96 protein-coding genes, 1 tRNA gene and 2 pseudogenes (2 of these 99 cut by a window edge) are annotated in these 115,343 nt (G+C 58.6%); 43 read left to right on the top strand and 56 right to left on the bottom strand.

Going from position 1 to position 115,343, the window contains the following annotated elements:
- The 5 genes from AC1DE4_RS06435 to AC1DE4_RS06455 form a co-directional block, all read left to right on the top strand.
- Positions 1 to 772, top strand: partial view of a glycosyltransferase family protein gene (locus AC1DE4_RS06435; protein WP_169683719.1) — the 3' portion only. Its footprint begins 437 nt before the window's first position; 772 of the gene's 1,209 nt are visible here — the last part of the coding sequence; the start codon falls outside the window, past its left edge; the stop codon is at positions 770 to 772.
- Positions 773 to 783: 11 nt separating this feature from the next.
- The gene (locus AC1DE4_RS06440) at positions 784 to 2,031 is read left to right on the top strand and encodes a glycosyltransferase (protein ID WP_477880560.1); all 1,248 of its coding nucleotides are present in this window, start codon (positions 784 to 786) and stop codon (positions 2,029 to 2,031) included.
- On the top strand, positions 2,028 to 3,161 hold the full coding sequence (locus AC1DE4_RS06445) for a glycosyltransferase family protein (RefSeq protein WP_477880562.1): 1,134 nt from the start codon (positions 2,028 to 2,030) through the stop codon (positions 3,159 to 3,161). Before AC1DE4_RS06440 ends, AC1DE4_RS06445 begins: the two co-directional genes overlap by 4 nt.
- 195 nt (positions 3,162 to 3,356) lie before the next feature.
- Complete coding sequence (locus AC1DE4_RS06450; RefSeq protein ID WP_477880564.1) at positions 3,357 to 6,071, top strand: ABC transporter transmembrane domain-containing protein; 2,715 nt, start codon at positions 3,357 to 3,359, stop codon at positions 6,069 to 6,071.
- 93 nt (positions 6,072 to 6,164) lie between these two features.
- Entirely contained in the window at positions 6,165 to 6,635 is a 471-nt protein-coding gene (locus AC1DE4_RS06455; RefSeq protein WP_018856664.1) for a cyclic nucleotide-binding domain-containing protein, read from the top strand.
- Between the two features lie 902 nt (positions 6,636 to 7,537).
- Here AC1DE4_RS06455 and AC1DE4_RS06460 read toward each other — a convergent pair.
- On the bottom strand, positions 7,538 to 8,869 hold the full coding sequence (locus AC1DE4_RS06460) for an MFS transporter (RefSeq protein ID WP_477880566.1): 1,332 nt from the start codon (positions 8,867 to 8,869) through the stop codon (positions 7,538 to 7,540).
- Positions 8,870 to 9,248: 379 nt separating this feature from the next.
- Between AC1DE4_RS06460 and cyoA the strand changes: the two genes are divergently transcribed.
- The 5 genes from cyoA to AC1DE4_RS06485 are packed head-to-tail and all read left to right on the top strand — an operon-like array spanning position 9,249 to position 14,299.
- The gene (gene cyoA, locus AC1DE4_RS06465; protein WP_477880568.1) at positions 9,249 to 10,424 is read left to right on the top strand and encodes a ubiquinol oxidase subunit II; all 1,176 of its coding nucleotides are present in this window, start codon (positions 9,249 to 9,251) and stop codon (positions 10,422 to 10,424) included.
- A 45-nt stretch (positions 10,425 to 10,469) separates the two neighbouring features.
- Positions 10,470 to 12,473, top strand: coding sequence for a cytochrome o ubiquinol oxidase subunit I (cyoB, locus tag AC1DE4_RS06470; RefSeq protein ID WP_477880570.1), 2,004 nt, complete (start codon positions 10,470 to 10,472; stop codon positions 12,471 to 12,473).
- A gap of 4 nt (positions 12,474 to 12,477) precedes the next feature.
- Positions 12,478 to 13,098 (top strand): cytochrome o ubiquinol oxidase subunit III, encoded by a 621-nt coding sequence (gene cyoC / locus AC1DE4_RS06475; protein WP_477880572.1) that lies wholly within the window; start codon positions 12,478 to 12,480, stop codon positions 13,096 to 13,098.
- Positions 13,095 to 13,496: a cytochrome o ubiquinol oxidase subunit IV gene (cyoD, locus tag AC1DE4_RS06480; RefSeq protein WP_477880574.1), complete on the top strand. Its 402-nt coding sequence runs from the start codon at positions 13,095 to 13,097 to the stop codon at positions 13,494 to 13,496. The genes cyoC and cyoD overlap by 4 nt, the downstream gene beginning before the upstream one ends.
- A gap of 47 nt (positions 13,497 to 13,543) precedes the next feature.
- A complete protein-coding gene (locus tag AC1DE4_RS06485) occupies positions 13,544 to 14,299 on the top strand; it encodes an SURF1 family protein (protein ID WP_477880576.1) in 756 nt (251 codons plus the stop codon).
- Here AC1DE4_RS06485 and AC1DE4_RS06490 read toward each other — a convergent pair whose 3' ends face one another.
- Entirely contained in the window at positions 14,300 to 15,706 is a 1,407-nt protein-coding gene (locus tag AC1DE4_RS06490; RefSeq protein WP_477880578.1) for an FAD/NAD(P)-binding protein, read from the bottom strand.
- Positions 15,707 to 16,158: 452 nt separating this feature from the next.
- On the opposite strand from AC1DE4_RS06490, the gene AC1DE4_RS06495 reads away from it, so the two are divergent.
- Both AC1DE4_RS06495 and AC1DE4_RS06500 read left to right on the top strand, forming a co-directional pair.
- Positions 16,159 to 17,967 (top strand): ABC transporter ATP-binding protein, encoded by a 1,809-nt coding sequence (locus AC1DE4_RS06495; protein ID WP_477880773.1) that lies wholly within the window; start codon positions 16,159 to 16,161, stop codon positions 17,965 to 17,967.
- A gap of 11 nt (positions 17,968 to 17,978) precedes the next feature.
- Positions 17,979 to 19,880, top strand: a complete 1,902-nt coding sequence (locus AC1DE4_RS06500; RefSeq protein ID WP_018856673.1) for an ABC transporter ATP-binding protein — start codon at positions 17,979 to 17,981, stop codon at positions 19,878 to 19,880.
- Positions 19,881 to 20,197: 317 nt separating this feature from the next.
- On the opposite strand, the gene AC1DE4_RS06505 is transcribed toward AC1DE4_RS06500, so the two are convergent.
- Both AC1DE4_RS06505 and AC1DE4_RS06510 read right to left on the bottom strand, forming a co-directional pair.
- On the bottom strand, positions 20,198 to 20,512 hold the full coding sequence (locus AC1DE4_RS06505) for a BrnA antitoxin family protein (protein WP_477880581.1): 315 nt from the start codon (positions 20,510 to 20,512) through the stop codon (positions 20,198 to 20,200).
- Positions 20,509 to 20,757: a BrnT family toxin gene (locus AC1DE4_RS06510; RefSeq protein ID WP_477880583.1), complete on the bottom strand. Its 249-nt coding sequence runs from the start codon at positions 20,755 to 20,757 to the stop codon at positions 20,509 to 20,511. The genes AC1DE4_RS06505 and AC1DE4_RS06510 overlap by 4 nt, the downstream gene beginning before the upstream one ends.
- Positions 20,758 to 21,063: 306 nt before the next feature.
- Between AC1DE4_RS06510 and AC1DE4_RS06515 the strand changes: the two genes are divergently transcribed.
- The gene (locus AC1DE4_RS06515; protein ID WP_018856676.1) at positions 21,064 to 22,095 is read left to right on the top strand and encodes an aldo/keto reductase; all 1,032 of its coding nucleotides are present in this window, start codon (positions 21,064 to 21,066) and stop codon (positions 22,093 to 22,095) included.
- A gap of 39 nt (positions 22,096 to 22,134) precedes the next feature.
- On the opposite strand, the gene AC1DE4_RS06520 is transcribed toward AC1DE4_RS06515, so the two are convergent.
- From AC1DE4_RS06520 to AC1DE4_RS06555, 8 genes are all read right to left on the bottom strand, one after another.
- Entirely contained in the window at positions 22,135 to 23,205 is a 1,071-nt protein-coding gene (locus AC1DE4_RS06520) for an ABC transporter ATP-binding protein (protein WP_192240006.1), read from the bottom strand.
- A complete protein-coding gene (locus AC1DE4_RS06525; RefSeq protein ID WP_018856678.1) occupies positions 23,202 to 24,029 on the bottom strand; it encodes a carbohydrate ABC transporter permease in 828 nt (275 codons plus the stop codon). The genes AC1DE4_RS06520 and AC1DE4_RS06525 overlap by 4 nt, the downstream gene beginning before the upstream one ends.
- Positions 24,026 to 24,928, bottom strand: coding sequence for a carbohydrate ABC transporter permease (locus AC1DE4_RS06530; protein WP_018856679.1), 903 nt, complete (start codon positions 24,926 to 24,928; stop codon positions 24,026 to 24,028). Before AC1DE4_RS06530 ends, AC1DE4_RS06525 begins: the two co-directional genes overlap by 4 nt.
- Positions 24,929 to 25,039: 111 nt before the next feature.
- Complete coding sequence (locus AC1DE4_RS06535; protein ID WP_477880586.1) at positions 25,040 to 26,272, bottom strand: ABC transporter substrate-binding protein; 1,233 nt, start codon at positions 26,270 to 26,272, stop codon at positions 25,040 to 25,042.
- Between the two features lie 65 nt (positions 26,273 to 26,337).
- Positions 26,338 to 27,240 carry a sugar phosphate isomerase/epimerase family protein gene (locus AC1DE4_RS06540; RefSeq protein WP_025658231.1) on the bottom strand — a complete coding sequence of 301 codons (903 nt, stop codon included), beginning with the start codon at positions 27,238 to 27,240 and terminating at the stop codon, positions 26,338 to 26,340.
- 11 nt (positions 27,241 to 27,251) lie between these two features.
- A complete protein-coding gene (locus tag AC1DE4_RS06545) occupies positions 27,252 to 28,331 on the bottom strand; it encodes a Gfo/Idh/MocA family protein (protein WP_477880588.1) in 1,080 nt (359 codons plus the stop codon).
- 1,122 nt (positions 28,332 to 29,453) lie between these two features.
- The gene (locus AC1DE4_RS06550; protein WP_477880590.1) at positions 29,454 to 29,981 is read right to left on the bottom strand and encodes a GNAT family N-acetyltransferase; all 528 of its coding nucleotides are present in this window, start codon (positions 29,979 to 29,981) and stop codon (positions 29,454 to 29,456) included.
- Complete coding sequence (locus AC1DE4_RS06555) at positions 29,978 to 30,256, bottom strand: type II toxin-antitoxin system TacA family antitoxin (protein ID WP_477880592.1); 279 nt, start codon at positions 30,254 to 30,256, stop codon at positions 29,978 to 29,980. Before AC1DE4_RS06555 ends, AC1DE4_RS06550 begins: the two co-directional genes overlap by 4 nt.
- A 287-nt stretch (positions 30,257 to 30,543) precedes the next feature.
- Here AC1DE4_RS06555 and AC1DE4_RS06560 point away from each other — a divergent pair, with 287 nt between their 5' ends.
- Positions 30,544 to 30,771: a hypothetical protein gene (locus tag AC1DE4_RS06560; protein ID WP_477880594.1), complete on the top strand. Its 228-nt coding sequence runs from the start codon at positions 30,544 to 30,546 to the stop codon at positions 30,769 to 30,771.
- 209 nt (positions 30,772 to 30,980) lie between these two features.
- Here AC1DE4_RS06560 and AC1DE4_RS06565 read toward each other — a convergent pair.
- The 11 genes from AC1DE4_RS06565 to AC1DE4_RS06615 all read right to left on the bottom strand — a co-directional run bounded on the left by AC1DE4_RS06565 (position 30,981) and on the right by AC1DE4_RS06615 (position 42,061).
- A tRNA-Val gene (locus AC1DE4_RS06565) sits at positions 30,981 to 31,056 on the bottom strand.
- 211 nt (positions 31,057 to 31,267) lie between these two features.
- Positions 31,268 to 32,305, bottom strand: a complete 1,038-nt coding sequence (locus AC1DE4_RS06570; RefSeq protein WP_477880596.1) for a LacI family DNA-binding transcriptional regulator — start codon at positions 32,303 to 32,305, stop codon at positions 31,268 to 31,270.
- Positions 32,306 to 32,411: 106 nt separating this feature from the next.
- A complete protein-coding gene (locus tag AC1DE4_RS06575) occupies positions 32,412 to 32,783 on the bottom strand; it encodes a VanZ family protein (protein WP_477880598.1) in 372 nt (123 codons plus the stop codon).
- A gap of 314 nt (positions 32,784 to 33,097) precedes the next feature.
- Positions 33,098 to 34,537, bottom strand: a complete 1,440-nt coding sequence (locus tag AC1DE4_RS06580) for an exopolysaccharide biosynthesis polyprenyl glycosylphosphotransferase (protein WP_477880600.1) — start codon at positions 34,535 to 34,537, stop codon at positions 33,098 to 33,100.
- Positions 34,538 to 34,918: 381 nt separating this feature from the next.
- On the bottom strand, positions 34,919 to 35,290 hold the full coding sequence (locus AC1DE4_RS06585) for a hypothetical protein (protein WP_113113174.1): 372 nt from the start codon (positions 35,288 to 35,290) through the stop codon (positions 34,919 to 34,921).
- Positions 35,291 to 35,394: 104 nt separating this feature from the next.
- Entirely contained in the window at positions 35,395 to 36,216 is an 822-nt protein-coding gene (locus AC1DE4_RS06590; protein WP_477880602.1) for a carbohydrate ABC transporter permease, read from the bottom strand.
- A 2-nt stretch (positions 36,217 to 36,218) separates the two neighbouring features.
- Complete coding sequence (locus AC1DE4_RS06595) at positions 36,219 to 37,085, bottom strand: carbohydrate ABC transporter permease (RefSeq protein WP_477880604.1); 867 nt, start codon at positions 37,083 to 37,085, stop codon at positions 36,219 to 36,221.
- 52 nt (positions 37,086 to 37,137) lie between these two features.
- Positions 37,138 to 38,469 (bottom strand): extracellular solute-binding protein, encoded by a 1,332-nt coding sequence (locus AC1DE4_RS06600; protein ID WP_477880606.1) that lies wholly within the window; start codon positions 38,467 to 38,469, stop codon positions 37,138 to 37,140.
- 45 nt (positions 38,470 to 38,514) lie between these two features.
- Positions 38,515 to 40,032, bottom strand: a complete 1,518-nt coding sequence (locus tag AC1DE4_RS06605; RefSeq protein WP_477880608.1) for a putative N-acetylmannosamine-6-phosphate 2-epimerase — start codon at positions 40,030 to 40,032, stop codon at positions 38,515 to 38,517.
- A gap of 68 nt (positions 40,033 to 40,100) precedes the next feature.
- On the bottom strand, positions 40,101 to 40,850 hold the full coding sequence (locus AC1DE4_RS06610; protein WP_477880610.1) for a GntR family transcriptional regulator: 750 nt from the start codon (positions 40,848 to 40,850) through the stop codon (positions 40,101 to 40,103).
- Positions 40,851 to 41,158: 308 nt separating this feature from the next.
- Positions 41,159 to 42,061, bottom strand: coding sequence for a DMT family transporter (locus tag AC1DE4_RS06615; RefSeq protein ID WP_477880611.1), 903 nt, complete (start codon positions 42,059 to 42,061; stop codon positions 41,159 to 41,161).
- Between the two features lie 230 nt (positions 42,062 to 42,291).
- Here AC1DE4_RS06615 and olsE point away from each other — a divergent pair, with 230 nt between their 5' ends.
- Complete coding sequence (olsE, locus tag AC1DE4_RS06620) at positions 42,292 to 43,245, top strand: ornithine lipid hydroxylase OlsE (protein WP_477880613.1); 954 nt, start codon at positions 42,292 to 42,294, stop codon at positions 43,243 to 43,245.
- Positions 43,246 to 43,417: 172 nt separating this feature from the next.
- On the opposite strand, the gene AC1DE4_RS06625 is transcribed toward olsE, so the two are convergent.
- Positions 43,418 to 44,200 carry a LuxR C-terminal-related transcriptional regulator gene (locus AC1DE4_RS06625; RefSeq protein WP_477880615.1) on the bottom strand — a complete coding sequence of 261 codons (783 nt, stop codon included), beginning with the start codon at positions 44,198 to 44,200 and terminating at the stop codon, positions 43,418 to 43,420.
- Positions 44,201 to 44,899: 699 nt separating this feature from the next.
- On the opposite strand from AC1DE4_RS06625, the gene AC1DE4_RS06630 reads away from it, so the two are divergent.
- Positions 44,900 to 45,712: a TIM barrel protein gene (locus tag AC1DE4_RS06630; RefSeq protein ID WP_477880617.1), complete on the top strand. Its 813-nt coding sequence runs from the start codon at positions 44,900 to 44,902 to the stop codon at positions 45,710 to 45,712.
- 18 nt (positions 45,713 to 45,730) lie between these two features.
- On the opposite strand, the gene cobM is transcribed toward AC1DE4_RS06630, so the two are convergent.
- Both cobM and cbiE read right to left on the bottom strand, forming a co-directional pair.
- Positions 45,731 to 46,492 carry a precorrin-4 C(11)-methyltransferase gene (cobM, locus tag AC1DE4_RS06635; RefSeq protein WP_477880619.1) on the bottom strand — a complete coding sequence of 254 codons (762 nt, stop codon included), beginning with the start codon at positions 46,490 to 46,492 and terminating at the stop codon, positions 45,731 to 45,733.
- A gap of 10 nt (positions 46,493 to 46,502) precedes the next feature.
- Positions 46,503 to 47,735 carry a precorrin-6y C5,15-methyltransferase (decarboxylating) subunit CbiE gene (cbiE, locus tag AC1DE4_RS06640; RefSeq protein WP_477880621.1) on the bottom strand — a complete coding sequence of 411 codons (1,233 nt, stop codon included), beginning with the start codon at positions 47,733 to 47,735 and terminating at the stop codon, positions 46,503 to 46,505.
- On the opposite strand from cbiE, the gene AC1DE4_RS06645 reads away from it, so the two are divergent.
- Positions 47,734 to 48,504, top strand: coding sequence for a cobalt-precorrin-6A reductase (locus tag AC1DE4_RS06645; RefSeq protein ID WP_477880623.1), 771 nt, complete (start codon positions 47,734 to 47,736; stop codon positions 48,502 to 48,504). The two genes, cbiE and AC1DE4_RS06645, sit on opposite strands and share 2 nt — an antisense overlap.
- Here AC1DE4_RS06645 and AC1DE4_RS06650 read toward each other — a convergent pair.
- From AC1DE4_RS06650 to cobF, 5 genes are all read right to left on the bottom strand, one after another.
- A complete protein-coding gene (locus AC1DE4_RS06650) occupies positions 48,468 to 49,232 on the bottom strand; it encodes a precorrin-3B C(17)-methyltransferase (protein WP_477880625.1) in 765 nt (254 codons plus the stop codon). The two genes, AC1DE4_RS06645 and AC1DE4_RS06650, sit on opposite strands and share 37 nt — an antisense overlap.
- The gene (locus tag AC1DE4_RS06655; protein ID WP_477880627.1) at positions 49,229 to 49,960 is read right to left on the bottom strand and encodes a precorrin-2 C(20)-methyltransferase; all 732 of its coding nucleotides are present in this window, start codon (positions 49,958 to 49,960) and stop codon (positions 49,229 to 49,231) included. Before AC1DE4_RS06655 ends, AC1DE4_RS06650 begins: the two co-directional genes overlap by 4 nt.
- Entirely contained in the window at positions 49,957 to 50,589 is a 633-nt protein-coding gene (locus tag AC1DE4_RS06660) for a precorrin-8X methylmutase (protein WP_477880629.1), read from the bottom strand. The genes AC1DE4_RS06655 and AC1DE4_RS06660 overlap by 4 nt, the downstream gene beginning before the upstream one ends.
- A gap of 2 nt (positions 50,590 to 50,591) precedes the next feature.
- Entirely contained in the window at positions 50,592 to 51,956 is a 1,365-nt protein-coding gene (cobG, locus tag AC1DE4_RS06665) for a precorrin-3B synthase (protein ID WP_477880631.1), read from the bottom strand.
- Positions 51,957 to 52,021: 65 nt separating this feature from the next.
- A complete protein-coding gene (gene cobF / locus AC1DE4_RS06670) occupies positions 52,022 to 52,789 on the bottom strand; it encodes a precorrin-6A synthase (deacetylating) (RefSeq protein ID WP_477880633.1) in 768 nt (255 codons plus the stop codon).
- A gap of 196 nt (positions 52,790 to 52,985) precedes the next feature.
- On the opposite strand from cobF, the gene repA reads away from it, so the two are divergent.
- The 3 genes from repA (at position 52,986) to AC1DE4_RS06685 (ending at position 56,467) form a co-directional block, all read left to right on the top strand.
- Complete coding sequence (gene repA / locus AC1DE4_RS06675) at positions 52,986 to 54,182, top strand: plasmid partitioning protein RepA (protein WP_477880635.1); 1,197 nt, start codon at positions 52,986 to 52,988, stop codon at positions 54,180 to 54,182.
- The gene (repB, locus tag AC1DE4_RS06680) at positions 54,179 to 55,162 is read left to right on the top strand and encodes a plasmid partitioning protein RepB (protein WP_477880637.1); all 984 of its coding nucleotides are present in this window, start codon (positions 54,179 to 54,181) and stop codon (positions 55,160 to 55,162) included. The genes repA and repB overlap by 4 nt, the downstream gene beginning before the upstream one ends.
- 168 nt (positions 55,163 to 55,330) lie before the next feature.
- Positions 55,331 to 56,467, top strand: coding sequence for an RHE_PE00001 family protein (locus tag AC1DE4_RS06685; protein WP_477880639.1), 1,137 nt, complete (start codon positions 55,331 to 55,333; stop codon positions 56,465 to 56,467).
- 132 nt (positions 56,468 to 56,599) lie between these two features.
- On the opposite strand, the gene AC1DE4_RS06690 is transcribed toward AC1DE4_RS06685, so the two are convergent.
- The 6 genes from AC1DE4_RS06690 to AC1DE4_RS06715 all read right to left on the bottom strand — a co-directional run bounded on the left by AC1DE4_RS06690 (position 56,600) and on the right by AC1DE4_RS06715 (position 62,524).
- On the bottom strand, positions 56,600 to 57,316 hold the full coding sequence (locus AC1DE4_RS06690; protein ID WP_477880641.1) for a Bax inhibitor-1/YccA family protein: 717 nt from the start codon (positions 57,314 to 57,316) through the stop codon (positions 56,600 to 56,602).
- Between the two features lie 23 nt (positions 57,317 to 57,339).
- The gene (locus tag AC1DE4_RS06695; protein WP_025660500.1) at positions 57,340 to 58,107 is read right to left on the bottom strand and encodes an anti-sigma factor family protein; all 768 of its coding nucleotides are present in this window, start codon (positions 58,105 to 58,107) and stop codon (positions 57,340 to 57,342) included.
- A complete protein-coding gene (locus AC1DE4_RS06700) occupies positions 58,094 to 58,633 on the bottom strand; it encodes a sigma-70 family RNA polymerase sigma factor (protein WP_018856709.1) in 540 nt (179 codons plus the stop codon). The genes AC1DE4_RS06695 and AC1DE4_RS06700 overlap by 14 nt, the downstream gene beginning before the upstream one ends.
- Before the next feature lie 137 nt (positions 58,634 to 58,770).
- Entirely contained in the window at positions 58,771 to 59,166 is a 396-nt protein-coding gene (cueR, locus tag AC1DE4_RS06705; protein WP_477880644.1) for a Cu(I)-responsive transcriptional regulator, read from the bottom strand.
- Between the two features lie 9 nt (positions 59,167 to 59,175).
- Positions 59,176 to 61,686 (bottom strand): heavy metal translocating P-type ATPase, encoded by a 2,511-nt coding sequence (locus AC1DE4_RS06710; protein ID WP_477880646.1) that lies wholly within the window; start codon positions 61,684 to 61,686, stop codon positions 59,176 to 59,178.
- A 445-nt stretch (positions 61,687 to 62,131) separates the two neighbouring features.
- Positions 62,132 to 62,524: a hypothetical protein gene (locus AC1DE4_RS06715; protein ID WP_025660504.1), complete on the bottom strand. Its 393-nt coding sequence runs from the start codon at positions 62,522 to 62,524 to the stop codon at positions 62,132 to 62,134.
- Between the two features lie 1,018 nt (positions 62,525 to 63,542).
- On the opposite strand from AC1DE4_RS06715, the gene AC1DE4_RS06720 reads away from it, so the two are divergent.
- Positions 63,543 to 63,893 (top strand): VanZ family protein, encoded by a 351-nt coding sequence (locus AC1DE4_RS06720; protein ID WP_477880648.1) that lies wholly within the window; start codon positions 63,543 to 63,545, stop codon positions 63,891 to 63,893.
- A 90-nt stretch (positions 63,894 to 63,983) separates the two neighbouring features.
- Here the strand turns inward: AC1DE4_RS06720 and pbpC are convergent, their stop codons facing one another.
- Positions 63,984 to 66,065, bottom strand: coding sequence for a penicillin-binding protein 1C (gene pbpC, locus AC1DE4_RS06725; RefSeq protein ID WP_477880650.1), 2,082 nt, complete (start codon positions 66,063 to 66,065; stop codon positions 63,984 to 63,986).
- On the bottom strand, positions 66,062 to 71,539 hold the full coding sequence (locus AC1DE4_RS06730; protein WP_477880652.1) for an MG2 domain-containing protein: 5,478 nt from the start codon (positions 71,537 to 71,539) through the stop codon (positions 66,062 to 66,064). Before AC1DE4_RS06730 ends, pbpC begins: the two co-directional genes overlap by 4 nt.
- Before the next feature lie 347 nt (positions 71,540 to 71,886).
- Between AC1DE4_RS06730 and AC1DE4_RS06735 the strand changes: the two genes are divergently transcribed.
- Both AC1DE4_RS06735 and AC1DE4_RS06740 read left to right on the top strand, forming a co-directional pair.
- A complete protein-coding gene (locus AC1DE4_RS06735) occupies positions 71,887 to 72,291 on the top strand; it encodes a response regulator (protein WP_477880654.1) in 405 nt (134 codons plus the stop codon).
- A gap of 353 nt (positions 72,292 to 72,644) precedes the next feature.
- A complete protein-coding gene (locus AC1DE4_RS06740; protein WP_477880775.1) occupies positions 72,645 to 73,436 on the top strand; it encodes a phytanoyl-CoA dioxygenase family protein in 792 nt (263 codons plus the stop codon).
- Between the two features lie 384 nt (positions 73,437 to 73,820).
- Here the strand turns inward: AC1DE4_RS06740 and uxuA are convergent, their stop codons facing one another.
- Positions 73,821 to 75,023 carry a mannonate dehydratase gene (gene uxuA / locus AC1DE4_RS06745; RefSeq protein ID WP_477880656.1) on the bottom strand — a complete coding sequence of 401 codons (1,203 nt, stop codon included), beginning with the start codon at positions 75,021 to 75,023 and terminating at the stop codon, positions 73,821 to 73,823.
- Between the two features lie 125 nt (positions 75,024 to 75,148).
- On the opposite strand from uxuA, the gene AC1DE4_RS06750 reads away from it, so the two are divergent.
- Both AC1DE4_RS06750 and AC1DE4_RS06755 read left to right on the top strand, forming a co-directional pair.
- Complete coding sequence (locus AC1DE4_RS06750) at positions 75,149 to 75,826, top strand: FadR/GntR family transcriptional regulator (protein ID WP_477880658.1); 678 nt, start codon at positions 75,149 to 75,151, stop codon at positions 75,824 to 75,826.
- Between the two features lie 25 nt (positions 75,827 to 75,851).
- Complete coding sequence (locus AC1DE4_RS06755) at positions 75,852 to 76,637, top strand: SDR family NAD(P)-dependent oxidoreductase (RefSeq protein WP_477880660.1); 786 nt, start codon at positions 75,852 to 75,854, stop codon at positions 76,635 to 76,637.
- A gap of 36 nt (positions 76,638 to 76,673) precedes the next feature.
- Here AC1DE4_RS06755 and AC1DE4_RS06760 read toward each other — a convergent pair whose 3' ends face one another.
- From AC1DE4_RS06760 to AC1DE4_RS06780, 5 genes are all read right to left on the bottom strand, one after another.
- Entirely contained in the window at positions 76,674 to 77,276 is a 603-nt protein-coding gene (locus AC1DE4_RS06760) for a HupE/UreJ family protein (RefSeq protein ID WP_477880662.1), read from the bottom strand.
- A gap of 115 nt (positions 77,277 to 77,391) precedes the next feature.
- Positions 77,392 to 78,270: a copper homeostasis membrane protein CopD gene (gene copD / locus AC1DE4_RS06765; protein ID WP_477880664.1), complete on the bottom strand. Its 879-nt coding sequence runs from the start codon at positions 78,268 to 78,270 to the stop codon at positions 77,392 to 77,394.
- Complete coding sequence (copC, locus tag AC1DE4_RS06770) at positions 78,267 to 78,635, bottom strand: copper homeostasis periplasmic binding protein CopC (protein WP_477880666.1); 369 nt, start codon at positions 78,633 to 78,635, stop codon at positions 78,267 to 78,269. The genes copD and copC overlap by 4 nt, the downstream gene beginning before the upstream one ends.
- A gap of 67 nt (positions 78,636 to 78,702) precedes the next feature.
- On the bottom strand, positions 78,703 to 79,221 hold the full coding sequence (locus AC1DE4_RS06775) for a copper chaperone PCu(A)C (protein WP_477880668.1): 519 nt from the start codon (positions 79,219 to 79,221) through the stop codon (positions 78,703 to 78,705).
- Positions 79,222 to 79,390: 169 nt separating this feature from the next.
- Positions 79,391 to 79,798 carry a hypothetical protein gene (locus tag AC1DE4_RS06780; RefSeq protein ID WP_477880670.1) on the bottom strand — a complete coding sequence of 136 codons (408 nt, stop codon included), beginning with the start codon at positions 79,796 to 79,798 and terminating at the stop codon, positions 79,391 to 79,393.
- 212 nt (positions 79,799 to 80,010) lie between these two features.
- On the opposite strand from AC1DE4_RS06780, the gene AC1DE4_RS06785 reads away from it, so the two are divergent.
- Positions 80,011 to 83,640 carry a hydantoinase B/oxoprolinase family protein gene (locus tag AC1DE4_RS06785; RefSeq protein ID WP_477880672.1) on the top strand — a complete coding sequence of 1,210 codons (3,630 nt, stop codon included), beginning with the start codon at positions 80,011 to 80,013 and terminating at the stop codon, positions 83,638 to 83,640.
- A gap of 120 nt (positions 83,641 to 83,760) precedes the next feature.
- On the opposite strand, the gene AC1DE4_RS06790 is transcribed toward AC1DE4_RS06785, so the two are convergent.
- Both AC1DE4_RS06790 and AC1DE4_RS06795 read right to left on the bottom strand, forming a co-directional pair.
- On the bottom strand, positions 83,761 to 84,696 hold the full coding sequence (locus tag AC1DE4_RS06790) for a glycosyltransferase family 2 protein (protein ID WP_477880674.1): 936 nt from the start codon (positions 84,694 to 84,696) through the stop codon (positions 83,761 to 83,763).
- Positions 84,668 to 85,897 carry a glycosyltransferase family 4 protein gene (locus AC1DE4_RS06795; RefSeq protein WP_477880777.1) on the bottom strand — a complete coding sequence of 410 codons (1,230 nt, stop codon included), beginning with the start codon at positions 85,895 to 85,897 and terminating at the stop codon, positions 84,668 to 84,670. The genes AC1DE4_RS06790 and AC1DE4_RS06795 overlap by 29 nt, the downstream gene beginning before the upstream one ends.
- Positions 85,898 to 86,104: 207 nt before the next feature.
- Between AC1DE4_RS06795 and AC1DE4_RS06800 the strand changes: the two genes are divergently transcribed.
- From AC1DE4_RS06800 to AC1DE4_RS06835, 8 genes are all read left to right on the top strand, one after another.
- Entirely contained in the window at positions 86,105 to 86,992 is an 888-nt protein-coding gene (locus tag AC1DE4_RS06800; protein WP_477880676.1) for a hypothetical protein, read from the top strand.
- 18 nt (positions 86,993 to 87,010) lie between these two features.
- Positions 87,011 to 88,594, top strand: coding sequence for an acyl-CoA ligase (AMP-forming), exosortase A system-associated (locus AC1DE4_RS06805; RefSeq protein WP_477880678.1), 1,584 nt, complete (start codon positions 87,011 to 87,013; stop codon positions 88,592 to 88,594).
- 20 nt (positions 88,595 to 88,614) lie between these two features.
- Positions 88,615 to 89,817: a pyridoxal-dependent decarboxylase, exosortase A system-associated gene (locus AC1DE4_RS06810; RefSeq protein WP_477880779.1), complete on the top strand. Its 1,203-nt coding sequence runs from the start codon at positions 88,615 to 88,617 to the stop codon at positions 89,815 to 89,817.
- Between the two features lie 50 nt (positions 89,818 to 89,867).
- Positions 89,868 to 90,143 (top strand): acyl carrier protein, encoded by a 276-nt coding sequence (locus AC1DE4_RS06815; RefSeq protein ID WP_477880680.1) that lies wholly within the window; start codon positions 89,868 to 89,870, stop codon positions 90,141 to 90,143.
- An 80-nt stretch (positions 90,144 to 90,223) separates the two neighbouring features.
- Positions 90,224 to 91,180 (top strand): glycosyltransferase family 2 protein, encoded by a 957-nt coding sequence (locus AC1DE4_RS06820; protein WP_477880682.1) that lies wholly within the window; start codon positions 90,224 to 90,226, stop codon positions 91,178 to 91,180.
- A 2-nt stretch (positions 91,181 to 91,182) separates the two neighbouring features.
- Positions 91,183 to 91,857: a polysaccharide deacetylase family protein gene (locus AC1DE4_RS06825; protein ID WP_477880684.1), complete on the top strand. Its 675-nt coding sequence runs from the start codon at positions 91,183 to 91,185 to the stop codon at positions 91,855 to 91,857.
- Positions 91,858 to 91,928: 71 nt separating this feature from the next.
- A complete protein-coding gene (locus tag AC1DE4_RS06830; protein WP_477880686.1) occupies positions 91,929 to 93,161 on the top strand; it encodes a glycosyltransferase family 4 protein in 1,233 nt (410 codons plus the stop codon).
- A 232-nt stretch (positions 93,162 to 93,393) separates the two neighbouring features.
- On the top strand, positions 93,394 to 94,779 hold the full coding sequence (locus AC1DE4_RS06835; protein WP_477880688.1) for an O-antigen ligase family protein: 1,386 nt from the start codon (positions 93,394 to 93,396) through the stop codon (positions 94,777 to 94,779).
- Positions 94,780 to 94,960: 181 nt separating this feature from the next.
- Here AC1DE4_RS06835 and AC1DE4_RS06840 read toward each other — a convergent pair.
- The 7 genes and pseudogenes from AC1DE4_RS06840 to AC1DE4_RS06870 form a co-directional block, all read right to left on the bottom strand.
- A pseudogene (locus tag AC1DE4_RS06840) lies at positions 94,961 to 95,650 on the bottom strand (ATP-binding protein).
- Positions 95,647 to 96,030 (bottom strand): annotated as a pseudogene (locus AC1DE4_RS06845) (IS21 family transposase); the annotation flags it as partial. The pseudogenes AC1DE4_RS06845 and AC1DE4_RS06840, both read right to left, overlap by 4 nt.
- A gap of 360 nt (positions 96,031 to 96,390) precedes the next feature.
- The gene (locus AC1DE4_RS06850; RefSeq protein WP_477880690.1) at positions 96,391 to 97,233 is read right to left on the bottom strand and encodes a class I SAM-dependent methyltransferase; all 843 of its coding nucleotides are present in this window, start codon (positions 97,231 to 97,233) and stop codon (positions 96,391 to 96,393) included.
- Positions 97,234 to 97,926: 693 nt separating this feature from the next.
- On the bottom strand, positions 97,927 to 99,423 hold the full coding sequence (locus AC1DE4_RS06855) for a hypothetical protein (protein WP_477880692.1): 1,497 nt from the start codon (positions 99,421 to 99,423) through the stop codon (positions 97,927 to 97,929).
- 253 nt (positions 99,424 to 99,676) lie between these two features.
- Positions 99,677 to 101,077 (bottom strand): SH3 domain-containing protein, encoded by a 1,401-nt coding sequence (locus AC1DE4_RS06860; protein WP_477880694.1) that lies wholly within the window; start codon positions 101,075 to 101,077, stop codon positions 99,677 to 99,679.
- Positions 101,078 to 101,082: 5 nt separating this feature from the next.
- The gene (locus tag AC1DE4_RS06865; protein WP_477880696.1) at positions 101,083 to 101,985 is read right to left on the bottom strand and encodes a glycosyltransferase family 2 protein; all 903 of its coding nucleotides are present in this window, start codon (positions 101,983 to 101,985) and stop codon (positions 101,083 to 101,085) included.
- Positions 101,986 to 102,306: 321 nt separating this feature from the next.
- Positions 102,307 to 103,548: a glycosyltransferase family 4 protein gene (locus tag AC1DE4_RS06870; RefSeq protein ID WP_477880698.1), complete on the bottom strand. Its 1,242-nt coding sequence runs from the start codon at positions 103,546 to 103,548 to the stop codon at positions 102,307 to 102,309.
- 308 nt (positions 103,549 to 103,856) lie between these two features.
- Here AC1DE4_RS06870 and AC1DE4_RS06875 point away from each other — a divergent pair, with 308 nt between their 5' ends.
- The 7 genes from AC1DE4_RS06875 to AC1DE4_RS06905 all read left to right on the top strand — a co-directional run bounded on the left by AC1DE4_RS06875 (position 103,857) and on the right by AC1DE4_RS06905 (position 110,056).
- Positions 103,857 to 104,363: an acyltransferase gene (locus AC1DE4_RS06875; RefSeq protein ID WP_477880700.1), complete on the top strand. Its 507-nt coding sequence runs from the start codon at positions 103,857 to 103,859 to the stop codon at positions 104,361 to 104,363.
- Positions 104,360 to 105,397, top strand: coding sequence for a Gfo/Idh/MocA family protein (locus AC1DE4_RS06880; RefSeq protein ID WP_477880702.1), 1,038 nt, complete (start codon positions 104,360 to 104,362; stop codon positions 105,395 to 105,397). The genes AC1DE4_RS06875 and AC1DE4_RS06880 overlap by 4 nt, the downstream gene beginning before the upstream one ends.
- Complete coding sequence (locus tag AC1DE4_RS06885; RefSeq protein WP_477880704.1) at positions 105,394 to 106,500, top strand: DegT/DnrJ/EryC1/StrS family aminotransferase; 1,107 nt, start codon at positions 105,394 to 105,396, stop codon at positions 106,498 to 106,500. Before AC1DE4_RS06880 ends, AC1DE4_RS06885 begins: the two co-directional genes overlap by 4 nt.
- Positions 106,490 to 107,176, top strand: a complete 687-nt coding sequence (locus AC1DE4_RS06890) for an acyltransferase (protein WP_477880706.1) — start codon at positions 106,490 to 106,492, stop codon at positions 107,174 to 107,176. The genes AC1DE4_RS06885 and AC1DE4_RS06890 overlap by 11 nt, the downstream gene beginning before the upstream one ends.
- Before the next feature lie 27 nt (positions 107,177 to 107,203).
- Positions 107,204 to 108,178, top strand: coding sequence for an NAD-dependent epimerase/dehydratase family protein (locus AC1DE4_RS06895; protein WP_477880708.1), 975 nt, complete (start codon positions 107,204 to 107,206; stop codon positions 108,176 to 108,178).
- Positions 108,175 to 109,356: a DegT/DnrJ/EryC1/StrS family aminotransferase gene (locus AC1DE4_RS06900; RefSeq protein ID WP_477880710.1), complete on the top strand. Its 1,182-nt coding sequence runs from the start codon at positions 108,175 to 108,177 to the stop codon at positions 109,354 to 109,356. Before AC1DE4_RS06895 ends, AC1DE4_RS06900 begins: the two co-directional genes overlap by 4 nt.
- Before the next feature lie 67 nt (positions 109,357 to 109,423).
- The gene (locus AC1DE4_RS06905; RefSeq protein WP_477880712.1) at positions 109,424 to 110,056 is read left to right on the top strand and encodes a hypothetical protein; all 633 of its coding nucleotides are present in this window, start codon (positions 109,424 to 109,426) and stop codon (positions 110,054 to 110,056) included.
- A gap of 371 nt (positions 110,057 to 110,427) precedes the next feature.
- On the opposite strand, the gene AC1DE4_RS06910 is transcribed toward AC1DE4_RS06905, so the two are convergent.
- Both AC1DE4_RS06910 and AC1DE4_RS06915 read right to left on the bottom strand, forming a co-directional pair.
- The gene (locus AC1DE4_RS06910; protein ID WP_477880714.1) at positions 110,428 to 111,933 is read right to left on the bottom strand and encodes an O-antigen translocase; all 1,506 of its coding nucleotides are present in this window, start codon (positions 111,931 to 111,933) and stop codon (positions 110,428 to 110,430) included.
- A gap of 61 nt (positions 111,934 to 111,994) precedes the next feature.
- Positions 111,995 to 113,293, bottom strand: coding sequence for a polysaccharide biosynthesis/export family protein (locus tag AC1DE4_RS06915; protein WP_477880716.1), 1,299 nt, complete (start codon positions 113,291 to 113,293; stop codon positions 111,995 to 111,997).
- Between the two features lie 330 nt (positions 113,294 to 113,623).
- Between AC1DE4_RS06915 and AC1DE4_RS06920 the strand changes: the two genes are divergently transcribed.
- Both AC1DE4_RS06920 and AC1DE4_RS06925 read left to right on the top strand, forming a co-directional pair.
- Positions 113,624 to 115,078: a GumC family protein gene (locus tag AC1DE4_RS06920; RefSeq protein ID WP_477880718.1), complete on the top strand. Its 1,455-nt coding sequence runs from the start codon at positions 113,624 to 113,626 to the stop codon at positions 115,076 to 115,078.
- Between the two features lie 124 nt (positions 115,079 to 115,202).
- Positions 115,203 to 115,343 carry the 5' portion of a CpsD/CapB family tyrosine-protein kinase gene (locus AC1DE4_RS06925; protein ID WP_477880720.1) on the top strand. Its footprint extends 606 nt past the window's final position, so 141 of the gene's 747 nt are visible here — the first part of the coding sequence; the start codon lies at positions 115,203 to 115,205; the stop codon falls past the right edge of the window.

The following is a 115,343-nucleotide window of genomic DNA, read 5'->3' on the forward strand; positions in this document are numbered from 1 at the left end:
CCACCTGCTTGATGCCGAATGGAAGCGGAACGGCATCATGCAGAAGATCGACCAGTATTACGATTCCATCTGGGTCTATGGACCGCCTGATTTCTATGATCCGCTGATCGGCCTGGACGTGCCGGCAAGTGTGCGCAGAAAGATGGATTTCGTCGGATTTCTGCAGCGCAGTGTCTCGACGAGCAAGACCTCGATCAATGCGCGCTCGGACAACTACATTCTGGTCACGACCGGCGGTGGCGGCGATGGGTCCGATCTCGTCCACGATGTCATGAACGCCTATGAGCAAGACCCTTCCCTGCAGCAAAAGGCGCTTGTCGTGCTCGGCCCCTATATGCCGGCTGCCGAGCGCTCCAAGCTGGTGGCCAAAGGGTCCCGCATTCCCTACATAGAGGTGATCGAGTTCGACAATAATATGGAAGAGCTGATCGTGGGGGCCACCGGCGTTGTGGCCATGGGTGGCTATAACACCTATTGCGAGATCCTTTCATTCGACAAGCCTGCACTCATTGTTCCCAGGGTGAAACCACGCGAAGAGCAGCTGCTGCGCGCCAGGCGAGCGAGCGAACTCGGACTGATCGACATGCTGCTGCCGGACCAGTCGGCAGATCCCAAGGTTATGTCCGAGGCCCTGAAACGACTTCCCGACCGCGCACCGCCGTCCAAGAGCGGCTGTACCTTGCAGTTGCAGGGCCTCGATCACATTTCGCAGACGGTCGGACATTGGCTGGATGGCCGGGGCCCGCATCTGTCCGTCGTCGGGGCCGAGTGAAGAACAAGATCTTGTCGAAGCGTCGTAAGATTCTCGTTGTGCTGAAAGGCTACCCGCGCCTTTCGGAGACATTTATCGCCCAGGAACTGCTCGGCCTGGAGAAGGCGGGGTTTGATCTGACCTTGATCTCGATGCGCCGGCCAACCGACAAAAAGCGGCATCCCGTGCATGACGAGATCAGGGCACGTGTCGTCTATCTGCCCGAGTATCTTCACGAAGAGCCGATCCGCGTGCTGAAGGGGATGTTTGCGAGCTTCCGACGGCCCGGGATCAAGGCTCTCTGGCAGCGCTTCCTCAAGGACCTCCCACGTGACATTTCTCGCAACCGTTTCAGGCGGCTTGGACAGGCGATGGTGCTCGCACGCGAATGGCCGGATAGCGGTGAGTGGCTGCACGCACATTTCATCCATACCCCTGCCTCCGTGACCGAATATGCGAGCATCCTCACCGGTGTGCCCTGGACCTGTTCGGCCCATGCCAAGGACATCTGGACATCGCCGGACTGGGAGTTGCATGAGAAGCTTGGCAGCGCCCGCTGGACGGTGACCTGCACGCGAAGCGGCTATGAGCACATGCGCACCTTGACCCCCCGCAAGGACGCCGTGCATCTGAGCTATCACGGCCTCGATTTGGCGCGTTTCGGGCATTTCTGCGGCCAGCGATCGCAGCGCGACGGCAGCAATCCGGCGGACCCTGTCCTTATTCTCAGTGTTGGCCGTGCCGTCGAGAAGAAGGGTTACGAGACCTTGCTCAAGGCACTCGCACTGCTGCCCGGCGACCTGAACTGGCGTTTCGAACATATCGGCGGCGGCGACAAGCTGCCGAAGCTGAAGGCACTTGCTGCGGATCTCAATCTGACGGATCGGATCAGCTGGAAGGGCGCACTCGCACAGGAGGACGTGCTCGATCACTACCGCCAGGCCGATGTTTTCGCACTGGCCTGCCGGATTGCATCCAATGGCGATCGCGACGGCCTGCCGAATGTATTGGTGGAGGCATCGAGCCAGCGCCTGCCCTGCGTCTCGACGTCGGTATCCGGTGTGCCGGAGCTTCTTGTCGACGGTGAAAACGGCAGGCTCGTGCCACCCGAGGATCCTGCGGCGTTTGCGGCGGCACTCGAGACACTGATCCGCGATCCTGCCTTACGGTCGCGGCTGGGAGATGCGGCCGAAAGACGCGTGCGCGAGCATTTTGACCACGAGGTGAGCATCACCGAGCTCGGCCATCTGTTTGAACAGGAATGGCAGAAAGCCTCATGAACGCGCCCCGGGTCTTTTTCTATGTCCAGCATTTGCTTGGCATCGGGCATATTGCCCGGGCAAGCCGCATCGCGAGCGCGCTTGTCAGCGACGGGTTCGACGTCACTGTCGTGACGGGTGGGCTGCCGGTTCCGGGTTTCCCGGGAGACGGCATCAGGACGGTGGCTCTTCCACCGGTCGTGGCAAGCAATGCCGGTTTTTCCGGACTTGCGGACAGCGATGGTGTTGCCGCCGACGAGGCGTTCCTGCGCAAACGCCGGGATCTGCTGCTCGAAGCCTTCCATGATACAGCGCCCGACGTCGTCATCATCGAAGCGTTTCCTTTTGGCCGCCGGCAGATGCGGTTCGAGCTGCTCCCGCTTCTTGACGCAATCGAAGAAGCGCATCCACGGCCGAAGCTTTTCAGCTCGGTGCGCGATATCCTGCAGCAGAACCGGAAGCCCGGGCGCGACGAGGAGACCGTGGCGCTGGTCAGAGATCATTTCGACGGCGTCCTGGTGCATGGGGATCCGAGCTTCGTTCGCCTGGAAGATACCTTTCCCCTGACGGCGGAGATTGCCTCCAAGCTCCTCTATACCGGCTTGGTGGCGGCCCCGCGGGCGGCTGATCCTGAAGAGACCTTCGACATTGTTGCATCCGCTGGTGGCGGAGCCGTCGGCCTCGACCTGCTTCGCGCGGCCAATGGCGCGGCCGCGATGTTGCCGGCGAACCTGCGGTGGCTGCTGATCAGCGGGCCGAACCTTCCCGAAGCCGACTTCGCCAGACTTTCGAAGGCAACGCCCTCGAACGTTACGCTGACCCGGTTTCGCAAGGATTTCCCATCGCTGCTGCGCGGCGCGCGTGTTTCCATCTCGCAGGCGGGCTATAACACCGTTGGCGATCTGCTTCAGACCGACTGCCGGATGATCCTCATTCCCTTCGTAGCCGGTGGAGAGACGGAACAAACGGTCCGCGCGGAACGGCTGCGGGCACTCGGGCTCGCGGATATCCTGCCGGAGGCCGGTCTGACGCCCGAAATCGTTGCCAATGCGGTCAGCGCGGCGCTCGCAAAACCGCGGGCAGCCTCGGCATTGCTCGATCTCGGGGGGGCCGGCAAAACGGCATCAATCATTCGGTCCATGATCGGGTGAAAGCCTCGCACTTTGCGAAAATGATGTGATATAAACAACGTCCCGGCGAGAATCGGCATGACGATGGAAATCCGATGCGCCTTGTTTTCGTTATGAGATCCGGCGGTCCGGTTGCATGATCCTGTTTTCGGCATTCCCTTTGGCTTCGCCGCAGGTTCACTGCCCCCAGATTTCCCAGGCAACTGACGGTTAGGAATGGAAAAAAGCCTCGCGCGTTACATCTGGTCGAACACGCGGCTGCAGCAGCTCTGGATTTTGACAGTCGTTGCAGTCTCGATGATCCCCTACTTTCTGTCCTTCGACCTGCCGAAGCAGATCGTCAACGGACCGATTCAGGGCAATGGCTTTGAAGGCGAAGGCGCAACGCAGACGTTCATGCGTTTGTCCTACACCTTTCCGGTCATCGGCGAGGTAGAGTTCTTCAAGGGCCTCCAGCTTGACCGCCTGCAAATGCTGATGGGGCTCAGCCTCGTCTTCCTCGCGCTGGTCGTCTTGAACGGCCTCTTCAAATTCTACATCAACACCTACAAGGGACGGCTTGGCGAGCGCATGCTGCGCCGCATCCGTTTCGAGTTGATCGACCGGGTACTCCGCTTCCCGCCGTCGCATTTCAAGCGCGTCAAGTCGGCCGAGATCGCAACGATGATCAAGGATGAAGTCGAACCGATGGGCGGCTTCACGGGGGATGCCTTCGTTTCGCCTGCCTTGCTCGGCGGTCAGGCGTTGACGGCGCTCGCCTTCATCATCGTGCAGAATTTCTGGCTCGGGATGATTGCCGCGGCGATCGTCGGCGTGCAGGCGGTGGTGATCCCGCGCATGAGAAAGCGCCTGCTCGAGCTTGGCCGCCAGCGTCAGCTGACAGCCCGCGAGCTGTCCGGACGTGTTGGCGAAATCGTCGATGGCATCGGCACGATTCACGGCAACGACACTTCGAACTTCGAGCGTGCCGACATCGCCACCCGGCTCGGGCTGATCTTCTCGATCCGTTATGACCTCTACCAGTGGAAGTTCCTGGTCAAATTCCTGAACAACTTCCTGGCCCAGGTCACTCCATTCCTGTTTTACGCAATCGGCGGCTATCTCGCGCTGCAGGGCCGACTGGACATCGGTCAGCTCGTTGCGGTCATCAGCGCCTACAAGGATCTTCCGGGGCCGCTCAAGGAACTGATCGACTGGGATCAGATGCGCCAGGACGTGCAGGTCAAGTATCAACAGGTCTACGAGCAGTTCAACGTCGAGCCGCTGCTCGACGGCAAGATACAGGACATCTCGTCAGAAACGATCGGCGCCCTGACGGCTCCGCTCGTGATCACAAACCTGACTGTGAGCGACGATAGCGGCGCACGGCTGGTCGACCACGTCTCGGTCGAAATCAAACCCAACGAAACGGTCGCGGTCGTCGGCCCGAACTCGAGTGGTGCCGAAGCCTTCGCGGAAGCCCTCGGCCGGCTTGTGTGGCCGGATTCCGGCCGCGTGACGATCGATGGCCATGACCTTCTCGATCTGCCTGAATCCATTACCGGCCGGCGCATGTCCTACGCCTCCGCTGACGCCTACTTCTTCCACGGGACGCTTAGGGACAATCTTCTTTACGGCTTGAAGCATGCCCCGATGCGCGACCCGCAGTACGACGGCAAGGAGGCTCTTGAAGCCAAGTGGCATGCCGAGGAGGCCGTCAAGGCCGGCAACCCGACAATGGATATCAACAGCGACTGGGTGGACTACCAGGCCGCCGGCGCAACCGGCCCCGAGGACATCCTGACGGCAATCCGTCCTGTGCTCGATGCGGTCCTCATTTCACAGGACATTCTAGACCTAGCGCTTCGATCGACCGTCAACACGAGCGTGCATGTGACGCTTGCCGGACATATCGTCGATCTGCGTACGGCACTTCGCAAGCGCATGCAGGAGTCGGAGCTCGGCAATATCGTCGTGCCGTTCGATTTCGATGCGTTCAATCCGCAAGCCACCGTCGGCGAGAATTTGCTCTTCGGCTCGATGAAACGGCCGATGATGAACAATCGCCGGCTGGCGGCCCACCCCTATTTCCAGGCGCTCTTCCGCGACACCGGCCTCAGCGACGATCTCTACGCCATGGGTCTGGAGATCGCGGAGAATGCCGTCGAACTCTTCCATGATCTGCCGCCGGATCACCCGTTCTTCCAGCAGCTGACCTTCATGACGGCTGACGATATCCCGACCTATCAGGCGCTGCTGCAGAAATTGCAGAGCCGACGGTTTGATGATGCAACGCCCGAAGAGCGCTCTGCAATCATCCGTCTCAGCTTTGCCTATATCGAGCCGCGGCACCGTTTCGGTCTTCTGACCGACGCGCTGATGGCCAAGATCGTCAGCGCCCGCAAACAGTTCCATGAGAATATTCCTGATGATCTTTCCGCGGTCATCGAGCGGTATGATCCGGAGGGCTTCATCTCCTCGGCAAGCCTCATGGACAACGTCCTGTTCGGCCGCATCGCCTATCAGCAGGCTGACGCGTCCGACCGCATCCGGGCGATCATGGGCGATCTCTTCGACTCTCTCGAACTCTTCGACGACGTCTTGTCGATCGGGCTTGAGTTTGATGTCGGTTCTGGCGGCAAGCGCCTGACGATGGTGCAACGGCAGAAGCTGAACCTTGCCCGTGCGCTTCTCAAACGGTCTGACTATTTTGTCTTCAACCGGCCCTTATCCGCGCTCGACCAGCGTATTCAGGATCAGATTACCCGAAATGTGGTCGAGGGATTGCACAAGGAAGGCGAACAGCCGGCCATCATCTGGGTGCTTTCGAACGCAAAACTTGCGGAAATATTTGATCGAATCCTGCTGTTTGACCGCGGTGCGCTGGCCGAGGCAGGCAACTTTCCGGAGCTTTCCGAACAAAACGGTATGTTCAAGGAACTGTTATCGTAATATCCTAAAGAGGGACAATAAAGATGGTGCCCTTTTGCGAGGTGCCACGGTCAAGCGTCGTGCACCGGAAAGCGCGACGGGGGTAGTACGCATATGTTATTGAGAGACGAAGTTGAAATGCTGCGGCGGGTGCCGATCTTCTCCCGAATTGCACCTGCAAAACTCAAATTGTTGGCCTTCACTTCCGATCGCATGACATACAACGTCGGGCAGGACCTCTTCCATCAGGGAGATCCGGGTGATGCCGCCTATGTCGTCCTGTCCGGAACGGCCGACATTCTTGTCCACTCACCTGCAGGCGACATCAAGGTCGCCGATGTGGAACCCAACTCCATCGTCGGTGAAATCGCCATATTGTGCGACGTATCGCGTACCGCGACGATTCGCGCCACCTCGCCCCTGGAAGTGCTGCGCATCAGCAAGGAACACTTTCTTAAATTACTGAGCGATTTCCCCGAAATGGCCGTCGAGATCATGCGCGTGTTGGCAGACCGTCTGAACCATACAACGGCCGAGCTGACTGCCGCGCGCGCTGCCAAGCAGCCGCAAGTGGCCGCGATGTAACGCTACTGCTGTTATTCGCGACTTTGCAGCAGATCCTGTTCAATCCGGGTCATGTGTGCAGCCCCTGGTAGTTTGCGCATTCTGCAGGTGTCCAGACGCTGCTGGGAGGCGTTCGCGGCAAAGCGAACGAGCCTCATAAACCAGCGCAGCAACGTGTCGAGCTGGTCGCGGATCGCTCTCAGCTTCAGCCGATCGGGGTCGCGATCAGCACATCGTGGTCAACGCTCGCCAATATCATCCTCCGCCCTTCGTATTCCGCAAGCCGATGCAATAGGCCGGGATCCAGGACTTCGACGGGTGCGAAAGCCCGCCCGTGTTTTAGACCGGACGCGCTTTGATTTTAGATCGGACGGGCGTTCACTTTAAATTGGCCGGACCATGCGTCAAAGATGGTCGCATGAGCGAGCATCCTGCCGCCAGAACCCTGATTGACTGCTTGCGCGGTACGTGCGCCCCGAGGGGAGCGGGTGTCTCGCTTGCGTGCTGCACGGCGGCTGGGAATTAACGACCTTCCGACCCTTGCGCCTTATCGGCAGGACCGCGCCGTTTTTCTGGGATGAAGCGATGAACGGCAGGCTCTTCCTGCTTGAATGTCGAGCAAGTGTTGGCGGCGATCCTCAAATTGGCGAGGTTGTCGTTATGGACAACCTGTCGTCCGCATAACAGCCAATGTGCGCGAGGCTATCGCGCACATTGGGATCACTCATATCTTCTGCTGCCTTACTGGCCCGACCGCAATGCCATCGAAAGCCTGTTCGCGAAATTGAAAGCCATGTCGCGGGCCGGGCGGAGCGCACGGCAGATGGGTAGGGGACGCGGTTGGCGCGATCCCCATTCACGTCTGCAGAACGCACGACCTACTTCAGAGCTGTAGGTTGGACCCGGATTGAACAGGGTCTTTTTTACTCGCGCTGTTCGAGCGCCCTGCTGAAGGCCAATGCCGCAAGCGTGCAGACCGCGCCAGACAGCAGGTAGTAGCCAACGAAAGGCAGTCCAAAGTGGCTGGACAGGGTCAGTGCGACGAGCGGGGCAAAGCCGGCGCCAACGAGCCAGGCAAGGTCGGAGGTAAAGGCCGCGCCGGTATAGCGATAACCTCTGCCGAAGCGCGACGAAATCGAGCCGGTCGCCTGGCCAAAGGACAGTCCGAGGACGCCGAAGCCGATGATCACGAATGCACTCTGTCCCCCGGAGCCGGCTGCCATCAGGAGCGGACCGACAAAGCTGAAGATCGCAATCAGCACGGCACAGATCGCAAGCTGTGCACGCCTGCCGATGAGGTCTGCGATCATGCCGGAGACGACGATGGCGACGAGACCGACCACGGCGCCAATGATCTGCACGACCATGAAACCGCCGATCGGCTGGGTTCCGTAAAGATACACCCAGCCCAGCGGGAAGATCGTCACGAGGTGGAACATCGCGAAGCTCGCGAGCGGCACGAAGGCGCCGAGCAGGATGTCGCGACCATGGATACGCACCACGTCGCGGATCGGTGCCGCCTCGAGCTCGTGCTGTTCGAGTGCCGAGCCGAATTCGGGCGTCATGACCAGACGCAAACGCGCAAACAGCGCAACCACGTTGATCGCAAAGGCGACAAAGAACGGATAGCGCCAGCCCCAGCTCAGGAAGTCCTCACTGGACAGATTGGCGATGAAATAGCCAAACAGCGCGCTTGCCAGCGCAAAGCCGATCGGGGCACCGATCTGCGGGATCATCGCATACCAGCCGCGGTGGTTTGGCGGCGCGTTGAGTGCCAGCAGCGATGCCAGGCCGTCCCATGCGCCGCCGAGCGCAAAGCCCTGGCCGAGCCGGAAGAGGGCGAGCAACGCGATCGACCAGGCTCCAATCTCGCTGTAGCCTGGCAGGAAAGCGATCGAAGCCGTCGAGCCCCCAAGCAGGAATAATGCAATGGTCAGCTTGGCGCCGCGGCCATAGAAACGGTCGATGGTCATGAACACAAGCGATCCCACCGGGCGCGCCAGAAATGCGAGCGAAAAGATCGCAAAGGAATAAAGCGTTGCCGTCAGTCGATCGGGCGCGAAAGGAAAGACAAGCTGAGGGAAGACCAGCACGGATGCCAGGCCATAGACGAAGAAATCGAAAAATTCGGACGCGCGCCCGATGACGACGCCCATCGCGATACTGCCGGCTGATATCGGCTTGTCGGCATGAATTCGCCGCGCATCCTGCTCCATCGATGTGGACGATGGTCCGTAGTGTGTTGTACCTGCCATTAAATGCCTCCCTCGTTGAGGCACCCTGTGGCAAAGCGCCTCACTAGCGATCTTGATCAAACCACCGCGCTTATCAAGTCCGATCGACGCAAATAGTTCATCATCCGGCTTGAAAATCAGATGTGGATGAAAAATCACGGTCATGCCGCGAAATCGGTCTGCAAAAGACTGGCATGATCGGCGTGTGCGGATATATTAGCCCCTCAAAATGGATTGTGCGCAAGAATCCTTCGAATTTTCATCAGGATTTTGACATCCTGCGCCACGTGCCTTATCCCGCAGTGCGGCATTTCTGCTGCACTGCGACCAAACACCTCATGTTGCTATCAGGTACGGTGCTTTAGTCGCGGTCTGGACGAAACAACAAGAGCATAGAGACGTGCAAAAACTGCCAAAGTTTTCCCGCCATCTCCTCATTCTGCCCCTGCTTCTGACGCTGGCGGGATGCAATTTGGTGGTCATGTCGCCTTCGGGCGATATCGCCATGCAGCAACGCGACCTGATTATCGTGTCGACGGTTTTGATGCTGCTGATCATCGTTCCGGTGATCTTCCTGACGCTGCTGTTTGCCTGGCGTTATCGCCGTTCCAATACGGCTGCCACCTATGATCCGGAATGGCACCATTCCACCCGTCTCGAAGTGGTCATATGGTCAGCACCACTGGCCATCATCATCGCGCTCGGGGCCATCACCTGGATCAGCACGCACAAGCTCGACCCATTTCGTCCGCTCGATCGGATTGACGCCGAGCGCGCCATCCCGGCCAATACCAAGCCGCTGACCGTCGAAGTCGTCGCACTCGACTGGAAATGGCTGTTCTTCTATCCCGAACTCGGGATTGCGACCGTCAATGAAATGGCAGCGCCAGTCGATGTTCCGATCAGCTTCAGGATCACCTCCTCGTCGGTCATGAATTCTTTCTACGTGCCTGCGCTTGCGGGCCAGATCTATGCAATGCCCGGCATGGAGACCAGGCTTCATGCCGTCATCAACCAGGAAGGCATCTTCGACGGCTTTTCGGCCAACTATAGCGGCGCGGGTTTCTCCCACATGCGCTTCAAGTTCCATGGCGTAAACCAGCAGGGCTTCGACCAATGGGTTGCGCAGGTGAGGGAAAAGGGAACTGCGCTTAATAGGGATACCTATCTCAAGCTCGAACGGCCGAGTGAGAGGGAGCCGGTGCGTTACTTCTCCACCGTCGACAAGGATCTCTTTAACGCGATCCTCAACATGTGCGCGGCCCCCGGTCAGATGTGCATGAACGAAATGATGCACATCGACCGGATGGGTGGCGGCGGCAAGGAAAGCGCTGAAAATCGCGAGAAGCTGCTCTACGACAACCGCCATTCCGATCAGGCCGGTGGCGGTCACGAAACGCCTGCGGGCGAAAGCCCCGATGCCAGCGAAACCAAGCCGGCAGACGCTCAAAACGGCGCCGGCCAGTCTGGCGACATGCAGACGATGCCAGGAATGCAGCATGACGGGCACACAATGCCCGGCATGGACCACGGCACCGGCAGCGACCCGGCGCCTGCGCAATCAAACAGCAATTAGACCTGGCGCTTTGCGTCGATACGACATCAATGAACGGGTTCATCCATGTTTTCCAATCCTGACCTCCTGAAGTTCATCTTCGGTCGGTTGACCCTAGAATCGATCCCCTATCACGAGCCGATCCTGGTCGTGACCTTTGCGGCAGTCGCACTTGGCGGCATCGCTCTTCTGGGTGTTGTTACCTATTTCAAGCTTTGGGGTTATCTCTGGCGCGACTGGCTGACGAGCGTCGATCACAAGAAGATCGGCATCATGTACGTCATCCTGGCGCTCATCATGCTGCTGCGCGGCTTTTCCGACGCGATCATGATGCGTCTGCAACAGGCAATCGCCTTCAACGGATCCGCCGGCTACCTGCCGCCGCATCACTACGACCAGGTCTTCACGGCCCATGGCGTCATCATGATCTTCTTCATGGCCATGCCGTTCGTCACGGGCCTGATGAACCTCGTCGTGCCGCTGCAGATCGGCGCCCGCGACGTTTCATTCCCGTTCCTGAACAATTTCTCGTTCTGGATGACGACCGCCGGTGCGATCATCATCATGATCTCGCTTTTCGTCGGCGAATTCGCCCAGACCGGCTGGCTTGCCTATCCGCCGCTGTCGGGAGCCGCCTATAGCCCGGGCGTCGGTGTCGACTATTACATCTGGGGTCTGCAGGTGGCCGGTGTCGGCACGACGCTATCGGGCATCAACCTGATCGCGACGATCGTGAAGATGCGCGCACCCGGCATGAGCTTCATGAAGATGCCGGTCTTCACCTGGACCGCGCTCTGCACCAACATCCTGATCGTCGCGACCTTCCCGATCCTGACGGCGACGCTGGCGCTCCTGTCGCTCGACCGTTACGCCGGCACAAACTTCTTCACGAATGATCTCGGCGGCAATCCGATGATGTATGTCAACCTCATCTGGATCTGGGGTCACCCGGAGGTCTACATCCTCGTGCTGCCGGCCTTCGGCATCTTCTCGGAAGTCGTTGCCACCTTCTGCGGCAAGCGTCTCTTCGGCTACGCCTCGATGGTCTACGCCACCTGCGTGATCATGATCCTGTCCTACCTCGTCTGGCTGCATCACTTCTTCACGATGGGTTCGGGTGCAAGCGTCAACTCCTTCTTCGGCATCACCACGATGATCATCTCGATCCCCACAGGGGCGAAGATGTTCAACTGGCTGTTCACGATGTACAGGGGACGCATTCGCTACGAAGTGCCGATGCTGTGGACGCTCGGCTTCATGGTGACCTTCGTCATCGGCGGCATGACCGGCGTTCTGCTCGCTGTTCCGCCGGCCGACTTCGTGCTGCACAACTCGCTCTTCCTGATCGCCCACTTCCACAACGTCATTATCGGCGGCGTGGTGTTCGGCCTGATGGCTGGCGTCACCTACTGGTTCCCCAAGGCGTTCGGCTACAAGCTCGATCCCTTCTGGGGCAAGATGTCCTTCTGGTTCTGGCTGATCGGCTTCTACTTCGCCTTCATGCCGCTCTACGTGCTCGGCCTGATGGGCGTCACGCGCCGCGTGTCGCAGTTCGAAGATCCGTCGCTGCAGATCTGGTTCATCCTTGCCGCCTTCGGCGCCGTCCTGATCGCGATCGGCATCGCCAGCTTCCTCATCCAGCTCGTCGTCAGCTTCTTCAAGCGCGAGGAGTTGCGGGATACGACCGGTGATCCCTGGGATGGCCGCACGCTGGAATGGTCGACCTCGTCGCCGCCGCCGGACTACAACTTCGCCTTCACCCCCGTCGTCCATGACCATGATTCCTGGTACGACATGAAGGCGCGCGGCTATGCCCGTCCGCTGGAAGGCTTCAAGCCGATCCACATGCCGAAGAACACCGGAACCGGTGTCATCCTCGGCGCGATCAGCGTCGTGCTGGCATTTGCCCTCATCTGGTACATGTGGTGGTTGGTCGTGCTTTCGTTCGTCGCCATGATCGCCGTCGCGATCGGCCATACCTTCAACTACAATCGCGACTTCTATATCCCCGCCGAAGAAGTCACGGAAACGGAACGCAAGCGTACCGCGCTGCTTGCCGAGCAGGTGTAAGACCATGAGCGATGCTGTGATCGACAAGGCAGACAAGCCTGAATTCTACCTCACCGAGGAGCACCATCCGGAAGGCAGCACAATGCTGGGCTTCTGGCTCTACCTGATGAGCGACTGCCTCATCTTCGCAGTGCTGTTTGCAACCTTCGCCGTCCTCGGCCGCAACTTTGCCGCGGGGCCCTCGCCGGCCGATCTCTTTGATCTGCCGCTGGTGGCGATCAACACCTCGATGCTGCTTCTGTCCTCCATCACCTACGGCTTTGCGATGCTGCAGATGGAGCGGCAGGAGAAGGGCGCCACACTCTTCTGGCTGGCCATTACCGGCCTCTTCGGCCTAGCCTTCCTTGGGATTGAACTCTACGAGTTCTCGCACCTGATCCACGAGGGCGCAGGTCCAACCCGCAGTGCCTTCCTGTCCGGCTTCTTCACGCTGGTCGGCACACATGGTCTGCACGTCACCTTTGGTATCGTCTGGCTGGTAACCTTGATGGTGCAGGTGTCGATCCGTGGCCTGATCCCGGAAAACCGCCGCCGCCTGATGTGCCTGTCGATGTTCTGGCACTTCCTTGACGTCGTCTGGATCGGCGTCTTCTCCTTCGTCTATCTTATGGGAGTCCTCGGATGACCTCTAACGCACCAGTAACCGAGGACGCCCACGAAGCCCATCATGGTCACAGCCATGGTCATGTGGCCGCCCACGGCACCTTCAAGAGCTATATGATCGGCTTCGTGCTGTCGGTTATCCTGACAGCGATCCCGTTCTGGCTGGTCATGGCCGGCATCTTCGAAAATCCATCGGTAACGGCCGCATGGGTCATGGGGCTCGCGGCTGTCCAGATCGTCGTTCATATGATTTTCTTCCTTCATATGAACCCGCGCTCGGAAGGCGGCTGGACGATGATGGCGTTGATCTTCACGCTTCTGCTCGTCGCCATCGCGCTCGCCGGCTCGCTCTGGGTCATGCATCATCTGAATACGAACATGATGCCGATGAGCCCGGAAATGATGAAGAATATGCCCTAAAGGCAAGAGCGGGCGGTGGTGACGCCGCCCGCCAAGGTTTTCTGGCAATGGCCGACATCCCCTCCGAGAAGGCACAAAGACAGCATACTGCCGCCGGGCTTGCGATATTCTGCGGTCTCATGCTGGTGCTAATTGCAGCACTGCTTGCGCTTGGTGTCTGGCAGGTCGAGCGGCTTTCCTGGAAAGAGGATCTGATTGCCCGCGTCGATCAGCGCGTCCATGCGGAGCCGGTTCCCGCGCCAGTGCGCATGCAGTGGGGACAGGTCAGCCGCGCCAATGACGAATATCGCCGTGTGACTGCCGAAGGGACCCTGCAAAACGACAGGGAAACGCTGATCTACGCATCGACGACGCTCGGGCCCGGCTATTGGGTGATCACCCCGCTCAAGCTAGCCGACAGCACCTCGGTATTGATCAACCGCGGTTTCGTCCCGACGGACAAGCGCGATCCGGCAACACGCAGCGAAGGGCAGATAGCAAACCCGGTAAAAATCACCGGACTGCTGCGGATTACCGAGCCTGGAGGCACGCTGATCAAGTCCAATGATCCGGCCAATGATCGCTGGTATTCACGCGATGTCGCCGCGATCGCCGACCGTCGCGGCGTGGCAGATCCCGCCCCCTACTTTATCGATGCTGATGCGACGCCAAACCCAGGCGGCCTGCCGGTCGGTGGGCTGACGCAAATCGCCTTCCCCAACAACCATCTGGTTTACGCGATCACCTGGTTTGCACTTGCTTTCATGGCCGCTGGACTGCTCGCTTTCGTCGTCCGCGGCGAGTTGCGCGCGCGTCGATCCTGATCAGACGGCCTTGCTCCGGGGATAGAAGCGCTCAGCCATATGTTCGCCAACCGCATGGGCCTGGCTGACGATCTCGGGTACGAGGTCGATGTCAGGCAGACTGCCAAGGCCGAGGGGCCCGACGGCAAACAGTCCATCGACCATTGATCCATCCTCAAGACAGGGCTGGCCCCGCTGATTGACGGCAAGTCCGAGCGACAATTCGTCTGCGAGGGCCAAACCTCCGCTCACAAGGCTTGCCAACAATGGCGAGGTCAGTTGCGGCGCGCGGCAGCGACAATCCAGGATACGCTCGGCATGAACGATCTCGTCGGCGTGCGAGCCGGCGGGCCGGAAGAAGAGACCGCTCAGGCCCTGCCGACCCACGACGCCACGGCGCAGTACGGTATTGCCACTGGCGAGCTCGCTTTGGAGACGGGCGTAGATGGCCTCGGGCAAGCGGTTGCGGTGGCTGTCATAGATCGCCCGCAAGTGCCGGTTGAACTGATGCTTCTGATGGGCTGGCAGTGCGCGCCACAGAGAGCGAGCGTGTTTTCGCAGCCCGTTCATCACGGATTGCCAGCTTCTGCCCTCTTCCTCTGCCTCGCGGCAGGCCGTGCGGACGAAGCGCAGGATGTCAGGGAGGTTTGTTGGCAGCGCGTCGGCCGGAAAAACCGGGTCGGCGGAGTTCGGCGTATGGCTCTGCGGCAGGAAGCCATGTCGGGAAAGGATGGTAACCTGCCCCGCGTAGCCGGCGTCGCGCAATTGCAGGAGCTGATCGACAACCCTGATGCCGCTGCCGAGAAGGACCGTGTGTGGGCGCGCAACCAGGCGCTGGGCTCTCACCTGCGACGGCTCCTGCTCAGTCTCCTCGGTCTCAGGCAGACCATAGCCAGTGGCCAGTATGACAGTGTCGAACAGGGGATTGGCTGGATTGGCGCTTTCGAGAAGGAAACGGTTGCCGTGGCTCTTGCGGATCGCCACAACCGGTTCATGGCAGACCTGAACCGTAATGTCCTTGCGGGCGGACAAGGCTTCCGAGAAGCGCTGGTAGACGTAGTCGCTGAAAATGTCTTTCGGCACGAAGATCTGGCGAAATCCCGGGATCGCCGCAGGCACGGCGGCGCGGAATTCCGCGTTACTACAAAGCCAGTCGTTGAAATCATCCGTATCGCCCACCGAGACGGAAAGATCGCGAACACGCGTATTCAGGATCGTCGAGGTCCGGGCCGACGAGAGTGCCTGCCCTCCGCTCACCGAAGAGTTGGGGTCGAAGAGTTGCAGATGAAAAGGCAGGCGCACTGTCTTCATCAGCGCGATCGCCATCATCATTCCGGAAAAGCCGCGGCCGACAATGGCAAAACGCGGCATGGCGGAGATCTTTGCTGCCGCCGCTGACTTCGAAGAAAACAGGCCTTGAACCGTCATCTCAACTCCCTTGCGACCGTCTGCGCATCGTGTCTCGATTGGTTTCAACGCGGGAAAAAAACGCTCGCGCGTTGCGCTGGTTCACGCGGTTTTGAACCGCCCTATAGTCTATCAAACTGGTCGTGTATCAAAGCGCCAAAATATGATTTAGGCAAGCCTTTGTTCCGAGGGCCAGCGTCTGGAGCGGATAAGTGTCTGAAACCGTTTTGACATTTCGAGACGCTATGGGTGGTCAAAATGGTGCTTCCTTGTCTTTGTTGCACTCACGATAAAATAACCAGTTGGTGAATTCTTGACTTGAAGGGCCGAAAGGAATCGGCAAAAGTAAGGGTGCTAATCAATCCCTTCATGGATTCGACGTCTTTCCGGACCAACGTCCGACCACACCTCTGTTTTGGAATATGACCGTGAGCAGCAATGCTTTAACACGCACGACGAAGCCATCCGCTTCGATGGCGAAGGCGACTGCGGCAGGCTGGGGCAAGGGCCTCTTTACGCTCGTCCGCATCACCGTCATGGCGTTCCGCCATCCCTGGCAATCCGGTTTCGCCATCGGCGCAACCCTTGTCGCCTCGACCTTCCAGCTGATGATCCCGCGTCTGCTCGGTCGGGCGGTCGACCACACGCAGGTTGCGATGGAAGGCGGCCAGGCGGGACAGATCGCACAGGATGCGCTGCTGACCACGGCGCTGATGCTGCTCGGCGCCAGCGTTCTGCGTGGCATCTTCACGATGATCCAGAACTACTACAGCGAGAGCGTCGGCCACCACATGGGCTACGAGCTGCGTCTTGCCTGCTACGAGAAAATTCAGCGCCTTTCCTTCAGTTTTCATGACAGCGTCCACTCTGGCGATCTGATCACCGTCGGTCTGCTCGACCTTGAAGGCGTGCGCATGTATTTCTCGACGGCGCTGGTGCGCATGGTGCTCTTGACCATGCTGATCGGTATCGGCGCCTACATGCTGCTTTCCACCGATGTCGTCCTCGGCTTGCTTGCCTTGAGCTTCGTACCCTTCGTTGCCTGGCGTTCCTCGGTCACGCAGTTGCGGTTGCGCGCGACCTGGCTCGATCTGCAGGAGCGGCTGTCGGTGCTGACCCGGATCATGGAGGAAAATCTCGGCGGCATCCGCGTGGTCAGGGCCTTTGCCGCCCAGGCGCACGAGATGATGAAGTTCGAGGGCGCTTCCAAGAACGCCTTGGCGCTCGCCCACCAACGCGTCGGCATCCGTGTCATCAATACCAGCGCCATGACCTTCTCCTTCTTCGCTGCCATGGGCCTCGTCCTCTGGGTTGGCGGTGGCAAGGTGATGGCTGGCGAGATGACGGTCGGTACGCTTACTTCGTTCCTGACCTTCATGACGATCCTGCAGATGCCTGTCCGCCAGCTCGGCCTGATGGTCAATGCTTTCGCCCGCGCCTCCACCTGCGGCACCCGGCTGTTCAACCTGCTCGACCTCGAAATTGCCGTGCGGGATGCCCCTGACGCCAGGGATCTGGCGCTGACCGATGGGACGCTGCGCTTCGAGAATGTAAGCTTCGCCTATCCGAGCTCACCGATGCACGAGGTCCTGAGCAACGTCTCCTTCGAGGCAAAGCGCGGCGAGACGATCGGCATCGTCGGGCCACCCGGCAGCGGTAAGTCGACGCTTGCCCATCTGATCCCGCGCTTCTACGACGTCACCAGGGGCAAGATCACCATTGATGGACAGGATATCCGCAAGGCGACGTTGCAGTCGCTTCGTCGTGCGATCGCCGTTGTCCAGCAGGACTCCTTCCTGTTCACAACCTCGATTGAAAACAACATCGCCTATGGCGACCCCTGGGCAAAGGAAAGCCGCATCGAGCGCGCGAGTGAAAGTGCCCAGCTGCACAACTACGTGCTCGGCCTGCCGACCGGCTACGGCACGGTCGTTGGAGAACGCGGTGTGTCGCTCTCGGGAGGACAGCGCCAGCGCCTGTCGATCGCCCGTGCCCTGATGTTGAAACCCGCCGTCATGGTCTTCGATGATTCAACGGCGGCAATTGATGCGGCCACCGAACAGCGCATTCGCTCCGCGATGCGCAAGTACGCGGCTGATCGCGTGACCATCATTGTTGCGCATCGCCTGAGCTCGCTGATGCATGCCGACCAGATCCTGTTCGTCGAGAACGGGCAAATCGTCGAACGCGGCACGCACGAGGAGTTGCTGGCCGCGGGCGGGCGCTACAAGGCGCTCTATGATCTGCAGGTACGGCCTGGCGATGAGGCGCTTAGCGCCTAGGGAGGAATGAAATGGCCGAGGAACTGGAAACCGAACGCTCCGATGTTCGCGAGGATGGGCGCCGACCGCCGCGCGCCGTCGTTGGCTCGCATCGCATTGAAGAGGAGATGTTCGGCAAGGCCTTCGATGGCAACATCATCAAGCGCATCTGGGCGTTCGTGCACCCATACCGCAGGCAGGTTCTGCTATCAGTCGCTGCCGTCCTGACGTTCACGGCCATGCAGCTGCTGATCCCGCTGATCATCCGCTACGCCATCGATCACGGCATGCAGCCGGGTGGAAGTCATCAGGCGCTGACCTTCGCGATGATCGCCTTTCTCGCCGCGATCCTCATCAACTACTGCGCCAGTTACTGGCAAGAGACGCTGGTGGGAAACGTCGCGGAAGAGGTGCTCTTCGACATCCGCAAGGCGATGTTTTCGCATCTCCAGCGGGTTTCGCTCTCCTTCATGGACAAGACCGAGGTCGGCCGTCTCATGTCGCGCCTGCAGGGCGACGTCAATTCGATGCAGGAGTTCCTGGAAACGTCGGTCCTGTCTGTCGGCGATATCACGCTTCTGTTCGGCATCGTCTTCGTCATGCTCTATCTCGACTTCAAGCTCGGTCTTCTGACGCTCTCGGTCCTGCCGATCCTGTTTGTCGTTCGCCTCTTCTGGCTGCCGCTGGCGCGCAAGTCCTTCATGGCAGCACATGAGACCAATTCCGTTGCCGCAGGGGCGCTGGCCGAGGCCATCCACGGCGTGCGCGCCGTCCAGAGCATGGATCGCCAGGGCGTCAATTTCACGCTCTATGACGACAAGGCCAGGGCAAACCTGAAGACGCACCTCACAGCAGCGCGCTACGCCCAGGTGATGGTGCCGATCGTGGATTCCCTGACCGGCGTTGCCATGGCGCTTGTCATTGTCGTTGGCGGTGCACGCGTTCTCAATCAGGCGCTCGATGTCGGCGTGCTCGTCGCTTTCCTGTTTTACATCCAGCGCTTTTTCGACCCCATTCGCTCGCTGACGCTGCAATATTCGGTCATGCAGCGTGCCATGGCCTCCGGACAACGACTGACCGAGGTTCTTGATGTTCCAGTCGAGATCAGGGACGCGCCTGACGCAAAGGAGCTTTCCGCCGACATGGATGGCTCCGTCGAGTTCCGCGACGTGGTTTTCGGCTATCATCCAAAGCACCCGGTCCTGAAGCATGTGAGCTTCAAGGTGAACCCAGGCGAAACCGTGGCCCTTGTCGGGCCAACCGGTTCCGGCAAGTCGAGCTGCATGTCGCTGATCCATCGCTTCTATGATGTTCAACAGGGACAAGTCCTGGTCGGTGGGCATGATGTGCGCGACCTGACGCAGGATTCGCTCGGCAACCAGATCGCCATGGTTCTCCAGGAGCCGTTCCTGTTTACGGGCACGGTGTTCGACAACATTCGCTATCACAAGGTGGAAGCGACACGCGAACAGGTCATCGAGGCGGCCAAAGCGGTCGGGGCTCATGACTTCATCATGCGCCTGCCGCAGGGCTATGACAGCATGCTCGGCGAGCGCGGCGGCAATCTCTCGCTCGGCCAGCGCCAGCTTTTGAGCTTTGCCCGTGCTCTGGTCGCCGATGCCAAGATCCTGGTACTGGACGAGGCAACTGCCAATATCGACAGCTATACCGAGATGCTGATCCAGAAGGCGCTCGTCAAGCTGCTCGAAAACCGAACAGGGCTGGTCATCGCACACCGCCTCGCCACGATCAGAGAGGCGGACCGCATCATCGTCCTGCAGAATGGCGAGCTGATCGAAAGCGGTAACCACCAGCAGCTAATGAAAAACCGCAAGCTCTACTCGCGGCTCTATAACCTGAACTATGCGTCCTTTGACGATATTCCGGATGCCGTGCTTGTTGGGAGCCAGCTAGAAGGCCCCAACGCGACGTAAACTCCTAGAGACAATGCGTTATCTTATGGTTTTGATATAGCTAAACCAAAGGAAACTCAGTCATTTTCCGATAGCCGGGCGACAGGGGCGGCGTCCTATAGAGCCTTCTGCCGCCCCATTAAGGCATCGATGGTCGAGCTCTCATCGGGGCTGGGATCCGAATCCTGCGGGTGACATTCGTCTGGACAAGTCGCATTGCCGAGCCTCCTCAGGATCGCAGGCCGGGAGCGGCAGCAGCGCTTTAAGGCCTTGCATCGCGAGGAGAATATCGCGTGCGGTGGGGGCGCTGGCAAATAAGCTGTCTCAGACAGCGTCGCCTACTTCAACCCCGACAGCTTGCGTAGGTCGCTATTGATCTGCGTTTGCCAGCGGTCACCCCTCGCCTTGTAATGCTCGACGAGGTCTGCATCCAGCCGAATAGTAACGGATTTCTTGGTCCGCGCCATCGGCGGCCTGCCTCTCGCTTTCCGGGCCTTAGCAACCTCCTCGAAAAACGACGACGGCAACACCTGCCGGGCCGGGCGCAACGCGGCAATTTCCTCATTTGTCAATTCGGGGCTGTCGACGGCGTCCCAGTCTTGCTTGGTATAGCCGTTGCCGGGTTGAAATTCCTTCTTCGCCGGATATTTCATTGGAACGCCTCCCTTTCTCGCGCACTGGCCGGACGAAAGCTGATGATCGAAACTGCCTCCGATCCAAGTAGCCCATAGATGATGACGGCGGTGCCATCCTCGAAATAGCCGATTGCTTTGAACCTATTGCTGTAGGTTGGGGTGACAAGCGCGCTTTCCCAGTCGAAGAAAATGACATCGGCAAAATCCAGGCCGTGCTTATGCAGGTTAGCTACCCGCTTGCTTTCATCCCATTCGAAACGCATCGATCAGTCCGGCTTTTAACAATATGTATGTACGATATTTGATCCCGCAAGGCAAGATTATTGTACATACAAAAAAGAGATCGACAGAAGAAAATGCGCAGAAAACGAATTCAGTCACTTAATCGGTTGGGGCAATTCCAGTTTGTTCTCGGGACAGCTCGAGGTGAGCCGTTGATACCAATAGCCGGTTTAATTAGGCCCCTTTCTGTGCTCCCCTGCAGTGCTTGAGGAGACGACGGCGAACGGTTCAGCGACTTAAAATCAAGCCTTCCAAGCAACGTCACTATTCGAAGAGGAGGATCTTCCATGGATTACCGCAAGCTTGGCCACAGTGGAGCAATTGTAACCGCCTACTGCCTTGGCACCATGACGTTCGGCGCAGAGGCCGACGAAACTGCCTCGCACAAACTGCTCGACGATTACTTCGCCTGGGGCGGAAACTTCATCGACACAGCCGACGTCTACAGTGCCGGCAAGTCGGAAGAGATCATCGGAAGCTGGCTGAAGGCGCGCCCGAGCGAGGCAAAGCAAGCCGTGATCGCGACCAAGGGACGGTTTCCGATGGGGTCAGGTCCGAACGACATCGGCCTTTCGCGCCGCCACCTGAACCAGGCGCTCGACGCCTCTCTTTTGCGCCTCGGCGTCGAACATATCGATCTCTATCAGATGCATGCATGGGACGCACTGACCCCGATCGAGGAGACGCTGCGCTTCCTCGACGACGCAGTCTCTGCCGGAAAGATCGGCTACTACGGCTTCTCCAACTATGTCGGATGGCAGATCGCAAAGGCAACCGAAATCGCCAAGGCACGCGGCTACACTCGTCCGGTAACGCTGCAACCACAGTATAATCTGCTGGTGCGCGACATCGAACTGGAAATCGTCGCGGCATGCCAGGATGCCGGCATGGGTCTACTGCCGTGGTCGCCGCTCGGCGGCGGCTGGCTGACGGGCAAGTACCGGCGCGACCAGATGCCGACCGGTGCTACCCGCCTCGGGGAAAACCCGAGCCGCGGCATGGAATCTTACGCCCAGCGGAATGCGCAGGAGAGGACATGGGCGATCATCGAGACGGTAGAGGCGATCGCCAAGGCCCGTGGTGTCAGCATGGCACAGGTCGCCCTTGCCTGGACTGCGGCGCGACCGGTGGTAACATCCGTCATTCTCGGAGCGCGGACGAGCGAGCAGCTCGCAGACAATCTCGCTGCTGCAAAGCTTCTGCTTTCAGAAGAAGAAATGACGAAGCTTAGCGATGTCAGCCAGCCGCATGTGGCCGACTATCCCTATGGGGCTGGCGGCACAAACCAGCGCCATCGCAAGATCGAAGGCGGGCGGTAGGATTGGTGTGCGGCCGGAATTTTCCGGCCGCCTTGTTCTTCAGAGGCGCACGCCGCTCGCGTCGTCGAAGAGGTGCAGTTGCGATGGATCGACGGTCACGCCGACCGTTTCGCCTGCGCGTGCTGTACCGCGGCCCGTCTCGACGATCGTCAGCTCGGGGGTCGTCGCCGCCGTGACGAAGGTGGATGAGCCGGTGGATTCCACCACCGCGACAGGCACATCGAAGGTGCCCTGCCCGGGTGCGGTTACGCCGATATGCTCGGGACGAATGCCGGCAGTCACCTTGCGGCCCGGCTGGATCTGATGGTCGATCGCGATCTTGTGCTTCACGCTGCCGAGATCGATGGTCAGGCTCCTGCCGTCTTCGCCTGCTACCGCCGGGATGAAGTTCATGGCCGGTGAACCGATGAAACCTGCAACGAACTTGTTGGCGGGCTTGTCGTAGAGATCGAGAGGCTTGCCTTGCTGCTCGATCACGCCCTCGCGCATGACGACCACATGGTCGGCCATTGTCATGGCCTCGATCTGGTCGTGGGTGACATAGACCGAGGTGGCATGCAGACGGTCGTGCAGCGCCCGGATTTCCTTGCGCATGTGAACACGCAGTGCGGCATCGAGGTTGGAGAGGGGCTCATCGAACAGGAATGCTTTCGGATGGCGGATGATGGCGCGGCTCATTGCAACGCGCTGGCGCTGGCCGCCGGAAAGCTCGCGCGGGTAACGCTTCAACAGATGCGACAAGCCAGTTGTAGCAGCGACTTCCTCCGCCGCCTTTTTGGCTTGCGCCTTGGCGACGCCGCGAATGCGCAGGCTGTAGGTCAGGTTCTCCTCGACGGTCATGTGCGGATAGAGCGCGTAGGACTGGAAGACCATGGCGACATCGCGCTTGCGCGGCGGCACGTTGTTCATCAACTCGCCGGCGATCTTCAACTCACCCTCAGAGATACTCTCAAGGCCTGCGAGGGAACGAAGCAGTGTGGACTTGCCACAGCCGGACGGACCGACGAGTGCAACAAAGGTGCCCTTTGCGATCGACAGGTTGATGTTCTTCAGGGCATGGAACGCGCCGTAGTGCTTGTTGACGCCGCTGAGCTCGATCTGATTGGTCATTTAAGGGCTCCAGAGGTGAGGCCGGATACGATGCGGCGCTGCAAGAGAACGAAGATGGCGAGGATCGGCGTCACATACATCGTGGCGTAGGCCATGATGTTGTTCCACTCGTTGGTGTTCGGTCCCATGAAGGAGTTGAGACCGACACTCGCCGGCTGAAGCTCGGCAGCCTGGATCATCGACTTCGAGTAGACGAACTCACCGAATGCCTGCATGAAGATGAGGATGGCGCTGACGAGGATGCCATTGCGGGCAAGCGGCAGCACGATACTGAAGAAAGCACCGACGCGGCTGTTGCCATCGACGAGCGCGGCCTCCTCGAGTTCCATCGGCACCGCCATGAAGGTGGCGCGCACCAGGACGACGAAGAAGGGCATGCTCTTGGCGGCGATCGCGATGATGACGGCAAGGCGCGGATAGTCGAGCATGCCCAGTTGCGAGAAGCCGACGAAGATCGGGGTCACCATCAACGATGCCGGCAGGACCTGTAGCATCAGGATCATGAACAGACCGATATCGACCCAGACGTTGCGGTAGCGCGCCAGAACATAGGCGCAGCCGACGCCAAGAACGGTGATCAGGGTAACGGCGCCGACGGCGATGACCAGCGAGTTCCAGAGATACCGGCCCATGCCGCGGCTTTCCCAGACATAGCCGAAGGTTCCCCATTGCGGGTCGCCCGGCCAGAAGCTCGGGGGCGTTGCGAACATCTCGGACCCGCCCTTGAGGGCCGTGATGTACATCCAGTAGAGCGGGAACAGATAGATCGCCGCCATGAGGATGGCGATCACGAGCATAAGGCGGTTGCGTGTCGTATCGCTCATCCGCGCACCTCATGACGTGTGGAGCGGACATAGACGACCGAGGCGAACATGACGAAGATGATCATGATGACGGAGATGGTCGCGCCCTTGGCGAAATCATACTGGCGGAAGGACAGGTCCCAGGCCCAGTACTGCGTGACGTTGGACGAGTTGTTCGGGCCTCCCGAGGTGATGGCGGCAAAGAGATCGAACTGCTGCAGCGTGAAGATCAGCCCAAGTGCGATGATGGCGCCGATCGTGGAACGCATCATCGGCAGTGTGATCGTCCAGAAGCGTTGCCAGGCATTGGCACCGTCGAGTTCGGCGGCTTCATAGAGGTCACCGGGGATGCCGGACAGGCCGACCGACAGCAGGATCATGTTGAAGGCAGTCCCCAGCCAGACATTGGCGATGATGACCGCATAGAGCGAAAAATGCGGATCGGAGCGCCAGAAGATGTTGCTACTAATGATGCCGCTCTCCTTCAGGATGAAGTTGAGGACGCCGAAATCGCCCGAGAGAATCCAGTTCCAGATCGCTCCGACGACAAGGCCGGGCATGACCCAGGAAACGAGAAACAGGCCGCGCAGCCACGAGGCGCCGGGGAAATTGACCCAGAAGAACAGCGCCAGGCCAAATCCGATCAGAAACTGACCTGCGATCGAGCCGACGACGAAGATCACCGTATTGCCGAGGATCGGCCAGGTTTCCGGCTGGGCAAAGAGATCGGTATAGTTCTTGAAGCCGACGAAGGGGCGCGAGAAGGTTCCGAGGCTGAACATGTCAACCTCCTGGAAGCTCATCACCACATTGTAGATGAGCGGCAGTCCCGCCATCAGGAACAGGAAGGCCAGCGGAAAGGCGACCAGCGTGATATCGAAGCCGCGGCCGTCCCTGACGCTTGAAAGAATCCGTTTCATCGATCCTCCAATACTCCGAACGGGGCTGCCTGAAGCTTGCGCTGCAAGACAGCCCCTGCCGGGAGGAAATGGTAGGGATGGCCCGAAAGCCATCCGGTTATGCAGAGTGGATTAACCGAGCACGGCCTTGATCTTGTCGGCAGCCTGATCGAGCGCGTCCTTCGGGCTCATCTGGCCGGTCAGGGCAGCCTGGATCGCGTCCTGGATCGCCTTGGAGATCTTCGGCCATTGCGGATTCGGGCCGCGAGGCTTGGCGTACTTCAGCTGTTCGATGAAGACCTTCAGCGCCTCATCCTTGAGTTTCTCGCCGGTTTCCGGGATGGTGATGTCGGAACGGGCCGGAAGCTGGCCGTAGTTCTTGAACATCTTGTCGTCCTTCGAGGCAAAGAACTCCAGTGCCTTGAAGGCTTCGGCCGGATGCTTCGTGCTGGAGAAAATAGCCCAGTTGAAGTCGCCCATTGCCGAGGAACGCTCAGCGCCTTCCTTCGGAACCGGAAGCAGGGCAACGCCCCAGTCGAACTTCGCCTCCTTGGTCATTCGGTCGAGTTCCCAAGGACCGGAGATCGCCATCGCGGCATTGCCGGAGTTGAAGGTGCCGGTCGAATCCCACTGGCCGCGCGTCAAGGTGTCCGGAGAAGCAAGCTTCTCGTCCATGATCGTCTTCCAGGTTTCAAGCGCCTTGACCGCGCCCTCGGCATTGATGTTCTGATAACCGCCGCCCGCCATCTGGGCCCAGGGAAGGAACTGGAAGGTGCCTTCCTCGTTTGCCTTGGCCGAGAAGGCGAGACCATAGATGTTCTTTGCGGGGTCGGTCAGCTTGCGGGCATCCTCGACAAGCTCGTCCCAGGTCTGCGGCGGCTTGTTCGGGTCGAGGCCCTTCGCCTTGAACATGTCCTTGTTGTAGTAGAGCGCGATCGTGTTGGTCGCCTTCGGCACGCCGTAGTACTTGCCGTCCCATTCGACCGACTTCAGCGGACCAGGGAAGTAGTTTTCCGGCTTGATGACCGACGATCCCTTGATCATGTCGGTAATGTCGAGGAAGGCCCCGCGCGAAGAGAACATCGCGTGCTCGGGGTTGTCGACGGCGATGATGTCAGGGGCCTGGCCGGTGGCATAGGCGCGCATGGCCTCGGTGACGACATCATCGAACTGGATCAGACGATATTCGATCTTGATGCCATTGTTCTGGGCGTTGAATTCCTTGACGAGGTTCGGCGCCGGCTGGATGTCCTTGTCCAGCGACCAGAGGGTCAAGGTGACGTCTTCGGCCTTGGCGGCCAGGCCGAAGAGAGAAACGCCTGCGAGCGCCAAGGCGCCGATCATTGCAAACTTGCGGATACCCATAGTTCTCCTCCTTTGTGGTTATCCTGTCGGAAGCCGGCGATTCCTCCTCGCCGGCCGCGATGTCATCAAACCGGATCGACGACGAAATCGGCGCCCCGGGCATGCTTGAGATGGTTGAGCGCATAAACCTGACCGGTCATTTCCAGCGCGTCGCGATAAACCGGGTCGTGCCAGCCTTCGATATCGATCGAACCGGACCAGCCGGCAAGCCGCAATTCGGAGATGATGTCCGTCCAGTTGCTGTCGCCGAAGCCCGGCGTACGCATGAAGACGAACTTCTCCTTGCCGAAAATGCCATGTTCCTTGATGACGTCCCAGCGGATCGTCGCGTCCTTGCCGTGCACGTGGAAGATCTTCTTGGCCCACTTGCGGATCTGCGGCAGCGGCTCGATCAGATAGACCATCTGATGGCAGGGCTCCCACTCAAGGCCGATATGATCATCCGGCGTTTCGTTGAAGATCAGTTCCCAGGCATCCGGGTTGTGCGCGATGTTCCAGTCGCCGGTCGCCCAGTTGCCGTCCATGGCGCAGTTTTCGAACGCGATCTTGACGCCCTTGTCGGCGGCGCGCTTTGAAAGCTCGCTCCAGATTTCCTTATAGCGCGGCAGGCTGTCGGTCAGCGGCTTGTTGCGGATTCGACCGGTAAAGCCGGCAACGCAGGTTGCGCCGAAATGGTGAGCATTGTCGATGCAATCCTTCCAGCCCTGCAGCGTCTGCAGGTCGATGTCGGTCGTTTCCAGCGGATTGCCGAACATGCCGAGCGTCGAGATCGTGATGTCACGGTCACCGATGGCGTCGCGTGAGCGTTTGCCGAGTTCGGCCAGATCCTGGCCGTTGGTCGTCTGCCAGAAGAAGGGTTCGAAGCTTTCAAAGCCCATGTCGGCAATCTGGCCGATGCGCTTGTCGGCGCCGCCCTTGGAGGCGCTGACCATGGTGCCGATACGAATGGACTTGGCGGGGTTGCTCACAATCGCTTTCCTTATGCTGAAATTTCGATGCGCTTGCCGGTCTTGGCGCTTTCGATCGCGCCGAAGACCATGGCGAGGCTTCTGATATTGTCGGAGCTTGCGGTTTCGGGCCGCTTGCCTGTCTTGATCGCCTCGACGAAGCTTGCAATGACGCTGGCATGGCCGTGCGTTTCTTCTTCGTGCGCGGGCTCGGGAACGTTTACGGGCGTAAAGCCGTGCAGGAGGCCGGGATCCTTGCCGGCGACAGCTGCATTGAATACCTCGCCGCCATCCCAGGTCAGCATGCCCTTCGAGCCGACGAGACGCCATTCGCTTTCCCAGCTCGTGCGCTCACCTTCAGCGCACCAGGAGCCGCGATAGGTGAAGACGACGTCGTCGGAAAATTCAAAGGTGGCATTGGCGGATGCGCCGTGCTTGTACCAGGATCCGGTCGGATTGCGTTCGACGCAATAGACGGCAAGCGGCTTCTTGTCAGCGACATAGCGTGCTGCGTCGAAGGTATGGATTGCCATGTCGAGCAGAAGCACATTGTCCATCTCCTCGCGAAAACCGCCGAAATGCGGGCCGAGGAAGAAGTCGCAATGGATGGCGGTCAGGTCACCGATCGCCCCGCTCTCGACGAAGCGGCGCATGCGGCGGACACCGGAGATGAAGCGGCGGTTCTGGATGATGGCGTGGATCTTGCCGGTCTCGGCGGCGAGATCGATCAGCGCGGCTCCTTCCGCAAGCGAGGTCGCCATCGGCTTTTCGCTGAGAACATGGCAACCTCCCTTCAGCGCCGTCGAGACGACATTGAAACGGGCTGTCGGTATGACGACGTCGAATACGATGTCGGCCTTGGTCCTGGCGATGACGTCGGCAAGATCGCTGCCGATGACAGCGCCCTCAAGACCGAACTCGGCGGCAAGTRCTTCAGCGGCTGCCGGATTGACATCGACGAGGCCCTTGACCTCGATCGCGGCTGCGAGAGCCGGGGTTTCCTTGATGGCGCGCAACCAGCCTTTGGACATGGCTCCGCACCCGCATAGAACGGCATTCAAAATCACGATTTCCTCCGGTGGATCGTTTCCGGTTTTCCTCCCGAAACGCATCCCGTAAACGTTTACGATACTAAGCGGAAACGTTTCTTGGTGTCAATAGTGGTTCAAACAGTGCGAAATGCTGCGGAAAACACCTGCAAACCAAGGGCTTTAGATTAATACGTGCTGCACCGCAGCACGGAAAATATCTGACTGATTTCCCCGCGGTAAATGGCTTAGGACCTGCGCGTGTCCGGCCCGCCCGTTCCCGATGCGAGCGACAGAGAGCCCGCCTTAAGCACGGCGTTGGATTCGTCCATTGTATAAGTTCGATCTGCGCTGTTGACGGAGCGGTACGCGGGCAGCGTCACTAAGGCGGGAGGGTTGGCTCTCGGAAACAATTCCCCAAGGCTCTGCTCTCGCGCCCACTCAACGACTGTCCTTAAGGTTCTGAATACGTTGCTTGGCGCTATTGTTGGAAATATCACCCTTCTGCAGCATGGCGCACTTCCACGCCTCAATGTCCTTTCCCGTGAGAGTCACTACGTTGGGACTCTTCCGATGCGCAACAAATGCAGTAGCCGCTGCTCTGAACTTGCGCTCTGTCCCGCCCTTCATCGGCACCGCGTCCTTGCCTAAGGCCCGCTTCTCGACTTCCGCATCACCGCCTCGAACGTCAATTCGCCAGCACGTTCAGTAGGTGTGAGGTGGTCTGGAATAGGTGGGGGAGGGACTGGGCCTCGATTGGGCTCCGGCGCGTGGTCTGCTTGCGCTGTCTTTAAGAGTTGCTCACCGGCATGCGTGAAGACCTTGTGCAACCCGTTTGTCAGGCGAACGCGGCTATCGTCATCGGCAGGCCGTCCGCTTTACATGACTAGATTGTCAGCGGTATCTCGGTACCACTGTTGCAAGGCCCCGCGGTCGCCCGCAGAGATGCGCTCTTGCAAGGAGAGCCAAGAGCGCCAGACGCTTTCCTCTCCAGGCTCAGCAGTCCGCCGTTCGACAAGACGACGATAGGCCAGCCCCGCAAGGCCCACGATATCCTTGAAGGCCAGCGGCTGTGGTCCTTCGCGTAGCTCCCTGAACTCTCTATCCTTCTGAACGTCCATTTCCCTGCACAGGCGTAATTGCACAAGACCGGGAAGCGCGCAACGGGCGCGAGCATCCGTTGAGGAGTGCAAATCGTGCCTCCCGTTACAGCAGCCCTTTGACGCGAAAATCAGGAGCAAAGGTTGCAAGTGGCATGATGAGGGTCAACGGCTTTTCTTGTAGCGGTTCGGCTCCAAAAGAAGCGTACCAGTTGGCGGCGCGTTCGCTCTTTGCGTCGATAATGAGCAGGATACCACCGCCTTCACCGGCTAGGCGCAGGCAACGCAAGGCTGCTGCGGCAAGAAGTTGTCCTCCCAATCCCTGCCCCGCCATGGCGCGGTCTGTTGCAAGACGGGCAAGCTTGAAGCCGGGTACGTCATGGCGTGCCAGTCCCCTCGTCATTGATGCGGGTACGGTCTCATGCGCTACAGACGAGGGCGCTATAGTGTAAAAACCAAGGATGCGATTTGGTATTGCATTGTCGACAGCACAGAAGGTCTTGGCTGCATTCTGCTCATGGCTCTGTCGGGCAAAGCGTTGCAGAAACTCGTTCATCTGCGTATCGCCACAATCAAAGGAAACCCGATCATGAGATTTTTTGATCGGTTCCTCATGCCATTGCGGAATGCTCATAGAGTATCCGGCAACGCTGCGACAGCAGCACGCAACTTAGCATTCGGCTTGGGTGGGTTTTCCAGTAGATTGAGGATGCGCAGGTAGTCCCGTTCCGATACCTTGACGACTTCGGCTTTGGCAATCACCGCCTCTGCTTCTCGTAGTGCGGATTGTGTCACGAAATTGGTTAGGTCGGTATTGCTCAATGTGGCTGCCCGCAGCAACTTGGCCTTCGCTGTCGCTGCAATACGCAGGCTCATGCGCTCGTTATCTTCGATTGCTGCTCTTGGCATAGAAGCCTCCATTCATACTACTTCAAGAGTATGCGAATTGATGCTTCATGTCAAGCTGTACGCCTTCAATGTGTACGCCGTGAGATTCGCACTCGTGAAACTAGAAATTTCCACGCAGGGTACGCTCGATAAGAACCATTTTACAAATGCATATCGCGACCCGGTTTCGCATCGTGTGTCGCCAGACTAGTGCGAAGCTATGCCCCAAGCAGCATTCATCTTTGGTAACCCAAAATCGGTACACTCTACATGCAGGTGTTTGATGCCCACGGACACGTAACTCGATCTTGATCGAACTTTTGCCACAGCGAATTGAGATTGAATTGACGCTCAATGTGTTGAACGCGACAACGGAATGCAAGCCAGTGAAAGAGCTTCAGTTCCATTCCAAAAACTGGCGTGGCGAAACTTCTGTAAGAACCGCCCTGCCGCTCAAAGATGCAGAAAACGGCGAACGGGACTTTGCCCTTGTTGACATGCAATTTTTTGGAGAGTTCGAATTAGAAGAATGCTGACAACGCAATGATCATCGTTCCAATCTTCTTGGCGTGATCAGCCGTAGCGCCTCTTCGCCTATCTGGATCATGAGGCGAGAGGGGCCAGCGCAGGTAATAGAAACCATTACGCGACTTCAGCAAATAGGCCGGAATGAGCAAACCAATGTGTCTCCCTCGAACGGCTCACTGACCAAATCCAAGGTGCAAGGCCTTGATTTCAAAGGGAATGGTGGGCGATGAGAGACTCGAACTCCCGACATCCTCGGTGTAAACGAGGCGCTCTACCAACTGAGCTAATCGCCCTCGCGAAATCGGTCCCGTTTGGTCCGCCGCGTCGGTGGCCGTGATTTATGCGGATCGCGGGGAAACCGCAAGAGCGTTTGTGAAGATTTTTTTATTTTTTCGGAAGGGCTTTGCAGGGCTCGAACCACTAGGGGCCGACCAGGCCGATGCGCGGTGGTAAAAACCGCCTGCACTGGAAAGCGATGAGCAGGCCTTCCGACCACGCTGGAGACTATGCCTCCAGCGAAAAGGCGTCGCTCTCGCCCGGGACGAGCTCAAGGGGCCAGATCGTGTTGCGGGCACCCCTGGGATAATGCTCGGCGTAAGCCGGCATCGTCGCGAGCAAGGTCTCGGCGAGTTCGACGCCGAGATCGCGCAGTGACATGCGGAAGCAGGTTAGCGATGGCTGCAGAAATTTTCCGCGAGGTTCCTCACGAAAGCCAATAACGGCCAGATCTCGACCAGGAATGATGCCAGCCTCGGTCATGCGCCGGTAGAGACCAATCGCCATCAACTCGTAGATCAGAATGATGGCCGTCGGCTTGCCGTCGAGCCGTAGCATCTCATGACCGGCCTGATAGCCGCCCTGCTCGCTCGATTTGACGCGGATCACCAGCGACGGATCATAGGCTATGCCGTGGCGCTCCAGTGATTGGCGATAGGCATCGACGAAAATATAGCCGAGGTTGATGTCGTTGGATGGAGCCGCGATCGCGATACGGCGATGTCCCTTCGACACGAGACGATCGACAGCGCAGGCTGCAACACCCTCGAAGTCCAGATCGATCCAGGGGTGGCTTCCGCCGGAGGTGCTGCGGCCAAGCGCGACGAAGGGGATCTTGGCCTTCACCAGAAGATCGATGCGCTTGTCGACCCGCTGCGTCGCCGAGATGATCATCGCATCGACGATGCGTCGCGCGACCATGCGCTTGAGGTATTCATGCGGATCCTCGTCGTTTGGGCACGGCAACATCAACAGATCAAGTTTGTGACGGGACAGCACACTCTGCAGGCCACCAGTAACGCCGAGGAAGAAGTTGTCGCTGTTTTCGACCGTTTCCTTGCTGGACTCGATCATCAGGCCGATGACATTGGTCGTACCCTGGCGGAGGCTCCGGCCGGACTGGTTTGCCACATAACCCAGTTCCTCGGCCGCAGCGAGCACGCGCTTGCGGGTTTCCTCGTTGACGTCAGGCCTGTCGTTCAGCGCACGCGAAACCGTCCCGATCGAAATGTCGAGATGCTTGGCGAGTTGGCGAATTCCCTTCATTTGCGGCAATCTTCCTCCCGGATTGAACGCGGCAGGTCCCTATCTGCCACACAAAAACGTTTCCGGAAAGCGCGATTGCAACCGCAGCCGTAGCGTCAATTCTTGCTCAGGCAGCGGTCGACAGAGTTACTATCGCTGCCAAAGCGCCGGTGGCGGCTCCGACGGATTTCGCCAAGGCGTCGGGCATTCGCGCATGTCGTGACGGTGAAAACACTTGTAGCAATTCCGAAAGGCCGGCGCCGACAGTGCAACTGATCGCAATCAGCATCGGAGACTGCGAATAGCCAAGCACAAAGAAGAAGGCCATCGCCGCGAAAGCGAGGCTCCTGTCAAGATTGACGTGAGTGATCGTCCGCGGACGCAGCCTTATGGGAGCGATCGTCACTAACAGGATGAACACAAGCAGTACCCATGCGATTGCTTGGGCAACGACGACGAAGGTCAGGCCGCTGGCAATTTGGTCGGACACGTCGGACATCCTGTCGTCGCCGGTTTGCAAGAAAGTGCAAATTACAGCTATGCGAAGAAAACGAAAGCCTCAAGAATACCGTGCATCTGCAAAACCTTCGGCATCTATTGAAGAGCACCGTCCTTTCGTGAAAGGCAGTCATCACACCCATCGCCAGCAAATATTCAGCGAGTTGTCATTCAGATGACTGTACGCTCGTTCTCGGGCCAGTAGACGTCCGTCATCTGTAGAGGAATTGCGCAGAATCGGAGAGTGCAGGAAAGCCGTGGGCGAAACGGACGCATCGCGTACGCACCTTGCAAACACTTGCAAAGGCTGACGAGCTAGTAGGCGTTGTGGCGGCCAATCACAGTGCCCATCGTCATGAAGACTATTTTCACGTCGAGCCACAGTGACCAGTTATTGATGTACCAGATGTCGTGGCGAACGCGGTCAGCCATGCGATCCACGGTCGGAGTTTCGCCTCGGCACCCGTTGATCTGGGCCCAGCCTGTCAGGCCCGGCTTGACGTGACGGCGGGACGCGTATTGGGCAATAAGCGCTCCGTAAAGGTCATCGTGCGCCAACGCATGCGGACGCGGGCCAACCACCGACATGTCACCTTGAAGGACGTTCCAGAATTGAGGGAGTTCATCCAGGCTCGTTGACCGAATGAAGCCGCCAACGCGGGTCACGCGAGGATCATTGCGTGTCGCCTGACGAACGTCGGCGGCATTTTCCATGACAGACATGCTACGAAACTTGAGGATACGAAAAGTCCGGCCGTTATATCCTTTTCGGGACTGCGCAAAGAAAATCGGTCCCGGACTGTCGAGCTTGATGGCGACGGCAACCGCAGCGCAGATCGGGAACATGACCACCAGCGCGCCTATCGAGAAGGCGATGTCGAACGCTCTCTTCAACCCGCGTTCGTAAAGCTCGAGCGGTGGGCGGTGGGTCTGAAATACGCGCCGTTCTCCGACCGTCTGCGCGAAGCCCTCGACGACATCACCGACCACTCCGCCGAACATGACGTTTACCGGCACACAGAACTGGCGCAGGGTGTTCAGACACTCCTCGAGCGCCCGCAAATTGCCGTAGTCACTCCAGGCAACCAAGACCTCATCGACATCGCCTATGCCGCTCTTCACATAAGCGTCGCTCGTGGAAGCCAGCGAATGATCACCTTCGGAAATTCGCATCGTGTGCTCTACGGAGAGACCGCTGAGTGCTGCACGTTGAACGACCGGTTCCGTCGACATCCCGCCTGGGCATACAAGCAGGACCCGACGGGTGGGGAACACCGCGCGCGCCATCGCCCTATTAAGGTAGCGATACCAGAACAACCGCAACGCCGTCAGTCCGCTTAAAGAGAGGGCCGCACTTGTGGCGATTGCGCCCAGCGATATCGCCATGTCGATCTTGAGGAACAGGATGACTGCGAAAAGGAAGAACAGGGCGGCGGGGAGAAACGCGACGATCAGCAACAATTGGCGACGGAAGGAGAACATTTCGCTTGGTCGATAAGCGTGGACGCTGAACATCGCCAGTACGAAAATCGTTGCCACAAGCAAACCGATCCCGATGTAGCGTGACGGGTCAGCCAGGGTGCCGTAGGTCATCTGCTCATAGAACAAATGCCCTGCGGCGCTCGCCGCAAGGAGGACGACAAAATCGAACGCCGCTGCGATGCAGGTAATCGCGATGCTGTGGAAGCCGAACCATTTCCGGTCGCTCTTGACGGAAAGATGCGGGCCCCAGTTCTGTTCGACTGGAATGGTCATGAAGCACACCCTCAACCCTGCCGTATAGTTAGCATGGGTTAAACGTGTCCAACAATTATCCTCAGATACGCCTTATTGCGTAACGTTGAGACAATGCCTGAATATATATCGAAGCACGGAAAGTATAGTTTCGTAATACGCAGCACAGATTGTATTTTTCGAATGGGTTTCTATTAATTTGTATTTGCGCCAGTCGGCTAATCCAGATCTGTTGTTTTCAATCGGCTCACTTTCGCCTGTGGTTATGAGAGATCGGCTTTAGGTGCGCCTAATTCGTCGCCGACCTGCGCCATGTTTGCCGAGCGGAAGCCAAGTCGTTGGTGCCGGGATCGTCGTCGARCCTGAAAATACTTAGTTTGCTGGGCAACCCGCCGGCCTTGCCTATCGCGGTACGTCAAGCTTGTTGACGGCGAACTGATAGTTGCTGCCGGTGCCCGCGCGGGTGACCACCAGCTTGCGTGTCCTTGTTGTGATACGCGCAAAATTCCCGTCCGTCGTAATTGACCGTGCGATCGAAATCTTGAAGGAGTCTTCGCCCGGGAATTTTTCCGGGCATGCCTTGCCACCGATGCCATACATGCGCGTGCCGCCTTTTTCGTAACGTTGCAGAATGGGCCGGCCGCCCGGGTCGGCAAGAACCTTGCAGCCTGGAGCATTTGGTACCGGAACCATCCGATACCAGGGGCTGTCACCGAAAGCGCTGAGCACGGATAATGACAGCAGGGCGGAGGCGACAAGAGATAGTCTCAGCATGGCCCGGCTCCTTCGTTGCCAACCCTGCAAAGGTATATTAGCAAACGCTGATCGACAAGATTCATCCGGGTTTCGGAAGAGACCCTGGGGCCTTGCAGGTGTCCCTACCCCTTCACGGCGCCAGCGGTCATTGAGCCGGAAATCTGCCTGTACATGACGAGACCGAGCACCGCAGGCGGCAGCGCGCCGAGCATCATGACGGCCGATGCGGTTCCCCACTGCACCCCGCCTCCGCTGGCGGCAAAAAAGAAGGAGGCGCCGACGGTCATCGGAACGGCCTGGCTGGTCGTCAGCATGAGGCCAAACAGGAACTCGTTCCAGGCGGTGATGAAGCCGAAGATGAAGGTGGTCACCAATGCCGGCCTGACGACGGGCCGGATGATCATCAGCATCACTTGCCAGGAGCTGGCACCATCCACCTTCGCTGCTTCGTCAAGTTCCAGGGGCACGTCGGAAATGGCATTGACCATGATGACGAGCGCAAGTGGCGTATTGACAATCGTCAAGATCAGGCCCAGCCCAAGCCGAGTATCCAGGAGGCCAAGCCATTGATACATCATATAAAGCGGGATCGCGAAAATGATCAGTGGCACGGCCCGCAGGTTTATGATGACAGGCAACAGGGTGCGCTTGCCCGCCTCGCTTCGAGCAATGGCATAGGCCGCCGGGAAGGCCAGAAGGATCGCAAGGCTCGTTCCGATGAGCGAGGCAATCGTACTGTTGAAGAGATACGAGTAAATGTTGAACCGATCCGTGTGTGTCAGAACCTGAAGGTAGTTCTCAAGTGTCGGCTGGCTTATCCAGAGACCGGGATTGATTGATAGTTCACTCGCGCTCTTCAACGAGGTGACGAGTGTAACGATGACCGGAAAGTTCATTGCGAGCGTAGCAATTGCAAAGACGAGCCAACGAGCAGTGTTCAGCATCGCTATCTCCTCCTGCGACCGGCAAGCCAGTTGAGACCATAGAGCACCGCAAGCGAGGCGACGAACAGCATGACGGATGCCGCAACCGCCTTGCCGATGGCGCCCTCCTTGAAAAACGCCTGGTAGATGTAGATCGAAAGCGATGTCGTTGATCCCCCGGCGCCACTGCCGGTCAGCGCATAAACGTTGTCGAATACGCGAAAGCCATCGATGAAGCGGATGAAGAAGGCGATGACGAGTGTGGGAAGCATCAGCGGCAGTTCGATCCACCACAGGATCTTGAACCAGGGGGCGCCGTCGAGCTCGGCCGCTTCCCGCACATCGAGCGGTATCGCAACGTAGGCCATATAAAAGAGCAGAAAGGCAAACGGCGTCCACTGCAGCGTTTCGACGACGATCAGCGTGCGAAAGGCATTATTGATGTCGAGGAAGGCCGGGCTGTCACCGAACCACAGGAAAAGATAATAGGGCACCGGCCCGGCAAACTCATGCAGCACAAGCCGATACATCAGGCCGATCATGGCGGGAGCGACCATCAATGGCAGCATCAACGGCGCCATCAGAAACGATCGCTTCGCAAGCAGTGGCGCAAGGAAGATCGCRAGGAACAGGCCGATCAGGCATTCGGCAAGCGCGGTCAGGATGCCAAAGCGCATCGAGAAAGATACAGACTGCCAGAACTCTCGGTCTACCAGCACTGATGCGTAGTTGCTAAGCCCGCTGAGGCTTGGACTGCGCAGGTTCTCGAAGCTGACAGTAGAGACCGAGTAGATGAGGTTGACGAGCGCGGGAAAGCCCAGAAAGAGAAGCAGGAATGCCACAAGCGGTGCGAGATAAGCTCTGCCTTCGGCACGTTTTACAATAGCCATTATGGTCCGCCGGGTGTGCCGGCGCCAGGTGAAACCTGACGCCGGGCTCGTCCTACTTCTTCAGGAGATCCTGCATGCCCGTCTTCAAATGGGCAAGCGCGTCGTCGAGGCCCTGTTGGCCCGCCCAGTAGCCCGTGAATTCCTTTGCCTGAAGTTCATAGACCGACAAGGCATTGGCGGAGGTGGCGCCGTTCATCACATAGCCATACTTGCTCGCGAATTCGCCGAGTTTGACGAGATCAGGACGCTCGCTGGCGACCTTGGCGACGACTTCGGGCGAAAGGGCCGGAGAACCACCGCTTTTGGCATAGAGAAGTGCGGCATCCTCGCTTGCCAGCCATTTCAGGAACTTGGTCGCACCTTCCTTGTTCTTGGCATTCTTGTTAAGGCCAAGCCCGAGGCCGTGGATGTGATCGGCGCGGCCGTCGGGGCCAGCGGGCGGCGCGACGATGCCGGTCACTCCGGCAACGGCCGGCGACTTTTCAGCGTTGGTCAGATCGGCCGCTGCTGCATTCCATTGCAGCGCAGTTGCAGCCTGGCCGGAGCCATAGGCGGCATTGGTCTCGGCGTACTCGTAGCTCAGCGAATCCTTCGGGGAAGCGCCTGCATCATAGAGCTTCTTGTAGAGCTCGAGGCCGGTTTTGTACGCATCGGAATCGACCGTGATCTTGCCGTCCTTGTCCATCCAGTTGCCGCCATAGGAGCGTGGCAGGGATTGGAAGACCATCATGTTGAAAAGCAGGTTCTTCATCTGCAGGACAGTGCCGTAGCGCACGGGACTTGCCGAATTCGCCTGCTTGCTGAAATAGAGCGCAGTTGCTGCCCAATCGTCCCAGGTCCAGCTGTCGGGGTCCTTCGGCTGGAGTTCCTTGCCGAGGAATTTCTGAGCGGTTTCCCCGTAGGCCTTCTTCGCCGCCTCGTCCTTCATCAGGGCGTCGATGAGATCCTTGCGATAGTACATGAAGTGCAGGGAAAGGTCTGTCGGCACGCCATACTGCTTGCCATCGAACTGCATCGTCTTGAGGACGGATTCACCAAACACCTTTGCTGCGTCCGAGCCCAGTTCGACAGGCTCCATGTAAGGCGCGTAACGGCCGATCGAATAAGTGGCAACCAGATTGACGTCGAAGGCATCGGAGCCAGCGGCCATGTCGGCCTGCAGCTTGTCGAAGAAGCCATCGCGATTGAAGAACAGCAACTGCACCTTGTCGGCGTCGCTGATGCCGGCCTTAGCATTATAGGCTTCGACCGTAGCTCTGAGCGCGGTTTCCTCCGAGCCGCCGGGCCAGCCGAGCACCGTTACAGTCGCGTTTGCCATGCCCGGCAGTGCGACGCTCGCAAGGAGCGCAGCCAGTGCCGGAAGAGACCTGGTTATGGATTTCATCGTCGTTCCCTTTCTTTTGTCAGGTTTCATGCCATTCGCTCGCCGCTACCTGCCCTCACCAGCAAGATCTGCAGCGCCAATGATACCGGCGCGGCGGCCGAGCTTTGCAGCCACCAGACGCGGAGTGAACCGAGGCGACATGCCGGACAGATGGCTGCGCATCAGATCGAGATAGCCTTCAGCCAGGCCGATGCCGCCGCCGATCACGATCACATCGGGATCGAACATCAGCTGGATATCCCGGCAGAGCGTCGCGGCGCGATTGGCCGAAAGGGACATGATATCGGCTGCCCACGTTTCACCGTTGCGCGCGCGCTCAAAAACCTCGACGGCGTCGATCGGGTGGCCGGTCTTCAGGGCCTCGCTCGCAATCCATCTGCCGGACGTCTGATCCTCGAAGGGAGCCTGCCCCTGCGATGGTGACCGGATCAGGCCAAAGTGGCCGGCAAGCCCCGTCAGCGGCTTGCCGTTGATGACAACCCCTCCTCCGATACCGGTCGAGATTGTCAGAAAGACCAGATCATCACCTGACCCCGCCCCGAATCTGTACTCCCCCCACGCTGCAGCCTGCGCATCATTGACGGCAAAAGTCGGCTTGCCAAACAGTGCAGCGACGCGATCGACCAGAGGGTAGCGATCAGGAATTGAAAGCGTTGCCGGATTGAGCGCCGACCAGTGGCCGCCTTCGATGAAGCCGGTCACTGCAATCCCGATCCGTTCGTATCGGTTCCGCCAATTTGCGGTGCTCTCGGCCACCTTTGAGAGCCAGGCGTCCGGTCCAGCGTCGCGCGCGGTCGGAACGACGATCTCTTCCAGAACTGTACTGCCGCTGACGAGTGCTGCCATCGTCTTGGTGCCGCCAATGTCGATGGAGAGGACGGTTTCGCCGTTTGCGCTATTATAGACCTCGTCGATCGCCTCATTGAACCATGAGGTCACATGCTCGGTGCGGGTAATGGCAGAACCAACGACGACCGCAAACGCCCCCGCTTGCGCGGCCGCCAGAGCCTGCTCCGGCGAACGGATGCGACCTTCGGCGATGACATAGGGCGTGAGCTGTCGCATCGCCGCGATGAGCTCAATGTCCGGGTCCACGGGTTCCGGTCCGCCAACATAGCCTGAGAGTGTAGTGCCAACGAAATCGACGCCTGCGGCAAGGGCCTGCTTGGCGTCGTCGAGAGAGGAGCAGTCCGCCATCGTCAGCTTGCCCCTCGCCTTGATGATGCGGACCAGTTCCTCCACCGAAGCCGGGCGAGGCCGATCCGTCGCGTCAAAGGCGATGACGTCGGCACCAGCATCGGCAAGCGCCTCGGCGTCGGAGACGAAAGGTGTAATGCGGACCGGACTGTCTGGAAGGTCTCTCTTGACGATGCCGACAATCGGAGCGGAAACGACGGGACGAACAGCTTTCACATACGCAACCGACTCGATCCTCAATGCCTTGGCACCGGCGTTCAGTGCCGCTTTCGCAAAGCCAGCGACGAAATCGGCACGATCCATCGGCCCGCCGGGAACCGGCTGGCAGGATACGATAAGGCTATTCCTGATGTCTTCCCGTTGCACTCGTGACACTCCATTTCGGTATCACGATAAAAGGAAAATACCAGATTACAACCAGTTTGTATCTGGTCTTATCGCTGAAGCTCGAAGACGAAGTCGTAGACGTCACCTTTGTAGCGTGTCTCGCAGTATTCCACGATCTGCTCGTCAGGCAGGAAGCACCGTCTTTCGGTCATCAAGAGTGGTGCACCCACCTCGCAATGAAGATGGCGCGCATCTTCGCTGGTTGCTGCTCTCGAACGCATGCGCTGGATTGCCCGTTGCGGCATGAAGCCACGCGTCTCAAGCGCTTCGTATAGTGAATCCCGGACCAGATCGGGCGAGGGAAGAAAGCGCGTCGGCACGGTTGACGTTTCGACCGCTATAGGTGTGCCATCCGCTGTGCGGACGCGTTTCATGCGGATTACATTTGCATTGGCTGACAGCCCGAGCGCCATCATCTCCGTTGGCGAAGGTCGGCTTATGTGCTTGGAAATCCAGACACATCCCGCCACCATGCCGCGAGCGCGAATGTCTTCCGAAAAACTCGTCAAGGTTGACATCGACTTCTCGACGCGCGATCCGACCTCCGTCTTGAAGCCGTGGCGGCGATTGAGAAGACCCTCCTCCTCGAGCAGTGCCAGGGCTTTGCGAACCGTCACACGTGAGAGTGACAGGCTCTCGGCAAGTACCCGCTCGCCAGGCAGAACGGCGCCGGCCTTCACGGCATTGGAGCGAATGGCAGCTTCAAGGGCCGATTTGAGCCGCTTGTAAAGCGGCACATCGGGGGCCGTCAGGCTCAGTTCCTTGCTGACGAGTTCGATCAAGCTCATATCCGGCATGCCTGTCCCTGTAACAGATCGATTGCCAAAAAGATTCTTGGAAATCGCCATCTGGAGCTATACTGGTATTATGCCGGTCATGCAATTGCTCTCGAATGCATGATGGCGCTGCACCTCTTAAGGTTCTCCGGAAGCCCCGCCTGAGGCAGAAGGGTGATTGCGACCGGTGCCCGTTGCTGCGGCGGATCGCCCGGCTATTGACCGTCCTGACGCAGTGGCTCGAAAATAGCTTGTCTCTGCCAGTCCAGATACGCGAATGGCGAACGAGGCAGGTGCGCAGAAGCCTACAATGACAGCGCGGCTATGATCTATGCCGTCAGGCGGCGGGCAGAGAGCACCTGTCGGCGCTCCCACCATACAAGCATGAGGCTGGAGGCGACGATGAGGACTGCGCCTGCCACGACATTGACGGTCGGGACTTCCGACCAGATCAGATAACCGTAGAGAAAAGCCCAGACGAGGCCGCTATATTCCATCGGCGCAAGCGTTGATGCCGGGGCATGGCGGAAGCCCTCATAGAGCAGATACTGGCCGGCTGCAGCGACAATGCCGAGACCGATCATCAATGTCCAACCGAACAGATCCGGCGTCTTCCAAAGCCATGGCAGCATCGCGCCGCAGGCGACAACGAACAGGAAACTGGTTGCCATCATCTGGTTCAGCGTGCTTTCAGTGCGGCTGACGAGACGAACGAGGACGGTGCTCCACGCCCAGCAGAAGCCTGCGAAGATGACCAACCCCGCCGGCAGGAGACTTGGCGCTTCTGCCGGATTGGCGGCAAGCAGCACGCCGGCGAACCCGCCGATGCAGGCGAGCCAGCGCATTGGCCCGACATTTTCCTTGAGAATGAAGATCGACAGCACCACGACCATGATGGGTGCTGAGAAATACATCGTCGTGATCTCGGCGAGACCGAGATGGCGTGCGGCTGAATAGTAGGCCATCCATGCCGAAAGCATGAGCCCCGCCCGCAACAGCAGCGATTTCCGATGTGGGCTCTTGAGTATTGACGGATGGCGCAGCCGGCGGACCATGATGCCGGCGACAACAACAATCATGATGCTGCGCATGAAGAGGATCTGCGGAACAGCGTAGTCCRCCACGAGCCACTTCACGACTGCGTCCTGGATGGCAAAAAGAGAATAACCCGAACATGCGAGCGCAATTCCGACGAGCGGGCTCGGGGCGTGGTCAGGGGATCGTTGGAGCATTGGCCTGCGGCGGGAGTTACGTCTTGTGCGTGACGCCTATCAAGAAGCTCGCCTCGTGACAATCGCAAGAAATCATAATGCAAAGCTGCGTCGGTCTATGCCGTCGTGGCCCTTCCTCGATTCACTGACGCACTGCCTGATGTGGGAAGAACCTCGCATCGGGCCTTGCCTCGCGGGCGCAACTGCGGTGTATCATGCGCCGTCTGACGCAAGGCAGAAGGGTGCGTGTGATGAATGAAGGCAAGTCGGCGCTTTACTTGGCGGCGTCGTGGGCATTATGGCCCGCACTTTTTGCGGCTGGATTGATCGGGGCGGGTTGGGCTTTTCACACAGAGGCACTGCTGTTGTGGTTCAACGTCGTCTATCTGACGATCGTGGCCGCGATCGCAGGGTTCGAGCGGCTGATGCCTTATGAACAGGAATGGCTGAAGCATGATGGCGAAACATTCAACGACATCGCACATACGCTCCTGACAAAGGGGGGCGTGCAGCTTGCCGCGGCGATCGGCGCGTCCGCCCCGATGGCGATTGCCACCGTGGTACAGCCGGCGGTCACATCGCCAACATCAATTTGGCCGGATCACTGGCCTGTCGCCTTTCAGGTCGTGCTGGGCTTGATCATCGCTGAGTTCGGTCTCTACGTTGCGCACCGCGCCGCGCACGAGTTTCTTTCGCTGTGGCGGTTTCATGCCCTGCATCACAGCGTCGAGCGCCTGTGGGTCGTCAATACCGGCCGCTTTCACGTTGTCGATTCGCTCTTCAAGATCGCGCTTAGCCAGATCCCACTCTATCTCTTGGGCGCGCCCTTGCCGGTCTTTCTCTGGACCAGTGCCGTAACAGCCTTCATCGGCCTTCTCACCCACTGCAACATCGATGTCAGGACAGGTCCGCTCGACCGGATTTTCAGCACACCCCGATTGCATCGATGGCATCACTCCAGGGTGTTGGCTGAGGGCAACACCAACTACGGCGAAAACCTTGTACTGTGGGATCAGATATTCGGCACTTATTTCAATCCCGCGCGCAGGCCGCCTGCAGAGATCGGAATCAGTGGAAGGGTCGCCGAGGGTTTCCTGGCTCAGCTTGTGCAGCCGTTTTCGGCAAAGGGATTCAGGCAGATTCTGGGGCGTCGTGTAGAGCCACAGATGAGCGCCACGCCTGAAAAGGAACGGGCTGAAGCCTGATATCCACCGGCAAGTGCCGGCATTTCCGGCTTTTGCTATGAATGAGGTGGGACAAGGTATTTGCAGGGGCGCTCAGCCATTTGCTGAGCGCCATCTGTCGAGACGTAGAGCCTATGTACTGGGAGATACGAGAGGCAAGAATTGCTCGGTCGAGGTCGCCCAGCCTCTATCGCTACTGAAACATATCATTCAGCTTATAAGCAACTTCCGTTCGGTTCGTTGCCTTCAGCTTCTTCATGATGTTGCGGATGTGAACCTTCACAGTGCTTTCGCGCAGATTGAGTTCATAGGCGATGATCTTGTTCGCCTTTCCCTTGCGAAGTGCTTGTACGACCTCGGCTTGCCTCAGCGTAAATATGCGCGTGAGCTCGTTCGGCCGCTGCGGCTTCTGGCTCATGTCGATCGAGGCAGTTTCTGCTGCAGACGGAGAAAAGCTGTTGCCCGCGAGGATGAAGGTGCCGCCTGCAACCGCAAGAGCAATTGCCTCAACGCACACTTCAATTCCGACGGACGTCGGTATGAAACCGCGCGCGCCGCATTGGAGCATCTTCAAGGTTTGGTTGAGGTCATCGCCATCGGCCAGGATAACGACCGGAGCCGGCGCAAGCTCTGAGGTGATAGCCGCGATTTCTTCGGACAGGGCGGCATCATCGGCCTTCCGGCCGGCAATGTTGAGAAGGACCGCGCCGACGGGTCGGTTCGTATTCTTCTTGCGCTGCCACTCTGCGATGGAGCCGACGGCAATAGCAGCCATGCTAAGGCCGTTCGCTTTCAAGGTCGTCGCAAGGCATTCGCGTTCGAGCGTTCTGGCGTCGATAATCAGCAGGCACAGGTCATCGCCGTGCTCCCTTTCAGTATGCTCGAATTCGGTGCTTGCCTTGGAGAGTGTCGGTACAGGCCGGAGCCTGTTCAATGCGATTTTGCCATTTTCGAATTCCGAAGGTACGTAATTCATACTAGCCCTCATACCCTTTAGTGCTGGGGGACGGTACGCATCAAGTATACGCAATACTTTGCGACGGTCCCCTGAACGCTGTGATGATCCCCTTTAGTATGCATAAAGTAGAGATCCAACTTGCGCCCAACAACTATTTTGTGGATGTCGAATTTCTACTTTATCAAGAAGCTACATACATACATGCTAATAAGCAATACAAAAATATTTCCAAAGGTTAACGCACGAAAGGCGCACATACAAATTTATACCTGTCTTTGTTAAATCTTGAAATTCAGTTTCACCAAAGGAAAAACGCAGTATTAAAAGCCCATCTCCTCTGAATGGCGTTAGAATAAAAATCCTGAATTATGTTACAGGCTGGATCGTTATTAACCAAAAATACGCCCGAAAATCGCATTTTATACATTTCTAACGCCGTTGGTTGTGCCTAAGTAACTGTTTAGTTTTCCTGCAATCGACGAATATACAGAGGTTGCTCTACTATTCTTATATGGCGTTCGTTGCGCGCTCCCGACCGATATTATTCCTGAGCTGCCGTGATTGCCTCGCCATGAGGGGTATCTCTCATGGCTGGCCTATTTTCTGTCACGAATGAAAGGGCCTCGCTGCTCGGCGTGGATGGATCAGGAAGCCGATTGGGGTAGAGAGGTGCCTAACACCTGCCGTGAATACCAAGGTTTAGGAGGAGACCAGGAAATGCCGCCAGTTCGTTTTGCCCTCAACCACATGGCAGCCCCATCGCTGCCGATCGAAGATTTCTTTGCGTTGGCGACGTCGCTTGGCATTGATGCGGTTGAGATCCGCAACGATCTTGCGGGCAATGCGATCATCGATGGGACGTTGCCGGAGACTGTTTCCCAGGCCGCCGAGCACCACGGTCTGACCATCCTCTCGATCAATGCGCTGCAGCGCTTCAACGAGTGGAACGCCACCCGTGCGGGCGAAGCCCGAGAACTGATCGACTATGCCAAGGCTTGCGGCGCGCGTGCACTTGTCCTTGTCCCGAAAAACGATGGCACCGGTCGTGCCGATGGCGAGCGGCAGGAAAATCTCCGCCAGTCGCTGGCTGCATTGAAGCCGATGCTCCATACCGCCGGGATCATAGGACTTGTCGAACCACTCGGCTTCGAGATCTGTTCGCTCCGGTCAAAGGCGGAGGCTGTTGAGGCAATCGACGCGGTGGCTGGACGGTCCACGTTCAAGTTGGTTCATGACACCTTCCATCATCACCTCGCCGGCGAAGAACAACTCTTCGCTGACTTGACCGGGCTGGTTCATATTTCCGGTGTCAGCGATCCTGCCGTCTCGATCGCGGAGATGCGCGATCCCCACCGTGTTCTGGTGTCGGCGGATGATCGTCTGGACAATGCCGGGCAAATGCGTGCCCTCATAAAGGCGGGCTACGCCGGACCGTTTTCCTTCGAACCGTTCGCGGCTACGGTCCATGACCTCAAAGATCCGGCAAAGGCGCTGCGGGCGAGCATGGACTACCTTTCCGCCGAGGTCTGAGGCGCGCAGTCCCCTCCCCTACTCCCGGCCGCGAAAGCGCCGCTGGTAGGACGCATCATAGAGCGAGCTCTCGCGAAAGCCGCTGGCAGCAAGCGTCTGGCCGACGAAGATGATCGCCGTTCGCTCGATGGGCGCGGCGGCCAGCTTTTCCTCGATGTCACCAAGCGTCCCCCGGACGATCCTCTCATCTGGCCAGGACGCCTTGGCGACGATCGCAACCGGGCAGTCAGCGCCGTAGAGCGGTGTCAGTTCGGCAACAACCTGCTCCAATGCATGAATGGCCAGGTGGATGGCCAGCGTCGAGCCCGTCGCTCCGAATTTCGCCAGAGTTTCCTCGTTGGGCATCGGCGATGCGCGGCCGGAGACACGCGTAAGCACGAGGCTCTGCGCTACTGCTGGAATGGTCAGTTCCCTGCCAAGGCTTGCCGCTGCCGCCGCAAAGGCAGGCACGCCAGGCGTCATCGTATAGCCGATGCTGTGCTTTTCCAGCCGGCGGATCTGTTCGGCAACGGCGCTCCAGACGGAAAGATCGCCCGAATGCAATCGCGCAACATCCTCCCCGGCTGCGGCGGCCCGCAGGTATTCGGCCTCGATTTCATCAAGCGACATCGGTGCCGTATCGATGATGCGTGCGCCGGGCGGGCAATATTGCAATAATTCCGGGGAGACGATCGAACCCGCGTAGAGACAAACTGGGCATTTGGCGATGAGGTCACGGCCGCGCACCGTAATCAGGTCCGCTGCCCCCGGCCCCGCGCCGATGAAATGCACTGTCGTCATCTGCTTTCTCTCACTTCTTTATATAGCGCCATTGCGTGACGGGCATCGCCGGACGCCAACCGGTCATACCGCCAAGGGGCGCCGCGCGCGCTATTTCGATACGTGTCAATGTGCCGCCATGCTGCCGCTGCAACGAAAACAGCAGGGATTCCATTTCAAGGGTCACGGCATTGGCAACGAGACGCCCTCCCCTCTTCAAGGCGTGAAGCGCGGCCTCGAGCACACCTTCCTCGCTGCCGCCGCCGCCGACGAAGACCGCGTCGGGCTCGGGCAGGTTCGCAAGCGCCTCGGGGGCGGTTCCTTCCACGATCGCCAGCCCTGGAACGCCGAAGGAAACCGCATTTCTTGCGATGCGTGCGGCCCGTTCACTCGATTGCTCGATGGCGACTGTCCGCAGTGACGGGTCGGCGAGCATCCATTCGATGCCGATCGAGCCGGAGCCGGCGCCAATGTCCCAAAGCAGTTCACCATGGCGCGGACCCAAGGCTGCGAGCGTGATCGCACGGATCTCCTGTTTGGTGATCTGGCCGTCGTGTTCAAAAAGCGCGTCGTCCAGCCCCGGTGTGAAGGCGAACGTTCGCGCCCCCTCCCCTGCCACGATCTCGATTGCGCAAACGTTGAGCGGGTCAATCTCCCCCAGGTCGAGACGATCTGCACGTCCACTGCGCTGCCTTTCGCGATCCCCGCCAAGTGCCTCGAGGACGTGCAGGCGGGATTCGCCGAAGCCGGTGACGCGGAGGAGCTCCGCAAGTTGCGCCGGCGTCTCGCCATCGGAGGTCAGTGCGATGATCCGCCTTCCGTGGTGCAGGTGTGGCCGGATCAGATCCAGCGGCCGGCCATGCAGCGAAACGGTCGCCGTCTCTTGCAGTGGCCAGCCAAGACGCGCTGCAGCCAGACTGAACGAGGAAGGCGCCGGGATGGCATGCATTTCCTCGGCACCAATGCGGCGCGACAGCGTCGCACCAATACCGTAGAGAAACGGATCTCCCGACCCGAGGACGACGACCGGTGAGCCCCGGAGTGCCACGACCGCCTCAATGGACGTCTCGAAAGGGCTTTCCCAGGCGAGCCTCTTGCCGGTGATGAGCCCTGCCGCTAGCTCATGATGCCGCTTGCCACCGAAGACGACGGGCGCGGCAGCGATCAGCCGCTTCGCCTCGTCACCCAGTCCGGCTGGACCATCTTCGCCGATGCCGATAATAGTCAGCCAGCGTTGGCCGGGAGCGGAAGGCATATCAGACATGGGCAAAATCCGCATCCTGATGCTCGGAGGCACTGGCGAGGCGCGAGCTCTCGCTGAAGCGCTTGATCGCACTGGCCGGTACGATATTTTGCTCTCGCTTGCTGGCCGAACGGAGAAACCCTCCGATCAGCCAGTTCCGCTGCGCATAGGCGGTTTTGGTGGTGCCGAAGGTCTGGCCGCCTTTCTGCGTGATGGTGGTTTCGACCTTTTGATCGATGCAACGCACCCGTTCGCTGCTCGCATCTCCAGAAGCGCCAGTGAGGCCACAGCTGCAGCGGGCATTCCCGCACTGGCCTTGCGCCGGCCGGAATGGACGGCTGAGCCGGGTGATCGGTGGACGCCTGTTGCGACCATCGTGGAAGCGATAGAGCGGCTTGGCCCCTCCCCTCGCCGGGTCTTCCTGGCAATCGGGCGCCAGGAAGCCCATCGCGCCGAAGCCGCCCCCCAGCACTCTTACCTTGTGCGAAGCGTCGATCCTGTCGAGCCGCCGCTTGTTCTTCCCGACCTCCAGCTCGTTCTCGATCGCGGCCCCTACTGTGTTGAAAGCGAAGTTTCGCTGCTCCGTACCCATCGCATCGATGCCCTTGTGACCAAAAACAGCGGCGGTTCGGCGACTTATGCGAAGATCCAGGCTGCACGCCAGCTCGGCATCGAAGTATTCATGGTCGCGCGGGCGCCAGTCGCCACTATGGAGACGGTTGCCACTGTTGAAGCGATGCTGGCGGCGGTCGATCACCTGTTTCCCCCTGCGATGAACCGCGGAGTGTAGACAAGGTCCGGCTTTCCGTCTCGGGCAACCACCTTTGTCTCGGGCGAACCGATGATGACACAGGTTGCCATATCCGCGGTCGCCGCGTCGGCATCCGCAAGCGACTGGACCGTGATGCGTTCGTCGGGACGTCCTGCAGCCCTACCGAAAATCACTGGAGTCGTTGCCGGCAGGTTCGAGCGCAGCAAGTCAAACGCCTTGCCCAATTGCCAGGGCCGTGCCTTGCTGATCGGATTGTAGAGCGCAATGACGAAGCCCGCCTTTGCCGCCATCGAGAGACGGTTTTCTATTATATTCCAAGGCTTTAGGTTGTCCGACAACGAAATGGCGCAGAAGTCGTGGCCAAGCGGCGCACCAATTCGAGCGGCAACCGCAAGCATGGCGGTAATCCCCGGCAGCACTACGAGGTCGATCGCGCGCCATTCGTCCGGGCCGTTGTCTATGGCCTCGCATACTGCGGCCGCCATCGCAAAGACTCCCGGGTCTCCGCCGGACACGACACAGACGGTAGCGCCGGTTGCTGCCGTCCGCAGCGCGGCCGATGCCCGATCCAGCTCTTCCCGGTTATCGGAGGCCTGTCGCCGCTGATCGGATCTGAGGTTCAGCCGGTCGAGATAGGGTCCGTATCCATAGAACTCGGTTGCCTTGGAAACCGCCGCAGCCACCTCCGGTGTCATTTGATCCGGATTGCCGGGACCGGTCCCGATCACGAAGAGCCTGCCGGTCATCGGCGAGACTCCCAGCCGGGCACGAGCACCAGTGAAAAGTAGGGTGCGTCGCCGTCGGGCCGGTCGGCGAGTTTCGTCATCGCCGCATTGACCATCGTGCCTCGCTCGACATAGACGGCCTCGGCAAGGCGTCCGGATGCCTCCAGCGCGCGGCGGATCTTCGGAAGGTTGCGTCCGACCTTCATGATCACCGCGGCCTGTGTGTCTGACAGTCGGCGCTGCAGCTCGGCTTCAGCCATCGTACCCGGCAGTACGGAAAGCACGTCATCTCCCTGAACGATCGGGAGGCCGGCGAGCGACCAGCATCCGGACATCGCGCTGATCCCCGGGATCACCTCGGTTGGATAACGGTTCGCCAGGCGTACATGCAGATGCATGTAGGAACCATAGAACAGCGGGTCACCCTCACTCAACACGGCAACGGTGCGGCCTTCCTCCAGGTGAGCCGCCACGGCGGCGGCCGACTGATCGTAGAAGCCGGTAATCTGGTTTCGATAGGCCTCGTCCGTCTTTTCGACCTCGGTCGTCACCGGATAGTAGAGCGGCAGCAGCATCTTTTCCGCGGTCAGGAGATGCTCGACGATCGCCTTGCCGTTGCCGCCCCTGCCCTGCTTGGCAAAATACGCAACGACATGTGCGGCCTCGATCGCCTTGACGGCCTTGACCGTGAGGAGTTCCGGGTCCCCGGGACCGGTGCCGACGCCAATAAGACGGCCAGGATTCGTCATAGGCCGGGCCTCGCAAGGGCATTCAGGGCGGCGGCCGTCATGGCGCTGCCGCCGAGACGGCCACGCACGATCGCGAACGGCACGCCGTAGGAGTTTTCAGCCAGCGCATCCTTCGATTCGGCCGCACCAACGAAGCCGACCGGCATGCCGATGATCGCAGCCGGTTTCGGTGCGCCATCTCGAAGCAATTCAAGCAGATGGAAGAGGGCTGTCGGAGCATTCCCAATCGCAACGACGCTGCCGGCCAGCCGGTCCAGCCAAAGATCGAGCGCCGCCGCCGAGCGGGTATTGCCGCTCTGTTTCGCAAGCTCCGCGGTGCGCGGATCGTGCAGCGTGCAAAGCACGTCGTTGTGGGCGGGCAAGCGTGTCCGGGTGACACCGTGCGCCACCATTTCCGCATCGCAGAAGATCGGTGCGCCATCATGCAAGGCGGCGCGTGCGGCGCTAACGAAGCCTGGCGAGAACACAAAATGCTCTGCCGCCTCAACGAGCCCGCATGCGTGAATCATGCGCACGGCAATATCGGCTTCCTCGACAGAAAACCGTGAAAGGTCGGCTTCGCTGCGGATGATCGCAAAGGACCGCTGGTAGATGGCGTCCCCGCTGTGAATGTAGTCGTAGTCAGGCATTCCTATTCCTGTCGCAGCGCCTTTATGGCGTCGTGTTTGCCGATCCGTCTAAGGCAGGCGGCAGCCGATTCGCCAGCTTGTCTCTCGTTTTTGATGAGGCGAGCGAGTTTCTCTATAGCGGAATCGATATCGCCGCCAGCAATCTGTGCATCGGGAATGTCCGATGCGACGCCGTCCAACATGAGATGATAACCATCGTCCGCGCCGACAACGCAAAGAGCGGGTCGCGGATGGGCGCAGCCCTTGGCGCAGCCGGAGAGGTGAACAGTCATCGAGCCGTCCAGCAGTTCCCGTGCTTTGCCGACCAATCTCTCGGCGCAGGCCTTGGTTTGAAAGCGGCCGGAAGCACAGGCGTCGGCGCCGGCACACGTGGCGATATGCATCGACGGATCGTCGCAGTCGACTGACAGTCCGTACCGGGGCGCCATCTCCGCAACGGTTGCGGCTGGCTGGCCGTCGAGCCCCACCAGGAAGAAAATGCGCCCAGGGCCAGGCCGAACTTGTGTTGCGCCCAGCGCTTCGGCTTGTTCAAGGAATGAAACAAGCTCGCTGGCATGCATCTGGCCGAAGCGCGGCCTGAGACCCAAGATTGCCGAACCGTCAGGCAAGGCGAGGGTGCCGAGCAAAGGTTGTTTGCTCTCGGGCGCTCTTGCGAGGGACAACTCCTCCATCGAAGGAAAGGCTAACAGTAGAGATTCACGCTCGATATCCCGGCACCGTTTGTGCCGGCCGAGCAAAACAAGCTGGCGAAGAAGCTCACCCACTGCCCGAACTGCTTCAGCCGCATTCCCCGTCAGTAACGGCAGCGCCTCTCGTTGGTCGCCGTTGATGGCAACCCGCCAGGCACCAGCGGAAACCGCGCTCACGCGAATGTCGCCGGTGACAGCAGCAAGGCCATCGTTGCCGCCGCCATCGATCACAATTGACAGCTTCGGGGCCAGTAGCGGCGAGAGCAGTTCGACAGCGAGTTCTTCGCGAAGCCGGGCTTCGATCTCGGCCGGATTCCCGATCTCGTCGGGTGCGATGCCATGCAGCGGCGAGAGCTCGATGACCGGGCCGGCGGGAACCGAGATAGCTGATGCCGCGAGATCGGCTGCGAGCGGCTGGACCGAGCCTGATCGAAGGCCGCGGATCTGCAGGCTGCCGCGGGCCGTGATCTCGACGATCCCGTTTCCATGCTTTTTTGCGGCCTCGGCCAACCGGATGAATTGCCGGACAGTCAGAATGCCGCCGGTGGGGCGCAGCCGCGCCAGGAGGCCGTCGCCGGTTTGCATCGGTTCCAGCAGCGTCGGGCAGGCGCCACGGCGCTGCCAGGTCGAGGGTGCCTCTTCCCGGCCGCTATGCGCCGCCTGTTCGCCCAATGTCATCACTGCCAGTTCCTTCGATCACGTCCTTATATAGCCGGCGTGATCATCGCAAAACCTGATCCGTGTCAAAGATCGTCGAAATCATGTCCCTTGCGAAGCAGATAGATATCCATGATCCAGCCGTGACGCGCCCGTGCTTCAGCCCGGAGCCGGACGATCTCCTCTGCAACGTCAGCCAATCGGCCGGCCCGGGTAATCTCGTCCGGCGTTCCGAGATAAGCGCCCCAGAAGATTTCCGCGTCGGCGTCATCGATCTTCGAGAAGGCGGTTTCGCCATCGAGCATCACGACTGTGCTCTCGGCCTGACTGCCTTGTTCGAGGAGACGTCGGCCCGTGGTGATTTCAAGCGGCTTTCCAACAAGGTTGATCGGTATGCGGTGGCTTGCGGCGAGTGCCTGGACGCTCGTAATACCCGGAATGACACTGAACTCGAAGGCGAGGGTGCCGGATTGTCGGGCGCGCTCGAGGATGCGGATCGTGCTGTCATAGAGGCTGGGGTCGCCCCAGACGAGGAATGCACCCTCGCCGGCTTCCGGTAGCTCTCCGATGAGGCGTACATAGGTCTCGGCAATGGCGGCATGCCATTCATCCACACTCCTAAGATAAGTCCGGTCGGTGGTGGCGCGTTTCGGTACGGCAAATTCAATGATGGCGGTGCGGCTGTTTGTGACGTATCGGCTGCAGATCTCTCGGCGCACGGCCGCAAGTCCTTCCTTTTCAGCGCCTTTCGTCGGAATGAAGATCGCATCGACGGCATTCATCGCGTTGATCGCCTGGACGGTCAGATGCTCGGGATTTCCTGTCCCGATGCCGATGATGTGGATATGACGCACGCCTTTTCCTCTTTGGTTCTGTCCGTTTCTGGCGCAGCCAGCCTGTCTCCGCAAGGGGCAAGGCGAGTAGTTGGCCGCGGCCAACTTGGCAAAGGCCAGCATGGCGGTTGTTGTCGCGATTCGCGAATCATGGCATCTTCGATACGCTTTTTAGCGCGATGTTGATAGAAAAGCGCATTGATAGGGATCGGGTGTTTTGGACAACATTAGCGTATCGACGACGGACGTCCGCATCGAGCGGCACGCCAATCAGCTTTCTCGTCAGCTGAAGCTCCTCCGCGAAAAGCTCTTCCCACCATTGTCGCAAAAGACGTTGCGGACATTCACTTCAGGGGAAGCAGCGCAGATGATCGGCGTATCGGACGGATACCTGCGGCAGCTCTCACTCGACGGCAAGGGGCCGCAGCCGGAGCTCTCCGGAAACGGTCGGCGTTCCTATACGCTCGGCCAGATCAGCGAGTTGCGACAGCATATGGCCAGGATCAAGCCGAAGGACGCGCTGTCCTATCTGCCGTGGCGTCGGCCGGGTGAAAAGCTTCAGACGGTCGCGGTGACGAATTTCAAGGGCGGTTCGGCGAAAACCACGACGACACTTTATCTCGCCCAGTATCTGGCGCTGAACGGCTATCGCGTGCTGGCAATCGACCTCGATCCGCAGGCATCGCTGTCGTCGATGCTCGGCGTCCAGCCGGAATTCGATCTCGCTGACGGCGATACGCTATATGGTGCGATCCGCTATGACGGCAGCCGCCGCTCGCTAAAGGACGTCGTTCGGAAGACCTATTTCGAAGGTCTGGATCTGGTGCCCGGGAATCTCGAATTGATGGAGTTCGAGCACGAGACGCCACGCGCTCTCGGCGATCGCCAGCGGACCGGCGAGGTGTTCTTCCGGCGCGTCGGCGTTGCCATTTCTGAGGTTGAGGCGAACTACGATGTCGTCGTCATCGATTGTCCGCCACAGCTCGGCTATCTGACGCTCGGCGCCGTCTGTGCCGCAACGTCGCTTCTCATCACCATCCATCCGCAGATGGTCGACGTGGCTTCGATGTCGCAATTCCTGCTCATGACCTCCGATTTGCTGTCGGTCGTACGCAAGGCAGGCGGTGACCTGCAGCATGACTTCATCAAGTACGTGGTCACGCGCCATGAGCCCTTCGATGCGCCGCAATCACAGATCGTTGCGCTACTCCGCAACCTGTTTGGCAACGATGTCCTGACGGCGACCATCCTCAAGTCCACGGCGATTGCCGATGCCGGGCTGACGAAGCAGTCGCTCTATGAGATCGAGAGGGGCCAAGTCCGGCGTTCTACCTACGACCGAGCGCTGGAGTCGGTGAACGCCGCCAATGGTGAGGTGCTTGCCGGAATTCACAAGGCATGGGGCCGGACATGAGCAGACGAGATCGACTGAAGGGGCTGTTCGACGATACCGCACAGGAGTTGGCCGCGGCCAACCCGGAAGATGAAGCGCCCATGCGCGGTCCGGCCGGTCCGGTTCGCTCGATGGCGCTGACGCTCGGACGCATGGAAGAAGAGAGCAGGGCGATGCAGGAGGCGCTGCTGTCAGGTGAGCGCGTCGTCGAGCTCGATCCTGAACTCGTGGACACATCCTTCGTCAGGGATCGTCTTGCCGACCTACCGCAAGATCTCGCCGATGAACTGGTGCGCTCGATCGAGGAAAATGGGCAGGAGGTCCCTATTCTCGTTCGCCAGCATCCTGACGACGATGCGCGTTACCAGGTGGTCTACGGCCATCGACGTCTCCAGGCGCTACGATTGCTCGGGCGCAAGGTACAGGCGATCATCAGGACGCTCGACGATGTTGATGTCGTCATTGCACAAGGTATCGAGAACTCCGCGAGGCGCAACCTGTCCTATGTCGAGCGGGCCGTCTTTGCCTTCAATCTCGAGAGCAAGGGCTTCGAGCGATCCGTCATCATGAAGGCGCTTTCAACCGACAAGACGGAATTGTCGAAACTGATCTCGGTCGCCAGGACGATCCCGATGGACGTGATCAGAGCGATCGGTGCGGCGCCGGCTGCCGGACGGCGCAAATGGATTGCCCTTGCGCAAGGTTGGACGAATGCGACGACCTCGCGCCTGCGCAAGCTCCTTGGCTCCACTGAGTTCGCCGATCAGGACAGCGATCGACGCTTCGAGCTCGTTGTCGCCGAACTGGCAAGGAAGCCGGAGCGGCAAGCGGTGAGCGAGTATGAATGGGCTCCGAAGCAGCCGGGCAAGATCAAGGGCCGTATCAGGAGCGCCGGTGATTCGTTCACCATCACGCTGAAGACGGGCGATGCAGCAGACTTTGGCGACTATATTTCGCGCCACCTCGACGATCTCTACGACGCGTTCAGGGGCGGAAAATAACCTTCCGAGGCCGGCGACAGCACTGAACCTGCCAATAAGCTCTGGATCTTCAGTATCAGGCGAGAATTTAGTCGTCCGGCGATTTGAATGTGCTCTCCACTCATGTCATACATGACGGAAGTTAACGGTGATTTGGGTTCCGTTGCGGGGAAATCGAAATAGCTAACAATGCGCTATGAAATCGACAGTCCTTTGTTGGTCAGTCTGTTGCCGACGATTGTCGAGGCCGAAGATGGCCTGGCGAGGCTCGATGAGCGTGCGGCACGCGCAGCGATTGCTGAAGGCTTTGCCGAGCGCCGGAATTTTTTTGATGCGGTCGGTGCTCTGTGGGTCGCAGGCGAGCTGGTTCACGTCGAGGACCTTGTCCTGCATGACGCACATATGGACACACGAACGCCAAGCCACGAGTTGACGATTGCCCATTCGATCCTGCGCGCACGACGGCGCATCTGGACGGCAGCGCCGGATTGGGCCTTGAGCGGTTCAGGATTGTCGATCCTCGGCGGCGACACTCAAGGGGAGGGGGCTGCTCCAGAAACCAGGAGCGCAAAGGCRTTGGTCGAAGACGACGATGCCGAAAATGAAGCAGATGCGCTTCTCTCCGCTGAACTGGCCGAGATTGATGCGATCCTGGAGAGATCGCAGCGGCTATTGGACAGCCATGGCAGTCCTGGTGCGCCGGAGCCGCATGAGGCGCCTGACCGCGTTCGCGAGAAGCGGAGCGACGACCCTCTCGGTCTCTTCGACGATGAAGAATGGGATGAGGCGGCGCGCCTTCGCGCGTGGCGCAAGACCATTTCGATCGCCGACAGCCTGCCCCCAGCGCTTGGTGCGGCCTTACTGTTTGATGCGTGGGAACGGATGGAGCCACTTCGTCGTCAGCATTGGCTTGGTGGGCTTCTTGTTGCCAGCTATCTGCGCGCCCGCGGCAAAGTCACATCGCACCTTTTCGCCTTCTATGCCGGCCTCAAGACGGTACGCTATGAGCGACGACGTTCGCGCGATCGCTTGACGCGACTTCAGGCCTTCCTTGAAGCGATGGCGGAAAGCGCGGCTGCGGGCTTGAAGGAAATGGACCGGCTTTCGCTGGCGCGCACACAGATGGAAATCCGCTTCAGGGATCGTCGCTCGAACAGCAGCCTGCCGCAGCTTGCGGATTTTGTCCTGTCGCGGCCGATGGTTTCCTCGGCAATGGTGGCCCGCGAGTTGCGGATAACGAGCCGTGGCGCGCTCAATCTGCTGAATGATATAGGCATCCGGGAAATCACCGGGCGAGGGCGCTACCGCGCCTGGGGCATCATCTGATCTCAGAAGAAACGAAAGCGGCCGGGCGTGGAGACCCGGCCGCTGTCGTTCGTGAGCACCCGATCCGCGCATCCTGTCACAGAGTGCGAACCGGGTGCCTAGCGCTTCCATTGCCCCCAGAAGCGCTTAGCCCTATTCCCGCTCGCCCGTGAAATTGAGCAGCAGCTGGAAGATGTTGACGAAGTTCAGGTAAAGCGACAGCGCGCCGAAGACGGCAAGCTTCTGGTTCGATTCCTGATCATAATTCTCGGAATACTGTTCCTTGATGTTCTGCGTGTCGTAGGCGGTCAGGCCGACGAAGACGAGGATACCGATCACCGAGATGGCGAACTGCAGGGCGCTCGAGCCAAGGAAGATGTTGACGATGCTCGCGATGACGACGCCGATCAGGCCCATCATCAGGAACGAGCCGAAGCGCGAGAGATCCTGCTTGGTCACATAGCCGTAAAGGCTGGTCGCGCCGAACATGGTCGCGGCGATAAAGAAGGTGCGTGCGATGCTCGTGCCTGTAAACACCAGGAAGACAGATGCGAGCGACAGGCCCATGACTGCGCAGAAGGCCCAAAAGGTCATCTGGGCCGCACTGGCCGACATCGTCTGAAGCTTGAACGAGAAGAAGAAGACGAAGGCAAGCGGCGCAAACATCACGACCCACTTCAGCGGGGACTGGAAGATCGGCACGTAGAGCGCCGGTGTGCTGCCGACGATGAATGCGACGACGCCCGTGATGACGAGGCCGAGGCCCATATAGTTGTAGACGCGCAGCATGTGCTGGCGCAGGCCCTCGTCGAACAGCGCCTGAGAGCCGGCGGCCGAGCCGTAGCCAAAACGCGGATTGGTGGGGTTCATGCTGATCTCCTCGGTTGAACGAACTAGTAGAGGGTGCGGGCAAGCCGATCGGCTTCCGCATCGAGATTTATGTCGCGATCGCCGGTCACCAGCGCATAAGCCACTTCGCCGATCTGCCAGTAGGCTGCCTCGGCCTTGTCGAGCGCGACATGCTTTACGGATTGCACGGCAAATGCACCCGGCCGGACGGCAAAAAGCGAGATCTGCTTGTCCTCAGGCGTCTTGATCGCCATTTCGACGCTCGGACCGAATTCGGACGGGAAGATCTGTACGTCGGAGATCTTCCAGTTCTCGGGCAATTGCGGCATGACGATCGCAGTTGCTGCGCGAATGTCCTCGGCCTTGTAGCTCGCGACGGGCTGAGACGGCACGGACTGGCGAAGCAGCGCCGTCTGATAGGCGCGCACTGCATCTTCGACATAGGCCGGCGCTGGCACAGAGGCGGCTACTTCGGTTGCCGTAAACGCGCCGAAGGAAGTGTGGGCGACCCAGCCTGCGGCGATGAGAACGGCGACAGCCGCAATCCGCTGCATCGAATGGAAGATCCGACCATAGGTGAGGCCGCGCTCCAGGCGTCGAGCAGCATCGCGCGTCTCCGGACGGCCGAAGGCGTTTTCGCTGGCAAGCGCAAGGCGCAACTCGCCCCTCATGCTGAGGTCAGCCATGACCTTGGCGGCAATCGCCGGGTTCTCTGACAGGAAGGATTCCACCTGAATGCGGCGCGCCACATCGAGTTCGCCGTCGACATAAGCATCGAGATCAGCGTCGACGATAGGATCAATTGCCTTCATTGCCGTTCCCTCCGATTAGTCTCAGATGTACCGCGCGCGGCGTCTTCTCCTCGAACTCGCGAAGCTGGGCACGGGCGCGTGATATGCGCGACATCAATGTGCCGATCGGTATGCCGAGGGCCGCTGCCGCTTCCTGGTAGGAAAGGTCCTCGATCGCAACGAGATGCAGTGCCTCTCGCTGCTCTTCCGGAAGATGGAAGAACGCGTCCCGCACCTGCTGGAGGCGAACGGCGTGTTCCTGGCCGGCCTGCAAAGACTGTTCGGTCTCCAGCGCTGCCTCGTCGTGCCGGCGTGCCAGGGAGCGGTCCTGGCGGATGCGGTCGATATGAGCATTGTGCATGATCGACAGCAGCCACGTACGCAGGTTGCCGCCACGACGGAAACTCTGCTTTTTCTCGTAGGCGCGCATCAGCGCGTCGTGAACGAGGTCTTCCGCATCATCCGAATTGCGCACGAGCGAGCGCGCATAGCGCCGAAGCGCCGCAAGCTGGCTGATGACATCGAATGGGCGTTCTTTCCGTTCCATGACTGAGTATACGGATGCGAGTGAAGAGTTATTCCAGCCGCCGCCAAAAAATTTTGGTTTTCCGCGGATCGGTAGGAAGCCGGAGGGCTGGCGTCGCAATGACGCTGAGGCATAGACATGCAGGAGGCTGCGGGACCTTATTCAGACCGAGCGTCCGACAGCTCCTCAAGGATGGGGCAATCAGGCCTGTCATTGCCGTGGCATGCGTGGACCAGATGCTCCAATGTCCGGCGCAGTTCGGTAAGTTCCCTGATCTTCCGATCGATCTCCGTCAACTTCGCCTGCGTCAGTTCCTTTACATCCGAGCTTGCCCGGTCCTTGTCTTCGTAGAGTGCCAGCAACTGGCGACATTCCTCGACGGAAAAGCCGAGGCCGCGCGACCTTTGAAGGAAGCGCAGTTTGTGAACATCGGCCTCGGCATAGTCGCGATAGCCGTTTCCGCCCCGGTCGGGGCGGATCAGGCCAATGTCCTCGTAGTAGCGGATCGTTTTCGGAGCCAGTCCGGAGTGTTCCGATGCTTGCCCAATATTCACGGCAATCTCCTATAGTTTGACGAGCCGCAGTCTAAGCGCGTTGGTGATGACCGAAACGGACGACAGGCTCATGGCGGCCGCGGCAATCATCGGCGACAGCAGCAGGCCAAATACCGGATAGAGCACGCCCGCGGCGAGCGGCACGCCGAGTGCGTTATAACCGAAGGCAAAGCCGAGGTTCTGGCGAATGTTGCGCATGGTGGCCATGGCAAGCCGTCTGGCGCGCACGATCCCCGTCAGATCGCCCTTGACCAGGGTCAGGCCGGCGCTTTCCATGGCCACATCGGCACCGGTGCCCATCGCGATACCCACGTCGGCCGCCGCAAGCGCAGGTGCATCGTTGACGCCATCGCCGGCCATTGCGACCACGGCACCCTTGCCGCGCAATTCGTCGACCAGAGCCTTCTTGCCTTCGGGCAGGATGTCGGCCCGCACCTCGTCGATGCCGAGGCTCTTTCCAACGGCGCGCGCAGTGCGCTCGTTGTCGCCGGTGGCCATGATGATTTTCAGGCCGTGCTCGTGCAACGCCCTTATCGCAGCTGCCGTAGTTGGCTTGATCCTGTCGGCAACCGCCACAAAACCGGCGAGACCATGATCGATAGCGACGAACATTACCGTCTTGCCCTCGTCGCGAAGTACCCGAACCTGCTCGGCGAGCGGCGTGATGTCCATATCGAGATCATCCATCATTGCGGCGTTGCCGAGCGCAACGACTGTCCCGCCGGCCTTGCCCACGACACCCTTGCCCGTTCGTGCTTCAAAGTCGGTGACCTCGCTGAGTTCAATGCCACGCTCCTCGGCACCCGATACGATCGCCTCTGCCAGCGGATGTTCGGATCCACGCTCCAGGCTGGCGGCAAGCTGCAGCAGGCGCGCCTCTTCGGTACCGCCAAGCGCGACGACATCCGTAAGCCTCGGCTTTCCCTCTGTCAGCGTGCCCGTCTTGTCGACGATCAGAGTGTCGACGCGCGCGAAGCGCTCAAGCGCTTCTGCATCCTTGATGAGAACGCCTTCCTGAGCGCCGCGCCCGGTCGCGATCATGATCGACATGGGGGTTGCAAGACCGAGCGCACATGGGCAAGCGATAATGAGCACGGCAACGGCGGCGAGCAGCGCATGCGCCATGCGCGGTTCGGGGCCAACAAGGCTCCAGACAACGAAGGCAGCGACAGCCGCGGCAACGACGGCGGGCACGAAGACGGCAGAAACGCGGTCCACCGCGCCCTGGATCGGGGCGCGCGAACGCTGTGCCTTTGCGACGAGGTCGACGATGCGCGACAGGGTCGTGTCGGCGCCAACTTTTTCGGCCAACATCACCAGGGTGCCATTCTTGTTGATGGTACCGCCGGTAACCGCGTCGCCTTTCTGTTTTTCGACCGGGATGGGTTCTCCGGTTATCATCGACTCGTCGACCGTCGACTGCCCTTCACTGACGGATCCGTCGATCGGGATGCGCTCACCCGGGCGCACTCGAAGATGATCGCCAACCCGGACATCATCGACAGGTACGTCGGTTTCAGAACCGTCTTCGTTGATGCGGCGCGCGGTCTTCGGCGCAAGATCAAGCAATGCACGGATGGCCGAACCGGTTTTCTCGCGGGCCTTCAGTTCCAGAACCTGACCCACAAACACCAGAGCGACAATGACGGCGGCGGCCTCGAAATAGACAGGAACCGTCTCGCCATGGCCGCGGAAAGTGTGGGGGAAAATGCCGGGCAGGATCGCCGCTATGACGCTATAGAGATACGCCGTCCCGACGCCGAGGCCGATCAGGGTCCACATGTTCGGGCTGCGGTTGACAAGAGAGGCCCAGGCGCGGCGGAAGAAGGGCAGGGCGGCCCAAAGGACGACAGGTGTCGCAAGAAAGAGTTCGATCCACGTCGCCTGCGGCTCTCCAATCCAGTCACGCAGCGGCAGGCCGATCATCGGCCCCATGCTGATTGCAAGCAGCGGGATCGAGAGCAGACCGCTCACCCAGAGCCGGCGGGTGAAATCCACGAGTTCCGGGTTGGGACCTTCATCGACCGGTGGAATACCCATCGGTTCCAGGGCCATGCCGCATTTCGGGCAGTCGCCCGGATGATCGCTGACGACCTCTGGGTGCATCGGGCAGGTATAGAGCGTCCCTTTCGGCATCGGCTTTGGGGCGGGCCGGTTTCCGTCGCGGTAGGCGGCGGGATCGGCTTCGAACTTCGTTTTGCAGCCGGCCGAGCAGAAGTAGAACTTTTCACCCTCTTGCTTCAGGAAATGCCGGGCGCTCGCCCGGTTGACTGTCATGCCGCAGACCGGGTCCTTCGCTGTCAGGTAGTCTTGTGGCGCAGCCTCGAATTTTCGCCGGCAGCCTTCCGAGCAGAAATGATAGGCATGCCCGTCATATCGGAGCGAGGGCTTGCCTGCCTCGGGATCGACCGTCATGCCGCACACAGGATCGCGTACAACGTCGTCCGAAGAGGGCGCTCCATACTCATGGTGGTCATGGCCATGATGCTCGGGGTTATGATGGTCGTGCGTGCTATCCATGCGATTCTCCCTTGCCCGACGCGGCATCGGACACCCTTATGAACCTTCCAGCAACTGGAAGGTCAAGGGGAAAGTTGCGCAACGAGGAAAGTGGATAGAACAGCGCAATCGGACCTGCGGCCGCATTTCGACGCGCTTCTGACGCGCCTGTCGTCAGGGCGCCCGGGCGAACGGGAAACATGGCCCGAGTAGCAGGACCTCTCACGGCAAAGACAGCGGTTGCGACAGTTGAGGCTGCGGTCGGCGCGCCCCCGATCATCGCCTCAAGAAACGGCGTCGTGAAACAAAAAGGCCTGCCGCGAGGCAGGCCTTGCATGAGATAATGGCCGATATTGAAAATATGACTCGTAACAAATTCCGCATCCTGCGAGATATAACACCACACCCGGCTAAGGGTCGCACCTCAGGAAAAAGCAGTATCGAGGCCCGTCATTTGGTCAGGAGGTCAGTTCTTGCGAGGCTGCTCCTGATCGTCCGCCGGGCCCTCATCAGCCTGAAGAATTAGCAGGGTTCCGAGCGCTCTGGCTGACTCTCGTGGCAGGGCGTAGTGCAGCCATCCATAGCGAGGATCGCGAATGTGCAGAAGCGGTTCTCCAAGCAATGCGTCGGGCTCTGTGTACCAGCGTGGATCAAGCACGGCGTCGACCATTTGCCCACCTTCCCAGGTCTCGTCGTGAGGCGGCGGCATCTCCGCCCTGATCTGGCCGGCGCCTTCAATGAGCTTTGATACGGCCTCGGTGTCAAGCACGAAAGCGACGGGTGGATCTGTCGGAAACGTAATCATTAACGTCTTGAACTCGTCGTCGAGCTCCCACTGGGGTTCTTTGCTGTTGTTCATGTTCACGTCCCTGTTGATCGCACTGCGGGATGCAGACTTGGCTTGCCGACGACGCAAACAAGGAAAAGCCGACGAAGAGTGATGGGGTATCCAAGACAACCGATCGTTCTGGTATGATCCAATAGTGTCGCAACTTCCCTTTGATGGCATGTACTCCGTTGGGTGTAGCCACAGGCAAGTACATTCCGTGGCCCTGCGCGCTCGTATCGCCACGCTCAGCGCCAACCAGCATCGGCCGGTCAAAGCTGATGGGTCGCATCTCTAGGCTGGCGCACTGATACCGAAGGGTCCGAGTGGGAAGAGACTTCGTAAGTCGCATGTTTCGGGCTTTATTTTACGACTGTTTCATTACTTGCGAAAACGGCAGCTTCCTTCGCGCGATCTGACGATCCATCGACGTTTCAGTCGATTGGTTCACCGACTTCATCTCGTGCTCGTCTGCATATCTGCCTGCAGCTGCCGCAGCGCGCTCAGTCGCCTCTGAAGGGTCTCAACATTCCAAAATCTGCGTTGATTTGGGGACTTGCCGCGGTTTGGCCCGTATTGGCGCGTTTCTTGTTCGCGGATGATGCCGCTCTTTTTGAAGCTGTCCGCACGCGATCAATGCCTCTGAGAATGGCCAACATGTGCTTGGCTTCCTCGGCATCCATCGCAGACAGTGGGATACCGTCCAGGCGCGCTGGCTCGTGCGTCGCCCGATCGATGATAGACCAACCTGAGTCTTCAGTACGGAGACTATATTCCTCAGCCATCGACAATCCCCATTTGTAGACACCTGCAATTCTGAACGTGTGGGGTGGAACGCGCTACTTCCCAAATTGGCCGATTTTATCGCTCAAAAGTTGTACATTCAGATGTAGTAATATTGAAACAAAGAGAACATCTCCCGTGGCGCCGCCATGCTCGAAGCCGGAATTCTCCATCCAGTTGGCAAAAACACCTGTTGGTGCAATGAAATGCATGGTTTAGCCCACCAACCCGACTGGATACAGCCGGAGCACTTCGCTATCCTGAGTACATGCTTCTCGACCGACTCCTGAAGATCGCCGCTTGGTTATCGCTTGCCGCCATCCTGTTTGTGACTGTTTCGCCGATCGGTCTGCGACCGCACRACGTCATGTCCGTGCGCGATGACCGGGCGCTTGCCTTCACGACAATGGCTTTCCTGTTCGTCGTAGCCTATCCCCGCCGTTTTTGGGTTTGCGCTGTCCTGGTCATATTCGGAGCGGCGGCAATAGAGTTCCTGCAGTATCTTTCACCAACCCGGCATGCGCGGCTTGAGGACGCTGCTGTAAAGGCTGTCGGTGCAGCGATTGGCGTGGGCCTGGGGTTTGCGGCAAACTGGGTCCTCCGGCCGCGCGCGGACTAGTCTCACGAATCGCGATGGTCACCAGATTGTTCGGCGAACCACGCTGGATCCGGCATACCTGGAGAAAATATGACTGATCGCTGCAGACGATCAATCGACGAAGACGCCGACGCTTGCGGCCCGGCCCATGGCGTCGATCACCGTGAGCTTTGAGTAGCCGCCGCCGTCCGGGATCCACTGATTGGTGCGGCGCCGGGAAATATCGGGCAATGGCTTGCCGTTGGCCAGCCAGCGGAAGGGCGCGCGTCCGCCCTGCAGCTTCAGCATCAACGGCGAGAGATCGCCGCTCTTCGCCCCAAGGTCGACATGTGCGCCCTCCGGTGGATAGACGATCTGCGGCGCCGGTTCACGGCCGGAGGTCGCCAACAGGCCGCTTGGATTGATGGCAAAGCGACGCTGGCTGATCGGCAGTTCTGGTTGGGCGATCCGTATTGCTCCCAAGGGCGGGCGCGGGAGGGGCGTCGTCGCAATCCCTGACTTTGCGAAACCTTCAAAGAGGATCGGCGCGGCAGTGCCGTAACCCGTCAATCCCGGGACAGCGCCATTGTCAGGGCGCCCAACCCAGACGCCGAGGACATAGCGGCCATCGTAGCCGACGGACCAGGCATCGCGATAGCCGTAGCTGGTGCCGGTCTTGTAGGCGATCCCGCGTTTCGGAGCGCCGGCTGGTGGAATGACGCCCGAGAGGATATCGGCAACATTCCAGACGGCCACCGGATCAAGCATTCCCTCGCCATCGATCTTGCCAGGGCGGTCGTTGACGCCATCGCCGATGCGGACCGGCTGGCCGCGATTGGCAAGCGCAGTGTAGAGCTGGACCAGATCCTTCAGCGTGATGCCGAGGCCGCCGAGACCGATTGCCAGCCCGGGTGTTTCGTTCGGGGGCAGCAGGGGGCGCACTTCGGCGCGGCGAAAACGGATCAGCAGCTTGGCCGGATTGACGGCATCAAGCAACTTGACCGCCGGGACGTTCAGCGACAACTGCAGCGCCTCGCGCACCGTGACGTCGCCCTGATAGCTCATATCGAAATTCCGCGGCCGGTAGCCGAAGAAATCGGCAGGGCGGTCCTCGATGATCGTCTCCTGGCTGACAAGGCCTTCTTCGAATGCGAGGCCATAGATGAATGGCTTCAGCGTCGAGCCCGGCGAACGGTTGGCGCGCGCCATGTCGATCCAGCCTGAACGGCTGGCCTCGAAGTAGTCGGCCGAGCCAACCTCGCCGAGAATGTCGCCCGTTTGTGCATCGGCCATGACCATGGCAATTGACAGCTTCGGACCCAGTTTCAAGGCGGAGGCACGGGCAACGGCCTCCAATCCTGCTTGCACCTGTTTCTTCAGGGTCGTGTCGTATTGCCGTGCTTTCGGATCCTTGCGACGTGCCGCTTCGGCAACATGCGCTGCAAGCGCCGGAAGCTGCATGCGTTGAGACGGCACCGGCACGATTTCGGCACGCGCCGCCTCACCCTCGCCGACAGCCTCGCCGACAGCGACACGCTCGAGCACCCGTTTGCGCGCCACCTCGGCCGTCGCGAGGTTGCGGTCCGGCCGACGCTTTTCCGGCAGCTGTGGCAGCGCGACGAGGAGAGCGGCTTCCGCGACCGTCAGCCGCCGCGGCTCCTTGCCAAAATAGGCGAGGCTCGCCGCCCGCACACCCTCGAGATTGCCGCCATAGGGTGCATGCGTCAGATAGAGATCGAGGATCTGCGCCTTGGATAGCCGCCGCTCGATCTGGATGGCGCGTGCCATCTGCAGGAGCTTTGCCGACAGCGAGCGGCCCTGACGCGGCTCGATCAGCCGGGCGACCTGCATCGACAGCGTCGATGCACCGGAGACGATGCGGCCATTGGTAACGAACTGCAGGGCGGCACGTGCCATTGCCTGAAGATCGACACCGGCATGGCTGTAAAAACGCCGGTCCTCGTAGGCGATCAGCATCTTGAGGAATTGTGGATCGACATCGGCGGCTGTGGTTTTCAGACGCCAGAGGCCTTCAGGCGTTGCAAAGGCACGCAGCAACTGACCATCCGCATCGACCACTTCCGCGGAGACCGTTTCCGCCTTGTCGAGCGGCGGCGGATAGGCCCGGTCGGCGATGTCAAGCAAGACCAACCCTGCGCCGGCAAGGATGATCCCGGCAGCGCTTCCGATCGCGAGCTTCCTTGCAAGTCTCATTTCGACGCTGCGGTGACCTCCATCTTGCCAGTCGCGGTGCGTGCGGAGAGCTGCGGTCGATACATGTCCTCGACGACGGCGGCCGGATGATCGTAGATGCCGGGGGTCACGGCGCGCACGACATAGGCGACATTGATTTCGCGATTGTCGTCCGCCGACCGATTGAACGCGGCCACGAAGCGGTCATTGCGGAATTCGGTGTGGGCCGCCGTCACCTCGCCGATCCAGTCGAAGTTCGTCAGTTGCGCGCTGTCGACCAGGTTCGGATTGTCGATCTGGAAGCCGGCCGGAAGCAGGTCCGTCACGACGATCCGCGACGGCCAGTTGTTGCTTTCCGTGATGTGCAGCACAACGACATAGCGCTCGTTCTGCTTGGTTTCGGTCACATTCGCCTGCTCGCCATCCATCGTGTAGTAGGTGCGCTCGATGGCAAAGCCGTCACCGCCCGCGGGCGGCGGCACGACAGGGGCAGCAAATGTCGTCACTACCGCCGAGACAGGCTCGCCGGTCTGGTTGGTGAGCGTGAGCGCATTGCCCATCAAGGCATCCCCGGTCATCTTCGCCATGTAGGCGCCATTGTGCTGCGCGCCGTTGACGTCGATCTTGATAGAGTCATCACCGCCCTGAATTGCGCGCGCGGCAAGCAGCATCCAGGCCTGTTCCTGGGTGCTCGTGTATTTGCTGCGGTTCCATTCCTTGGCGACAGCTTTGGCCAATTCCGAAACCACCGGCGGGACCGGACGGCTTTCGGCGGCAAGAGCAAGGATTGCGGCACCATCGCGCAGGATCGAGCCGTAATCCGTTCTTGAAAGATTGACGCGCGTCACCATGGACTGTTCAGACATCTGCAATGCGTCGACAAAGACGTTCTTCGAGCGCGTCGCATCGCCATAAAGCGCCAGTCCTGCCGCGATATGAGCCTTGGCGAGCGGCGTCGGGAAGTCATTGATCATCGTGTCGGCATAATAGCGAAGGTCGCTGATCGCTGCCTTCTTGTTGCGGGCGAGAACGTAGAGCGCATAGGCAATCTGGTCGCCCTGATCCTTGACATTGACATCATAGCTCAGCGCGTTCTGAAGGTTCTCCAGAGCTTGCGCGAATGCACGATCCGGGACGTCGTATTTCTGCTCGCGTGCGCGGGTCAGGAAATCGGTGACATAGGAATCGAGCCAGAGGTCGCCGCTGTCAGGTCCCCAAAGGCCGAAGCTTCCGGCGGACGCCTGATAGGAAAGCACGCGGTAGATCGCGTCCTGAACGCGCTTCTTGACGTCGGCATCATCCTCCAGACCGGCCTCATGGGCAAGCTCGCTCAGATAGAGCAGCGGCAGGGCACGGCTGGTCGTCTGCTCGGCGCAGCCGAACGGGTAACGGTCGAGCGACATCAGCAGAGCCGGTATGTCGAAGGCGGCCGAACGCGTGACGCTGACGCTGACGGAGGCGCCTTGTAGAACGCTGTCTGCCAGCAATGCCTTGTCGACCGTCAGCCTGGTTGCCGGATTGAGCGCCAGAACGCGGCGTTCGGTCAACGGCAGAACAGCTGGTCGAACAGGAACGTCAACCGTCTGATCCAGCGACAGGCCGGCCGCGTCAGCGAGATTGATCGAAACGCTGCCATGGCCCGGTTGCGTACCGGTAACAGCGAGTGTCACGGCTGATCTGGCGCCGGCCTCGAGATGAACAGTCTGTGACGCCTCGCCAATGCGCACGGCATCGTTGCCAGCAACGGTCAGCTTGAAGTCGCCTGCCGGCGCGTCCGTATTGGCGATATCGAGCCGAAGCTCGGAGGTATCTCCGGGGGCGAGGAAGCCCGGCAGGCTCGCCGTCACCACGACAGGGTCACGAATGATGACGTCCTTCGTCGCATGGCCAAGGCCGGCTTTCGACCAGGCGACCGCCATCACGCGGGCAGTACCGTTAAACTGGGGAATGTCGAAGCTGACATTGGCCTTGCCTTGGGCATCCAGCTTCACCGGACCAGAGAAGAAGGCAACAAGCTTTTGCGTCGGCGGGCTTCCCTGAAGTGCCACAGCGCCTCCGTCGCCGCCGGTTCTCAGCTTGCCGGTCGCGCCGAGCGAACCGTCGATAAGCCGTCCGTAAAGGTCTCGAATTTCGAGACCGAGCTGACGCTGGCCGAAATACCAGTCTTCAGGGTTTGGTGGCTCGTAGCGGGTCAGATTGAGAATGCCGACATCAACAGCCGCAACCGTCACATAGGCGTCCTCGTTGGCGCCCGCGCCGGCAACGGCAAGGGTGATCGGCAGCGGTGCGCGCGGCAGCATCTTTTCCGGCGCATCGATCGCTACCTGCAATGCTCGCTCCGACGGATCGACCTTCAGCCATTTCACGCCGATCGCGCGCATCGGCATGTGGCTGTCGTGAGCATCGCCGGGGCGGAACAATGTCGCGGTGACATAGGCGCCAGCCCCCCAATTTGAAGTGACGGGAATATCGACTTCGCCACCGTTCTCGCCAATGGATGCGTTCTGGATGGCCACGAGGGTTTCCGTACCGGCCGCGATCATCAATTCGCCTGCGTAGCGCGATGAGACCTTCAGCTTCGCCGTCTCGCCGATCCTGTAGCTCTCCTTGTCGAGCGCGATCTCAAGCCCGTCAGGCGTCTCCGTCGACGTTGCTTGGACGAACCATCCCGCATCGAATTCCACGCTCGAAGCGGGGCCGTCGGTCTGCGTGCTTTCGACCTCGAGGCGGTAGCGCCCCCAGGCGACGTGAGACGATATCTTCGCGCCGTCCAGGGACGCATCGACATTGCCGTTGGCAACCTGCTCGGCGGTGTAGATCGGCTCGTATTTCCAGGCCGTGCCATCGCGATACCACTGATAGTCGCGGTTCAGCTTGTAGAGTTTCCAGCGCAGGCCGCTCATCGCCTGCTTCGCCCCGTCTGCATCAACGCCGATAATGGTGAAGTTCGCGATCGAATTCTCGCCAAGGTCGCCGGAGAATTCCGGCTTGATGCCGATCATCGGGCTTTGGTTCTTGACGGGAAGCACGAGCGAGCGCTCGATGGCGCGGCCACCGGCTTCCTGCATGCGGATATAGACCGTAGCGTTCAGAAGCTGCGTCGTTGCCGGCAGATCGCCGACAGTCAGCTCGGTAATCCCTTCCCCATTTTCGTCGAGGTCGGGCAGGCCTTCTATGGTCTGGCGCGTCTCTTCGCTGGCTTCCTCGTCGGCAAGCCCAAAGAAATAGCCCGGGAAGGCCTCCGCCTCGCGGGTCGGCTTGATCACGACATCGCCTTCGAGCGACAGCCCTGCTGCCGGTGCGCCATAGAGATACTTGCCTGATATGTTGATCGTCGCTGACGTCTCCGGACCGATCACCTTGGCCTCGGTCTTGATCTCCATGTCGGTACGATCCGGCACGAAGTCGTCGACCAGGAAGGTTTTTGTCGCGATCGGTGAGCCTTTTGGGTCTGTGTGAATGTTCATCGTCCAGGTGCCGCGCATGGCATTTTCCTGAACGGGGAGGTCGATCGCATAGCCGCCAACATTGCTGGTCTGGCTGACGATCCGGCGGTCCTCGACACCGTCGGGGCGCAGAAAGATGAAGGTCAGCGGCAGGCTCTCGATGGCCTTGCCATCGGTATCGCGAGCAAGGGCAGCGGCGTGCACCGTCTCGCCAGCGCGGTAGATGCCGCGCTCCGTCCAGCTCAAGACATCGATGGCACCGGGAGAAGCACGCCCGGTGACGCCGCGATCGGAGAGATCAAAGCCCGCGCGCGTCATGTCGAGGAAGACATAGTCGGCGCCACCTTTCCTGGCGGTGATGACAGCCGGTGTCAAGGCAGCCGTCGCACGCATCAGGCCGGCAGTGAACGTCGCCCGACCGTTCTCATCGGTCGTTGCAGTGCCGAGGACTTCATTGTTCTTCGCCAGGAGCTGGAGCTCAACGCCGGCAATCGGCTTTGCCGAGGCGAGCGAGCGGGTGAAGACGTTGAGGCCATCGGTACCCGCGTATGTCGTGATGCCGATATCGGAAACCACGAACCATTGCGTCGCCTGCGCATTCCAATCCTGGTCCGGGGCGTTTGGCGCCGTTGCCGTCAGAACATAGACGCCAGGCTTGCGCTCGGGCAGCGCCTCATCCACCGGGAAGCTGGTGACGACATCCTTGTTGAGGTCGTTGGTCATCTCGATCGAGCCTTGCCAGACAAGTTCGCCGCTCTCGTCTTCGATGCGCTGTGCGCTGTATCCGTCGAGCTGCGTCAGAAATTGCGAGCTCGTCAAAAGCGGAGCGATGCCGCGATCGCCGATACGATAGAGCTTCAGACTGGCGGAAGGCATGTTGACGGAAACGATCGGGATCCCGCGGCGGSCCGTCGACGGCAGAACGAAGCTGTCGCCAGTGAAGCGTACGCTGGCTGTGCGGTCCTTGACGTAGATATCGAGGCTGACGGGGGCCTCGAGGACCTCGTCGACCGAAGAGGGCAGGCCGGTGCGGAACGTGATCTTGTAGTTTTCACCGTGGGTCAGCCCCTCGATGCAGACCTGCTTGTCCTTGGTCTCGAGCGCCTTGGGGGCTGCACCGTTGAGCGTCACGAAGGGCGTATAGTCCTGCGTCTTGACCAGGGTTTCGGAGAATGTCGCGCAGATACGGGGATTTGCACTGTCGGCATCGACAGTATGCTCGGTAATGCGAAATCCTTGCGTCGATTTCAGCTGCAGGAAGGCCGCCTGGACCTCCTTCGAGTTCACGAGTGCCAGGCTTGCCTTGTAGGCATTGAGTGCGGCGCGATAGTTGGTGTTCTTGTCGAGCGCGGCGGCAAGCACGGAGAGTGCCTCGGCACGGGCCGAAGCTGTTCGTGTCAACTCATAGCCATTGACCGCGTCCAGCACAGCCTGTCCGTAGATCTCGCTGCCATCGTTGTCGTCGGTCTTAGTAAAGCTGTCACCGGCGCGCGCCGTTTCCAGCCAAAGATCGGCATTGTCGGGGGAAAGTGCGAGCGCACTTCGGAAGGATTTCACGGCATCAATGACATTGCCTGCTGTCAGGTCGAGACGGCCGTTGGCGATCAGGCTGTCGGCGCTCTGGTCCTGCTGGTCGTCGGCCACTTCGAGATTGGCCTTGTTATCGCGCGCCTGCTGGATCGCATCTCCGGAGAGAAAGCCGAGCCGGGGGGCGGCCCCGATATCCGGCTCCGGCTTTGCAGCGGCAGTCTCGACGATCTTACCGGCGATAGCGCCCGGGAAGGCGTTCATCGTCTTGAAGTCGGACTTCAGGAAGCACCACTTCACCTTCGGATTATAGGTGAAGGCCCTGCAGGACTTGTCACCGATGCAGGATGTCTTGCATTGATCCAGCGTAAGGTTCTGTTCGGTCCGCAGATCGAAGCCGAAGTAATCGGCGTCCTGGATTGTCTGGATTTCGCGTTTTGTGTCTGCCGCGAATGCGGGAAGGCTTGCGGTAAGAGACGCAAGAGCAACGGCGGTGAAGGCGAAAAACGCGCGTACAGACATAGGTCCCCCCCAAGGTGACTGGCGCTGATCCAGGGTGCACTCTCGGCACTCCACAACCCATTGTCAACTCGACCGAAGTGTTGTTGGGGAACGGCGCAAGGGTGCCCGAGATCAGCTAAGGGATACCATTTCGCGGGCTCGCCATCTGAGCCGCCATGTGTTTCCCATGGGCCACCTCTGATTGCTCCTCACATTTGTCTTTAACGGCTTATTAGCGTTAACAGCGATCTATTGGCGAACGAATCCGCCTCAGGGCGGAACATATTGTCCTCAATGCCGTTATCCGCTCGCCAACATGCAGTTGCGCGTAACCAGTGTTGCAAAACAAGCAGAAGCAAGGGGCAATCATGGACGGCGATGTCGAAACACAACGGCGGACCGGTGGCGCCATCTGTGAAAGCGTCTTGATCGTTGAAGATGACTATCTCGTTGCGCTGGATCTTGAAACAACAGTCAGGGAAATGGGGCTCGATGTCGTCGGTGTCGCAACCGACAGAAGGCAGGCTTTCTCACTAGCCGCACAGGCCGACATTGCCTTTGTCGACGTCAACTTGGCCGATGGCGCGACTGGCCCAGAGATTGGTCAACGGCTCGTCGATGAATTTGGCGTAACGGTCGTCTTCCTGACCAGCAACCCCGCGGCGGTCGTTGGCCGTGTTCACGGAGCGCTGGGTGTCGTCAGCAAGCCGGCAACGCCATCGATCGTGCAGAACTCCCTGCGCCATGCGCTCGATGCGCGCCGCGCCCTGTAAGCGTCGCCCGTAATTTAAACCCCCGGAGACGCCCTGTCAGAGGAATACTTCCACATTTGGTCCACGCCGATGGGTCGGGGTTCGCAGTCTGAGACGCAGAAAGCTCAAAACTTGAGCTCTACCGGATTCTATCGCGCGTACGTTGTATACGTCCGAATGTTGAAGCGAATCTACTACTTTTGCGACCAATCGCCCTATCTTAGGCAAATGACTAGCAAGCTAATCATCATTTATTTTTGTCGTGGGCTGATTTCCAAACTAGCCATACGGGGCGGAGGCATGAAATGAATTTGAGGGCTGTTACGGGTAAGGTGCGTAAGCAGAATGTCGCGTATATTCTTGGCAGGTTCAGGATGGTACGCGTGGCATACAGTTCCGGTCGAGGTATCATCAGCTTCTTTCAGCGCGCCGGAAGCAGCGCCGGCAAATGGCACATGCCTACACTCTTTCCGAGCGCAGACGTATCCGACATAGTGCAGAGCATCCGCGACGAGGCAGTGTTTGTGGGTCTTAATCTCCCAGCCCACATTATCGACGAGATAAAGGCCTTCGCGCTGACAGAGCCCCTGCACGCGATCTACGATCCCAAGGGCCCAACATTCCATTATTCTGACGTTTCGAATGGAATCGCCGCCGACGGCCGACCGATGCCGATTGGAGGCGTGCCCGACCCTGCCCGATGCCCTGCAGTCCAAAAGATTATCAATGACCCTGTCCTGCGTTCGATCGTTCGCAAGTATCTCGGGCACGAGCCACGAAAGATCACCACTATCCTCGACTGGAGCTTCGGATCGTCGATGACAGATGAGGAACGCAGAAGTCTGAAGCATGGCGTGATCGACTATCACTATGATGTGGCCGGCTACAATTTCGTTTACGCAAGTTTCTACATCACTGATACGGATCGATATTCCGGAGCTCACGTGATGATGAAGCGCTCACACAAGTCGAAGCCCTTGCGGATGCTGTTCGGTTCGGCACGCGCGAGCCAGGAGGCCGTCTACAAGCAGTTTGGCAGAGAAAACGAAACAACGATCGAGGGTCCAGCTGGTACCGGCTTCGTGCAAGATACGTCGTGCTATCACAGAGCCTCTCCTCCGACACGAGGTGACCGGCTGATGCTGGCAGTACGTTTTATCGATTAGCCTGCCCGCGCATTTCGGCGGGCTGAAGATGTCGGCACTTGGACCTGGCGTTTAGATAGTCTGCGTCTGTTCAGCGACTGCGGATTGGCGGGCTATCCAGAGCTGAAGCACGTGCTGCGCGGTACTTCAGACGCTGGATAACGCACCCGATATGAGAAAAAAACTCCCAAATGGCGACACCTATGGTCTGCGTCTCCAACTCCGCCATACTGCTTCGTCACTTGGTTAGGCCAAAGAAATTTGCGAAATAGCGTTGTTGGTGCCGCCGCCACCGTCTGACCCAGGGGTGAGGCGGCGGCTTTCTTCGCTTGCGGGTAGACCCAACTTTCGCATACGCTGAGCTCATCCGCATTTTTGAAAAAAGTGGGACCGTCCGTTGAGTTGTCAAATATCGAGATGGTTCTCCGTCCAGTGCTCCAACTGATCCACCGCTGCGATTACGCCTCTGAGTTCCGCCAATCCCTTGAGCCGGCCGATGCAGGAATAGCCTGGATTGACCTTCTTGGTCTGATCGTCGATCAGCAGATGGCCATGGTCGGGGCGCATCGGAATGACGCTGTCTGCCCTTCCGGACGCGGCCCGGCGGCGCTCCTCCCGACGTAGCGCCGAGATCAGCAAGACCATGTTGACGTCGCCGCCGAGGTGCTCGGACTCGATGAATGAGCCGTCCGCTTCCTTGCTGACATTTCGCAGGTGCGCGAAATGGATGCGCTCGGCAAAGCGGCTCGCCATGCCGACGACGTCGTTGCCGTGGCGCGAGGCGTAGGATCCGGCACAGAGGGTTATGCCGTTGGCAGCATGATCGACCGCTGCAAGGATGGTCTCGATATCTTCCGACTTCGAGACGACACGCGGCAATCCGAACAGCGAGAAGGGCGGGTCGTCCGGGTGAATTGCAAGACGTACATTGTTTTCGACGGCTACCGGCACGACCTCTTTTAGAAACTCGACGAGATTGCTGCGCATGTCGTCGTCCGAGAGCTCGTCGAATGCCGCGATATGCCCGCGGATGGTTTCCCGCGTGTGGCTGTCCTCGCCGCCTGGAAGGCCGGCAATAACATTCCTCTCGAGGGTATCCACATCCTCCTCGCTCATGCCTGCCAATCGCTGGCGCGCCGCTTCAACGAGCGGAGCGTTGTAGCTCTCTTCGGCCGCAGTACGCTTCAAGACAAAGACGTCGTAGGCGATGAAATCGATCATGTCGAAGCGAAGCGCCAGGCCGCCAACGGGCGTCGGGTAGAGCAGGTTGGTGCGCGTCCAGTCCACGACGGGCATGAAATTGTAGCAGACCACAGGCACGCCGCCTTTGCCGAGATTGGCCAGACTCTGCTTCCACGCATCGACATAACGACGCCAGTTTGCGTTTCGCAGTTTGATCGCCGAATTGACAGGGATCGACTCGCATACCGACCAGACCATACCGGCATTTCTTACCAGGGCCATGCGTTCGGCAACGTCATCTGGCGTCCAGACCCGGCCGTCATAGATATGGTGGAGCGCGGTTACGATGCCGTGCGCGCCGGCCTGACGGGCATGGGACAATGTGACAGGATCCTGGGGTCCGAACCAGCGCCAACTTTCCAGCATTACAGACGACCTCCCTAATATGTTGGACAATTAAGCGCACTTTATTTGATCTTCGCAAGCCAAAAGCGACGATTGCCAAAATAAGGCCAACATAATAGATTTTCCGGAGAACGGAGCTTTTCACTGTGCAGTTCAGCAATCGCGCCTCGGCGGTAGATGATGTCGTCCGACAAATCCGCGGTCTCATCCGCGAGCGGGGGCTCGGTGTGGGCGACGTCCTGCCGAGCGAAGTCGAGCTGGCCGCGATGTTCGATTCCAGCCGAAATACGGTGCGCGAAGCCTTCCGTACGTTGAAGGCGTACGGAGTCGCCGAATCCAGGCAGAAGGTCGGCGCCGTGCTGACTGACCAGCATCAAAATGCCATGCGCGATCTCTTTTCCTTTGCCATGGAGATTTCGGTCGATGCCTTCCGCGATATCCAGGGCTATCGGCGACTGACGGAAATGAACCTGTTCGATCTGCTTGCTGACCGTCTGACGGGAGAGGCTCTTGCCGAGATGGAAGCAGCCAACGCAGCCATCCTGATAGCGGAGGACGCCGAGCGTGCCTCCGAGCTCGATTTCGAGTTTCACCGCCTGCTTGTTGATGCTGCCGGCAACCGCACATTGTCGGAAACCTATGGAATGCTGAAGCCTGTCATACAGCGATTGATGCTCGCCGGAAAATCGCATCGACTGACTTTGGAGGCGGTTGCAGCCGAGCATCGCGACATCCTTCAGGCCCTTCGCGATCGCGACCGGATTGCCTTTGTCTATCACATGGATCGTCACCTCAGTGCCGGTCTTGAGTTCATTGTTGAATGAGCATGCCGAACAGTGGGAGAGGCTGATGGGAGAATATGCCGGCAAGATCGCAATCGTTACTGGGACAACGGGAATCGGACGCGCGATCGCATTGCATCTGGCGCGCGAGGGCGCGGCCGTTGCCTGCCTTGGCATCGATGAAAAGGCGAACACCAAGCTTGCGGAGATCGGTGTGGAGGACGGTCTGGCCCTGCGCGTTATCCGAACGGATGTTTCCGTCCCGGCAAGCGTGGCTGATGCCTTTGCCGAATCTGTCGCAGCGTTTGGTGGCGTGGATATCATCGTCAATTCGGCGGCGGTGCACCCATACGGCAACGCCACCGACACACCCTTCGAGACGTTCATGCGCTGCATGGCGGTGAATGTCGGCTCGATCCATCTGACAGCCGAGCATGGCGTGCCCGAGATGCGCAAGCGCGGCGGTGGCGTGATCATCAATATTTCAAGTGTGCAAGGCTTTGCGTGCCAACCCGGTGTTTCTGCCTATGTCGCTTCGAAAGGGGCGATCCACGCATTGACGCGGGCGATGGCGATCGACTTTGCGGCAGACAATATACGCGTCGTGTCGATCAGCCCCGGTTCGGTGCGCACACCTATCCTGGAGCTGGCGGCGCGAACATTCGAAGGAGAGGATGCCGATATCGATGCCGTGTTTCGGCGTTTCGGAAAGGCGCATCCGCTTGGTCGCATTGCCGAACCCGAAGAGGTGGCCGCACTCGCGGCCTTCCTGGCGTCGGACAAGGCTGCGTTCATTACCGGATCGGATCACCGTATCGATGGAGGCCTGACGGCCGGTATCGGGGTGCGCTGAGGGCCATGCCCGGCCTTTGACCGGGCAGGCGCTTTGTTAGATGAGACCGGTAAACAGCCCGATGCCCGCGAGTGCGGCAATGCCGCCAGCCGAACGCATGACGATTGCTCCTTGCTGCTCGCTGATCTTGCCGATCAGGTAGCCAATGATGATGCCGGCAATGTGAAGCACTGAGGTTGCCAGCATGAAGCCCGCTGCATAGGCAATGCCGGCGGCAGCCGCGGGCATTTCGGAACCGTGCGCATGTCCGTGAAAGATAGCAAAAAGGCCGACGACACCGGCTGCGATGGCGAGGGGAGCGCGGATACCCAGCGCGATGACGGCACCAAGGACGATCACGGAAAAAGCAATTCCGGCTTCGACAAATGGAACGGAAATTCCCATCATGCCGAGTGCGCCGCCGATCGCCATGACCGAGACAAAGGTGGTCGGCACCAGCCACAGCGCACGGCCGCCGAGCTGCCAGGCGAGAACGCCGACGAGGATCATCGCGAGAACGTGATCGAGCCCGGAGACGGGATGGGTGAAGCCGTGGGCGAACCCAACTGTTTGGCCAACGCCGGTGTGGGCGAAGGCGAGCGATGGAGCAAGGACGCAAACCGCGAGCGCGGCGTTAAATCTGGAAATCTTTGAAAACATGGGAGGCCCCTACTTTGTCCAAGTTGTCCAGAAAATGGCACGCTGGATCAGGGGGATAAAGCAAAAAAATCAGCGACACCGTCATTTGACGTAGGTCGTTTCAACGTCGAGCCGTTCAAGTCGGCTGCAGCATGCCAAACACGGCGACAAGGCCAAGCACGGCAAGACCCAGGACTATTTCGGCGCCAGTCGCCCACTTGAGGGGCTCGAGCGACGGGTTGCGAGCAAGCCTTGGAACAAGAAGGTAACGATTGCCTATCGCAAGCGCGATCAGCGCGAACACGATGAGGATCTTGATGCTGAGCAGAAGCTGATACTCGAGCTGCCAGTCCAGTGGAACGGATCCGACAATCAGTGCTGTATTGATGACGCCGGTCGTGATGACGAGTGCCACGGCAACATGACCCGCGGTTGAAAACCGCATCAACGCCGTCCGTGCGTCCTTCTGGCATCGGCTGTCTCTCAACAACGGCAGGGTGACGACGATGGGGACCAAAGCGCCGAGCCAAGCCCCACCCGACAGGAGATGAACACCGTCGTTGAGGCGATGCATCATGCGTAACCATCCACTGTGCATCGCGGCATGGCCACTGAGCGTGAGGCTGACGAGCAGCAACCCGGCGCTCATCGCGCGGGCACCGTGTCTGAAACGGCCCGTTACCAGGCAAGAGACGATCAAAAGACCGGCGGCGCAAGCCTGGGCAATCCAGGCCTGCCCGACACTGGTCCCTGTAAGGACGGAGGATAGCATTTGCGGCGCAAACGCGTCGGCCCAGCCCTCGCCGATCGCAGCCGCTCGCAGCGGGAGCAGGGAGGTGGTCGTGCCGATAATCAGAAGCGTTGAAAGGGCAAAGCAATGACGGAGCCGTCGGCTCACCTGTGCCGCCACATCTGCTGGCGCAATCCAGCAGATGTAGGCTGATGCGCCCCACAAAAATATGGCGGAACCATAAAACAGGAAGCGGCACAGGACAAGCGCGGCGTCTGGTGTCACGGCTTGACCGTGAAGCCGTATGCGCCCGTGGTCTTATGGCCGTCTGTCGAAAGAACGTGCCATTCCACTTCATAGGCGCCGGGATCGAGCTTTTCCGGAAGAGGAACCATCAAGGTCTTTCCTTCATCCGTCAGCATGGCGTCACCGGTCTTCACCGAAGCCTTGTCCGGGCCGATGATTTTCGCGCCGGAGAATTTAAGATCCAGCTCTTCGGAAAAGTGCAGGTCGAGCTCGTCGGGAGAGACTGCGACCGTTGCCTTGTCGGCGGGCACGCTCTTGGTCAGATGACCATGTGCAAAAGCCTGCCCGGCAAATACGACGAGTGCAATCGCCGACAGTGCGGCAAAGCGTGAATGTTTAGGCATGTTTCTATCTCATATTCTGGTCACGGTTCTGATGCGTTAGCGCATGCGAGCCTGGTGGTCGCTGCCCTTATTGCGGCTTGGACATGTCCATGCCACCCATATCCGAGTGGCCGTCCTTTGCGGACGCATTCGCCCCGCCAGCACTGCCGACTGTAAACTCGACGTCCACCGATCCCGCCATCTCGAAGGTCAGGGTGGCCTTGATCGTCTCCCCTTGCTTGAATGGCTGCGCGACGTCCATGAACATGATGTGGAAGCCGCCCGGCTTCAGTTCGACCGTCTGACCGGCGGGAATGACGAGCCCGCCCGCGACGGGGCGCATTGTCATCACGCCGTTGTTGACGCTCATCTGATGAACTTCGGTTTTTGCAGCCCGGTCGGACGTGATGCTGACGAGCCTGTCATCGGCCGAACCGGTGTTGGTCAGGTTCAGGTAGCCACCCCCGACCTTGGCACCCGGCACCATGGCTCGAGTGCGGGGGTGGCCGATGTCGATGGCGCCCACCTTGATGTCATTGGCGGCAGCGATTGCAGCAAACAGACCGGCAAAGATCAGGCCTGTGATCAGTATGAGCAGTTTCTTCATAGGGTGCTCCTGGCAGGATCATCTCTCGCGACGACGCACGACGGCAGGGAGATAAACATCCTTGCGAAATGGAAATTGGATGCGGGTGCGATCTGCTTCGGGCCGAACGGTACTGAGCGCAGGTCAGTGGCCACTGTGACAGCATCGTGGCATGAGCCGAAATGCCGGCTCAAGCAAAGACAGTAGAGGCCGGAGGCGCCCTTGGACCGGTATTCGGGGGAAGGACCCGGCGGAAAGTCCCATCCACTTCGTAGGGCTGCATGGCAGCGGTCGCGATACGAGGACGTCTATCCCGATAATTGTCCGGAACGGGCAACAGGACCGACGCAGCAATCCGGCAAGCCTCACAACCCTGCGCTTGCTGCGCCGTATCATGCTTGCTCGTCCCGTCTGCCTTGCCCGCGATGCAGATAACGGGAAGCGTGCCGTCGGGCAGAACATATTCTGTAAACTCGGAGGGAACGAAGGCGCCTTTGGCAAAAGACGGCGTTTGATGGGCGAAGCCGACAAACAGCAGCGCGATGGCGCAGGTCATGCGCAACATCCACCGCATGATCATCGCGTATCTTGCCTGCAACCGTTTCTCCTTCGCTGACGCGAACGTCTCTACGGAGCACAGCAATAGATCCCAATGCGGCAATTTGAAAGAGGCACAAAGAGATATAGCTTGCGTTATCGCAAACACGGATGCCTGCACATTGAATGCGCAAGGCAAATTGTACATTGTCTGGATGAGCGAGCGCGGCACCGACTGCGATTTTTTTGGCGTCCGGCACGGGAGCGTGGAACATGTCTGATGGGGCCTGGGATTTCTGGATCGATCGCGGAGGCACTTTCACGGATATTATTGGGCGTGCCCCTGATGGCAGTTTGCATCCGCGAAAGCTTCTCTCCGAAAATCCGGAATCTTATCGCGATGCTGCGATCCACGGGATTCGCGGCCTGCTCGGTCTCGGGCCGACGGAGCAAATACCGTCCGATCGCATTGGCGACATTCGAATGGGCACGACCGTGGCGACCAACGCGCTTCTGGAACGCAAAGGTGACAGGGTCCTTTTATTGATCACCAAGGGATTTCGCGACGCGCTTCGCATTGCCTACCAGGCACGCCCTGACATTTTTGCCAAGGAGATCGTTCTGCCGGAACAGCTCTACGAGCGGGTCGTGGAAGTCCGCGAACGCATTCGCGTGGATGGTTCGATCGAGGTGCCGCTCGAGACGAGCGCTGTAGAGCAGGCAATTGCCAGAGCAAGGATTGATGGGATTGATGCGGTCGCGATCGTGTTCATGCACTCCTACAAATATCCGCAGCACGAAAAAGTGGTCGCGGACCTTTGCCGGGCAGCGGGATTCAAGCAGATTTCGGTGAGCCATGAGGTCTCGCCGCTGCTCAAGCTCGTCGGCCGGGGCGATACGACGGTCGTGGACTCCTATCTCTCGCCCATTCTATCTCGGTATGTTCAACAGGTGGCAAGCGAACTCGGAGTAGAACAGGCCGGAAAAACGTCGCCGCGACTCAATTTCATGATGTCATCGGGAGGCCTGACCGCCGCCCATATGTTTCAGGGCAAGGATGCACTCCTTTCAGGGCCTGCCGGCGGTGTGGTTGGTATGGTGGAGACTGCAAAACTTGCCGGATTCCATAAGGTTATCGGCTTTGACATGGGGGGTACCTCAACCGATGTGGCCCACTATGATGGCGAGTACGAACGCGTCTTCGATACCGAGGTAGCAGGCGTTCGTGTTCGGGCGCCGATGATGCGCATTCATACCGTCGCTGCCGGCGGCGGCTCCATCCTTCATTTTGAGACAGGTCGCTTCCGCGTTGGTCCCGATTCGGCGGGCGCCAATCCCGGACCCGCCTGCTATCGTCGTGGCGGGGAGTTGGCGGTAACGGACGCCAACGTCATGCTTGGAAAACTGCAGCCGGATCTGTTTCCCGCGATCTTCGGGCCGGACCAGAACGAGCCGCTCGATATCGGCGCGGTGCGCGAGAAGTTCGAGGCAATGTCTGCGCGAGGCACCAGCGGACACGGTCCGGAGAGCGTCGCGGAAGGCTTCATAAAAATCGCGGTTGAGAATATGGCCAACGCCATCAAGAAGATCTCGGTACAGCGTGGCTACGACGTGACAGGCTACCTCTTGAACTGCTTCGGTGGTGCGGGTGGGCAACACGCCTGCCTCGTTGCCGATGCCCTCGGCATGTCGACGGTGTTGGTTCACCCGTTTTCCGGTCTGCTGTCTGCTTACGGCATGGGCTTGTCGTCGATCTTCGCATCCCGTCAACAAGCGTTCATTGAGCCTCTTTCGGAAGCGTCGCTCCCAGAACTTGACCGCTTGATCAAAACCCTGAGGATCGGTGTTCGTGACGAATTGAAGGCGCAAGGCATTTCGCCCGATGCTATGGAGTTCAGGCCCGTCCTCGCCTTGCGATACGAGGGTACGGATACTGCGCTCCCGGTCGATTTTGGCCCTGGTTCGATATCCGATGCCAGGACCGACTTCGAGCGGGCGCACAAGGCGCAGTTCGGCTTCGTCTATGACGGGAAAGCGGTCGTCGTTGAATCCGTGAGCGTCGAGGGAACCGACCGATCCGAGGGCCGCAATCAGGAGGCAAGTCACGAGGCGGCGGCAAGTCCTGCCCGTGCCTCAGAAACTCGGCCAGTCTTCTTCGAAGGCTCCTGGCGTGATACCGGCGTCTTCAGGCGAGAGGATCTCTTTCCGGGTTGCCAGGCACTCGGCCCGGCACTTGTCATTGAAGCCAATCAAACAATCGTCGTCGAGCCGGGATGGCGGGCGGAGATCACCTCGAATAACCACGTGCTGCTCCGCCGTGTTGAAGCGAAGAAGAATGTAGCCGCCCTTGGGACCGATGCCGATCCGATCATGCTGGAGATATTCAACAATCTCTTCATGTCCATCGCCGAACAGATGGGTGTCACACTTCAAAACACCGCCTATTCCGTCAACATCAAGGAACGATTGGATTTTTCGTGTGCTGTCTTCGACCGAACCGGCGCGCTCGTAGCCAATGCACCGCATATGCCGGTTCACCTGGGATCCATGGACCGGTCAGTAGAGACAATAATCAAGTTGAACGCAGGGCGCATCCACCCGGGCGATGTGTTTGCTCTCAACGCCCCGTACAACGGCGGAACACATCTCCCCGACATAACAGTCGTCACGCCTGTGTTTGATGACGCAGGATCCACGATCCTGTTTTATGTTGCTTCGCGCGGACATCACGCCGATGTTGGCGGAACAGCGCCGGGCTCAATGACCCCGCTCGCAACGACCGTCGAGGAAGAAGGCGTTCTCTTCGATAACTTTCAACTCGTCGAACGCGGTCGCTTCCGTGAATCCGAACTGCTCGAGCTACTGACAAATCATCCTTATCCAGCGCGCAATCCGCAACAGAACATCGCCGATCTAAAGGCTCAAATTGCTTCAAATGAAAAGGGCGTGGCGGAACTGCGCAAGATGGTTGCTCATTTCGGCCTGTCGGTGGTCGAAGCCTATATGGGGCACGTCCAGGACAATGCGGCTGAAAGCGTGCGCCGGGTCATCGAGCGGTTGCCGGACACCGCCCAGTACGACTATCCAACCGACACCGGTCAGCTGATCAGGGTCAAGATTACAGTCGATCGCCAGAGCCGTGAAGCGACCGTGGATTTCACTGGAACGTCGGCGGTTCAGGCCAACAATTTCAATGCGCCCGAGCCGGTCACCCGCGCTGCCGTTCTCTATGCTTTCCGCGTGATGGTCGAGGCCAATATCCCGATGAACGCGGGCTGCCTGAGACCAATCAACATCATCATCCCCGACGGCTGCATGCTAAAACCGGCTTATCCGGCAGCGGTTGTCGCCGGAAATGTCGAGACTTCGCAACATGTCACCAATGCGCTTTTCGGCGCCATGGGGGCGATGGCCAATGCGCAGGGAACGATGAACAATCTGACTTTCGGAAATGCGAGATACCAATATTACGAGACAATATGCTCGGGTTCTCCTGCAGGACAGATGAATGATGGACGGGGTTTTGCCGGAACGGCTGGCGTGCACACTCACATGACGAATTCGCGGCTCACAGATCCGGAGGTCCTGGAGCTTCGGTTCCCGGTTCTTCTGGAAGATTTCCACATCAGGCCGGGTTCAGGCGGCAAAGGCACCTGGAACTCGGGCGACGGAACGCAACGAACCATTCGCTTTCTCGAGCGGATGGAATGCGCCATTTTGTCCTCCCATCGCAATCAGCCGCCTCGCGGGATAAGCGGGGGCGGTGACGGTCGTCTGGGCGCAACGAGAGTGTTGCGACTGGATGGCAGCGTGGAGACGTTGAAGGCAAGCGATCAGACGGTTTTGGAGGCCGGCGAGGCGATTACGGTCACGACGCCAACGGGCGGCGGCTTCGGACCCTGATGGTCATCCGCCCGCTATAGAGCCTCCAGCGGAGCCCCATCATCCCAGACATTGCCCCGCCATATGCATGGCCCCTTACCTGTTGAAGGGCATCAACTTGATCGGTGCAATGTTCGTGGCTCACGTATTCTTCGAAGGAGTTCCCGCCACGGACCGCGGGTTCCAACGATGGCTCAGCGTCGTCGCATCGGTCGCGCCAAAGGAAAGTGAAAGCATGATAGCGGCTCGGTAGCTTCGGATAAGAACGAGACCGACGAAGGCAAGGCCGCGCGCCCTCCAACCGTTCAATCGGTCTGAAACGCAAATTCGCCTCACTTCTGCAACGGGAGAAAGAGCAACGGCGACGGCTCGCACTATCCAGCGCAACCTCCAGCCACGCTGCCCCTTTGCACGGGCGAGGTCATGGGCAGTGTGTCGTTGCCACTTCAGGCCCAATTCAGAAAAACTCTTGCGAGCCGGATGGTAGGCAATCATTCTCTCGCAATAATGTGTCCGATAGCCTTGCTTTAACGCTCGTTGTCCCCAATCACGATCCTCGGCAATATCGATGCCACCGAATTCGCCAATCGAGGCAAAAATCTCAGTGCGTACTGCCAGATTGCCCGTTCCCGTAAATCCTTGCTTTTCAATGTACTCTTTCATGCGATACGCGAATACGCTTTCGTAGGCTTCGAGAAGTGTCGGATGCTTTGGGTCTTCACACCCGATCCGTACGTCTCCGCCAAGGATGGACTTGCTTGTATCCGCGCAGAACTGATGCGTGATTTCATCTAGCCAGCCGTCTGCGGCAACACAGTCAGCATCGATGAAAGCCAGGGTGTCTCCCGCAGCGTTTGCTACACCGAGATTTCTGGCAGGGCCTGGACCAGGCACTGGTTGCGACAGAAGTTTGACATTTGGAAAGGCAGCGCAAATCTCCGCTGGCATCTCTCTGGACCCGTTGTCCACCACGATTATCTCGAACGGAAGCCCAGGGTTAGTCTCGCGTGTCAGCGACATCAAGCAACGTCGAAGCAATTCGGGTTGGTCAAGATGCGGGATAATGACGCTTATCATCGACGCCCAACCTCCTGCGAAATACTGTGCGATAGGCTGTCAGATAGCGACGAGCTTCGTTCGCCCATTGGAACTCACGATCGGCGACGGATCGCCCGACGGCTGACATCTCCATGCAGCGCTGTGGATCGTCCACAAGCGCGAGAATTCCGGTTGCGAGTGCTTCTGGCGAATGCTCCTTGACCACAAGCGCCGCTTCTGTTGCATCACGCGTGGCTTGCCGAAGATTGAACTGAACGATGGGAAGGCCCAGCATCATGTATTCAAAGACCTTGTTCATGGAGAGCTTGTCGTTGAATTCATTGGGTGGGTCAGGAATGATTCCAATGTTTAGTGCAGACAGGTGAGCCATGAGGGGCTGGCCACTCAAATAGCCACTGAAGCGAACGGCATCGCCGAGGTTGAGGTCGGTCGCGAGCTTTTTCAGTCGGCTAAGCTCCGGACCGTCACCAATGATGAGGCCGTGGACATCGTCTCTCTTGCGATGATGGACAATCTCGGCGAGGGCGCGGACCATGGTCTCAACCCCGTCCTGTTCGCCCATAATGCCGAGATAGCCGACCAGGTGCTTGCCGGGGACAACGAGCGACTGATCAGGAATAGTGCGCCGAAACCGTGAAGCTTCTGGGTAGCTTTTGACGACAACTACACGATCGGGTGCCATCCCACCGCGAGAGATTGCAATGTCACGGAACGTCTCGTTTGTCGCAATACTGACATCGGCCAACCGGAAGGTCTGCCGTTCAAAGAAGCAGAGCAATCGGTGAAAGATGTCCTTGCGTCCGAACTTGGTAGCGTAAAGCTCCGGGCTGAGATCGTGATGGTCGAATACAAAGCGGGTGCCGAACAGCAATTTGTGGATCAGGGCAACGAGGAACATCAGATCGGGGGGATTGCATGCCTGAATGGCGTCAATCGACTGGCGCCGCCGGACGCGGAATGAAAGACGTGTCTGATGAAACAGCGCGAGGCAATACTCTCTCAAGTAGCCAGTCGCGCTGGTGGCTTCCCGAAGCGGATGTCGGTAAATGTGGATGCCGTCCAGAACTTCATAGCTTTTGTCGTACCCTTTTCCTTTGGGGCAAATCACGGACACCTCGTATCCGGCGTCGTTTAGGGCCTGGGCTTCCTGCCATACTCTACGATCGAACGGAACCGGCAGATTTTCGACCAGGATCAGAATGTGATGGTTGCTAGGAATGGCGGCCTCCCGCGTGTTGAAAACACATCAAGGCTCAAAGATACGGCCCTGCCGGGACGGCATTCCAGTTAGCAAACCGGTTAAAAAAGGCGGCTTTTAGTTTATCCGTGGTTCACCCATAAGGGTATCTATGAATCAGCCCAGTATTATATGTAAAAATGCCCAATAAATGTCATGTGTACATGCGTTCCAAAAGGAAAATAGGCGGTGCCGGAGGGTGTTTGCAAAGAAAAAGATGGAAGTATATTGCTTTGTCCGATTTCTTCTGGCGACGTGCAGCGGGTGGCGAACTTCCTGCATGCAGAACTAAATGGGAAATTGTCACCAGCGACGTGGGCCTCAGCGATACGACCGTCTTGGAAGTCGACATCCCCCAATCACGGGTACATGCTGATTGCAGGCGACCAAATCGTCGGTGTGTATGTTGCTTTTTATTCCGAGCGCCGTGTTGGGCAAACCGTCGAGAAGTTCTGCAACCTGAGTGCCTGGTGTGTCCTGGATGGCTATCGGGCTCATGGTTTACGACTCCTGAAAGCACTCCTCGGCCAGGGCGGCTACACGTTCACGGACCTTTCGCCGAGTGGCAACGTCGTCCCGCTCAACCGCCGGCTCAAATTTCAGCTTATCAATACTGCCGTTTCTATGGTGATAAACCTTCCTCGCCCGAGGTGGGGAAGCGGCGTTTCGATCATCACCGATCCTCATCTGATCGAGCGTTATCTCGACGCTGGCAATCTCGCTATCTACAGGGATCACGCTCTTGCTCCGGCCGCGCATCATCTCGTTGTGACAAAGGGCGATCGTTGCTGCTACGTCATCTTTCGCAAGGATACGCGCAAACGGATGAGGGTGTTTGCGTCGATCTTGCATGTCGGGGACCGCGACCTTTTCGCGGAGACTGCTCACCACGTCTACAGCTATTTGCTAACGCGCTTTGGGATTGTCGCGACCTTTGTCGAAGAGCGTTTTGCCGACGTGCACCCAAGACTCTCCATCTCGCTTCGATCTCCGCGTCCCCGGATGTTCTTGAGTGATCGGGTGTCTCCAAGCGAGGTCGATTACCTCTACAGCGAACTTACCTGCGTACCCTGGTAGTGAGGAGTTTCGAGACCAATGCAGCCGACGATCAAGATCAATATTTCCGATCTGCTTCGCCACGGGGCAGCTTCGTTCGGCAATTCTCCTGCCCTGACCTACAAGAATATCACCACTGGCTACGTTGAGCTTTGGCAAAGGGCCTCCGGATTTGCATCAGCCCTTGATGCCCTCGAGACGTCCGCGGGTGACCGGGTGGCAGTTTTCCTCGACAAGCGGCTAGAGACTGCCGTCTCCATATTCGGTACTGCTGCAACCCGCTGCGTAACGGTGCCCATCAACCCCATTCTCAGACCACAGCAAGTCGCCTACATATTGGCTGACTGTGATGTCAGGGTATTGGTCACGTCCGCAGATCGTCTGGCCCAACTCCAGGGAAACCTTGCAGGAATTCCATCGCTCCAACATGTCATACTTGTCGATGGCACAGGCACGGAAGTACAAAAGGACGGTACCTACCCGGCCATCCACTCTTGGATCGAGATCGTTCCGACGGAGGCTGCACCTCCGTTGCCAAGAGGCGTTGATTGTGACGTTGCTGCCATTCTCTACACATCTGGAAGTACCGGCAAGCCGAAGGGGGTCGTTCTCAGCCATCGCAACATGATCGTCGGCGCTGAGAGCGTAAGTCACTATCTCGGGAACAGTCCGCACGACACTATTCTGTCAGTGCTACCGCTGAGTTTCGATGCGGGACTAAGCCAGCTTACGACAGCCTTCAACTCGGGCGCACACGTCGTTCTCATGAACTATCTTTTGCCTGGTGATGTCGTACGGCTTTGCGAGAAGTACAACGTGACCGGCATTACCGGCGTTCCGCCTTTCTGGATCCAGGTTGGAGCTCTCGACTGGCCAACTGAAGTCGGTGCCAGGCTACGCTACTTTGCAAATACCGGTGGGAGAATGCCGAAGGCAACACTCGACCGGCTGCGCGCGTCCTTCCCCAATGCGCTTCCATATCTCATGTATGGCCTGACGGAGGCTTTTCGATCAACCTATCTCGATCCGACCGAGATCGACCGTCGACCGGATTCGATCGGCAAGGCGATCCCCAATGCAGAAATTCTCGTCGTGCGGCCAGACGGGACGCTTTGCAGTCCTGGCGAACCCGGCGAACTGGTGCATAGGGGGCCACTCGTGGCGCTTGGATACTGGAACGATCCTGCCCGCACCAGCGAGCGCTTTCGGCCATGGCCTGGAACGGGTTCAACCTGGCGGCAACCGGAAATGGCGGTGTTTTCGGGAGATACGGTGGTTCGTGATGAAGAAGGCTTCCTGTACTTCGTCGGTCGTCGGGATGAAATGATCAAGACGTCCGGCTACCGTGTCAGCCCGACCGAAATCGAGGAAGTCGCCTACGCAACGGGTCTGGCCCGTGACGCCGTTGCGATGGGAATCGATGATCACGCGCTCGGCCAACGGATTGTACTGGTTGCTAGCCCGGTTGCCGAGACACTCGACGTGGGTGCGCTGTTAACGGCGTTCAGACATCGCCTGCCGCAATACATGGTGCCTTCGAAAGTTATCGAAATGGCATCCATTCCAACCAATCCGAACGGCAAGTTCGACCGCGTACTCTTGAGGGAGCAACTGGGACAGTGAGCGCACATCCTTCCGTAGACATGTTCGACGTCGCCGAAGACTGTCTGGCGGTCGGAGGGATACGCCTCGATCGCCTGGCCGAGCGCGTCGGGACCACACCGTTCTTCGCCTATGATCGCCGATTGATCACAACGCGGGTCGCCTATCTTCGTTCGGTTCTGCCGAAGGACGTCAGGCTGAGTTATGCCATTAAGGCCAATCCGATGCCGGCGGTAGTCCAGCACCTGGCAGGTCTTGTGGATTCACTGGATGTCGCTTCCGCATTCGAAATGAAGACAGCGCTCGATACCGTGATGCCCGCTTCCAGCATAAGTTTTGCCGGGCCTGGCAAGACGTCGGCTGAACTGATCCAGGCAGTCGCCGCTGGTGTGACGATCGAGATGGAATCGGAGACCGAGGCTCAGCGCGTTATCGAGGCCGGAAGTCGCCTCGGCATCACACCAAGGGTGGCCTTGCGGGTGAACCCGAATTTCCAGGTCAAGGGATCAGGGATGAAAATGGGTGGTGGGCCGCAACAGTTTGGCGTTGATGCCGAAGCGGTACCGTCACTCCTTGGTAAGCTTGCCGACGCGGATCTGGATTTCCTCGGGTTTCATGTATTTGCAGGTTCGCAAAACCTTCACTCGGATATCCTCTGTGAAGCCCTGTCACGCAACGTCGAGCTCCTGCTAGAGCTATCGGGCAGCTGTGGCAAGCCTGTTCGCTACCTCAATCTTGGCGGCGGGTTCGGCATTCCCTATTTCGAAAAAGATAATGCGCTGGATATTCTGCCTTTTGGAGCGAGGCTCAACCAGCTGATCGAAACCGCCATTCGTCCGTCATTACCGGAAGCGAAGGTGACCATTGAGCTTGGCCGTTACCTCGTCGGCGAGTCGGGCGTTTACGTCACGAGGGTGGTTGACCGCAAAGTCTCTCGAGGACGAACTTATCTGGTCGTCGACGGCGGGCTGCACCATCAGCTGGCGGCCTCTGGCAATTTTGGCCAGGTGATCCGTCGCAACTATCCGATCGCCATCGGCAACAAGATGAACAGGCCAGAGCGTGAGACGGTATCAGTGGTCGGTTGCCTTTGCACGCCCCTCGATCTCCTCGGCGACAACGTCCTTTTGCCGCCGACCGATGTCGGCGATCTTGTCGTTATCTTCCAAGCAGGCGCTTATGGCCTGACAGCCAGTCCCACCGCATTTCTCGGGCATCCGACGCCGCCGGAGGTCCTTGTCTGACTCGCCGCTACCGCGCCACCATCCTAAATCAACAATCATTGTGAGGCATCATGAACACTTCAACATTCGAGTCCGTTAAAGATGTCATCGCTGAAACGCTTGGCATTGAAGACCGGGCCCGCATCGCGGACCCCTCAACCCCACTATTCGGCCATCTGCCGGAACTTGATTCATTTGCCGTGCTGAGCCTTGCCGCTGCTCTCGAGTCTCATTTTGGTATCCACATCGACGATGATGACTTCAGCGCGGAGCTCTTCGAAACGGTCGGCTCACTTGCATCATTTGTGGACGAGCATTGTGCGAAGTCGCAGGTCGCCGTCGCATAAGGTTCCGAAAGGAAACGGCAGGCAGAGCAGGCGTCCTGTTCGTAAATCGCACAAAGCAAACTGAACGGGTGAGGGGAAACATGTCAGCGTTAACATGCACCACGTTTTATCCGCTGGGCACGAGCGAAACGGATGCGAGTGTTGCTGTCGTCATAGTGACATTCAACAGTGCCGATGCTCTGCCGGCGTTGTTGGATTCGCTTGTCGATGGCCTGAAGGGCTTGGATCGCTTTGAAATCATCGTTGTCGATAACGATTCTAAGGACGGGTCGGCAGAGATCGCTGAGGCCCATCCGCTGCACCCCACCGTCGTCCGTACGGGAAGAAATGCCGGTTATGCGGCGGCGATCAATATTGGATCGGAAAGATCAGATGCCAATGCCCATTTACTAATTCTGAATCCGGACCTCCGGCTGTATCCAAACGCGGTAAAGCCGCTCATTGAAGTCGCGACAGCGAAGGCGGGAGTGGTCGTTCCGATCAACTACAAAGAGGATGGGACGATCGATCCTACGCTGCGACGTGAACCTTCGATCATCACAGCCTGGGCAGACGCTATTCTCGGGGGCAAGTTGGCTGCGCGCCTTGGGGTGGGTGAAATTGTCGGTGAGCTGCGCCATTACGACCAGCGCAGACCCGTCCAATGGGCAACTGGATCGGCGCTGCTCGTAACGGCCGAGGCCCGAAAAGCCGTCGGGGCATGGGACGAATCGTTTTTCCTTTACAGCGAAGAGGTGGACTATCAACGCAGAATCCGCGAAGCAGGATTTGAGATCGTCTATGAACCGCGTTCGAAGGTTATGCACGCCAGTGGCGGAAGTGGTACTGGCCCTCGGCTCTTCGCCTTGCTGACTGCCAACAGAATTCGTTATTACCGCCGCCACCATGGGGTGCTGCGAACTTCGATATTCAAGTTGGGGGTGATCATTGGACATGCCGCAAGGATGTGGCGCGGAGCGTCTCATCGTGCCGCGTTAATGAGCGCGTTGATGCCAGGTCGGTCAGCTGCCGCGTTTGTGGAAAGTACACGAGGCTAGGCATGGCGAGGGAAGGTGAACGCCGTATCATCAACTTCCATGGGATTGGAGAGCCGCTACGTGAGCTTGAGCCCGGCGAAGCCGATTATTGGCTCACTCGCGATCGCTTTCTAACGATCCTCGACCGCATTGCATCTCATCCCGAACGGGAAGGAATATCCATCACTTTCGATGACGGCAATGCCTCCGACCTTCTGATCGCGGCACCCGAATTGCAACGGCGCGGTCTCCGGGCAGAGTTTTTCGTCCTGGCCGGCCGCATTGGGAAGACGGGTTCACTTTCTGTAAGCGATATTCGCGCCCTTATCGCCATGGAAATGCGGATCGGGAGCCATGGTGTCGCTCATCGCGATTGGACGCGGCTCAGTGCCGGTGAGCTTCACTACGAACTCGCAGCGTCAAAAGAGCAACTCGAGGGAATTTGTGGTTGCGCGGTGAACGCAGCCTCAATTCCATTTGGATGGTACAACGCCGCCGTTCTCAAGCAGATACGCGATACGGGATACAGAGCTGCCTATTCCAGTGGGGGAGGAACCGCTGAGATATCTGAGTTTCTAAAACCCAGGAACTCGATGCGATCAGGTATCGCGGACGGCACGCTGGACGAAGTTCTTGTGGGACAAATCCCGTTCTGGAGAAGGCTTCGCAATACAGCCCGAACGAAGTTTCGAGTTTAGGCAGTGCTACCACCAGGTTGTGAGGCGGGCGGTGGTTCTCGAAAAAAACTAGTTTGCAGGGAGAGAATTAAATGGCGAAGTTGCTGCTGGTGGCGCCGACGTGCAATGGCGAGGACGTTGGCGAGGCATGGGTGGCGTATCAGTGGGCTCGGCGGCTGGGCGACCGACACGATGTGACGTTGCTGACCTATTACAAGAAAGGTGCAACACCTGTCTCGCAGCAACTGACCAACGTGAAAATAGTCGAATGGCGCGAACCACCAATGCTCGGCCGGGCAGAACGCCTGAACAGCATCCTAAAGCCTGGCTACGTGCCCTTCTACTACCGCGCACGACGCTGGATACGCCAGGCGATTTCGGAGGGAGTTCGGTTTGACATCGTGCACCAGCCGGTGCCAGTCGCAATGCGGTATCCCTCACCCGCGGCAAATCTTGGCCTACCCCTGGTAATCGGACCGGTCGGAGGTGGATTGCCCACCCCGCCGGGGTTTGTTGCAGAGGATCGCTCGGCACCCTGGTACACGAAGCTGCGCAACTTCGATCGCTATCGCCTTCGCTGGGATCCGTTGTTGCGTGGCAGTTTCGCAAGCGCTGACTGCATTCTCGGCATTGCCAGTTATGTCGAGGAATTGCTGTCTCCGGTCCCTATGCGGCGCTTCGAAGTTATGAGCGAAACGGGGATCGATGAGGTTCCTCCTGCGATTGACAGGTCCACACGATCGGGCACAGTGCGGTTGCTATATGCCGGACGTCTAGTCAGGACCAAGGGAGCCCGCGACATTATCCGAGCGATGGCGATGCTTCGCGATCTGCCTGTTGAGTTGGCAATAGTAGGAGATGGTCCCGATCGCAGAGAATGCGAGACCTTGATTTCGTCGCTCGACCTCGGCAATCGGATCCAGCTCTTCGGCTGGCGCGCCAAAAGCGAGCTTCCGCAATTTTATCGCGATGCCGACGTGTTTGTTTTTCCCAGTTATCGAGAACCAGGCGGAAATGTTGCCCTTGAGGCAATGAGTTTTTCGTTGCCGCTGATCGTGGTTGACCGTGGTGGTCCCGGTAGTGCGACATCGGATCTCTGCGCAATCAAGCTCGGCGTTTCTACTCCAGTTGCGCTCGCCAATGACATAGCAGGTTCAATCCGCAAGCTTGTGGAGAACCCCGAGTTGCGCGCGCAAATGTCCGCGGCGTCCTACGCCCATGCGAAGAAGACGGCCCTGTGGTCAGCCAAACTTGACCGCATGGATGCGATTTACGCTGAACTCATGGACAATGCCAGGAGAGTTGTTCGTCAGCGGTTAACTTAGGTCACAGCTTCGCGCACTCACGTGCTGAGAGCTTTGGGAACTAGTCCATTCGTAGGGCACGGTCATCGGAAGGATTAATCGCTGTTGGCAGTGAATATGACTACTGTTCCTTCTTGGTCAGTTCCGGATGGCCGGCGAGGGGGAAGGAGACGGTGCAAAAATGATAGCAACTAGGTATCGCTCGTCACGGTCAGCCCAGCCAATTTTGCGCAGATCTGACGTAGGCGTTCGGTTGCCAGCAAACGGTCCTGCAGCGACCGGAGAGCAATCTTCCGAAAAGCAACTTGCCGCTCGGTTGGCATGGCCTGTCAAGCTTTTCCTGGGAGGCCTGCTCGTCCCTTGGGTCTTTCCGATTGGGCCGGTTAATCTGTCTACCTATCGGATCATCCTCCTGTTCGCAATCCTGCCGTGCATTATCATGTGGTCAAAAGGGAAGGCGGGAAAAAAAAGAGCCGCTGATTTCGGCCTTATTCTCTTTTGTTCGTGGGCAGCTATGTCATTTGTCATTGTCCAGGGTATTGACCAGGCAATTGAGCCCGGCGGTATTCTCTTCATCGAAACGATGGGGTCGTACCTGCTGGCACGGGTTTGCATTCGCAATGCTCAGGACTTCCGCAACATGGTTGTGTATGTCGCCAAGCTTATCGTAGCCATGCTCCCTTTTACTATGTACGAATGGATCACCGGGACCAATCTGCTGCTTCTCGCGTTCGGATCAGTATTCCGGACGGAGGCAATAACGTGGATGGCGCCCAGGATGGGTTTTTCGCGTGTTCAGGGGCCTTTTAATCATTCGATACTATTCGGTACCTTTTGTGGGAGCATGTTCGCGCTCACGTTCTTGACGACAAAAGGAAAGCTATCGGGCATTTCGCGCGGCGTTCTAACGAGTCTAGTGGGATTTTCAGCATTCCTGTCCATGTCTTCGGCGCCAATGGCTGGAGTGCTTTTTCAGATCGCCCTGCTGTTGTGGAACAAGGTGCTTGGCGGATTCGCCGCTCGGTGGAAGCTGCTCTGGGCGATTGCGTTTGTCGGCTATCTCATTGTTGAGCTTGGCTCCAATCAAACGCCGGCGCAGTTCTACATTTCGCATTTCACGTTCGACCAGCAGACGGGCTGGTATCGGCTTTGGATCTGGGAGTATGGGTCCGCATCCGTCGCTAATCATCCAATTTTCGGAATCGGGCTGGGTGATTGGGCGCGGCCATTATGGATGTACGGAAACAGCGTTGACAATTTCTGGTTGTTGATGGCCATGCGGCATGGTCTGCCTGGCTTCATGTTCCTGGTCCTATCCCTCCTTAGTATCTGGCTCTCTATCGCGAAGAAAACAGATGTCGATCCAGATGTGGACGCCTGCCGGACGGCTTATCTCATCTGCATGGGAGCATTTGCTTTTGTTGGCTCGACCGTGCACTTCTGGGTGGCCGCATACGCTTGGTTTTTCTTTCTTGCCGGCTCCGGTGTATGGATGCTCGATTGCAACCTCAGCCATCGAGCACAGTCCCGCAATAGCAACGATCGCAAGGTGCAGGGCCGCTATCGTGTTGTCCCTGCCGGCGCCCGGCATGCCAAGCGCTTATCTACATCGCAAGCGGGTCAAAAATTGGACAAGTAAATGGGTCGCGGTGTTGCAATTCAGTCGCAAGGAAGGAACAGGGCCGAAGAAGTGGGCCGCTGATTTGCAGGATCGCAAGCCGCGCAACGTCGTCCATGATCGCCTGGGCAATGATGGTTTTGGGAGAGCTGTATAGCGCAGCGCTCAGGATGAGACGGTTGCGACAATCTGGATGAGACTCTTATGTCGCGATCGGCGTGATCGTATCGTGCTGATTGTCGCTGGCAAGAGTCTCGTCGTGTTCTGATTGCCGCTCCGCGACAAACTGGGAAGAGCTTCTGATTGTCGCGAAGGCGGCAGGTTCTGCAACGCCGGCGTTTGGCTTCCATGGCGGAAGGTCGGCGATTGCTTTCGACGTTCATTTCGAAGATCGTTGCTTGATGAACAAGTCGGTCCACAGCGGCAAGCGTCACGGCCGTGTCCGGAAAGACGCGGTTCCATTCTCCGAAGGACTGATTTGCGGTGATCACGATGGGACGCCGCTCATAAGTTCGAAGAGCACGCTGGCTTCGGCCTGGTCCTTGTTGACGTCGACCAGATCGTCGAGGATGAGCAGACCGAACTTGTCGAGCTTTGCAATGGCGGATTCGATGACCTGGGCCTTTGAGGCCATTGGCACGGCGTCGTATGCGAAGATGTCAACCGTCTTTCCAGGCGGCAGATGCGCCTCGGCGAGGTGACGTTCGATCCTGCGATGCGCCCATTCAGCCAGTTCATGCTCGGCGAAGGTCGGGAGGAAGCGAGCCGCGGGCCACCCGTCACAATTGGCCTGTTCGGCAAATTGCGGCCACAGCGTTTTGATCGTCGGCAACCGGAGCTCCTTGAGCATGATGCCGAGGCGGGCTTCGTCTATGGTGTTGTGAACGTTCATGCGACCTCTCCCGCGTAGGCAGCCCCCATCAGGGCTTCATGGCTATTGAGCGATGCGAGTTGCACATGAACCGGCGGCAAGTGGTCCGGCTCCGGGCCGAACATCGCTCTCAAGGCCACCAGGTCGGGCAATTTGTGGCGTCGAGCGTTCTGGCAAGCTCCTCAGCCAGTTCACGCTCGCAACCGATCATGAGCCGGCGCCAGCAGTTCGACGGTGGTCTTGCAAGCCTGCCGGTCAGGCAGTTGCTCGATGAGAGCGTCGAAAGCCCTGCGATACACCGGCCGGGGAAGAGCCTATCGCGATAGACCAGGTTGCGAAGCGCCATCGGTCTTTTTGCGCAGAGAGTGGATCACTTGGTGATAGTTGACGACCTCGCCATGTTTGCCACTCGCGTTGGCGCGACGTGCGGAGGACGCCGCAGCATCTCGTAAACGGCGACCGCACGATTGGGGTGACGCCGACCGCGGGCTGCTTGTTCTGCGACGGAAGGCGCTATACATGCCTGCACCCACCAACTCGCTACCCACCAAATGTCTTTGCCAAGCGGAGGCCGTCGATACATGCCCCTTTGAGGTGGACAAGGATTAGGTATTCATTTGCCGGTCTGCCGGATGTGCCGATCCTCGAACTGCTTGGGGCTGGAATCTTTCGATCCAACTACTGCGCTGGCTCTTGCTTTGAGCGGGCCCACAAATCGAGTGGCCACTTGTTCCAGTCAAGGCGACCGGTAGTTCCGGTTGTCAGGCATCATTGGGCGTTTGGCGGAAGCGCCGCCAATGTTGTCGCAAACCGGGCATCCGGTTTCCGAGCTCCCGCCTGATCCGCCTAACTTCCGTTGCGATCAACATGTAAGACTGCTGGTGAAGTGGCAAAAAACCGAAGTCGGGACGCCGATTGTAACGCTGGAGGGTGTAATCTTCAGGCGCTGGTTCAGCAACAAGCTCAAAGGCAGCAACTCTGTTGTCGAGGATATTTACCAGCTTCCAGCTGGGGTCAGAGATCATATATCGATAAACACAGGCAACGGCAGGTATAGGAATATCATCCAGCAAAAGATGTCCGCCGACCTTCAGCAGTCTCGTTGCGTAGTGCCAATCGATAACGGGATACGGGAACGCGTGCGCACCATCTATGAATATGTAGTCGAAGGTTCGCTCAGCACTGTCACTCCAGAGTTCGATATGGTCGGAAGAGTTGGATTTCTTTGATACTGCGTCCGCCCCTAGATTGTCCGCGAACCATGCGTCCCACCCTGCCATCCGTTCGGGCCGATTAGAGATCCTCGGCAAAACGTCGTCCGAGAAACCCGCTTCGAATTCCAGGTGCGGATTGTCTATTCCAATTTCACGAAGATAGCTCAGCACTCGTTGGTGCTCATCATGAGTTGGGCTGATAACGGTGTGGTGCGCTCCCTTTGAAGCAAAGACAACAGTAGATGCGCCGCATCCGGTTTCTAGAGTACGCATGCCTTTGGACACCGAGCGTTGTATCTCACGCAATGTCTCCGGAGCAGCGTTCCAGCGCTGTGTTCCGCCCCAATGGAAGATAGGCTGATTTCTTTCTAGAGCCTCTACTATGTTCATAAATGCCCCCCGTAGGCTGTAACCATGGCACATTTTCTCAACGAGCATGGGGGTGGGACTAACCGGCGTCAACACAGCAAACTACATTCATCGGTGTATTGAATATCCCCAATTAGTTGCAGATGGTAATGAAGTGGGCGGAAGTTCGGGTTGTTACACAGGGAGAATGCTGCCACCACCATTCRCAATGCGCCCGACCCCTGCCTTGCCCCCGGGGGGCAGCGCATATGTCTCAACCTCGTCGCGGTAGGCTGAGAAGCGAACCAGGCGTTCTTCGACCAGCCATTGCGCGTGCGTTGGCCCGGCGCGCGCCTAGTCAGGCTCGCGACAGATGTCTCGCCATCAAGCGTGTGACAAGCGAAGTGAAGATTTGACCCCGTACGGAGCCTCTCCTGTGAGCCGTTTGGCGTGTCTGACGCGTGCCGCCCGAAAGGTGGCCTGACTCGTCCGATGGTGCGTCCTTGGCCGGGAGGCCGCCAGCCGGCCGTGAAAAAGCGCTACGATCCGGCTAGGGGGCGGCAAATCCTCGGAATTGGTGGTGGCTTGCCTCGGGATTCGCATGATGGCGGACGCGATAATCTTGAGCGCTACGCCCGAAAATGTGCCGAACGCGCATTCCCAGCAGTTCTTCGTGATCCCGCCCCACGTGGCTTCTCACTTGACCAACTACCGACGGGGCCAGCGACGTATTGCTTACGCTGGATTCCTTTCGACTGTCCTCGATCTCCAGGCGTCGACGAGCTGCATCACCTTCCTGGACGCTCGCTTTGGATGTCGGATCGCCTCCTTGGCAGGCCGCCACATGTCTTTGTAGTTTCCGTATTTGTTGATCGGAATTTCCGATACTTCCTTCCAGAGACCTTCAATGGCCTGGAAATATATGTCGCCCTTGCGTCGCACTTCCGGCGGTAAGGATAGCATTTCCACATAATTCGCTCTCGATATCATGGGATGAATCTCGAGTTGCTTCGGCTTCACGTATGAATCGCAAAAGCCCCATGCGCTCATCCGTAGTTCAAGGTAAGCTAGATCCAATATGAAAAATGTGTCGAAATGGGCAAGGGGAGCAAGCCAGTTCTCCACCGCGCTTACCACCTCGTCGCTCCGTGGCAATTTCAACCTAGCCACCAGACCTTTGGCGTCTATGACTGTGTCGGGTCCGGCATTTAACCAGAGAAAGCCGCGGCCCACTTCTCCTCCAAGGCCGCCTACAAAGGGTCGTCCCTCGAGCGGCTCGACGCTCGGGTGCATTTTGACGTTGTTGCCGCCAACGCAGTGACCAGCTCTAAACCGCCAAAGATCCGCCTCTGCTTCAGTTGCCTCACGGTACGGTAGGACTTGATGGCGCAAGCCGAACTGGCGCGCCAGGCGCCTAGCGCAGGCGACATCCAAATCGGCGGTCGGAGCAGCCACGGTCACAAAAGTCAGGTTCGCGAGCATGTGCCGGGAACATGCCAGCAGGAGGCGCGAGTCATTGCCTGCAGTCAGCGCTACACTGGTACTGCCGACGCCTGAAAGGATCTCTATCGTTTTAGAAATGCGGCCGCACATTCGTGCGCAAGTCGACGCTGGATCTGGAGAGACCGCGATTGCGGCGACCGGCCAGTGGCGGCTTGCCGTCCAGTTGTCTAAATCCAGGTAGTGATTACAAAGAAGACGTTCGATGCCCTCGTGTGCTGTGAGGCCGGCCGTGAACCAACCGGCATCCTCAATGTCGAGGGTTTTGTAAAGTTCTGCTCGAAAACGCCTCTTATAGTCGACGGCGTTGAGAAGTGCCGAAGCGGTCGCGCCAGCAATTCTTGCCTCTGGATCATAAACCAGAGAGAGTGTGCCGTTGGCATCAAGGTAGATGCGTCTGGATCCGAGCGCGCTGAGGATGAACAGGAAGCTTCCAGCCAATCGATAAACGTTCTTTTCGACGAAATCATCCAGGTCTTGGACATCATCCAGCTTGACGTCGACTCTGTACTTCCCGTCGACAATAACGCCTCGATCAAGGTCGATGGGCATACCTAACAGCAAGCCGATGGATCGGTTGTCGGCATCCACTACCGGCACAACAGACGTTGTCGGGGCCAAGTTCAGGAACAGCGTGCCGAGTTGACGTTGCTGCCAGCCGTGCGGGCAGGGCTTGGCGTCAGTCGAAATAACGAACTGTCCATCAAAGTTATCTGGTCCTGGAAGCAACATATCTTTTTTCCTTGGAGGAGGATGCTTAAAGTAATACAGAGCAGACCGCATCCTCAGGCGAAGATTTCCAAGTTTACCCGATAGTGTTCATGAGCGTAAACGCACTCATGGGTCATCTATTTGGATGAAAACGAAAGTAATGGATACGTATCCGACAACGATTTTGCGTGTACGGATGTGTTCCAAACCCAGGAATTTGAAGACTACGTCCCATCCGCAGGGTTGACCTCAACTAAAGCGGACGCGCTCTAGACTAGTTGGCGGGCGGAACGGTCGCGCCGTCATCCCAGAGGTTGTTTTGCCAGAGGCTGCCCTCAGCATTGGAGTCGAATGAGGTGACTGGTCCGTAGATGCCACACTTGCCCATACCGCCACGTCGGAAGATGTTGTCGGTGAATACGATGTGATGCGCGTTTGGGTACGGCTTCCCTGTGGTGGAGCCGCCGTACACGCAGTACGAGCTTGCAGCCTGGCCGGTGAGTCCCTCGCGGGACTCGATCAGGTTGTCGGTGAACGTATTGTTGTTCACCGTGCCGAAGTCGCCATAGCCGGAGACTGCGGCAGAGCAGCCGGATCCTTCGCCACCGTTGGGGTTGGGGTAAGCGATGGCGTCGCAGGAGATCGTATTGTGCACGAATGTGCCGTGTGAGTCCTGCCGGATGCCGGACTCGTGGTCGATGCCACGTTTGTCACCGTACTGGCCGTGGATGTAGGAGTCGCGGATCTCGCAGGTGGTGTTGCAGTTGACGGAACGAGAGCCACCTGACACCTCGACGCGAAGGAGCTTGAACCTAGCCTCGCCAATCACGGTGGCCGTGGAGCCTGGCCCACGAACTTCAGAGTCTGTCAGGCTAAAGGATCCGTTCAGGTAGCAACAATCGGAGTACACTGTGCCGTTGATGATCGAGTTTGTAATGGCGGCGTTTGGACCAAGGAGCCGGAGCTGATCGCAGGTGATGACCTTGCGGTCGATCTTTACGTCTGCTGCAGTGATCGTGCAGGGCCCGGTGTACGGAGTAAGACTTGACTTGAGATTGTCCGGGACGCCCGTGTTGGTCTCGTTCGGGAAACTGCGTCCGAGGACGACCGTGCCACCACCCGTTGGGAGGGGGCTGGAGGTCGGGGTGGGATTTGAGGTCTGCGAGGCGTTCCGGGTCACTGAGGACGTCTTAGGAACTGTCGGGGTTCCGGACTGCGGAGCCGTGGACGAAGCGCTCGGAGTGGAGCTGATGGGTGGGGCGACCGCGCCGGCCCCGAAGTTCACGTCGATGAAGTCGTTTGAGGACTTGTAGACTGGGGTGTGGACCCTGATCCCGTTGCCGCAGGTGGTCGCACCGTTGCCAGTCATGAAGCTGCCCGGCCACGACGGGCTACCCGGTTTCCCGCGACTGATGCATTTGCCGTTGACGAACCGATCCCTGCCTAAAGAACTGACGGTGCAACAAGCCTCGCTGGCATCAGATTCGGTGACGTCGAGCGGGCCTTCCTCCTGGATGTTTCCGAAGCCGCGATAGCCCGCGCCTGGCCCTGAGCCAAGATTGACGGTCGTTGTCATCACCGCCGGGGTCGCAGCCGCGCTCGTGGCGAGCACCGATGCCGACGCTATCAACGCTGCAAGTGTCTTGATCGCCTTCGCCGTCGCGACCGCTGGCATAGTCGTCACGCTCCAGCCCGGTTTGCTCGCCAGGAACCGAAATGTATAGCTCTCTTGACCACGGGCGATATGAGGAGCCGGATATTCGGCGGATTATCTAGAAAACTTGCCATGAGAAACTTCCTCGCAGTGGATCTTTTCCCAAGCTTTAGAAAGTATCGACTCGCCCCGATCATCAGCATAGATCGTTGAATCTTCAAGTTTCTAAGTATAAGTCTGTTTTTTCTGAGTATACGCAGGTACCCAATCAACTCTCTTCGATCATTCATGGATATACTGTCGGCCGAGATAAAGCCAAGCACGACCGGTTCAGTATCCTCATATATGGTCGTGTGCTGAGCCAGCCGAATCGCGAATTCCCAATCCTCGTTGGCACTCGCGCACTCATCGAACCAATTCGTTCCGGGAAAGCAACCCTTCTGGAACAGCGCATTTTGAACGCTGATCCGGTTCTCCGTCAAAAGTCGGACCAGCTGATTCTCGTCTAAACGAAGCGGCCCCTCTGGCGGCGGTGCTTGCAACATGCGTGTGGGCCCGTAGTAAACAATTTTTGCTCCCGTCACAACCTGGACGTGCTCCGGCAATGACGTAAGGAGATTAAGCTGTCGCTCGAGTTTGTTGGGCAACCAAATATCGTCGCTGTCTTGAAAGGCTATGTAATCACCTGTTGCATGGGCAAGGCCCGTATTCCGCGCAGCAGCTGCGCCGCCGTTTTGCGATCGCCTTACATACTTGACCCGCGTATCGGCTACTCCCAGCACCACGCTTTCGATGTCTTCGGATGAGGCATCATCAACGACAATCAGTTCAAGGTCCTTATGTGATTGGATAAGGACACTATTCATCGCAGCGACTAAACTGTGACTTCTGTTGTAGGTTGGAAGTATCACCGAGACAATGTTGGGCATAAAGGCTCCTGTGCGCAGTGCGGCATTCGCAGCAATCTTAGTCTTCCTTGGCCTGCAAGTAATTTGCTCAATAGGTGGTAGCCGTCCCGATCCGCTAGGGAGGTAGTGGCACGACTTATGTGTGAGGAACTCGGTCGGTCCCCCGTAACAATCGAATCGGGCACGGTACGCGCGGCGGCGGTTTCGTTTGGTGCCAATGAGGAGGCCGAGTGGTGCGCGCCGACGGATTTAGATTGGCCGCAGTTGCGTCCTGGCAAGCCTTCCTGCCTAGCAAGGAAGGTGTCGAGAAAGACACGCTGATTGCGCCCGGGACTACCAACGTCAAAAGGAGGGGGGCCATTCACCTGATCTTGCAGCCGACAGCATTGTCTTTTGAAGGTTTCGATTTCGACGCTTTTGAAAAGGGTTGTGGTTGGCGATTTCCACCGACGCTGCCAACCCAGCGGCGCGCATTGCTTCGCTGATCCGGGCCACGGGGGAGGCTTTGAGCATGGACTTGTACACATCCAATTGAAGATCAACAGCTCGTTGTAGTGAAAAACGCCTGCTCACAAACGCTCTGCCAAATTGGCCGAGTTCAAGTCGTCGCGCGGGATCGTCGATAAGTGGCTCGATTTGTTCCACCAGTCGATGGGGGCCAGGTGCGCCATCTGCCAGTCCGTAGAAGCCTTGTCTCAAAAAAAGCTCACAGCTGTTTTGCTCGAAGAGTTCTGAGAAACCTTCCTCGCCTTGAACGATGAGCGGGCGCCCGATTGCCATTGCTCGAAGTGCCGAGCTTCCCATGGCAATGACAAGATCGGCTGCAGCATAAGCGCTGCGCGGATCGGGGTCGGCGCCAACGAGTGTCACAACTTCTCTGCCGTGACGTCTATTAACGTCATCCGCACGACATTGCAGCGCATCTCTGGCTGGGCCATCCCCGACCAGAATGAGTTTCACGTGACCTCTGCTTGCGAGCTGATCAACCGCGTCAATTCCTCTGACAAGCGCATCCAGCTTCAGGTCGAGTGCCAAACGCGAGACGCTTACAATCAAAAATTCGTCATCCGCCACGTTGTGTGCGGACCGAAATTCCCTTCCGCTGATTTCGGGGTTATCGCGTTCCACGTCGATCGGCGGCTCAAGGACCCAGACGTCCGCCCGATGGCGCTTGCGTGCTTCCGCACCTAGGTCTGCGGTTCCCATGATCAAAGGCACCGATGCTGGGATTTGTGGCATGACCTGCATGCTCAGCACCGTGCACAGGAGAGGAACGCGAAGAGCCAGACTGGCACCAAAATAGGAATCGAGGCACGGCGGCCATTCGTATGCATGGATGAGATCCAGTCGTTCGCGGCGAGCTATTGCTGCGATTTGCGCGATCCGCGACGGCGCTGGTCGATACTTGAGGTCGTGGGCTGGCAAAAAGCGAAGCCCCCTTTCCTCGATGTAATCAACAAGAGGCCCGGGAATGCCGTAAATGATAACCTCGTGACCCCTTTCGGCAACGCCAGCCGCGAGATCAATTGCGTTTATTTGACTGCCACCAAGCGCCAAGTCGTGAGGATATACAAGAATACGCAATACATCTCTCCATTGAAGCCCGTTTCAAGAACATTCCCTGATCGCCATCGCGGATATTTATTCACGGCGACGGAACAGCAATACCAGATTTCCGTAAATGCGAAGATATATTTAAAGTGCATCRGCAAAATCATGGATAATACGCTAAATCTACGACTTTCGGGTAGACTATTACCGATTTTAGCTCGCTTTACTGGAGAATGGTAAAATTGTCTTCTGATGCCCGGGGGTGATGCAGCGGCGAAGATCGTTTCCGGCTCACTGATCCTCTCGTATGACCGCGTCAACTTAACAGAGGCCTTAACGACATGATCGCACCGAGCGTCACCTTAGGGGATGGCGTCGTTATTCATCATCCGGATTTGGTAAATCTTTACGGTTGTTCCATTGGCGCCGGGACGCGCATTGGCACGTTTGTCGAAATACAGAAGAACGCCTCGATTGCAGAGAACTGCAAGATCTCGAGCCATTCCTTCATCTGCGAGGGTGTGACCATCGAAGATGGAGTGTTCGTCGGCCACGGGGTGATGTTCACCAACGATCTGCATCCACGGGCCGTCAACATTGATGGTTCCCTTCAGTCCGACACGGACTGGTCGGTCGTGCCGACGCTCGTCAAGCGTTACGCGTCGATCGGCAGCAACGCGACCATCGTCGCCGGCATAACGATTGGTGAAGGCGCTCAGATTGGTGCGGGCGCGGTGGTTACCAAGGACGTGCCCGCCTACGCAATTGTTGCCGGCGTGCCGGCAAGAATCATCGGCCGCGCAAAGGATGCGCCAGTCGAAGTCATTTCATCCGGGAGAGCAAGATGATTGGGGTTGCCGTCGTCGGTTACGGGTATTGGGGGCCGAACCTGGTTCGGAACCTTGCGGAAACGCCGGGTGCAAAGCTTGTTTGGGTATGCGATCTCAAGAAGGATCGCCTTGCCGGTGTCCAGCTGCGCTACCCAACGGTCCAGATCACAGATGATTTCGACGAGGTGCTGCGCGATCCCCGGGTTGACGCCGTCGCCATCGCAACCCCGGTGTCCGCGCATTACATGCTGGCGATGAAAGCGCTTATGGCCGGCAAGCATGTATTTGTCGAAAAGCCGATGGCGTCAACGTCCGAAGAAGCTCGCCGAATGGTAGAAGAGGCCGCGCGTCGCCGGCTCGTTCTCGCGGTCGACCACACCTTCATTCATACAGGTGCGGTCCGCAAAATGCGGGAAATTATCGAGAATGGTCTTGGAGACATCTATTACTACGATTCCGTGCGGGTGAATCTCGGCCTCTTCCAGCACGATGTCAGCGTCATCTGGGATCTCGCCGTCCACGATCTGTCCATCATGGACTATGTGCTGCCGGAAAAACCAGTGGCAGTCTCGGCAACGGGAATGGGCCATGTTGCCGGCGAGCCCGAGAATATCGCCTATCTGACGCTTTTCTTTGAGAGCAAGCTGATCGCCCACATCCACGTCAACTGGCTGGCACCGGTCAAGGTGCGCCGTACTCTGATCGGCGGCAGCAGCAAGATGATCGTCTACGACGATCTGGAGCCGAGCGAGAAGATCAAGGTCTATGACAAGGGCATCACGCTCAACGGCAATCCCCAGACGGACGGCGAAAAAGTTTACGACATGCGCGTCGGCTACCGCACCGGCGATATGTACGCGCCACAACTCGATATGACGGAAGCGCTTGGCCGTGAGCTCAAGCAGTTTGTCGATTGTGTCACGACAAATGGCCAGCCGATCGCCGATGGCCATGCGGGGCTTCGCGTCGTTCGCATTCTCGAGGCGGCCACCCAGTCGCTTGCCCAGCGCGGACGTGTCGTCGAGCTCGAACCTGCGAGGCTGATTGCATGATACCCCTTCTCGATCTAAAGGCTCAGTACGCCGCCATCAGAGGCGAGGTTGAGCCCGCAGTGCTGCGCGTGCTCGCGTCGGGCCACTATGTCCTTGGCGAAGAAGTCGCTCGCTTTGAAGAGGAGTTCGCGGCCTATTGCGATGTCAAGCATGCGATCGCCGTCAACACCGGCACAAGCGCTTTGCATCTTGCTTTGCTCGCCGCCGGCGTTGGCCCGGGCGACGAGGTCATTACCGTTTCCTTCAGCTTCGTCGCGACCGCATCCGCGGTCTGCTATACCGGCGCCCGCCCGGTCTTCGTTGATGTCGAACCGCTAACGCTCACAATGGATCCGGCCAAGCTTGAAGCAGCAATAACGCCTCGGACCAAGGCCATAATGCCTGTCCATCTCTATGGGCAGATGGCCGACATGGACGCCATCAAGGCGATTGCTGACAGGCACGGTATTCCTGTCATCGAAGACGCCTGCCAAGCCCACGGTGCAGAATACAAGCAACGCCGTGCGGGAAGTATCGGCGTGTCTGGCTGTTTCAGCTTCTACCCCGGCAAGAACCTCGGGGCCTGTGGCGAGGGCGGCATCGTCGTCACCAACGATGACGAGCACGCCAAGACGATCAGGATGCTGCGAGACTGGGGCCAGGAGCAGCGCTATCACCATGCGCTGAAGGGCTACAACTATCGCATGGATGAGATCCAGGGCGCGATCCTGCGCGTCAAACTGCGGCATCTCGAGGCCTGGACCGAGGCACGACGCGTTCGTGCCAATCGCTACTCCAGCCTTTTCGCCGATTCGCGCTCGATCAGCGCCCCCGTTGCGATGATGGATCGGCGCCATGTCTACCATGTCTACGCCGTGCGCTCGCGCGACCGTGAGCATCTCCAGCACTCATTGCGGTCGGCGGGCATTCATACCGGCCTCCATTATCCGATCCCGATCCATCTTCAAAAGGCGCATGCTGATCTTGGCTATCGTGCCGGAGATTTCCCGATATCGGAGGCAGCGGCGCGTGAGGTGCTCTCGCTGCCGATCTATCCGGAGCTGACATTGAGGCAAGTCGAGCAGATTGCAGCTGCTGTGGAGCAGGAAGCCTATGTCAGCTGACCCCTTAACCGGCGTGCGTTTTGTCCTGGCCGTGCATGGGCGTCAGCAAACCTCCGTGGATCCTGATTATGCCGTTCATCTGGCCGAGGAACTGACCCGATCCTATGGGACCGCGGGCCTCGTCGAACTCTACGCGCGCTTCGCGACGGGCGACGGTTTCATCGACAGTTTCATGCGCAAGACAATCTGGAGAAGCCTGGCGCGCGCCTGTGGCGACGGCTTGCAAGTCGGTAGCGGAGCCGGTTTCAAGCACCCGGAAACCTTCGAAATCGGCAATGGCGTGTTTATCGGCGCTCAAGCCTACATTCAGGGCAGATTCGACGGAACTTGTCGGATCGGAAATAACGTCTGGATCGGCCCGCAGGCCTATTTTGATGCCCGCGACCTCGTGCTTGAGGATCATGTCGGATGGGGGCCGGGCGCTAAGGTCCTCGGTTCAAGCCATACTGCACTGCCGGTCGACATGCCGATCATCCGCACCGATCTGGAAATCAAACCGGTCCGCGTCGAAGCATGGGCAGACATCGGCACCAATGCCACCATTCTTCCCGGCGTGACCGTCGGCAAAGGTGCAATTGTCGGCGCTGGCGCCGTGGTTGTTGACGACGTCGCCCCCTTCTCAGTTGTTGCCGGCGTTCCTGCAAAATTCCTCCGCTGGCGAGCGGATCAGGATTAAAGCGGACCAAATTCGGAGTGTTAGAGTATGAAGAACAAGCGGATCTTGATCACCGGTGGCGCCGGTCTCATCGGCTCGCATATTGCCGATCTCGTCGCTCGCGAGGACCCCGAGGAAATCGTGGTCCTGGACAATTTCGTCCGAGGCAGGCGTGACAACCTTGTTGACGCCATCGATCGGGCTCCGGTCACGATTGTCGAGGGAGACATCAGGGATCGCGCACTTCTCAAGGACGTCAGTCAAGGCATCGACGTCGTCTTCCACCAGGCCGCCATTCGCATCACGCAATGCGCCGAGGAGCCACGGCTTGCCTTTGATGTTCTGGCAGGCGGAACGTTCGACGTTCTCGAAGCGGCCGTGCAGGCTGGGGTTTCCAAAGTTGTGGCTGCGTCCTCCGCCTCGGTCCTGGGGCTGGCCGATACGTTCCCGACCACCGAGGAACATCACCCTTACAACAATCGGACCATTTACGGTGCTGCCAAAGCCTTTAACGAAGGCCTGTTGCGCAGCTTTGCGGAGATGTACGGCCTGCGTTACGTCGCGCTTCGCTACTTCAACGTCTACGGTCCACGCATGGATGTCTATGGCGCCTACACTGAAGTCCTTATCCGCTGGATGGAGCGCATTGCCAGCGGCCTGCCGCCGATCATTCTCGGCGATGGCACGCAAACGATGGATTTCGTGCATGTGCACGACATCGCACGGGCCAACCTGCTTGCAGCAGAATCCGATGTCACCGATGAGGTTTTCAACGTCGCAAGCGGTAGCGAGACGAGCCTCCGCGAACTTGCGGCCCTCCTGACCAAGGTCATGGGCTCTTCGCTGGAACCGCAATTCGGCCCGGCCCGTAAAGTCAACGCTGTGCCGCGCCGTCTTGCCTCGACAGCCAAGGCAGAGAAGCTTCTAGGCTTCAGCGCAAAGGTGACAATGGAAGAAGGCCTGCGTGATCTCGTAGAGTGGTGGCGCCAGGAAAAGCGCCTGAATGCAGGAGAGGCAGCATGAGCCAGATCCCGGTTGCCAAGCCTGTTCTCGACGAGCAGGAGGTCGAGGCGGTTCGTCGCGTCATTCTGTCCGGCTGGGTCACCCAAGGCCCAGAGGTGGCTGCGTTCGAGGAAGAGTTCGCCGATTTTGTCGGTGCCAAGCACGCATGTGCCGTATCCAATTGCACGACTGCGCTCCACCTCGCCTTGAAGGCGGTCGGCGTAGAAGCTGGCGATGAAGTCATCACGGTTAGCCACACGTTCATCGCAACCGCAAATGCGATCCGCTACTGTGGGGCCGTGCCTGTTTTCGTCGATATCGAGAAAGATGGCTACAACATCGATCCCGACCTGATCGAAGCGGCCGTCACGCCCCGAACGAAGGCCATCATTTGCGTCCATCAGCTTGGAATGCCCTGCGACCTGCGCCGCGTCGTTGCGATCGCCGCCCGCCATTCCATCCCGGTGATCGAGGATGCCGCTTGCGCAACAGGCAGTGAAATTCTCTGGAAGGGTCGATGGGAAAAGATCGGCAAGCCTCATGGCGATATCGCCTGCTTCTCCTTTCACCCGCGCAAGGTGGTGACGACCGGCGACGGCGGTATGCTGACAACGGCCAACCCGGAATACGATCGAAAGTTCCGCTTGTGGCGGCAACACGGCATGAGTGTGACGGATGCAGTACGCCACGGCTCGAAGCAGGTCATTTTCGAATCCTATCCCGAGTTGGGTTATAATTATCGCATGACAGACATGCAGGCGGCGGTTGGGCGTGAGCAGCTGAAGCGACTGCCGGCAATCATCGCGCGGCGGCGTGAGATTGCGAGCCGCTATGCCGAAGCGCTCTCCTCAACAAACGAAGTCACGCCACCGATCGAGCCGCCGTGGGCCCGCAGCAACTGGCAGAGTTTCTGTCTGCGGCTATCACAACATCTTGACCAGCACGGCATCATGCAAGACCTGCTTGATCAAGGCGTCTCGACGAGGCGGGGGATCATGAACATCCATCTCGAGGACGCCTATGCCGAACAGGGCTCGCATCGCGTCGCAACGGGGCTGTGCCAAAGTATCTTGGCGCAACAACACTCGATCATTCTTCCGCTTTTTGCACAGATGACCGAGAGCGATTTGACCGCCGTCGTTAACTCGGTGCAGGCGTGCGTTTCCGCCTCCGAATTGGCAATCGGGCAGGTCGGTTAATTTCCACCCGGAGCGTCCCTTCAGCAGCGGTCAGACTGCATTGCACTTGGGCGGACGACGAAAACCCGTGAATACTGGGCTTCAAGCGCAAACTTTGGGGGCGGAAGTGACAAGCAATTATGAGTTCAGTTGGCACCCCGGCATTGGCGACCCCACAATTGCGGGGTGGGTTACAGTTGCACTGTACTTACTTGCCAGCATCAGCTGTTGGATGACTGCGGGGTGCGTCCGACGGCAAAATTTGAACGACAAATCCGATGCCCGTATTTGGCGCTTTATCTCGGTGTTCTTTTTCATTCTAGGGATAAACAAGCAGCTGGACCTCCAATCTGGCATGACAGAGCTTGGCCGTATGGTCGCGTACTCGGAGGGCTGGTACGAACGACGCCAGGCTGTTCAGATTTATTTCGTCATTAGTGTTGCCGCAGCGTGCGTGGCCATTGTTCCGGCCTTCATCTACTGGATCAGGAAATCCCCCGTTCAGACGTGGATTGCATCAGTTGGCTCGACGTTTGTGCTCGGGTACGTGTTAATTCGCGCGGCATCTTTTCACCATCTCGACACCTTCTTTAGAAGCCGTTTCTTGGGCCTAAAATGGTACTGGATACTGGAGATGGCTGGGATCTCGATTGTACTGCTCGCTAGCGAGTGGCGAAGAGCAAAAGCCTTTCATCAAATGGGCGACCATGTGGCGAGTTAGGAATTCGGGTGCCCGCCACGGATGCGATCTGTCTCCCTAAGGTATGATCAGCAAGACCTTCAGCGAGAACCGGAGAGTTGGCGGGAGTTCTCCCGAACCAATTGGCGGCATGTGTAAGCCTTTCGTCCTCCTTCAATGGAAGAAAATGAGTGTTAGGCTGTTAGGCTGATTGACATCGCTATCGTCGGCCGTGAAGGCGACGGAACGGGAAAGGCCGAGAGGCGCGAATCCTGCAATGCCAGCAGGACGAAAATGACCGGCGCTTCGCAATTGAGGTATTGTGTATTGAAAAGCCGTTCGATTTGACATCGCCTCGTCGTCGCGAAGGGCTTCCTGCCAACCCGGAGGTTGCTATAGACGTCCGGACGTTTTCAAATGCCCCGTATATTCAGGAGCGGCCGGATCAGTCGCGGAAACGCTTGCGCTGGAAGCAACCCGGCAAGGGTCCTCAGTGAGTAGAGGCCGACCACCATCGTCATTGCCAGCCCGAGACCGGTTGCTTGCCAGAGCGGTAAAAAGTGGAAGGCGCCAAACACCAATCCCGATATCGGAAGATAGCCGATGATCAGTTTGCGATTAGCCAACGACCAGCGGAAATTGGTGAAGCGTCGCGCAACGCAATATATCAGGATGCTATGCCAAACGTAGAGACCGAAGAACGCAAAGCCTGCCCCAGCGGCGCCGAATTTAGGCACACACAGCCAGGCCAAACCGACATGAACGACGGTTGCGGCGACTTCTGACCAGAAGAAGATCGACTTGGCTCCCTTGGCAAGCACGATGAATCCAATCGGCCAGGCGACGATTCGCAGCATCATTCCAAGGCAGATCCAGCGCAAGACTTCAACGGCCCCCTGAAACTCCGAGGAATAAAAAAGCGCCATGACTGCGGGGGCCAAAGTAAGTGTAGCGATCAGACCAGGGCCTGCCAGCAGGATACTCACTTCTGTCTGTTCGTTGACCAATCGGTTGCTTTCTGCATTGTCCTCGGCAACGGCTGTGAGGCGCGGATAGAAGTCGGTGCCCATCGCCTGCAAGATGAAGCCGGCATAAAGCCCTCCGAGGGACCATGCTGCCTGATAAAGGCCGGCCGCATGCAGCCCGCTTTCCGACGAGACGATGAGGCGAATGGCGTAGGCGCTTCCCATCGTTAGAAAGCCACTCGCCATGAATACTATGCCAAGCTTGAAAAGCGCGGTCGTTTCCTGCAGTGCGCGTCGCGCGGAAAGCGCCACGCCTTCGATATCGATCCTGCGGCTGAACCACCACGAGGTTACGAAACTTGCGAAGGCCGCCGCCGCGAGGGCGATCGTGATCCCACGCGCGCCCAGGAAATAAATGATTGGTACTCCGATGGCCAAACTGAATAGCCCTCCGAGCACGCTCATCCATGCAAGACTGGAAATGTCTCGCATTCCCTGTATCAGCGCTCCTCTTCCGGCCGCTGCAACCTGGAAGAATACCGCAAGTGACAGGATCATTACATTAAAGCGATGCTGGTGATCTCCGAAGGTCAACTCAGCCACAGGGCCGGAAAATAGAAACAGCAGCGCGGCTCCAACCAAGCCCAGGACGATGGAAACGCGGCGCAGCACAGCGACAACCTCTGATATCCGTTTGGTGTCTTGTGAACTGACAGCTGCTATCTGACGAACGCCACTGGCATTGATGCCAAGACCCGCGACGGTCTGAGCTATATCTGCGATTGAGTTGTAGAGCGCCATCATGCCGATGCCTTCGGGTCCGAGAAGCACCGCCATAGCTTTGTTTCGGGCGATGGAGAACGCCACATTGATGACAGACGATCCGCCGATCAGCACGGTGGACTTGATAATCTGGTTGTAACTCTTGCCACCACCCCCGCTGGGCAATGACATGGGGGTCGGACCTGGAGAACCAGTCTTCATTGAGGTTGCTTCGACGTGATGGACACCGAGGTCATTGGCCGACGTCGCGTGTTATTGGTTCTGAGGCATCAGGTGATAGTGACCCAGACGATCGAGGCGCTGCGATAAGAGTGACCTTCAACACGTCTCCTGGCCTCAGTGACGTGGTCTCGGAAGCGGGCGTCTCGGTGCTCTTCCCACCACTATTGTGGACGACCGTATACTCAAGCTTTGGTTTCCCGGCAGGACTTAACGAGGTGTCCGATGAAAGGCTTTCCATGAGCACTTTCTGGACTGTGGCCTTCTTGACCTGCAAACTGCTCATGAGCGCGCGCTCCGTCTGCAGCGCAGAAGCAATTTCTGTCTGTCTTTTGTCCGCAAGCCCTTCAAGATCGCGGGTTGTTTGGCTGATGCTTTGACGGGCCCGCATTATCAGGACGGTAAGATCAAGGCGCTCGTTCTGGTAGCCTCTCATCGTGCGCTCGGCTTCTGCTTGTCGTGTTGCAACAAGCGCGCCGCGATCAACAAGAGCAATGGTGCTGTTGAGCTGCTGTTGTGCTGAGTTTATGTTTGCGTCCGTACTCTTCATCTTCTCCTCGAGCACGCCGATCTCGCTTGAGAGTAGATCGCGAAGCGCAGTCAATGATTTCGTCTGCCTTGAAAGCTCGTTTGCCCGCGCCGAGAATATGGCCTCTTCCTGGCGGTGGACGGCAACCGCAGCGGCATCGTGCTGTTCTTGCTTGGATTGGAACGTTGTTTGCCCGGCCATTTCTGATTCCAGGCGCTCAATCTTTGCTGCAGTGCGCATTATCGAGTCATCGATCTCCTTTGCATCGCCGACCAATTTGATCACCGCTTCTGGACTTTCGGTCGCATCCTGAGATCGCATCTGGCCGCCGCCCAGCGCCAAGGCTTGTAGAACTGTCATGCCAGAACGGAATTCATATTCGCCAGGATTCTTAACGTCGCCCACGACATAGATCGGTGGATATTTCACGATCTCGACGCTAGCAGCCGGTTCATCGACCAGTCCGATCTTTGCCTTCAACTCCTTGGCGATGGTAGATGCCAGGGCAGCTTCGTCCTTGTTTTCAACGGAGATCGCGCCAAGCAGTGGGACAATGATCGTCCCCTGGTCCGAGACCGTATAGTCTCCTCCGACGGCAGCCCATTGCTCGTAGCTTCCCTTCGTTGGCATCCACTGGACAAGGGTCAGCCGGATCTTCGTATTGGGGAAAATCGGGGAGGCGAGGGCTGCACTGACATTCAGGGCAATCAACGAAGCACTCGCAGTTGCAACAAGCCGTGGAAAAGTCCGCGGAAACCGGCCGAAACCTGTGTGCAACATCATGTAACGCTCCAACAAGATTTCATGACATCTCAAGTTCAATCAGGAGTTCTGCAGCGCAGTGTGGAGCGCCGATGAATTTATTCTTTCATCCTACGCTACGAGGAGCAATATGCGGTAAGTAATCAATTTTAGTTAGTCCTTGTATCGATTAAAATGATCGACGTTTTGAAATTCACAAAGGATGATCTCACGAAACGATGTATGTTACCCAAATGGACTAGAGCGCCCGGCCGCTGTACCCACTATCGATCAACTACCGCGCCTCTCAAGTCTGATGGGATAATACATGGTAATGCCCCGCTCTGGTTTTCAAGTTCGGATATGTTGGCAATGGGTGAAATTGACTTCCCGTTTTACATTTCAATTCTTCGACGGAGATTGCCGTATATACTGCTTTGTGTAACGACGACCACGATCCTTGCGCTTATCGTTGCGATACTCCAGCCGCGAATTTATCAGTCTTCAGCAAAGATCCTGGTCGAAGCGCCGCAGATCCCCGTCAACCTCGTCCGGTCCACCGTCCAGACCAGTTCCGTTGGCCAGCTGCAGATAATCCAGCAGCAGCTTACGACGCGGGATAATCTTGTCAGGCTCGCAGCCAAGCTCAACATCTATGCCGGTGAGAAGGAACAGCCGACGGCCGAGAATCTTGTGAAGAACATGCGGTCCCGCATCATATTTGAGGAAACGGAGTTGAGCGGCGGCGATGGTGCATCGGTATTCGCAATCGGGTTCGAAGCCAAGTCTGCGGCCCTCGCGGCGCAGGTCGCCAATGAGCTTGCGACATCGATCCTGAACAGCAATCAGAAGCAAAGAACAGACAGGGCGGGAAATACGCTGGAGTTTTTTGATGACGAGGTGAAGAGACTGGATGGCGACCTCGCTCGTATCGAAGCGAACCTCGTGAAATTCAAGAACGAAAACAGGGACACGCTACCAGAAAGCCTGGAGTTTCGTCGCACCCAGCAGAGCACTCTTCAAGAGCGCCTCATATCGCTTGAGCGTGAGGAATCGGACCTGCGGACAAGACGGAGCCTTCTGGTTGAGACATATATGGTGACCGGTAAGTATCCAACGGGAGAACCGCTGACTGCAGAGCAACAAATGCTCCTCGATCTCAACAAGGCCCTCGCCGATCAGCTCACGGTCTTCTCCGAGACAAGCCCCAACATCGTCGCATTGCGGGGACGCATTGCCGCACTGCGGGGAAAGGTGGTTCCCAAGAAACAAGAAGGTACTGAGACTAAGGCGCAGTCCGGCCTCGATCTTCAACTGTCCGATGTGGACAGGCGAATAGATGCGATCGAAAAGGAACGCGAGCAGATAACCGAGAAGATTGCTTCTCTCACGCAATCGATAAGCGCCACACCGGCAACCGACATCCGGTTGAACGCCCTTGAACGAACGCTCTCGAACACGCAAACCCAGTACAACACCGCGATCGCCAAACGTGCGGAAGCCTCGCTGGGTCAGCAAATGGAGGCCCGGTCAGACGGTGGTCGGTTCTCCCTATTGGAAGGGGCTACAGAACCGCAACAGCCGTTGCGATCGAAGCGTCGTCTTATCGTCATCGGAGGCGTCCTTGCGGGCCTTGCCTTGAGTTTCGCTATTATTGTCTTGCTTGAAATACTGAACAAAACGATCCGCCGCCCCGCCGAATTGATCCAGATGCTCCAGGCGCAACCGCTAGCGGTGATCCCATTCATCGATACCCCCTATGAGCAACGAACGCCCCCATTAAAAAGGAGGCTCAATAGCGTCAAGCGCATGCTGAGCTACCGGTGAAGGACGTGCTGTCTTCGAACCGTTGGCTAATGAAGTGTACTCGAATAGCGTCAGGCGTCGCAGTGATTGAGGATTTGTAATGGAATTTGTTGGCAGATCGTCACGTAGCAGAGGGATTGTCGAGATGGGCGATCGCAGTCCGGCATTGCCGGAACCGCTGGAGATTGTGAGAGGAGCGTGGGCAGGGCTTCCCCCGCTTGTCATCGATCACGATGCAGCGGCCAACAATCGCATTATCACTTTGAACCGGTCGTCGCCGGCTCAC

The sequence above is a fragment of the Rhizobium sp. 10N414 genome (assembly GCF_056394785.1).

What these genes read in the sequence shown, in the direction of transcription:
- cyoB (WP_477880570.1), top strand. Translation starts at nt 10,470, where the DNA reads ATGTTTTCCAATCCTGACCTCCTGAAGTTCATCTTCGGTCGGTTGACC.
- AC1DE4_RS06890 (WP_477880706.1), top strand. Translation starts at nt 106,490, where the DNA reads ATGTCAGCTGACCCCTTAACCGGCGTGCGTTTTGTCCTGGCCGTGCAT.
- AC1DE4_RS06775 (WP_477880668.1), bottom strand. Translation starts at nt 79,221, where the DNA reads ATGAAGAAACTGCTCATACTGATCACAGGCCTGATCTTTGCCGGTCTG.
- uxuA (WP_477880656.1), bottom strand. Translation starts at nt 75,023, where the DNA reads ATGCTGGAAAGTTGGCGCTGGTTCGGACCCCAGGATCCTGTCACATTG.
- AC1DE4_RS06885 (WP_477880704.1), top strand. Translation starts at nt 105,394, where the DNA reads ATGATACCCCTTCTCGATCTAAAGGCTCAGTACGCCGCCATCAGAGGC.
- cbiE (WP_477880621.1), bottom strand. Translation starts at nt 47,735, where the DNA reads ATGTCTGATATGCCTTCCGCTCCCGGCCAACGCTGGCTGACTATTATC.
- AC1DE4_RS06510 (WP_477880583.1), bottom strand. Translation starts at nt 20,757, where the DNA reads ATGCGTTTCGAATGGGATGAAAGCAAGCGGGTAGCTAACCTGCATAAG.
- AC1DE4_RS06570 (WP_477880596.1), bottom strand. Translation starts at nt 32,305, where the DNA reads ATGAAGGGAATTCGCCAACTCGCCAAGCATCTCGACATTTCGATCGGG.
- AC1DE4_RS06590 (WP_477880602.1), bottom strand. Translation starts at nt 36,216, where the DNA reads ATGCTGAACACTGCTCGTTGGCTCGTCTTTGCAATTGCTACGCTCGCA.
- AC1DE4_RS06700 (WP_018856709.1), bottom strand. Translation starts at nt 58,633, where the DNA reads ATGGAACGGAAAGAACGCCCATTCGATGTCATCAGCCAGCTTGCGGCG.
- cobG (WP_477880631.1), bottom strand. Translation starts at nt 51,956, where the DNA reads ATGACATTGGGCGAACAGGCGGCGCATAGCGGCCGGGAAGAGGCACCC.
- AC1DE4_RS06915 (WP_477880716.1), bottom strand. Translation starts at nt 113,293, where the DNA reads ATGATGTTGCACACAGGTTTCGGCCGGTTTCCGCGGACTTTTCCACGG.
- AC1DE4_RS06810 (WP_477880779.1), top strand. Translation starts at nt 88,615, where the DNA reads ATGTTCGACGTCGCCGAAGACTGTCTGGCGGTCGGAGGGATACGCCTC.
- AC1DE4_RS06895 (WP_477880708.1), top strand. Translation starts at nt 107,204, where the DNA reads ATGAAGAACAAGCGGATCTTGATCACCGGTGGCGCCGGTCTCATCGGC.
- cyoC (WP_477880572.1), top strand. Translation starts at nt 12,478, where the DNA reads ATGAGCGATGCTGTGATCGACAAGGCAGACAAGCCTGAATTCTACCTC.
- AC1DE4_RS06900 (WP_477880710.1), top strand. Translation starts at nt 108,175, where the DNA reads ATGAGCCAGATCCCGGTTGCCAAGCCTGTTCTCGACGAGCAGGAGGTC.
- AC1DE4_RS06550 (WP_477880590.1), bottom strand. Translation starts at nt 29,981, where the DNA reads ATGAGCATTCCGCAATGGCATGAGGAACCGATCAAAAAATCTCATGAT.
- AC1DE4_RS06805 (WP_477880678.1), top strand. Translation starts at nt 87,011, where the DNA reads ATGCAGCCGACGATCAAGATCAATATTTCCGATCTGCTTCGCCACGGG.
- AC1DE4_RS06920 (WP_477880718.1), top strand. Translation starts at nt 113,624, where the DNA reads ATGGGTGAAATTGACTTCCCGTTTTACATTTCAATTCTTCGACGGAGA.
- AC1DE4_RS06825 (WP_477880684.1), top strand. Translation starts at nt 91,183, where the DNA reads ATGGCGAGGGAAGGTGAACGCCGTATCATCAACTTCCATGGGATTGGA.
- AC1DE4_RS06585 (WP_113113174.1), bottom strand. Translation starts at nt 35,290, where the DNA reads ATGCTGAGACTATCTCTTGTCGCCTCCGCCCTGCTGTCATTATCCGTG.
- olsE (WP_477880613.1), top strand. Translation starts at nt 42,292, where the DNA reads ATGAATGAAGGCAAGTCGGCGCTTTACTTGGCGGCGTCGTGGGCATTA.
- AC1DE4_RS06655 (WP_477880627.1), bottom strand. Translation starts at nt 49,960, where the DNA reads ATGACGAATCCTGGCCGTCTTATTGGCGTCGGCACCGGTCCCGGGGAC.
- AC1DE4_RS06910 (WP_477880714.1), bottom strand. Translation starts at nt 111,933, where the DNA reads ATGTCATTGCCCAGCGGGGGTGGTGGCAAGAGTTACAACCAGATTATC.
- AC1DE4_RS06630 (WP_477880617.1), top strand. Translation starts at nt 44,900, where the DNA reads ATGCCGCCAGTTCGTTTTGCCCTCAACCACATGGCAGCCCCATCGCTG.
- AC1DE4_RS06855 (WP_477880692.1), bottom strand. Translation starts at nt 99,423, where the DNA reads ATGTTGCTTCCAGGACCAGATAACTTTGATGGACAGTTCGTTATTTCG.
- AC1DE4_RS06575 (WP_477880598.1), bottom strand. Translation starts at nt 32,783, where the DNA reads ATGTCCGACGTGTCCGACCAAATTGCCAGCGGCCTGACCTTCGTCGTC.
- AC1DE4_RS06650 (WP_477880625.1), bottom strand. Translation starts at nt 49,232, where the DNA reads ATGACCGGCAGGCTCTTCGTGATCGGGACCGGTCCCGGCAATCCGGAT.
- AC1DE4_RS06600 (WP_477880606.1), bottom strand. Translation starts at nt 38,469, where the DNA reads ATGAAATCCATAACCAGGTCTCTTCCGGCACTGGCTGCGCTCCTTGCG.
- AC1DE4_RS06880 (WP_477880702.1), top strand. Translation starts at nt 104,360, where the DNA reads ATGATTGGGGTTGCCGTCGTCGGTTACGGGTATTGGGGGCCGAACCTG.
- AC1DE4_RS06520 (WP_192240006.1), bottom strand. Translation starts at nt 23,205, where the DNA reads ATGACCAATCAGATCGAGCTCAGCGGCGTCAACAAGCACTACGGCGCG.
- AC1DE4_RS06875 (WP_477880700.1), top strand. Translation starts at nt 103,857, where the DNA reads ATGATCGCACCGAGCGTCACCTTAGGGGATGGCGTCGTTATTCATCAT.
- AC1DE4_RS06755 (WP_477880660.1), top strand. Translation starts at nt 75,852, where the DNA reads ATGGGAGAATATGCCGGCAAGATCGCAATCGTTACTGGGACAACGGGA.
- AC1DE4_RS06790 (WP_477880674.1), bottom strand. Translation starts at nt 84,696, where the DNA reads ATGATAAGCGTCATTATCCCGCATCTTGACCAACCCGAATTGCTTCGA.
- AC1DE4_RS06525 (WP_018856678.1), bottom strand. Translation starts at nt 24,029, where the DNA reads ATGAGCGATACGACACGCAACCGCCTTATGCTCGTGATCGCCATCCTC.
- AC1DE4_RS06460 (WP_477880566.1), bottom strand. Translation starts at nt 8,869, where the DNA reads ATGGCAGGTACAACACACTACGGACCATCGTCCACATCGATGGAGCAG.
- AC1DE4_RS06515 (WP_018856676.1), top strand. Translation starts at nt 21,064, where the DNA reads ATGGATTACCGCAAGCTTGGCCACAGTGGAGCAATTGTAACCGCCTAC.
- AC1DE4_RS06695 (WP_025660500.1), bottom strand. Translation starts at nt 58,107, where the DNA reads ATGAAGGCAATTGATCCTATCGTCGACGCTGATCTCGATGCTTATGTC.
- AC1DE4_RS06735 (WP_477880654.1), top strand. Translation starts at nt 71,887, where the DNA reads ATGGACGGCGATGTCGAAACACAACGGCGGACCGGTGGCGCCATCTGT.
- AC1DE4_RS06850 (WP_477880690.1), bottom strand. Translation starts at nt 97,233, where the DNA reads ATGAACATAGTAGAGGCTCTAGAAAGAAATCAGCCTATCTTCCATTGG.
- AC1DE4_RS06610 (WP_477880610.1), bottom strand. Translation starts at nt 40,850, where the DNA reads ATGCCGGATATGAGCTTGATCGAACTCGTCAGCAAGGAACTGAGCCTG.
- AC1DE4_RS06505 (WP_477880581.1), bottom strand. Translation starts at nt 20,512, where the DNA reads ATGAAATATCCGGCGAAGAAGGAATTTCAACCCGGCAACGGCTATACC.
- AC1DE4_RS06830 (WP_477880686.1), top strand. Translation starts at nt 91,929, where the DNA reads ATGGCGAAGTTGCTGCTGGTGGCGCCGACGTGCAATGGCGAGGACGTT.
- AC1DE4_RS06625 (WP_477880615.1), bottom strand. Translation starts at nt 44,200, where the DNA reads ATGAATTACGTACCTTCGGAATTCGAAAATGGCAAAATCGCATTGAAC.
- AC1DE4_RS06535 (WP_477880586.1), bottom strand. Translation starts at nt 26,272, where the DNA reads ATGGGTATCCGCAAGTTTGCAATGATCGGCGCCTTGGCGCTCGCAGGC.
- AC1DE4_RS06580 (WP_477880600.1), bottom strand. Translation starts at nt 34,537, where the DNA reads ATGACCATTCCAGTCGAACAGAACTGGGGCCCGCATCTTTCCGTCAAG.
- AC1DE4_RS06445 (WP_477880562.1), top strand. Translation starts at nt 2,028, where the DNA reads ATGAACGCGCCCCGGGTCTTTTTCTATGTCCAGCATTTGCTTGGCATC.
- repB (WP_477880637.1), top strand. Translation starts at nt 54,179, where the DNA reads ATGAGCAGACGAGATCGACTGAAGGGGCTGTTCGACGATACCGCACAG.
- AC1DE4_RS06710 (WP_477880646.1), bottom strand. Translation starts at nt 61,686, where the DNA reads ATGGATAGCACGCACGACCATCATAACCCCGAGCATCATGGCCATGAC.
- AC1DE4_RS06715 (WP_025660504.1), bottom strand. Translation starts at nt 62,524, where the DNA reads ATGAACAACAGCAAAGAACCCCAGTGGGAGCTCGACGACGAGTTCAAG.
- AC1DE4_RS06495 (WP_477880773.1), top strand. Translation starts at nt 16,159, where the DNA reads ATGGCGAAGGCGACTGCGGCAGGCTGGGGCAAGGGCCTCTTTACGCTC.
- AC1DE4_RS06785 (WP_477880672.1), top strand. Translation starts at nt 80,011, where the DNA reads ATGTCTGATGGGGCCTGGGATTTCTGGATCGATCGCGGAGGCACTTTC.
- AC1DE4_RS06490 (WP_477880578.1), bottom strand. Translation starts at nt 15,706, where the DNA reads ATGACGGTTCAAGGCCTGTTTTCTTCGAAGTCAGCGGCGGCAGCAAAG.
- AC1DE4_RS06860 (WP_477880694.1), bottom strand. Translation starts at nt 101,077, where the DNA reads ATGCCAGCGGTCGCGACGGCGAAGGCGATCAAGACACTTGCAGCGTTG.
- AC1DE4_RS06555 (WP_477880592.1), bottom strand. Translation starts at nt 30,256, where the DNA reads ATGCCAAGAGCAGCAATCGAAGATAACGAGCGCATGAGCCTGCGTATT.
- AC1DE4_RS06815 (WP_477880680.1), top strand. Translation starts at nt 89,868, where the DNA reads ATGAACACTTCAACATTCGAGTCCGTTAAAGATGTCATCGCTGAAACG.
- AC1DE4_RS06820 (WP_477880682.1), top strand. Translation starts at nt 90,224, where the DNA reads ATGTCAGCGTTAACATGCACCACGTTTTATCCGCTGGGCACGAGCGAA.
- AC1DE4_RS06485 (WP_477880576.1), top strand. Translation starts at nt 13,544, where the DNA reads ATGGCCGACATCCCCTCCGAGAAGGCACAAAGACAGCATACTGCCGCC.
- AC1DE4_RS06740 (WP_477880775.1), top strand. Translation starts at nt 72,645, where the DNA reads ATGGTACGCGTGGCATACAGTTCCGGTCGAGGTATCATCAGCTTCTTT.
- AC1DE4_RS06760 (WP_477880662.1), bottom strand. Translation starts at nt 77,276, where the DNA reads ATGTTTTCAAAGATTTCCAGATTTAACGCCGCGCTCGCGGTTTGCGTC.
- AC1DE4_RS06450 (WP_477880564.1), top strand. Translation starts at nt 3,357, where the DNA reads ATGGAAAAAAGCCTCGCGCGTTACATCTGGTCGAACACGCGGCTGCAG.
- pbpC (WP_477880650.1), bottom strand. Translation starts at nt 66,065, where the DNA reads ATGAGACTTGCAAGGAAGCTCGCGATCGGAAGCGCTGCCGGGATCATC.
- cyoD (WP_477880574.1), top strand. Translation starts at nt 13,095, where the DNA reads ATGACCTCTAACGCACCAGTAACCGAGGACGCCCACGAAGCCCATCAT.
- AC1DE4_RS06455 (WP_018856664.1), top strand. Translation starts at nt 6,165, where the DNA reads ATGTTATTGAGAGACGAAGTTGAAATGCTGCGGCGGGTGCCGATCTTC.
- AC1DE4_RS06690 (WP_477880641.1), bottom strand. Translation starts at nt 57,316, where the DNA reads ATGAACCCCACCAATCCGCGTTTTGGCTACGGCTCGGCCGCCGGCTCT.
- AC1DE4_RS06500 (WP_018856673.1), top strand. Translation starts at nt 17,979, where the DNA reads ATGGCCGAGGAACTGGAAACCGAACGCTCCGATGTTCGCGAGGATGGG.
- cobM (WP_477880619.1), bottom strand. Translation starts at nt 46,492, where the DNA reads ATGACGACAGTGCATTTCATCGGCGCGGGGCCGGGGGCAGCGGACCTG.
- copC (WP_477880666.1), bottom strand. Translation starts at nt 78,635, where the DNA reads ATGCCTAAACATTCACGCTTTGCCGCACTGTCGGCGATTGCACTCGTC.
- AC1DE4_RS06645 (WP_477880623.1), top strand. Translation starts at nt 47,734, where the DNA reads ATGGGCAAAATCCGCATCCTGATGCTCGGAGGCACTGGCGAGGCGCGA.
- AC1DE4_RS06865 (WP_477880696.1), bottom strand. Translation starts at nt 101,985, where the DNA reads ATGCCCAACATTGTCTCGGTGATACTTCCAACCTACAACAGAAGTCAC.
- AC1DE4_RS06660 (WP_477880629.1), bottom strand. Translation starts at nt 50,589, where the DNA reads ATGCCTGACTACGACTACATTCACAGCGGGGACGCCATCTACCAGCGG.
- AC1DE4_RS06530 (WP_018856679.1), bottom strand. Translation starts at nt 24,928, where the DNA reads ATGAAACGGATTCTTTCAAGCGTCAGGGACGGCCGCGGCTTCGATATC.